This is a genomic window from Bradyrhizobium sp. (genome assembly GCF_035309285.1).
Taxonomy (GTDB): Bacteria; Pseudomonadota; Alphaproteobacteria; order Rhizobiales; family Xanthobacteraceae; genus Bradyrhizobium.
Map to the genome: position 1 here is coordinate 1 of NZ_DATGFH010000075.1, position 114,982 is coordinate 114,982.

Genomic DNA, 114,982 nt, shown 5'->3' on the forward strand with positions numbered 1-114,982 from the left:
ATAGTCTTCTATCCGCGCAGGAAGCAGGCAGACCTGGTCCCGGCTCTCGCCGCTCTTGAATGTGTGATTCGTCATAAACCGAATCGTACATCAATTGCCGGAAATGCCGAGTTCTTGCCCAGCCTCGACGGGCAAATCATCTTGCTTCTCTTTATCAGAAACGTCAAGGGTCTCTGGTTAAAATATTTTGCTTCCGTTTTTCGTAAATGTATGATTGGCTGACCGCATCCCGTCTCACGCAAGAGGGGCGTATCGCGATCGTCACGAACGCGAGGCGGGGATGCGATGGACGCGTACGAGCCGACTGACGAACGGCGCGGCATGCGGACGAGCGAAATCGTGTTGTCCTGGCCCCCCGACGCTGGGGTCAAGCTTGCCGGTTGATGATCGGCAGGCGACGGAGGCTAACAAGCCCGGCACTCCGGGGAGACCACGTATAAGCCGTAAACCATCGCGCAGGGAATGCCGGAGTGTGTTCGGTTGTACCTGTGGACTGCTCGTGTGCGTTCTTAGCGCATTTGCTGCACACGAGGCGCGCGGGTGCAACGGCACCCGGCATTCCCTGCGCTCTCTTGCTTTTTCGAGGGCGGCGAAACGATGCATCACTCGGGCATGTCGTGCCGCGGGGGACGCAGACCTGTGCTTCCTTCGCGATCCTGCATACGAGGTGCGGCCCGAACCGGTCTCGCTTCGTCCGTAGCAAATATCAGCCATGCGTTGGGTTCGCCCCCAAACTCGGCTATAGGGGCTTTCCTATCGAATTAAGTCTCAAAAGATCCGGAGAAACGCCTGTGACCCAACCTGCCGCGCCCGTGCCTGCGCCCGTCCTCGAAGCGCTGGCGCGCTATGACACGCCGACGATCTGCAATGCGATGGAGGTGGTGGCGCCGGAACGGCGGCTGATCGGCTACACGACGAAACCGCTGGTCTGCCCGTTTCCCGACCTGCCGCCGATTGTGGGCTACGCCCGCACGGTGGCGATCCGCTCCGTGCTCAAGTCGGGGCTTGCCGCCGCCGAGCAGGCCAAGCGCCGTATCGATTACTACGAATATGTCGGCACCGGTCTTGGTCCGCGCATCGCCGTGATCCAGGATATCGACGGCGCCGATGCCGGCTATGGCGCGTTCTGGGGCGAGGTGCAGAGCAATGTGCACAAGGCGCTCGGCTGCCTCGGCGTCGTCACCGACGGCTCGATCCGCGACATCCCGCAATGGGCTCCGGGCTTCCAGGCGCTGGCCGGCTCGATCGGCCCGTCGCATGCCTGGGTGCATGCCGAAAGCTTCGGCGGGGAGGTGCGCGTCGCCGGCATGACCGTGAAATCGGACGACCTCATCCATGCCGACCGCCATGGCGCCATCGTGATCCCCTATGATCTCGCCGCCAAGCTGCCGGACGCCTGCGAGCTCTGCGCCCGGCGCGAGACGCCGATCCTGGAGATCGCGCGATCCAAGGACTTCTCGCTGGAGAAGCTGAAGGACGCGCTGAAGCGCTCGGCGGAGATCCACTGAACCTGGCAGGAGGCCGCGCCATGAACATGAACGGCAAGACGGTTCTGATCACCGGCTCGACCGATGGCGTCGGCCGCTATGTCGCGGGCGAGCTGGCGAAGCAGGGGGCGCATGTCCTGCTTCACGGCCGCGACGCGGCGCGCGCGAAAGCGCTGGTCGACGAGATCAAGGGGCGCGGTCACGCCGCGCCGACCTTCTATCAGGCTGACCTGTCCTCGCTTGCCGGCGCGCGGCAGCTTGCGGAGGCCGTCAAGGCCGATCACAACAAGCTCGACGTCTTCGTCAGCAATGCCGGCATCGGCTCGCAGAGCAATGGGCCGCAGCGGCAGGAGAGCGCCGATGGTCATGAGCTGCGCTTTGCAGTGAACTATCTCTCGGGGTTCCTGCTCGCCTATCTCTTGCTGCCGCTGATCAAGGCGGCCGCACCATCGCGTATCGTCAATGTTGCTTCGCTCGGTCAGCACCCGATCGATTTCGACGACGTGATGATCACCAAAAATTATTCAGGATCGCGTGCCTATTCCCAGAGCAAGCTGTCGCAGATCATGTTCACGATCGACCTCGCCGACGAGCTGAAGGGAAGCGGCGTCACCGTCAACTCGCTGCATCCGGCGACCTACATGAACACCACCATGGTGCGTGCCGGCGGCATCACGCCGATGTCCACGGTGGAGCAGGGCGGAGCAGCGATCCTCCATCTCGTGTCTGGCGACGACGTCGCCGGCAAGACGGGACTGTTCTTCAACGGCACGAACGAGATGAAGGCCAATGCACAGGCCTATGATGCGGCGGCGCGAAAGCGGCTGCGCCAGCTCAGCCTGAGGCTTACCGGCCTAGCGTGACGAGTGGCAGGGCCCCATGTCCGGAACGATCACTCGGCGGCGGCCGACTGCTTGGTTGCGGCCAACGCGTTGGCGATGGCGTCATCAACCTGCTCGAGCCAGATGAAACTGAGCTTCTCCCGTGCGCTCTTGGGAATGTCATCAAAGTCACGGCGATTGCGCGCCGGCAACATCACCCGGGCGAGGCCGGCCGCCGCCGCGGCGACGACCTTCTCCTTGATGCCGCCGACCGGCAGCACCAGCCCTCTGAGCGAGATTTCGCCGGTCATAGCCGTATCATACCGCACCGTACGCTCGGTCAAGAGCGAAGCCAGCGCGGTGAACATTGCAACGCCGGCGCTCGGTCCGTCCTTGGGTGTGGCGCCTGCGGGAACGTGGACGTGGATATCGCTCTTTTCGAAGATCGCCGGGTCGACGCCAAGCTGCGAGGCGCGGCTTTTGACCAGCGTCAGCGCGGCCTGCGCGCTCTCGCGCATGACGTCGCCGAGCTGGCCCGTCAGGATCAGCGCACCTCTTCCAGGAACGCGTGTGGCCTCGATGAAGAGGATATCGCCGCCGACCGGCGTCCAGGCCAATCCCGTCGCCACGCCGGGTACGCTCGTGCGCAACGCGATCTCGCCTTCGAACCTCGGCGCCCCGAGAATGGGGATCAGGTCCTTGGCTGCGATCGTCACCTTCGTGGCGGTCCCTTCCGCAATCTGCACGGCGGCGTGCCGCAGCGCGCGTCCGATCTCGCGCTCCAGCGAGCGAACGCCTGCCTCTCGCGTGTAGCCCTTGATGATCTGCCGCAAGGCCTCGTCTTCGATCTCCGCCTGCTCGCCCGAGAGGCCATTGGCCTTAAGTTGCCGGCGCACCAGATAACGGCGCGCGATCTCGAGCTTCTCCTCTTCGGTGTAGCCGGGCAGGCTGATGATCTCCATGCGGTCCTGCAGCGGCCCCGGAATCGTGTCGAGCATGTTGGCGGTGGTGATGAAGACGACCCGCGAGAGATCGAAGGGCACGCCGAGATAGTTGTCGCGGAACGTCGCGTTCTGCTCGGGATCGAGAACCTCGAGCATCGCCGCCGATGGGTCGCCCTGGATGCCGCGTCCCATCTTGTCGATCTCGTCGAGCATCATGATGCAGTTGCGCGCGCCGGCCTTCTTGATCCCCTGAATGATGTTGCCGGGCAGCGCACCGATGTAGGTCCGGCGGTGACCACGGATCTCCGCCTCGTCATGGACGCCGCCGAGGCTCACCCTGACGAATGGCCGGCTCATGGCGCGCGCAATCGATTGCCCGAGCGAGGTCTTGCCGACGCCGGGAGGCCCGACGAAACAGAGGATCGGCGCCTTGCCCTGCGGCGCCAATTTTCGCACGGCCAGATATTCGATGATCCGGCTCTTGATCTTCTCCAGCCCAAAATGGTCCTCGTCGAGGATGCGGCGGGCCTGCGCGATATCGATCGGCTTTTCGTCCGGCAGCGCCCAGGGCAGCTCGATCAGCCAGTCGAGATAACTGCGTACCATCCCGGATTCCGCCGCCGCCTCCGGCATCCGTTCATAGCGCCGCAACTCCTTGCGCGCCTGGCTATCGGCTTCGGGCGGCATCTTGGCTTTGGCGATGGCCTCGGTCAGCTCCGCGACCTCCTGGGCCTTTCCATCACCTTCGCCCAATTGGCGCTGGATCGTCGCCATCTGCTCGCGCAGGATGGCTTCGCGCTGACGCTCGTCGAAGGCCGCCTTGGTCTTCTGCCCGATTTCATTGCTGAGGCGCAGGACCTCGAGACGCTCGGCCAGGAACGTCGAAACCCGCTCCACTCGCCTGGGGAGATCGACGGTCTCCAGGATTTCCTGCTTCTCCTGCGGCTTGAGATCCATGTAGGCGGCGGCAAGGTCGGCAAGCGTCCCGGGAGACGAGGTGGACTGAAAAAGGGCGACGAGCTCCGGCGGCGCCTGCGGCAAGAGCTCGATCGCCTCGATCGCCTGCCGTTGCAGGTTGAGAAATCTTGCCTCGATCTCCGGCGAGCTTGTCGTGGGCTCCGGGATCTGGAGCACGCGCGCGACCGGAAACGGCGTGGCGGGAAGAAAGTCCTGAATGCGGGCGCGCTGCACCCCCTGGCAGACGATGTGATGGCTGTCATCGGGCGCAGTGATATAGCGCACGATGTTGGCAACCGTGCAGACGCGGTAGAGGTCATCCGGCGTCGGGTCGTTCGCGTCGGCGTTGCGCTGAAGCAGGATTCCGACTGGCCGCTGCTCGCGCAGCGCCTGCTGTGCAGCGGCGACGGACTTCGAACGGGCGATGGCGATAGGGGTGACCACACTGGGAAACAACACCATGTTGCGAACCGGAATGATGATCAGGGCATCCTGGGGAATCTGGACCGGATTTGGAGCGGATGCGCCGGCGGACATCTGTTGTGATTCGTTGTCCATGGCCATGGCGAGCTCATCCCAATTTTGCCAAGCGGAAGACAATGCACCCATTCACGGCAATGTGGCTGACCTCGAAACGTCCAGCCGGTAACGCGATGCGGCGCTCGAAGCGGCCTTGCGGAAGCTCGAGCCGATGGATGAGCGCATTCTGTAGTTCCGCCGGAAGTGTCCGGTTGCCGCTGATAATGAGCACGCCGTTCTCGACGACCGCCTCAACCTGATCGGGGTCCACGCCCGGCAATGCGACGAGAATCAGAAGTTCCTGATCGGTTTCCAGGACGTCGATCGGAGGTTCCCAGGACGGTTGGGCCGCAGGCCGAAGATTGAAGAATTGCTGACGCATCCGCTCGGCGCGCGCGAACGAGCCGATGGCTTCCGACAGCATCCAGTTGATGGGATCGTTTGCCGCCATTGGTGCCTCGATGCCTCCCCGCGGTACGTATGGTTAGCAGAAGGTTGAGGCTATGTCAGGACGCCGGACGTCGCCTCGGCGGGTGGCGAGATCGTCCGCCATATAGTGATCTGCGCGGTGTCCGCGGGGTTCGGAATGCGCTTAACCTTTACGCGTCTTTAATGGCGCCGCCTTAGGGTCCTCAAACGCGGTTCAGGATGAGCCGCGTGCCGTCCAGGATGGCCGGCCAGTCGCGTATGCGTTGGAGTCTCCCATGGATATTACGACGGGCGTAGGGCTTGTCTTCGGCATAATCGTCATCGCGACGATAATGCTCCTGGGCGGAGATCTGAGTATCTTCCTCAGCGACCATGCGGGCATCATCGTGTTCGGCGGCTCGATCGCGGCGACGATGATCCGCTTCCCGCTCGGCGTCATGCTGCACGGCTTGCCGCTGGGAGCAAAATATGCATTCACGATGAGCCGGCTGTCGGCCCGCGACCTCGTCGACGAGCTCGCCCGCATCGCCGAAATCGCGCGCAAGCAGGGTCCGGTGGGCCTCGAAAAGGTGGAAGCCGAGGACTCCTTCCTCGCCAAAGGCATTCGCTTCGTCGCCGACGGTTACGATCTGGAATTCATCCGCGACAATCTCGAGCGCGACCGCGACAATTTCCTGATGCATCTCGATGAAGGCAGCAAGATCTATCGCGCCGTCGGCGACTGCGCGCCGGCGTTCGGCATGGTCGGCACGCTGATCGGCATGGTGCAGATGTTCGCCAACATGACCGATCCCTCCAAGCTCGGCCCCTTTATGGCCACCGCGCTGCTCGCGACGCTCTACGGCGCGGTGCTCGCCAACCTGCTTTGCCTGCCGATCGCTGACAAGCTGCATGGCAAGCTCCTGGATGAGGAAACCAACCGCACGCTGATCATCGACGGCATCCTGATGATCCGCGATTCCAAGAGCCCAACGCTCGTCCGCGAGATGCTGCTCGCCTATCTGCCCGAGAAGCACCGCCATGAAGAGGGCGAGCCCGTTCCGGCCTGACGGCCAGGGCAAGGCGGGGCTTAAATCATGGCCAAGAAGAAACGCGGCGAGGCGCATAGCGGCGGACACGGTTGGTACGTGTCCTTTGCCGACCTCATGGGGCTGATGATGAGCTTCTTCGTGATGCTCGTCGCCTTCTCCACACAGGACGCCCAGAAGCTGAAAATCGTCGCGGGCTCGATGCGCGAAGCTTTCGGCGTGCAGACGCAGTCCCGCTTCTCCGGCATCATCGAGACCGATGGCGTTCCGACCCGGCCCAAGCTGAAGAACGTCGCCCACATCAATCCGGAGGAGGCCTCGAACACGCCGAGCCCGGATCAGCAGGACAACCATCGCACCGCCGGCGCCAAGCTGAAGATCGATCGCGAATTCGCACTTGCCTCCGCCTCACTTCGGCAGGCGTTGCAGGACATGCCGGAGCTGACCGAGATCTCCAAGCACATCATGTTCGAGGAGACCAAGCAGGGGCTCAATCTGGAAATCGTCGATCAGGACGGCCGCTCGATGTTCCCCGACGGCTCCAAGGAGCCCTATGAGCGCACGCGTCGGCTGATCGAAAGGCTCGCGATCCCGCTAAAGCAGACGCCGCTGCGCGTCTCCATCACCGGCCATACCGCAGCCGGCTTCGTTCCCGAGCGGAGCGACTATGGCGCCTACGAGCTCTCCGCGGACCGCGCCAACGCTGTTCGGCGGATCCTGGAGCAAGAGGGCCTGCCGGCGTCCCACATCTACGCGGTGTCCGGCGAGGCCGATAACCAGCCGTTGTTCCCCGACGACCCTTCGCTGTCGGCCAACCGCCGCGTAACCATCACGCTGATGCGCGAGGATCCTCCGGTTCCACCTGACCTGAAGCCGTAAGCCTGCCTTGCTACTATAGTACCGTCGACAACCAAGGTTGGAACGGCGAAACAGTGCAGCAAGGCTTGCCCAATCGAAGGGCGCACAAACGCATCGATCGGCAACCTATTTCATCCTGATCATCCTCATTGGCGCGGACCAACCGTTCGTCAGCGCACCGAAATAAGGCGCCCCGAAAAACCAGCCGCAAAAAGAACGTGTTGAAAAATCACAGGGTTAAAATATATGCGTTTTCGCATGCCGCGCCCCCAGATTCAGGCTAGTTTTGGCCTCCGGCGCGGGACTATAAGCCGCCTCGCTTTGCGATGGGTGCTGAGGAGCCTTTACGGGCCATAAATTCCATGACGACTGATGCTGTAGCTCCGCCTGTGGAAACAACGGCGGCCAACGGGCATGGCGACGCCCACTCCACAGTAGGTTTCGCCGCGCTCACGCTGGGCAGCATTGGTGTCGTCTACGGCGATATCGGAACCAGCCCCTTGTACGCGTTGCGCGAAGCCGTGGTCGCCGCAAGCGCCGGAGGCGAGGTGACCTCGCAGGCCATTTTCGGCGTGCTCTCCCTGATCATCTGGGCGCTCATCATTGTCGTGACGCTCAAATATGTGATGATCCTGCTGCGCGCCGACAATCACGGCGAGGGCGGCACGCTTGCGCTGATGGCTCTGGCGCAACGCGCCGTCACCAAGGCTGCCGGCGCCATCGTCCTGCTCGGCATCATCTCGGGTGCGCTGTTTTACGGCGACGCGGTGATCACCCCGGCGCTCTCGGTGCTGTCGGCGATCGAAGGTCTAAAGGTTGCCACCGCTGCGTTCGAACCCTACATCGTGCCTTTGACCGTGTTGATTCTGCTGGCGCTGTTTGCCGTCCAGGCGCGTGGGACGGCGCGGGTTGCGGCGTTCTTCGGGCCGATCACATTGGTCTGGTTCATCGTCATTGCGGCCGCGGCGATCAGCCCGATCATGCGGCACCCGGAGGTGCTGCTGGCGTTCAATCCGCTCTACGCCGTCTCGTTCATGCTCCATCACGGCATCATCGGTTTCGTGACGCTGGGTGCGGTATTTCTCGCCGTCACCGGCGCGGAGGCGCTCTATGCCGATCTTGGGCATTTCGGCAAACGGCCGATTCAGACCGCCTGGCTTTTCGTGGTGCTGCCTTCGCTTGCGATCAACTATACCGGACAGGCCGCACTGCTCATCTCCAATCCGAAGGCGCTGGAAAACCCGTTTTTCATAATGTTCCCGGACTGGGCGCTGATACCGATGGTGGTTCTGGCCACCGCGGCAACCGTGATTGCGAGCCAGGCGGTGATCACCGGGGCTTATTCGCTGACGCGCCAGGCGATTCAGCTGGGCCTGCTGCCGCGCTTTGAGATCCGCCACACCTCGGAAGCCCATTCCGGCCAGATCTTCATGCCGCGCATCAACCGGCTACTACTCGTGTTCGTGCTGCTGCTGGTCCTGATGTTCAAATCATCGAGTGCGCTGGCGTCCGCGTACGGAATCGCGGTGACTGGAACCATGGTGGTTACGGCGATGATGGGCTTTGTGGTCATCTGGAAGGTCTGGAGGTGGTCGCCGGTTGCGGCCGCTGCGCTGATCGCGCCGTTCCTCTTGCTTGATCTCACTTTCCTTGCAGCGAACCTGTTGAAGGTCTTGGAAGGCGGATGGGTACCCCTCGCGCTCGGCGGCTTCGTGATGCTGTTGATGTACACGTGGCGACGCGGCAGCAGGTTTCTGTACGAGAAGTCGCGCAAGCTGGAATTTCCGCTGGCCGATCTCATATCCATGCTGGAGAAGCGTCCGCCGCAGCGCGTTCCCGGTACCGCCGTCTTCCTCACCAGCGATCCCATGAGCGCGCCGACCGCGCTGATGCACAGCCTGAAGCACTACAAGGTGCTGCACGAGAAGAACGTCATCCTCACCATCGAAAATGCGCCGACGCCGCGCGTCGATCCGTCCGAGCGGGTCAGGCTGGAGCAGGTCAGCCCGACCTTCACCAAAGTGAGGCTGAAATTCGGCTTCATGGAAACGCCCAACGTCCCCAAGGCACTCGCGATCGCGCGCAAGCTCGGCTGGCAGTTTGACATCATGTCGACGTCGTTCTTCCTGTCGCGCAGGGCGCTCAAGCCCGCGGCGCATTCCGGCATGCCGCGTTGGCAGGACCACATGTTCATTGCGCTGTCGCGCACCGCCAATGACGCGACCGACTACTTCCAGATCCCGAGCGGACGGGTGGTCGAGGTCGGGACGCAGATCACCGTTTAGATACAGTCATCGATATAACCCGTTGGGGCGCTTGATTTTTGCGCCGACTGGCGCGAATTTCGCGTTCCTCAAGGGATAGTCGGGAGAAAGAGCGTGGCGGATCACAGGGTGCACGATTTGACGCCGGAAGAGGTGTCGAAGGGAATTGCGGACGGCCGCTATCTGCTCGTCGACGTCCGAGAGCCCAACGAGGTTGCTGTCGAGGCTTATCCGGCCGGCGTGGTCGTACCGCTCTCGACCTTCGATCCCAAGGCCATTCCCGACCCGCAAGGAAAGCAGGTCGTGTTCGCCTGCCGCTCGGGCAAGCGCTCGGTGACGGCCTCGCTTGCCGCCCAGGCTGCGGGGCTGCCCTATGACAAGCATCTTGCCGGCGGCATGCTGGGCTGGAAAGCGGCGGGCCATCCGACCAAGGCCGGCGGCGGCTGACCTTCCGATGGTATCTCACAACAAGGTCTTTGCGGACCTCCCAGTCACCATCTTCGAGGCGATGTCGCAGCTTGCGCGCGACAACAACGCCATCAATCTCGGTCAGGGTTTTCCTGATGATCCAGGACCCGAGGACATCCGTCGCGCCGCGGCCGACGCTGTTCTGAACGGCTACAACCAATACCCGTCGATGATGGGCATTCCGGAGCTGCGCCAGGCGATTGCAAGCCATTACGGGCATTGGCATCGCTTGAAGCTCGATCCGATGACGGAAGTGATGGTCACCTCCGGCGGTACCGAAGCGCTGACCAGCGCGATTCTGTCCGTCGTCGAGCCCGGCGATGAAGTCATCGTGTTCCAACCGGTCTATGATTCCTACCTGCCGATCATTCGCCAGGCCGGCGGCATCCCGCGCCTGCTGCGGCTCGAGCCGCCGCATTGGCGGCTCTCGGAAGAGATGCTGAAGAGCGCCTTCAATCCCAAAACCAAGGCGGTGCTGTTCAACAATCCGCTGAATCCGGCGGCCGTGGTCTATCCGCGTGAGGACCTCGAGCTTCTGGCGCGGTTCTGCCAGGAGTTCGACAGCGTCGCGATCTGCGACGAGGTCTGGGAGCACGTGATCTTCGACGGGCGCGAGCACATCCCGCTGATATCAATTCCAGGCATGCGCGACCGCACCATCAAGGTGGGTTCGGCCGGCAAGATTTTTTCGCTGACCGGATGGAAGATCGGATTTGTCTGCGCGGCGCCCGCGCTGCTTCGTGTCGCTGCCAAGGTGCATCAGTTCCTGACCTTCACTACCGCGCCCAATCTGCAGGCGGCGGTCGCCTACGGTCTCGGCAAGCCCGACGATTATTTCTTCGACATGCGCACGCAGCTCGCAAAAAGCCGTGACCGCTTGACGGCGGGCCTTGAAAGCCTCGGCTTTCCGGTATTGCGCTCGCAGGGCACCTATTTTCTCACCGTCGACCTGTCGCCGCTCGGCCTCAACGAGACCGACGAGGCGTTCTGCCGGCGCATCGTCAACGACTACAAGGTTGCCGCCATTCCGCTATCGGCCTTCTACGAGCAGGATGCCGTCACCTCGGTGGTGCGGTTTTGTTTCGCAAAGAAGGATGCGACTCTGGACACCGCGCTGGAGCGTCTGTCGGACGCGGTGAATCGCCGGAGAAAGGTGGGATAGGGATGCCAGGTTGGCGGCGATTTCGTTTCCTTGCGGCGCTCGCCGCGGTTGTGCTGCTGATGTCGGCCGCGGCGAGGGCCGAGGAGCGCGTCGTCAATTTCTACAACTGGTCGAACTATATGGCGCCGGATGTCCTGGACAATTTCACCAAGGAGACCGGTATCAAGGTGGTCTACGACACTTTCGACGCCAACGAGACGCTGGAGACACGGCTGCTCGCAGGCAAGTCCGGCTACGACGTTGTCGTTCCCACGGCCTACTTCCTGCAGCGTCAGATCACTGCGCATGTTTTCCAGAAGCTCGACAAGTCGAAGCTGCCGAACCTCGCCAACGCGTGGCCGATGGTGACACAGCATCTGGCGACCTACGATCCCGGCAATCTCTACGCCGTCAATTACATGTGGGGCACGACCGGCATCGGTTACAACGTGAAGACGGTACAAAAGATTCTTGGCCCCGATGCCAGAATCGATAGCTGGGACATGATCTTCAAGCCCGAGAACCTCGCCAAGTTCAAGGATTGCGGCGTCCATATGCTGGATTCCGCCGACGATATTTTCCCGGCGGCGCTCGGCTATCTCGGCCTCGATCCTAATTCGACCAAGCCGGCCGATCTGGAAAAAGCCGCCGATCTCGTCAGCAAGATCCGTCCCTATGTGCGGAAATTCCACTCGTCCGAATATCTGAGCGCGCTCGCAACGGGCGAGATTTGTCTGGTCGTCGGCTGGTCGGGCGACGTCATGCAGGCCCGCAGCCGCGCGGCCGAAGCCAAGAATGGTGTCGAGATCGGCTACGCCATTCCCAAAGAGGGCGCGCAGATGTTCTTCGACAATCTCGCGATCCCCGCCGACGCGGAGCATGTCGCGGAGGCCTATGAGCTGATCAACTATCTCTACCGGCCGGAGGTCGCGGCGAAAAATTCCGACTTCCTGTCCTATGCCAACGGCAATCTCGCGAGCCAGAAGCTGATCGATCCGAAGATTTTCAATGACAAGAACATCTATCCGGACGAGGCGACGCTTTCAAAACTGTTCGTGATCACCGCGCGCGATCCCGCCACCCAGCGCATCATCAACCGGCTCTGGACCCGGGTGAAGACGGGAAGGTAGCGCGACGACTTCGTCATTGCGAGGAGCATAAGCGACAAAGCAATCCATCGTGCGGCCGAGACGTGGATTGCTTCGTGGAGCCTGTCATCGGGCCGCGCTCTGCGCGGACCCGTTGGCTCGCAATGACGATCAGCGGCTACCGCCATCTCCGGTGCAGCCATAGCCACTGTTCCGGATGTTCGCGGATCCAGCCTTCGACCACGCTGGTGATCGCCTGCGTCATGCCCTGAATGTCGATCTTGCCCGCGGCGTCGCGCACGGGGGGGACTTCGTCAGTGAGTTCGGCACGAAAGCGGTTGCCGGGGAGGCGGACGATGCGCACGCCGTGCACCGGGCATTCGATCTGCCGCAGCAGGCGCGCCAGCATCGGATTGGCCTTCGTCTTGCGGCCGAAGAAGGTGACCTCGACGCCGCTGGTCAGATATTGATCGACCAGCATGGCAACGTGTTGTCCCCTTTGCAGGGCTTGCGCCAGGCGCAGCGGCGCGTCGCGGCCGGCCGGGATCAGTGTTCCCATGTTGACCTGGCGCACCTTCTGGATGGCACGATCGGCGGAAGCGCTGTTGGGCCGGCGATAGAGAATGGCGGCGTCAAGGCCGTGGGCGACCGCGGCGAGCGCCGGCAGTTCCCAATTGGCGAGGTGACTGGCGAAGATCAGCGCCGGCTTGCCGTCGAGTCTCAGGGAGTGAAAGCGGTCGTGCATCTCGCGCGCAATCTCGATGCGGCCGTTGGGATCGGGATTGGCCTCGTTGTAGTCCCAGACATGATCGATATGCGCGAACTCGGCGCCGACCCGGCCCAGATTGTCCCAGACGCCGGCAAGGATCGTCTCGATTTCCTCGGGCGATTTTTCTGGGAACGCGGCCGCGAGATTCGCGCGCCCGATCTTCTGCTCGCGGAGCAGCGGGCCAACGGTGCGAGCAACGCGGCTGAACAGGCTACCCATCCTGTCGGGATCGAAGGAGCGGGCGGCGCGCAGCAAGCCGACCGTCGCGGCGCCAACCGCAGTGTCGCCAAGCGGCTTCACCGCCTCGCGAATTCCTGCTCTTGCCCGCGCCAGCAGACGGTTCATCAGTTTCGACAGACGGAGCCGGCTCAGGCCGGTTCGCGCGTCAGGATCAGCGAGGCGTTCTGGCCGCCGAAGCCGAAGGAGTTGGACATCACCGCGGTCACCCGCGCTTCTCGCGCCTTGTTGCCGACCACATCGAACAGAATCGTGGGATCGGGGTTCTCGTAGTTGATCGTCGGCGGAATCCGCTGATGCTCGAGCGTGAGCAGGGAGAAGATCGCTTCCACCGCGCCCGCAGCCGAGATCGTGTGTCCGACCATCGATTTGTTCGACGTCACCGGAATCTGCTTGGCGCGCTCGCCGAAAACCGCCGAGATGGCCTGATATTCCATTTTGTCGTTCTCTGGCGTCGCAGTGCCATGCGCGTTGATGTGATCGATGTTTTCCGGCGTCATGCCGGCATCGGCGAGGGTCTTCTTCACGCAGCCGATGATCGGCTTGCCGTCCGGGCTCGAGCGCGTGCGGTGGAAGGAATCGGTGAGCTCGCCGCAGCCGGCGATGACGCCGAGGATGTTGGCGCCGCGCGCGGTGGCGGCCTCATAGCTTTCGAGCACGAGCGCGCCGGCACCTTCCGCCATCACGAACCCGTCGCGGTTCTTGGAGAACGGCTTGGATGCCGCCTGCGGCGGGGTGTTCTGGGTCGACAGTGCCGACAGCAGCGAGAAGCGAATCAGGGCTTCGGCATTGACCGAGCCCTCGGCGGCGACGCAGAGCGCGATGTCGGTCTCGCCGCGGCGGATCGCCTCGACGCCGAGCTGGATTGCGGTGGCCCCGGACGCGCACGCCGTGGACAGCGAAATCGGCGATCCCTTGGTGCCGAACTTGTCGGCGAGATAGTCCGCGACCGAACCAAGCTGGAAGCGACGGTGATAGGCGATGAACTTTCCGCCGCCGCTGACACGCAGCATGTCGTTGTAGTCGATCTCCTGCTTGCCGATCGCGCGCCCCAGCTCCATGCGCTGCGGCCATTCCACCTCGATCGGCGCAACGGCCAGAAACAGCGGTCCCGGAAAATCTCCCTTGCGGCCAACGCCGGACTGATCGAGGGCTTCCTCCGTCGCAAGTTCGGCCAGCCGCTCGCTCAGTCCGCTGGACGTGAATGGCTCGATCGGAATGAAGTCGACCGTCCCCGCCATGGTCGTCTTGAGGCTCTCGATCGGAAAGCGGCTGATGGTCCGGATGCCCGATTCGCCCGCGGTCAGCTTGGCCCAATTGTCGGTTTTGCCCGCGCCGAGGGAGGTCACCACCCCCATGCCGGTGACGACAACGATTGGCCTGCCGAATTTGTCGCGTGGTGCTGACATCATTTCCCCCGCTTCAAGTCCATCCTCAACGGATCGCTTCGACCAGCGCCATTCCTTCGCCCCGCCAATGGCCGACGCCGACAACGACAATCTGGGCCGGCGGCTTCGACATTTCAATCTCGAATCCGCCTGAGTCGTTTGGCGGAAAGAGAGCCCCGCGGGAAATCGAAAGTGCGGCAAGTGCGATTCCCAGCGGAAACTGCGCTTCCACCAGATGTCCGAAACCGGTGCCGGTCGCCCGTATCGCGAAATCCGGATGCTCGCCAAGGAAGCTGCGTTCCTGCGACGTCACGGGCTCGACTCCGGTGGCGCCGGTGATGATCGCGCCGCCGGGCGCAATTGGGCCAAGCTCCGACCACAGTTTTTTCAGCGTGCCGTTGACGTCGCCTGGCTGCCTGCGCCGGCTGTGGTCGCCGACCACCGTGGTCAGGCGTGCAAAGGGTTTGGCTTCGCGCGCCAGCGCGTGCTTTTTCGATTCGATCACCAGGAACGCGCCCGCTGAGCCAAGCGCGAAGCCCGGGTGTTGCTGCCGCGCCCAGACGGGAGCGAACTTGTCGCGGAGGTTGTAGTCGCCGAACTCGTAGAGGACCAGCATGTCCTTGCGCTCGCCGTTTTGCGAGCCCCCAATCAGGGCGATGTCGCTCTGACCGGCCGCGATGCGTGCGAGCGCGATGCGCGCGGCGTCTACGCCGGCGGCTTCCTCGCCCATGAAGGTGCGGGATGTTCCGCACACGCCATGCACGATGGCGATGTTGCCGGCAAGCAGGTTGGAAAGCTGCGCCAGGAACAACGTCGGGCGCAAGCCGCTCATCAGTTGCTCGTTGAGGAGGCCAGGCGCGGCATTTCCCTTGGCCTGCGTGGTCAGGATCGAACAGTCCACGGCAAGGTCGCGTTCGCCGCCGCCGGCGGCGATCACCATGTCCATCCGGCCAAGGATTTCCTTGTTGCCCTTGACACCGGCCGATTCCAGCGCGAGGCCCGCGGCGTAGGTGCCGATGCGCTGCCAGGCCTCCATCTGGCGCTGATCGCCCTTTTTCGGGATCTGGGTGTCGAGGTTCACCTGTGTCCAGGGGTGGACGACATAGGGCGCGAAATTCTTCTCGTCGACATTGACGCGTCGGGCCTCGAGCGCCTCCCAGTTCGCGTCCAGCCCCTCGCCGAGCGACGTGGCAAGTCCGATGCCGGTGATCCAGACTTCCGCTGGTTCCGCCTTCAACGCTGGTGTGGCGCTCATGGCTGCAACGCCTGCTGGGGAAAGCCGATGCGCTTGGCGACCGCGTCCATATGGCCGCGCAGCGCCGGGTTGGGAAAGGGGATGTGGCTGAAGGTGATCGTCGCATTGCTCCGCAGCTTGCCGGCCACCTTCACCTTGGCGTCGGTGATCGCGTAGCCCGAGCCTTCATGGACGAGGCTGGCCTCGACCGTGAGCAATTCGCCCGGTGTGACGAAGCCGCGCATCTTCGCTTCCTTGACCGCGGCCAGGAACGGCATGCGCTCGAACTTCATCAGCGCAACAAGGAGCCAGCCCGAGGTCTGCGCCATCGATTCGATCAGGAGCACGCCGGGCATGATCGGATAGCCCGGGAAGTGTCCCTCGAAGATGGTGTTCTCGGCAGGCACCTGGGCCTCGACGGTGATCGTCTTCTCGACCGTGTTGAGGTCGAGAATCCGATCGATCAATTGGAAATATTCAAGATGCATGACGCGCGGCTTTGCGCCCCTTATACGCTGGCGCCCTTGGCGGCGACCAATTCGTCGATGCGCGCGCAGAGGTTCTTCAGCACGAAATACTGCTCGGTGGTCGCCTTGCCGTCGTTGACTTCCTGCGTCCACTTTTCCAGCGGCAGCTTGATCCCGAACGCCTTGTCGATGGCAAACGCGATGTCGAGGAAATCAAGGCTGTCGATTCCCAGATCGTCGATCGCATGGCTATCCGGCGTGATCGTGTCGCGCGGAATGTCGCAGGTTTCAGCGATGATCGTGGCGACCTGATCGAATGTGGAAGACATCACTAAACCTTTGATATATTGGGGAAATTCCAAGAAGTTGCGGCGAGCGGACTGCGAACGCCCCCGGAACCTGCCGTCCCCGCTGCCCGTGGTCGAGTGCCCGTATATCGGAGCGCCGCCGTTAGTTCAATGGAGGCGGTCCGGGCGGTCCGGGTCGAAATTGGCGCCAATTGGCGGGGGTGGTCGGCGGCACGCCTATTGGGCCGAAATCCGGACGCAGTCGTGCCGGCCCATCAGCACGCAGTCCTGGGTCCGGCGCAGATCGGCGATGCTCATGGCAAGCCAGATCGCAACCGCAGTGAGCGCGACTGTGAAGGCAAAGGCGGCGACGTTGGCGAGCATGCGCTGACGGAAATCGTCCGGCTCTTCGCGTGGCGTCTCATAGCGCGACAAATCCAGGCGCTGGAGCACGGCCGGCTCGGGCGGCGAATCGTGATGCAGAGGCGTCACCACGGCGTTGCCGCGAAAGGTCGGCGTCTGCACCACGGGCGGTTGCTGCGTGTTGCGCAGCCGGAATTGCAGCACCCGGTGCTCCCCATCCGTTGCGATCGGCCGCTGGTTCTTCACTGCTTCCACCTAGGGCTGCACGCCGACACGCAATGTAGCACGCTCGCCCCTGGCCTCACAGGAAATGTTGTCGCCGCGGCACTGCACAGAATGGCTAAGGCTCGAAAGTGTCATGGAACCTGCCGTAATCGATTCTCACCCGGCCATCCTCGGTTGTGTCCAGGACATCGGCATAGCGGTGACCAAAACGGATGTCGCCGTGCTCGTAGGGCTTGCGCGCATGCACGGTTTGCGCCGCAACAACATCGTAGCCCGACACCACCACCACGAGCGAGATGTCCGACTCCTCAAAATCGGCTGGGCCGAGCCCATAGAGCGGGCTTTGCTCATCGATCACATGGTAAAGCGTCCAGCTCAGCGCGAGCGCGGGGCTTTCATTTCGCATCAGCGGCAGCTCATAGAAGCGGCGGACCTCGTGACCTTCCTCGGTCACGGTGTCCCTGAACATCCATAGCCGTGCGGTCGCGTTGCCGATGATGTTGTGCCGCTCATTGGCGAAGCGCACCATCAGCGTCGGCACGCCGTCGTGGTTCGAGATCACCGGATTGTTGGCAAACAAGAGGCGAGCGCTCGGCCGCGAGAAGCGGGCGAAGATGAGCCCGGTCATGAGCGACATCGAGAAGATGCCGGTGAAGAGCTCGACCGCCGCGATGAAGTGACCGTAATGGGTCTGCGGATGCATGTCGCCGTAGCCGGCGGTCGAGAGCGTCTCGATCGAGAAATAGAGATAATCGATATAGGCCCGGTGCAGCACGTTCGAGATCGGATCATCGCCGATCCAGTACAGCACCGCGAATGCGGCGTTGAAGGCGACGAACACCAGCGCCGCGCCGGCGATGAAGGCCGGCCACGACGCCGTCATGCAACGATGACTGATGTCGGCCCAGAAGCTGAGTTGCAGCCCTTCGGTGACGATCTCGCGGCCGCCAAGCCGGATCACCCGAGCCTTCGGCGTCCGCTCGCTCTCGCCTCTCATCATCCTCTTAGGATTCTCCTCAAAGGCGAGCGCTCGGGGATTTGATCGCTTGCGTCGCCATGCCATAATCAAAGCAATTTCAGGTAATTATTGGCAGCCCAAAACGGGAGTTTCAAGTTATGTCAGGTCCCCGCGAGCCGCGCGTTCACCCCGTCAAGATCCTCGATCTGCGCCCGACGCAAATGACGGTCGGCATGATCGAGGTCAAGGATAAGATCAAGCGCTTCGAGGAAATGAAGAAGAGCGACCAGGAAACCGCGATCGGAAAGCACATGATTCCCGTCGTGGTCGGACCGGACCATCGCTTTTATGTCGTCGATCACCATCACCTCGCCCGGGCGCTGCACGAAGCGAAAGTGAAGGACGTCCTGGTGACCGTGATCGGCGATCTCAGGATGGTGGAACGCGACGCTTTCTGGGGCGTGATGGACAACAAGCGCTGGGTCTATCCCTATGACGCCAAGGGCGAACGCCGCCATTTCAAAGACCTGCCGAAATCGGTGAAGGATCTGAAGGACGATCCCTACCGCAGCCTTGCGGGCGAGCTGCGGCGCGAGGGCGGATTCGCCAAGGACACCACGCCATTCAGCGAATTCCTGTGGGCGGACTTTCTGCGCCGGAAGATTTCGCGCAAGACGATCGATGGTCATTTCCTGAGGGCGCTGGAAAAGGCCAAGGAGCTGGCGAAGGGGGCCGACGCGATTTATCTGCCCGGGTGGTGCGGCCCCCACGCCGACGATTAGTGTCCGGCGCGCACGCTATTTCGGCACGCGCCCCATCAGGTAGAATTCGTCATTGGCGCGCATGCCGGTGACGTTAGCGATGCGGTTGGAGAGCGCGAAGAACGCCGAAATGGCCGCGATGTCCCAGATGTCGTCGTCCGTGAAGCCATGGGCCGCCACCGCCGCGAAATCGGCCTCCGAAATCTCCTCGGCTGCGCGACTGACCTTCATGGCGAAGTCGAGCATGGCGCGCTGGCGCGGCGTGATATCCGCCTTGCGGAAGTTGACGGCGATCTGGTCGGCGATCGTCGGGTTCTTCGCTCAGATGCGCAGGATCGCGCCATGCGCGATCACGCAATACTGGCACTGGTTGGCCGCCGAGGTTGCGACCACGATCATCTCGCGCTCGGCCTTGGTGAGCCCGCTTTCCTTGTCCATCAGAGCGTCGTGATAGGCAAAGAAAGCGCGGAACTCGTCGGGACGGCGTGCCAGCGTCAGGAATACGTTCGGCACGAAACCGGATTTTTCCTGCACGGCGAGGAGCCGCGTGCGGATGTCCTCGGGCAGCGTGTCGATGGCGGGCGCGGGGAAACGTTTGGCTTGAGGCTGGGTCATCTATTGGTTCCGGCTTGTCGCGTGAGCTGCCGGAACCATAGTGGATGGGCGCGGGCCGCGCAAAGCGGATGCGCTTAGCGCAGCGGCTTCTTCAGGAGCGAGAAGCGGTCGGGATCGAGCCCCTGCGAGGGCTGTAGCAACGGCGCTTCCATCGAGGACAGCGTCCGCGGCGCCGGCCGCTCGAAGAGGGGGTCGCTGGGAACGTCGCGCTGCGAGGTCGCGCCGCGCCAGCGTTCCAGCACGGCGCTGACGAAATGCATGTCGTGGCCGGCGGCGACCGACGGCACGGTCTTGATCGCGGCCTCGCTGCGCGGCAATTGGTGCGGCGGCACTTCCTTGAAGCGGAGCCGTGTCGGCAGCGCCACGCCTTCGCCGAAGGCGAGCACCTCTCGGGTGCCGAGCGACGGCACAAAGGACAGCAGATTCGCCGCGGCATCCGAGACCGCCGATCGCAAGAGCGCCTGGTCGCGGTCGTTGGCGAGCCGCATCGCAAACAGCGTGTTGCACTGGGAAATGATGGTGGCGTCGAGCTCGGCCGGGCGTTGCGTCACGAGGCCGAGATAGACGCCGTATTTGCGCCCCTCCTTGGCGATGCGCGACACCGCCTTGCGGGTCGGGCCGAAACCGATATTGCGGTCGGCGGCAGCATAGCGGTGCGCCTCCTCGCAGACGAACAGCAAGGGCGAGACGCCGTCGCTCCACAGGCCGAAATCGAAGGCCATGCGGCAAACGACCGACACGACGGAATCGATGACTTCCGCGGGGAAGCCGGCGAGCTGCATCACCGTCATCGGCTTGCCGTTGGCCGGCAGGCGGAACAGATGGCTGATCACCTCCGCCATGGTATCGCCGCCGACATTGGCGTTGTCGAACATGAAGGCGTAGCGCGGATCGTTGCGCACGGTCTCGATGCGCGAGATCAGCTTGTGATAGATGATGCGCGACGAACGGTTCTCGAGCTTGCCCATGCGTTCGTCGATCAGCGAGATCAGATCGACCAGGCGGTACGGCACCGGGGTGTCGACGGTATAGCCGACCTGTTTCGGATCGATGCGCTTCAAGCCGATGCGGTCGGCGTTCTGGTATTGGGTGTAGATGCCCTTCGCCATCGGAACGACCTCGGCGAGGATATCCAGTTCCTCCGGCACGCCAGGGCGGCCCGCGAACAGGACGTCGACGATTTCCTCGAAATTGAACAGCCAGAATGGCAGCTTCAGATTTCGCGGGTTCAATACCAGCGCGCGGTCGCCGAAGCAGCGGCCATATTCGTTGTGCACGTCGAGCAGGAAGATGCGCAGATTCGGCCGCGACTGGAGGATTTCGTTGAGCAGCAGCGAAACGCCCGTCGATTTGCCGACGCCGGTCGAGCCCAGAACCGCAAAATGCTTCGACAGCATTTCCTCGACGTCAACATAGGCGATGACCGAACGGTCCTGCTGCAGCACGCCGACATTGATCTGGTCGGAGCCCGAGGGGGCATAGACCGTGCGCAGCTCCTGGTTGCTGATCAGCTCGACGACATCGCCGATAGTCGGATAGTGCGTGACGCCGCGCTGGAATTTCGGCCGGTCGCCGCCCAGGATTTCGCCGAGCAGATCGACGCCGGCGCTCGCGATATAGGTGTCGGAGGCCTGCATGCCTTCGGTCGTCACGTCCGTGATCATGGCAACGATGACTGAGGTCGCGCAGCGGATGCTGACGAATTTGCCGACGGTGCCCCGCACCTCCGAGAGCGGCATCTGGCCAGAGGCCAGAAGTCCGACCCGGGCGAGCGAGCCGCGCACCGAAATCACACGTCCGAAGGAAGTCACGGTGGTCCCTGAGTTGTCGAAAAATGGATCCCAGCTGGCACTATGCGGGCCGTCCTTGGACAAACCGTTAAGCCGCCGCGGTCGCATGTTCTTCAAATCTGCAGCATTTTGGCGCAAGGGGGCGTAGGTCGGCGCCGGGTGCTGTCGGGACGTCGGTAAAATCGGGGCTTTTTGCCTTCGGCGCGCGGCCGGCGGCCCTTAACGGGTGGTTTACCAAGCTCACGAAGGAGGCCGCGCCAAGCCTTCGCGTGACGCGGGCCGATTGCCGCAGGGGCCAATGTTGATCATCCACAGGCGAACGAAACCATGTTACTCGCCTCACGAGCAAGGATTGGAACCGTATAGCCCGAGATGGATCGTAGCGACGTCTTGATCATCGGCGGCGGCATCGCCGGCATCGCTGCCGCACTCGACCTACTCGACGCCGGAAATTCCGTGCAGCTCGTCGACCGCGACGAGGAAGCGGCCTTTGGCGGGCTGGCGCGCGAAAGCTTTGGCGGCATGTTCTTTGTCGACTCTCCGGAGCAGCGCCGCCAGGGCATCCGCGACTCCGTCGATGTCGCTTTCCGTGACTGGTGCAGCTTTGCCGAGTTCGGCGCGGAGGATCGTTGGCCCAGAGCGTGGGCCGAGGCCTACGTGTCGCGCGCGACCGCAGATGTGTATCGATGGGTTCGGCGGTACGGCGTGAGCTTTCTTCCGGTCGTCAACTGGGTCGAGCGCGGCGAATTTCAGCCGGGCAACTCGGTGCCGCGCTTTCATGTCGCCTGGGGAACCGGCAAGGGGCTGACCGAGGCGTTGATCGAGGCCTTGCGTGGGCACAAGAACGTCGGTCGCTTGACGCTGCGCTTCGATCAGCGGGTCGAGCGGCTCACGATGCAGGGCGGCAGGATCGATGGCGCCGCGGGCCACGACGAGAAGACCGGCGCGCCGTTTGAAGTAAAGGCCGAGCAGGTGGTGGTGGCCGCCGGCGGCATCAACGGCAGCGACCTCACGCGCGTGCGCCAGAACTGGCACCGCGACTGGGGCACGCCGCCGGAAACGCTGCTCTCCGGCTCGCACCGCTTCGCCGACGGCACGCTGCATGACGCCACCGTCAAGACCGGCGGTGTGCTCACCCATCTCGACAAGATGTGGAATTATGCGGCTGGTGTGCATCACCCGCGCCCGCGCAAGCCGCTGCACGGCCTGTCGCTGGTGCCGCCGCGCTCGGCGCTGTGGCTCAACTGGCGGGGGATGCGGATCGGGCCGCAGCCCCTGGTGTCGGGCTTCGACACGCGACGGCTCGTCACGGAGATCTGTGCGCAGCAGAGGCAATATTCCTGGCAGCTCATGAACATGAAGATCGCGCTAAAGGAATTGGCGATCTCGGGCGCAGAGCACAATCCCTCGATCCGCAACAGGAACAAGCTCGGCTTCCTGCGCGACATATTATTTGGCAATCGCTGGCTGGTGGACGAGATGATCAGCAATTGCCGGGACTTCATCATCGCGTCCTCGCTGCCGGAACTGGTTGAGAAAATGAATGTGCTGCAGGGCGACGATGCGGTCGAGTTGAAGGCGGTGCAGGATGCCGTCAGTCATTACGACGCGACCATTGCCCGCGGCGAGAGCTTGATGAATGACGAGCAATTGCGGCGCATCGCGTACTTGCGCCGATATCGCGGTGACCGCATCCGCCTCTGCAAATTCCAGCCGATCCATGACGCAAAGGCATTGCCGCTGATCGCGGTTCGTGAATTCATCATCAGCCGCAAGAGCCTCGGCGGGATCAGGACGGATCTGGAGAGCAGGGTGCTTGATGCTTCCGGCGAGCCAATCGCCGGGCTTTACGCGATCGGCGAGGTCGCGGGCTTTGGCGGTGGCGGCGTACATGGTTTGCGCGCGCTGGAAGGAACGTTTCTCGGCGGCTGCATCTTCTCGGGGCGCATCGCCGCGGCGTCGATCGTGGGCCGGAAGCTATTCTGAGGTTGAGGAAGCACCATGAAAAGAACGGGAGCCTGGCTCACGGTATACGCGCTGGAGCAGATCGGGGCGCGCTTCACCTTCGGCATTCCCGGCGTGCACACGACCGAGCTCTATGACGCGCTCAACAATTCCAACCGTATCACTCAGGTGCTGGTCACGCATGAGGGCGGCGCGTCGTTCATGGCCGATGCGGTCGGCAGGCTCTCGGATTCGATCGGTGTGCTGACGGTGGTCCCGGCTGCTGGCCTGACGCATGCTGCAAGCGGCATTGGCGAGGCCTTTCTCGACGGCGTGCCGATGCTCGTGCTCTCGGGCGGCCCGCGCACCGACACCGGCCATCGCTATCAGCTCCACCAGATGGACACCCACAAATTCATGAGCGGATTGACGAAAGCGACGTTCCGCGTCACCCGCCACGACGAGGTCGTTCCGATGCTGTTCGAGGCCTACAGGATCGCGACCTCGGGCGAGCCGGGACCGGTGTTCGTCGAGCTGCCGGTCAACATTCTGCTGCTGACCGAGGAGATCGGCGAGCTACCGCAATTCCAGTCCGCGCCAGCACCGCGTCTCAAAGACGGAGCAGAGATTGCCCGCGCGGGCGAGCTGCTGGCGGGCGCCAGGCATCCTTGCATCTTTGCCGGCTGGGGCGCGCGGGATGCGACCGAAGAGCTCATTCGCCTTGCCGAATGGCTGGATGCGCCGGTCGCAACGACGCTGCAGGGACTGTCGGTCTTTCCCGCCAATCATCCGCTTCATGTCGGCTTCGGCTTTGGCGCCTCCGCCGTGCCGGCGGCGCAAAATGCCTTCAGGAATTGCGATTGCATGGTGGCGATCGGAACGCGGTTCTCCGAGATCGCGACCGGCAGCTACGGCGCCGATGTGCCGGCTGATCTGATCCACATCGACGTCAATCCCGACGTCTTCAACGCGAATTTCCCGGCCAGGGTGGCGATCGCCGGCGACGCGCGTCGCGTGCTGACGCTGCTCGTCAACGAGCTCGAAGCCACGCCGCCGCGCCGGGTTGCGAACGATGCACTGCGCGAGCAGATCAAGCGCGACAAGGCCGTCTATCGCGAAAGCTGGTATCGCCACGACGCCAGGGACATCGTCAATCCCGTGCGCTTCTTCGACGAGCTCAGACGGCAAATGCCGGACAACGGCATCATCGCGATCGACGACGGCAACCACACCTTCCTCACCGCCGAGCTGATGCCGATCCATGCGCCGAAGAGCGTGATCCTGCCGACCGACTTCAACTGCATGGGCTATGCGGTGCCAGCCGCGATCGGCGCCAAGCTCGCATGCCCCGACCGCACCGTGCAGGCGATCGTCGGCGACGGCGCCTTCATGATGACCTTCATGGAGATCCTGACCGCGGCCACCAACAATCTCGGCGTCGTGTACTACGTCTTCAATGACGGCGAGCTCGCGCAGATCGGGCAGGCGCAGGCCATTCCCTACGGCCGCAGGCCCTGCACACAAATCGGCAGGCTCAACATCGAGGGCGTGGCGCTTGCGACCGGCGCGGCCTATTTGCCGATGAACGACAATGCCGAAATTGCCGGCGTGATCAGCAAGGCGAACGAGATCGCCGCCGGCCGCAGGCCGGCGATCGTAGGCATCCGCATCGACTATTCCAAAAAGACCGCGTTTACGCTCGGCGCGGTGAAGACCAATTTCGGCCGCTTCCCGCTGAGCGAAAAGCTGCGCTTCCTCACCCGCGCCGCCGTCCGCCACGTGGTCGGATAGTTTTCGCATGGCGGCGGTGTGAGGCCATCGGGTTGACACCGCGTCCGTCAACGCTACGCTCGCCATCCAACACAACAAGAAACAGGGCAGGGTGGAACGCCGTGAAACGCGTCGTCGTATCTTGAGCCGGTCCGCGCGGGCGTCCGCGCTCGCACCTTTCTCGATCCGCAGTTATCGCTTCCAGTGGCCTTCCGATCTCCTCACATCCTGGGCGTTCGAGGTCGAGAACCTCGTGCTCGGCTGGTACATCCTGACCGAGACCGGCTCGGTGCTGCTCCTGACGGTGCTCGCATCGCTGAACTATGCCGGGACGTTGGTCGCACCCGTGTTCGGCATGATCGGCGACCGCATCGGGCACCGGGATCTTCTGGCCATGATGCGCTTCGCCTATACGGCGCTCGCCTCAACCATCATGACGCTGGCGCTGACCGGCCATCTGGCGCCGCTCTATGTCATGATCATCGTGGCGGTCATGGGCCTGATCCGCCCTTCGGACCTTGGCATACGCGGCGCGCTGCTCGCCGACATCATGCCGCCCGAGCGGCTGGTCGGTGCGATCAGCGTGTCGCGCACGACGCAGGACAGCGCCCGCATCGCCGGCGCATTGACCGGCACCGGATTGTTCGCTGCGTTTGGCATCGGCTTTGCGTATATGGCGATCGCTTGTCTCTATCTTACGTCCGCTATCCTCATGGTCTGCATGGGCCGGCCGGCGAAGCACTACGGCGCGGCTGGTCATTCGGGGGATGACTGGCCCGCGCCGTCGCTATTGCGCGACCTGAAGGAGGGCATCGTTCATGCCTGGAGCGGTCCTGGAATGGGCGCGGCGCTCTGCGTCGCGTTTCTGGCCAATCTCACCGCGTTTCCTTTCACGAACGGCTTGCTGCCTTATGTCGCCAACGAAATCTTTCACACCGACCAGGCGGGTCTCGGCTATCTCTCGGCGAGCTTCGCGCTGGGCTCGCTGATCGGCTCGATCACACTCAGTCTGGTGGGCGGCGTGCGCATCGCGCGGCTTCTGGTCGGCGCGACGCTCGCCTGGTACGCGATGCTGCTGGTGTTCGTGGAGATCAGGACTCTGCCGGTGGCCATGGCCTGCCTGGTGCTTGCCGGCATTGCGCAGAGCTTGTCGATGATTTCGGCCGCCGTCATCCTGATGCGCACCGCAAGCGCGCACTTGCGCGGTCGCGTGATGGGTGTGCGCATGATGGTGATCTACGGTTTGCCGCTCGGGCTGCTCGCGGCAGGCAGCCTGATCGGTCTCATCGGTTATACCGCGACCGGCACGCTCTATGCGGCGTCCGGGCTCTTGTCGATGATGGCGATCGCGCTGCTTTGGCGCGCCGATCTGTGGCCGCTGCATGCGCCGGCGAATGCCCGCTGACGGCCATCCGCAAGGATCACGCCCGCTGACACAAGTCGGTCGGGCCGATCGCCTAGCGCTGACCGTGCGCCACCTCGTCGCGCTCGCTTTGGTTGCTGCGGGCTGTCGCCCGCGCTATAGTCGTGCTCCGATATTTTGATTTTGATATTCGCGTCAGCGGGTGATTGCGATGCCGCGTATTTTGGTCAAGGCCGGGCCTGGTCTTTCCGAGACGAAACTGACATTCGGGGCCGCTTCCGTCCCCTTTGATGTTGAACGGCTCTTTACAAGTATCGGTTCGCCATCCGCGCTCGGCGCGACCGCCGCTGACGTCTGGTACGTCCTGAAGCCGAAAATCGAGCTGGATGGCGAAAATCCCTGGGACGTCTGCCATTCGCTGTTGCAACAGGGCTTTGGGGTTGCCGGCGCGCCCCCGCCAAAGTTTGCCGAACCGGATATCGAGCAAAAATGGATTGCCGGAAGCGTCTCGGACGCCGGCCAGTCGCTGACGCAGTCCTGCGATATCAGGGATCAACAGAATCCATCCTTCCCACAAGATGAGAAGAATCCGTACTGGTTTCGCGACCGCGCGCATTCGCAGTTCGACGATGCGGTCAAGGCGATCGGCGGGCCGGATGTCGCCTCGAGGGTCCGCATCGCCCATTTCGATACCGGCTACGATCCCCATCATCATAGCCTGCCGAAGCGGCTGCGGCGGGATCTCGCCCGCAACTTCGTTGACGACGGCAATCCCGACGATGCGAGCGACGAGACCAGCGGCCTTCTCACCAATCTCGGTCACGGTACCGGCACGCTCAGCATTCTCGCCGGAACGGGAATCCCCGCAACGTCACTGCTCGGTGGCGCGCCGTTCGCAGAAGTGGTGCCGGTCCGCGTCGCCAACCGCGTCGTGCTCTTCAGCAACAGCGCCATCGCCAAGGCGTTCGACTACGTCCACGGCCTGAACGCCGCTGGTACCCGCGTCGACATCGTCACCATGAGCATGGGCGGGATCGCCTCGCAGGCCTGGGCCGATGCGGTCAATGCGCTGTACGAGCAGGGCGTGTTCATCGTCACTGCGGCCGGCAACAACTACGGCAACCTGCCGACCCACAACATCGTCTATCCCGCGCGCTTTGGCCGCGTGGTCGCCGCCTGCGGCATCATGGCGAACGGCAAGCCCTATGCCGACCTCGAGATTCGCCTGATGGCCGGTAACTACGGCCCGCTCGACAAGATGGCGACAGCCATCGCAGCTTCGACGCCAAACGTGCCGTGGGCGCGGCTGGGCTGTGCCGACATGATCGATTTCGACGGCGCCGGCACCTCGGCGGCGACGCCGCAGGTCGCCGCCGCCGCGGCGATCTGGCTGCAGAAGAACCGCGACGCGGTCGATGCCTATCCGGAAGGCTGGATGCGGGTCGAGGCGATCCGCAAGGCACTGTTCGACAGCGCCAATGCGAATGCAGACCGGCTGCGCCTCGGTCATGGTGAATTGCAGGCCAGTGCAGCGCTGGGGAAATCGGCGGCGGCAACGGCCGACCTGCGCAAGACGGCCGTCGATACGGTGTCGTTCCCGATCGAGCAGGTTCTGACCGGGCTCGGTCTGGAGGCCGACGGAGACGATCCGCGACGACGCATGCTGCAGCTCGAAGCGCTGCAGCTTTCGCAGAATACCGACGTCGAGAAGATCATGCCTCCCGACCAGTCGACCGCGACAAAGGCCGACTGGCGGCGCCTGGCGGATGCGTTGATCGCCCATCCGCACGCGTCAGTGGCGCTGCGGCAGGCTTTGGGCAGTGCGGTCTCGACCGGCTCGACCGCTGAGCCGACGGCGCCGATACCGTTCGGCAACTCCGCCCTGAATATCCAGCTTGAGAATGCCAAACGGCCGCGCGCGCCGAAACCGCCGTTCCGGCCGCTCAGGGTCTATGCCTACGATCCGTCGCTCGGGGCCGAGCTCGATACTGTTGCGATCAATCAGGCGACCCTCGAGGTTCGCTGGGAAGACGAACTGAAGCCGGGCCCGATCGGCGAATATATCGAAGTGATCGACGTCGATCCGGCGAGCCAGTGCTGCTACTCACCGGTCGACCTCAACGACACTTATGTTTTGAACAGGTCGGGCATCACACCTTCGGAAGCGAACCCGCAGTTCCATCAGCAGATGGTCTATGCGGTGGCCATGAAGACCATCGAATATTTCGAGAAGGCATTGGGCCGCGTCGCGCTGTGGGCGCCGCGCGAGATTTTGGTCCCGCGGGAGAAGAAGCCGGAGGAGGCAAAGCAGGCAGAGGCGGACGTGTGCGCCGATACCGAGCCGGTGAAGAAGCTGAGATATGTGCAACGCTTGCGGATCTACCCCCATGCGCTGCGCGCCAAGAACGCCTATTACAGTCCGGAGCACAAGGCCCTGCTGCTCGGATATTTCAACGCCTCCAGTTCCGCAGCCGCAGGCTTGATGCAAGGCAGCGTTATCTTCACGGCGGTGTCGCATGACGTCGTCGCGCATGAAACGACCCACGCTCTCCTCGATGGCGTGCACCGACGTTTCCGCGAAGCGACCAACCCGGACGTATTCGCTTTTCATGAGGCTTTCGCCGATATCGTCGCTTTGTTCCAGCACTTCACGCTGCCGGAAGCCTTGAAACACCAGATCGCGGCCACGCGCGGCGATCTCGAGCAGCAGAATCTGCTCGGGAAGCTCGCTGTGCAGTTCGGCGAGGCGACCGATCGCTACTATGCACTGCGCGACTATCTCGGCAAGGTCGAGCCGCCGAAGGAAGGCAGCGATGATCCGCCAAAATGGGTTCGCCGCGAGCCGCAGCAGACCGACTACGAGGATGCCAAGGCGACCAGCGATCCCCACGCCCTCGGCGCTGTGTTGGTCGCGGCGGTGTTCGACGCGTTCCTGCAGATCTACAAGCAGAGGACGACGGACCTGCTGCGGCTCGCGACCGGAGGAACCGGCTTGCTGCCGGACGGCGACATTTCGGTCGACCTGGTGAATCGATTGGCGCGCGAGGCCAGCAAAGTTGCGGGCCAGATTCTCAACATCTGCATTCGTGCGCTGGACTATTGTCCGCCGGTCGATATCGTCTTTGGCGAATATCTTCGCGCGCTGGTCACGGCCGATTTCGACCTTGTGCCCTATGACAGGCTTGGATACCGGGTCGCCTTCATCGAGGCCTTCCGCAATCGCGGAATCTACCCGAGGGACGTCAGACATCTGGCGCCCGGAAGCCTGATTTGGGAGCCACCACCGCTGCCGTTGCGACAGGCGAACGTCCAGAAAATTCTCAAGGAAATGTCGACCGATTGGGATCTGCAGAGCAAACGCTGCGACGCGTATAACCTGTCTTTGGACAACGCGTGCAAATTGCACCGCTGGCTGATGGACAAGGATTCGGTAGGGGACGAAGAGCTGGCTGCACTCGGTCTGCTTCGGGTCCAAATTCCGCAGCCATTCAAGATCGGAAACCAGGAGGGCTGTCTGCACGGAATTGAAGTTCATTCCGTGCGTCCCGTGCGCCGCGTCGGTCCCGAGGGCAATATCCGCGCCGATCTGGTCGTTGAGATCACCCAGAGTTTTCGCCCGAAGGGAATGCCGGGCGTGCGTTTCCGCGGCGGCTGCACGCTGATCATCGATCTCGCAAAGGCGGAAGTGCGCTACATGGTGCGCAAGAAGGTCGACAATCCCTGGCGACTCCAGAACCAGTTGGGACTTGCCGCCGCAGGGGGCGATCTCGGCGCCAACTACTTCACCGACGACACGGCCGGCCGCGAACCCTTCGCGATGATCCATCACGTGCATGGATAGGAGGACTCCATTGGCGCGACCATCGAAGGAGAAATCAGCCGCCAAAAAAACTGCGGCCAAATCCGCCGTCAAGTCGGCGGCGAAAGCGAAGAAGCCGGGCGGGCAAGCTCCGGCGACCGCGCCGCAGCCTGGCGCTGCGGGAGGTTCGGCCTATCGCGCGAAAATCAGAATGTATCGCCAGGGGCTCGGTGATTGCTTCCTGGTCTCGCTGCCGCGCACCGACGGGAGCAGCCGTCCGTTCTACCTCATGATCGATTGCGGCGTAGTGCTTGGCACCACCGATCCCGGCACGATCATGACCAAGGTGATGGAGGACATCGTCCAGACCACTGGCGGCAAGATCGATGTTCTGGTTGCGACCCACGAGCATTGGGATCATCTCTCGGGCTTCGTTCAGGCCAAGGCCTCCTTCGACAAGCTGCAAGTCGGCGAGGTTTGGCTCGCCTGGACCGAAGATGCGAAGGATCCGTTGACGCAGCAACTCAAGCAGCAAAAGGGACAAGCGCTGGCTGCTTTGCGGATGGGGCTCAGTGCGCTGCAGATAGCCGGAGACTCGGACGGGGCCGAGGAGCTGGGCGGAATTCTGGAGTTTTTTGGTGCGGCGAAAGGGCCGACTACCACGGATGCCCTGACCAATGTGAGGGCCAAGGTGACCGCGGCGCGATATTGTCTGCCGAGCGATGCACCGGTGGTGCCATCAGGCGCCAGCGCGCGCTTCTATGTGCTCGGCCCGCCGCATGACGAGAAGATGCTGCACAAGATCAATCCATCGGCGACCAACCAGGAGACCTATGGCCTGGCGATGGGCCTCTCGATGTTCATGGACGGCGCGGGGACTGCCCTCGCGGAGAAAGACGGGGGCCGACCTTTCGACCAGCAATACGAAATTCCCTTCGCTTACGCCCAGACCGCGCCGGACCTGAAATTTTTTCGGGAGCATTACTTTCAGCCCGATGGCGCGGCCCCCGACAATTGGCGTCGGATCGACGGCGACTGGCTCGACGGCGCATCCGAAATGGCGCTGCAGCTCGACAGCCTCACCAACAACACCAGCCTGGTGCTGGCAATCGAACTTACTCCCGGCGGGGACGTGTTGCTGTTCGCCGCCGACGCCCAGGTCGGCAACTGGCTGTCGTGGCAGGACCTGAAATGGATGGTCGACGGCAAGACCGTGACGGGGCCGGACCTGCTCAGTCGCGCGATTTTCTACAAGGTCGGCCATCACGGCAGCCATAACGCGACGCTGCGACAGAAGGGCCTGGAGGAAATGACCAGCCTGCGCGTCGCCATGATCCCGGTCAACCACGACATGGCGGTCAAGAAGCGTTGGGGAAAAATGCCGCTCGACGAGCTGGTCGACGTGCTGAAGCAGCAGGCCAAGGGCGTGGTGCTGCGGGTCGACGATCCGGCGATGCCGGCTTCGCGCGAAAACGTCGTCGAGGGCCCCGACAAGCTTTTTTACGAAATCACGTTTTAAAGGCCTTGGCTGCGGGTCGGGCTCGTTGTCGCGCCGCAAAAGGCGCGCGCGGGGCGTCGGTCGTCTGCATATTTATTGTTGACCGGACCGGATCATTTGTACATATGTACAAATCATATGGTCCGTCGTTCTACCAGAAGGGAAGCCCACCAGCGCAAGCCGAACTTGCGCGAGGCGATCCTTGCCGCTGCCGAGGAGCTGTTCTCAACCAACGGCTTCAACGCCGTGTCGGTGCGCGATATCGCGCAGGCCGCCGGCGCCAATCCGGGCAGCGTCACGTATCATTTCAAGACCAAGGACGGCCTGCTGCTCGAAATCTACCGCCGCCATTGCGGACCGATGAACCAGCGTCGCGCCGAGCTCCTGGGGGCGGCCAGGCGCGTGCGTGACCTGCAGGACCGGCTCGAGGCGATCGTTCGCGCGTATGTGCTGCCGGCGTTTTCCTCGGGCCACGATCTCGCCGGCGGCGGCGCCCGGTTTACCCGGCTGCGCGCGGTCATGTCGGCGGAAGGCAACGAGGTCGTGCGTAAGATCATCGCGCAGACCTTCGACGACATCAGCCACGCCTTCATCGACGCCATCCACGAAAGCCTGCCGCATATCCCGCGCACCGAGATCGTCTGGCGATCGCACTTCCTGCTGGGAGCACTTTATTACTCGCTGGTCACGCCCGAGCGCGTCTCGCGGCTCGCGCGCGGGGAGGCCGACGGCTCGGATTCGGCGAATGCGATCGAGCAGCTCGTCCGCTCCACCGTCGCGTCGCTGCAGGCGCCCGCGCTTGAAGAGCGCACGGTAGCGCCGCGGCAGTCAGCCACGAAACGCACTCATCAGAAGGCGCCGCCAGAGCGCCGCTAACAACAACGATCAAAACGATGCCAAATGGGAGGATGGCCATGGCTTCATCGGCAACTGCGTCAGTCAATGCAAATCAGGCGGATCTTGGTGAGACGATCCGCGCGGGGCTTCTGGGAGGCCTGGTCGGCGGTGTCATCATCTGGATTTACGAGGCGATCGTATGGGTCGGGGCCCAGCACCTGATGCCGCTGGCGGGCATCCCGCGCAACGCGACCGGGCTCGTCTTCGGCAAGGACGTGCAGGATTCGCTGGGAGCGGTGGCCTATTTGGTCGGCACGGGCATCCACTTCTTCTTCGTTCTTGTCTGGGGCGTGGCCTTTGCCTCGGTGTGGCCATACTTCGCCCGCCGCGGCTATGAAGCCACGCTGATTGCCGTGCTCTTTGCCGTGATCCTCTGGATCGTGATGCATGTTGCCATCGTGTTGGTCTCGTCGAACCACCCCAACTATCTCGATCCGAACGTGATCATCGGCGGTTTCATGTCCCACCTGTTCTACGCCGTGCCGCTCGCGCTCATCGTGAAGCAGCGGCTGGGCGCCAACGGCTGACGGGGATCCGGCCCGGTGGATGCGGCGGCCCGCCAGAAACTGCTGGTCGATAATCCCGCCCGCCTGTTCAAGTTCAGCTAAGGCAACATGTTCAAGCCGACGATTCCCGGACCCGATCCGGACACCAGAACGCCGAAATTCAGGCTGCCGTCTCTCGCCTGTGACGCGCATTGCCACATCTTCGGTCCCGGCGCGAAATATCCGTATGCGCCGGACCGCCCCTACACGCCGCCGGACGCGCCGCTGGAGGATTTCCGGGCCCTGCACAAGAAGATCGGCGTCGGACGCGCCGTGATCGTCAATGCCAGCGTGCACGGCACCGACAACCGCGTCGCGCTGGATGCGATTGCGGTCAGCGGCGGCGCCTATCGCGCGGTGGCCAACATCGACGACACCATCACCGAGCGGGCCCTACGCGACCTGCATGAAGGCGGCTTTCGCGGCTGCCGCTTCAACTTCGTGCGCCATCTCGGCGGCGTGCCGGACAAGCGCGTGTTCGACCGCGTGATCCAGATGATCGCGCCGCTGTCCTGGCATGTCGATCTGCATTTCGATGCGATCGATATCCCCGACTATGCCGATATGCTCGCAACGCTGCCGGTGCGCTACACCATCGACCACATGGGTCGCGTGACGGCCGCCGACGGGCTCGATCAGTTGCCGTTCAGGGCGCTGATCGAGCTGATGCGCCGCGACGAGAAATGCTGGGTCAAGGTCTGCGGCTGCGAACGCGTCTCTTCCGCTGGCCCTCCCTTTGTCGACGCGGTGCCGTTTGCGCGAAAGATCACCGAGACCGCCGCCGACCGCGTCGTTTGGGGCACGGACTGGCCGCATCCGAACGTCAAGGTGATGCCGAATGACGGCGACCTCGTCGATCTCGTTCCTTTGTTCGCGCCTGAGACGGAGCTGCAGGATAAGATCCTGGTGGCCAATCCCGCCCGGCTGTTCGAGTTCGGGACCTGACGCCATACGAATGGAGCACCCATGAAGACCGGTCTCGTCGTCACCGCCCATCCCGGCGATTTCGTCTGGCGGGCAGGAGGGGCCATCGCACTACACGCCAGGCGCGGCTATCGCATGAAGGTTGTCTGCCTGTCCTATGGCGAGCGCGGCGAAAGCCAGTTCGCGTGGAAAGAGGCGGGCGCGACGCTTGCGTCGGTGAAGGCCGGCCGCAAGGGCGAGGCCGAGCGCGCCGCCGGGATGCTGGGCGCCGAGATCGAGTTCTTCGATTGCGGCGACTATCCGCTGAAGCTCAACGATGCGCATTTCGACCGCATGGTCGACATCTATCGCGAGCTCAATCCGGCCTTCGTGCTGACGCACGCGCTGGAAGACCCCTATAATTTTGATCATCCCGAAGCCGCGCATTTCGCCCAGCAGACCCGCGTCGTCGCGCAGGCGATGGGCCACAAGCCGGATGCGAAGTATCAATATTCGGCGCCGCCGGTGTTCCTGTTCGAGCCGCACCAGCCGGAGATGTGCAACTTCAAGCCGCAGGTCATCCTCAACATCGACGAGGTCTGGGAGACCAAGCGCAAGAGTTTTGAGATTCTGGCGGCGCAGAAGCACCTGTGGGCCTATTATGAGCGCGTCGCGCTGCAGCGGGGCATGCAGGGCGGGCGCAATTCGGGAAAGGCCATGACTTATGGCGAGGCCTATCAGCGGCTGTTCCCGATGGCGGTCGAGGAATTGGCATGAAGACGGTCGTCGTTCGCAATATCAACCGGACCGACGCGGAGCTGGTCAAGCGGCTCGGCGCGCTCGGCGTCGCGACCGTGCACGAGGCCTACGGCCGCAGCGGGTTGATGAAGGAGGATGGCAAGCGCAGGGAGCTCGCATCCGGCGTGCTCGGCCTCGACATGTACAACATGCGCGAACCCCTGAAGAAGGTCGGCCTGGTCTATGTCGACGAGCTGCCGGAGGATTGAGATGGCGATGCGCTTGCGGACCTTGCTGGGCGATCATCCCGGCACATCGGCGCTGAAGAAGGGAGCGCTCAAGTCGGACCTCGCGGCGTTCGACTTCGTCGACTATTCGCCGACCAACAAGGGTTTTAAGCCCATGGTCCGCGAGCGGTCGTTCGACGTCTCCGAGATGGCGATCGTCACCTATCTGATGGCGAAAAGCTTTGGCAAGCCGATGGTGCTGCTGCCGAACGTCGTGGTGGCCCGGTCCCAGCATGCCTTTGCGCTCTATAATTCCAAGCAGGGTACGCTCGAGCCGGCCGATCTCAACGGCAAGCGCGTCGGCATCCGCTCCTTCACCACGACCACGGGCGCGTGGCTGCGCGGCATCCTTGCCAACGACTATGGCGTCGATCTCGACTCCATCGATTGGGTTACCTTCGAGGACGCCCATGTTGCGGAATTTAGGGATACCACCAAGCGAGCGCCAGCAGGCAAGCAGATCGTGCAGATGCTGATCGATGGCGAGCTCGACGCAGTGCTCGGCGAAAAGGCCGAGCATCCGAATCTGAAGCCGCTGTTCGCCGATGCCGCCGCGGAAGAGAAGGTCTGGTTCGCCAAGCGCCAGGTGATGCCGATCAACCATATGGTTGTGGTGGGCCGGGATTTGTCCGACAAACATCCCGATGTCGTGCGGGAAGTGCACCGGCTGCTCGCCGGGTCCGCCAAGGCGTCACCGGCCGCGCCACATTTCTCCGCCGGCGAGATGCGCCGCTCGCTCGAATTGATCACGCAATACACCGCCCAGCAAGGCCTGATCCCGCGCGCCTACGCTGTCGACGAACTGTTCGACGACGTCACCCGCACGCTCATCTGACGGAGGCTCACATGAACCCGGAGCCAATTTTCGACCTCGCCCATCTCGGCCACATGGAATTGTTGACGCCGAAACCGGAAGCGAGCCTGAAATTCTTCGTCGACGTCATGGGCATGACCGTCAGCGCGCAGAAGGGCGAGTCCGTTTACTTGCGCGGCTGGGACGATTACGAGCGCTATTCGCTGAAGCTGACGGGATCGAAGACATCAGGCATGGAGCACATGGCCTTGCGCGCGCGCAGCCCGCAGGCGCTAGAGCGCCGCGTCGCCGCGCTCAAGGGATCGGAGTTTGCGATCGGCTGGGTCGATGGCGACATGGGGCAGGGGCCGGCGTTCCGCTGCCGCGATCCCGACGGCCATGTCATCGAGCTCTACTACGAGACCGAATGGTACCAGGCGCCACCGGAGCTCAAACCCGCGTTGAAAAACCAGGCGCAGCGCTTTCCCGCGCGCGGCGTCAATGTCCGCCGGCTCGACCACCTCAATTGCCTTGCCGTCGACATCAAGGCGAACCGCCTCTTCTTCGAGCAGTATCTCGGCTGCCGCACCACCGAGCAGATCGTGCTCAACGACGGCACGGAAGCGGCGATGTGGATGACCATGTCGAACAAGAGCTACGACTTCGCCTATACAAGCGACAACTACGGCAAGAAGGGTCGTTTCCACCACGTCACCTACGCAATCGACAGCCGTGAGGAGATTTTGCGTGCGGCCGACATCTTCCTCGAGAACGGCGTGCATATCGAGACCGGTCCGCACAAGCACGCGATCCAGCAGACCTTCTTCCTTTATGTCTATGAGCCCGGCGGCAACCGCGTCGAGGTCGCCAATGCCGGCGCGCGGCTGATCCTGGCTCCCGACTGGAAGCCGATTATCTGGACCGAGGAGGAACGCAAGAAGGGCCAGGCCTGGGGGCTGAAGACGATCGAGTCCTTCCACACCCACGGCACGCCGCCGGTCGTAGCTTGAAGAAAATCATCGGGACGTGAACCTGCCTTTGCCATGCGTCGACCAATGCTCGGCTGGCAGGCGCTCACAACGGAAATCCCCGATGAAAATTTCGCTCTCCGTCGCATTCCTGATGTTCGGGACGGCGACGGCATGTTTCGCTCAATCCGCGACCAAACAGACATGCAACGTCGAGGTCGACATTACCGATACCGACCCGAACGGTACCAACGTCAGGGCGACACCTGGTGGCGATGTCATCACCGCTTTGAAAAATTCCAGCAGCGACGGCTGGATTCTCGTGCACCTCACCGCTCAAGCCGGCGACTGGTACGAGATCGACAGGGCGAAGCTCATCGATTCAAATCTGCCGTCAGGCGAAAAAATCATCTTTCAGGGCGCCGGCTACCTGCACAAGAGTGTGGTCGGCGTCAGCGGCATGCAGAACGGCGGGGTCGTCTACCGGAATCACGACATCCGAACCGAGCCGATCGATGCCCATGCGGCGGGCGATCAGCCCGTCGAGCTCTTGGGCTGCTGGGGCACATTCCTCAAGGTTCACGTCAGGAAGGGCATCGGCTGGACCGAGCACGCCTGCACCAACATGAATACGACCTGCGTGTAAGGGGGCGAGCAGTGCCGAATTGGATAACGAGGCTGCTTGCCGCGCTCCTTGCTGCGTTCACGCTGGCCGCCACGCCAGCGTTCAGTGCAGACTACGAGACCAGGGAAAAATCGCCGCTGTACGAGACGCATCTGCGCGTGCCGGCCAACGCCATGGTCATCGCACCGCTGAAGGAGAAGATCCTCGCGCTCTATCACTCAGATGTCGACCAGGCCAAGGAGGATGCGAAGGAGGACAAGGACGCCGATCCCGCCTTCCATCCCTACAGCATCGACACGATCTGGCGCCTGACCTTCGAGAACGAGGCGGTGATTAGTCTATCGGGCGATACCAATGCCGATACCGGCGGGGCGCATCCGAACCAGGCCTTCCAGACCATCGTCTGGGACAAGAAGGCCAATCGTCCGATCTCGATCGAGGCATTGTTTGCGCCCGACCAGGTCAAGGCTGCGCTGACGGCGATTGCAGATGCCGCGGCCAAGTCATGGACGCGGATCTACATTCAGCGCAGCGGCCAAAAACCGGGGCAGGACACCGATCTTGCCGCAGCCGGCATCGGCGCGGATCCGGAGAAGCTCAAGACTTATGCGCTGACCTACGCCAAGGGACAGACGGCAGCCAACGGCATCGTGCTGCTCTTTGGGGCTGGCCAGGTGTGGCCGCACGTGCTTGGCGATTTCCGCCTGGCGGTACCCGCGAGTGTGTTCGCAAGATATCTCGCGCCGCAGTGGAAGGGTGTGTTCGCCGCCGATTGATCGAACACATTCGCGCTACTCGCCGCCGTTGTGTCAGAATCCCCTTGCATCTCATCCATGCTGCACCATCTCCCTGCCGGGACGATCAGTCAGGGTGAAAACCAGAGATGGCAACACGCGTCGATTTTGCGAGCGAGGCATTCCACCGCGATCCCGGAGGCTTCGCCGCGACGCTGCAGGCGTCAGCGCCGGTCGTGGCGGCACGATTTCCGCTCGTTGGCAATGTATGGGTCACGACGACCCACGAGGCGACCGCCCGCGTGCTGAAGGACAGCGCGGTGTTTTCCTTGCGCAAGGAAGACGGCACCGTCGCGGGATTGCGCTGGTGGATGCCAAAGCTGGTGCAAACCCTTGCCAGCAATATGCTGACGACCGACGAGCCCGATCACACGCGCCTGCGCAGCATTGTCGACGAGGCTTTCCGCCGCCGCGCCGTGATCGGCATGGAACCGCGCATCCGCACGATCGCTGAAGAGCTCGCCGACAAGCTGTTCGCGCAGGGAAGCCCGGCCGACCTCGTCGCGCGCTATGCGCAGGTTCTGCCGCTGTCGGTCATTTGCGAGCTGCTGGGGCTACCTGAAGCGGACCGGCCGACATTCATTGCCTGGGCGAATAATTTGGTACGAGTCGGCAGCGTGATCGGCTTCTTCAGCGTGCTTCCCGCCTTCAAGAAGATGCGGCGCTACATGGCCGAGCGCCTTCGTGTGGTTCGCGAGCAGGGCGGTGAAGGCTTGATCGCCGAGCTGGTGCGGGTCGAGGCGGAAGGCGGACGGATCAGTCCCGACGAGTTGCTGTCCATGCTGTTCCTGCTCTTGAATGCCGGCTCGATCACCACGACGCATCTGATCGGCGGCGCCGTTGTTGAACTGCTAAAGGATCCTGACCGGCGCGATTGGCTGATGGCCGATTGGAACAGGCTCGATCTCGCGATCGAGGAGTTCCTGCGCTTCGTGTCGCCGGTGCAGTTCTCGAAACCGCGCTATGTGCGGCAAGACATCGATGTCGATGGTATCCGCTTGAAGAAGGGCGACCGGGTCATGGCGTTGATCGTGGCGGCAAACATGGACCCGCACGCCAACACCCATCCCGATAAGCTTGACCTGGAGCGGAAGCCGAACCGGCATTTGTCGTTCGGGACCGGCATCCACTTCTGTCTCGGCCATCAGCTTGCACGAATCGAGGGGGCTTGCGCCCTGCGGGCGCTGCTTGCGCGTTGGCCGCGCCTTGCGCTTGCCGTCAGCCCTTCCGAAATTCGCTGGCAGCGACGCCCCGGCTTGCGCGCGATCGAAAAGCTGCCGGTGGTGCCGGGCTCTTAAAGCGCGATGCATGATCGCGCTTTAGCTCCCTGTCTTACGCATGACCTTTTCGGAAAACCGCTGCACACTTTTCCGGGGCATGCGCTAACTTGCAGTCCGCGTCACCGCCCGAAACTCCACGCCGTGAAGATGGATCGTCGCCGACATGCCGAAATGGTTGTGGCCGACCACGCGCATGCGGCGCTCGAATTCGTCCTTGGTGATGTCGAGCGAGATATCGCAAATCGCCTGATATGAGCGACGGGTGTTCTTCCGCGGGCCCCAGGTGATCGGCCGCTCCGGCAGTGGCGCGGCCTCATTCGCGAGCCTCCCGGCGTGCCTCCAATACATCTGCGCGAGGTGTGCGTAAGCCAATCCCTCAAGGCCTTCCACGTTGATCCCTGCGGGAACGGGAAACTGGACGACGTCCACAATCGGCCCGGCGTCGACGCGTTCGGTCATCGCATGCATGGTGCCCCCGAATTCGGTTGCTCCGTCATACATTGCGAAATGCGCCGGCGCCCAGCCTGGGTAGTCCGGCGGGCCAGGGTGAAAATTATAGGCGCCATAGCCGAGGGCGGAGAGTACGCATGACGGCACGATCACCGGCGACGAAAATGCAATCAGCCTCGCGCGCTGCAGCACGTCGGTGTCGAGGGCCGCGAGCTCTTCGGACGCCGTGACCGGGTAGATGACAAGCTGCGGGCGATGGCCCCGCAGTGCGGACGCCAACGGGACCTGTTCTGTCGGTCCCGTCAGCAAGATGATCGTATCGAACATCGCTGCTCCAACATCGCAATGTTCGCCCCTGAGCCACCATGTCGCAGTGCTCGTTAAAATCCCGTTAACCATGTTTGGTTTGCCGCTCGCCGACCGCGTCGTCTCGACATGGCGATCAGCACCTCGTGGGTCGGCGCTTGCCACATTTTCGATCCACAAAAACCACGAAGTCGAGGGACGGAGGGATTCGACTTCATGACGTCGCCCTTACCGTCCATCAAATTCCGCCACAATGATCACACAGCGTTGATCGCGGTGGGTGGGATGTGAACCGACGAAACCGAGCGGCTGTCCAAGACGTTACCGCGGATCGTTCAAGAAGGATGCGCCAGGTTAAGGCTTTCTTAGTCTTGACGATCGATGATCCGGATCGAGAGAATTGGCGGAATTGTCATGAGTAACCCCGAGTACCAGCTCGTTGAAAGCAGCATTGGCCAGATCGAGCGCTGCGGCCGGCGTTTCACCGAGAATTTCGCCCGCGAAATCGATCAGATGAGTTCGTTTTCGCCGACGCTCGTCCCCTCGCAGATCCAGATCGATCCGATGCAGTTCGTGCACCTTGCCCGCGACCGCTATCGGGCGCTGGAGGCCAGCGAGGTTTCGGCCGCGCCGAGCCTGTTGCCGGATGCGGAGCAGTTCAACCTCGCCGCCAACGCAATGCTGCGCGCGATGACGACGACGCTCGGCAGCGAGCTCAACCCCGGCACCCGCGAGGCCTGGATTTCGGCGCTGCGCCTGATCGCCGAACGCGAACCGGCCCGCTAGACGCGCTTTCTCCAGCACTACGCGCGAAGCTGCTCGAGGATTTCACCGAGCCTCTGGTTCTGCCTGGGGTCGGCCGCGAGGCCGTCCTCGCTCGAGGCATTCTCCGTCACTGTCGCGCGCAGGCCCTCGGACCAGTCGATGGCATATTGCAGCGCAAATCCCGACCGCTCATTGCCGATCCCTCTCGCGTCGTAGACCTCCGGCGCGGCGTTGAAGATCGGCCGCTCCTCTGCCTCACCGGGGCGGACCAGCGGCCGCTTGTCCGCGGGGAGCTGGGCGTAACCGAGCGTCGAGACGAAATTGTTGAGGACGGCGGACGCGACCACCGTGACCTTCTGCACGGTCGCGTCGAGGTTTTCGATGTGCCGGACGCGGTCGAGACGATCGGCGATGGCTTCCGACAATTTCTTGCGCTGCGCTGCGGCGGAAATCTCGACGACGATTTCCTTCAACATGGCGACGGGCACGCCGATCGAGCGCGCAAAGGCCTCGCTCTGCGCCACGTTGCGCATGTGATTGATCCAGGTAAGCACTGCCGTCTCGCCGAAGCGGATGTTGTTGAGCCGGCGGCTGTCGGGACGCGGCGGTCCCTTATTGCCCAGAATGCTGTCACGGAGCCTTCCCTTCGGCTTCTTGTTTTCCGCTTCCGATGCGGCTTCCGCGCCCGAACTATCGAATCCCGTGACGCGTGCCACATGCAGGGCGTTGCCGAGCGGAACGCGATCGATGCAGAGTGCAGCGAGCAGCGAGCCGAAGCGGTCGCGCGAGAGACATTCGTCGAGGTGCTCGATGATGTGCTCGTAGATTGCCTCGCGTTCGGCGAGGCGCTTGGCGAGATCGGTCGAGATGTAGTAGGGCGCGAGCCGCTCGGAAATCCGGACGCTGATCGCATTCAGCCTCAGATTGATCTGTTGCGGCTTGATGTCCGGCAGGCATACTTGGGTCAGATTCTCGGCAAGGTAATCGATGCCACCATCATTGAGCTTCATGAGCTCGTCCCAGCCACGGCCGGGATCGCGCACGTGGGTCTGCACGTTGGCGGCCCTGGAAAATGCATTCTTCAGCTCCAGCAGCCTGGCCTTGCCGTCCTCGCGCAGATTGAGCTCGACGCCGGCCTCGGTCTTGGTCGGCGGCTTCGACTCGATGAATTTCGCGGCGCTGTCCAGCGTCGGATTTCGGATCAGATAGCAGTTGTCGAAAGGCTGGCCTGGCGTCCATGACAGCGGCCAGCTATCTGCGGTGTTGCCGTAGCGCTCAAGCAGGGAGGTGTTGACGCGCGTATCGAAGCGCGCCGCCTCATTGCCGGTATCGCCGGGCTTGTCGATGAACTGGCGGTCGAATTTCGTCATGCAGAAAAACAAAAGGATCGGCCGCCCGACGCGGTCGGCGGGCTTTGGCCCATGTGTGGCTTCGATCCAGTGCTCCACCACCGGTGAGATCGATTTGACCTCCGAATTGGTGTCGTCGGCGCAAAGCACCATGCCGGTCACTTCCTGATCGACATTGTACTGGCGGAACAGGAAGTCGACCTTGCCGCGGCAGAACAATTCCTTCAGCGTCTTGTCCGGCTCCTCGGCGAGCAGCTTGGGCAGCCGCAATTCCAGCCGGCTGCGATAGCCGGGGAAGTCGAGGAAGTCGGTATGTTCGAAGAAGTCGCGCGGCTTCTCCTTCACCACCATGATGAGTTCGGCGACCAGCGCGGTCACGAACGCCTTCGGAATGTCCGCCGTGGTGCCGCCGGGGATCATGAGCTTGATCGTCGATTGCGGCTTGCCGAGCTCGAGCAGCGATTTCACGTTGATGATGCTGGTCTCCGACGGCAACAGGGCATCAAGCTGGCAAAACGCGCTGCCTGAGAAATTGAGCCGTGCCAGCGTCTGCACCAGGTTGAGGAACAGCTTTGTCAGCTCGCCATAGCGGCCCCAGAAGATCGAGAACAGCTCGGCCCGGCGCTCGATCGGAAGCCGCGGCGCGATCCGGGCAATCCGCTTCCAGAACGAGGACAAGACGCGCGTGTGCTCGAAGCGGCGCAGGTGCTTCTCGAAATAGTCCTGCAAGTCCCAGACGTCTTCTTCGCGCAGCGTGTCGGAATATTCGCTCCCCGCCGTCTTCTCGAAACTCGCGACATGGGCCTCGACCTCTTCCCGCAGCAGCGGTTTTTCGTACTCCGCCGCCACGTCGAAGGCGTAGGTGTTGGCAAGGATCTTGGCGATATCCATCTGGCTGTGCAGGCGGACGGCGACCGGAAATCCCGGCGGCGTTTCGATCGGGTGGATCGTGAAGCGCGTCACGAGCGCGGTGGATTCCTCGCCGCCGGACGGATTGATGTCGCGCAGGAAGTCCTTTTGCTCGCCGTTGCCAAAGGTCACGAGCACCCGGCCGCTGCGGCCGGCAAGCCCGGAGACGAGATAGGATTTGCCGGCCTGGCTCTCGCCGAATACGGCCACGCACATCGGCCGCGAGATCGATTGCGACAATTTGTGGAGCTGGAACAGCTCGCGGCGCAGCTCGTCCTCGATCAGGAGCTTGTCGAGCTGAAGCCGTTCGGCATTCTGCTTCTCGTTTATCCAGGCGAGCGCGTCCTTGAAGCCGGCTTCAAGGCTTGCGCATTTCTTCGCGAGATTGTCGATGCTGATTGCGCTCATCGAAACCTGCCTCTCAAACCTTGATGATACCCGTGTCGAGCCAGTAGCCGTCGTCGTTCGGCAACGTCTCCAGCGTGAGACTGAACAGACGCGCCAGGCCAGCGCCGCCTTCTTCGGCTTCGACGCTGACGATCTTCAGCTCCTCCTTGGCAGCTTCCTTGTCGACCAGCAACTTGTCGCCGAGCTCGGCGATCTCTTCCGGCGGCTTCCGGCGGAGGGTGACCGTCCACGGCAGCCGCGGCATCCGCTCTCGCGACGCGTTCGCCGACAGTTTCAGCCGGTAGAGGGGCGTGGCGATCCAGCGTTCGATCGGCAATTGGCGATAGCCGAGCTGGATCGGCGCATAATATTGTAGCGGCTTGCCGTCATCGCCCGCCGGATCGTCCCAGGCGAACATCACCTTGTTGGCCGGAAGCTGGGTTCCTTCGCCCCCCGCCAGCACGCCGATATATTTGGCGGTCGAGCGCATGTTGAAGCGCTCGGTGGCAACCATGAAGTTTGGAATCTGGCGTTCGACCAGGACGCCGAGCAGGCAACCGACTGCGGTAGCCGTCTTGGGGTCATCGATCCGGAAGCTGGCGCGGCTGACGAACGGATACCAGGTGCCGACCTGATAGCGCGACAGCGGGATGACGCGGTCGGGCGTCACCGCGAGCTTGTTCATGAAAAGATCGATGGTCGCGGGCAGGCGGGTTGGCCGCCCGGACAACAGCACGACGTCGCAGTCGAGCGCGTTGATGGCCTCCGCAACGTTGTCGAAGACTTCGCCGAGCGCGGCTTCGATCGTCGAACGCAGGCGGGCCATATTGACGGTGACCTGGCAATCGTCGAGCACGAAGGGCGAGGCTCCCCACTGCACGGCCTCTTCCTCGATATATTTGCGGATGCGATCCGGAATCTTTTCGGAATGGCCGGGCGTGCCGCGCAAGAGCGCGCCCAGCGTCATGGTCTCTACCCGATCCTCGCCGTCGATGTCGACGGCCTCTGCCAGACGCAGCACGCCGAGGCCCGCCGGATGCAGCACGCGCGTCAGGAACAGCTTGCGCAACTGCAACTGCCGGATCGACATGTTGGCCTTGTTGGGTCCGAAGCGGTCGAGCATGAACTGATCGGGCGAGGCGATCCCCGCCGCGCGCAGTTGCGCTTCGAGCGCCGGCAGGATGGTCTGCTGGATCACCTTGCGCAGCACCTCGTCGCCGGCGATCCGGAACCCTTCGCGGAAATTCTGGATCGGAAACAGCGCGTGATCGCCCTGGATGTGATAGGTCACGATCATCAGGTCGGTGGTGCCGCCGCCGACGTCGACGCTGGCGACCCGCAGCGAGCGGGCCGGATCGATGTCCTTCACGGTATCCCCCGGCCGCTCCGGATCATGAAACTTCCGCGGTCGTCCAACCAGATCGAAGAATTCAGGCACGTTGGCGGAGAATTTTTCGACGATCTCATTGTAGAGATAGACGAGTTGGGCGCAGGTCGCCTCATCCCAAGAGACGTGGACGGCCCATTCCGTCATATTTGGTGGTCGATTCCCGGTCCATCCCATCATATCCCACAACAACTTGACCGCGGCGGTCGCGCGGCTGCGCATGATCCGCTGCTCCTGGATCGGCATCGCCGTGGGCAGCGACAGGATGATGCGCCTGAGCTCGCGCGGCGCGTCACGATCGCTGCGCTCCTTCCGTACCTCCGGATTGTTCATCATGCTGACAGCCTGCATGATGACTTCGGCGAGCATCAACGTGAAGATCGAGGATCGCGAGAAGGTCAATCCCGTCGGGATGCCGCCGTCGGGATTGGCGCCGATCGATGCCGCGAGCGCGGCGTAGAGCCGCTTGCTGTTCTCCGACGCCACTTCGCGATTGACGTCGCCGCGCGAGTTCACGAACTGGAACAGTTTGCGCGCGACGTAGGGCGGATTTGAATCCGCGTCATAGTCGCGCGGCTGGAAGCGCCATTCCTGATTCACGGGCGTGAGGTCGCAAAGATAGCGCTTGGGGCTCGACATGCCGCTCGAGCCTTCGCTTCCTTCCGCGCCCTCGCGGAATTGCGACGCCTCGGGGCCGACCCGCACCGCACTTGGCCAGAAGAAGCCGCGCCTGGTGCGGATGAGATGCGAATAATGGGCGGGTCCGAAATCGACCTCGGCGAATTCGACATGGCTGTCGAACGGCTCTCGGTAGAGAATGTGCGGGTGGGTGAGGTTGCGGAGCGCCAGCACCAGAGTGTTCTTGAAGCTGACGCTGCGGTCGTTCGGATAGCTCTCGATCAGGATGCCGCAGGTCCGGCTGTTGCCGACATCGAGTACGAGGTCGACGCCGACCGGCTTGGTGCGGCGGGTCTCCGAATAGGTGTCGACCAGCCGGATGCGCGGGATTGCAATCGCCTGTTGGAGATATTGCAGCAACGTGACGTAGCGCGCGAGATGCTCGAGCGTCTTTTTCTCGTCCGGGCGCATTCGCCGCTTGAGCTGCGCTTCGCGCGAGCGCACGAACGCGTCGAATACCCAGCGGTCGACCCAGGACCGCGGCAGGCCGGTCTCAAGCGGGAGCGTCACCGCGCCGATCGACAGAAAGCCCAGGACGTCGGAGAAGCGGTGCGCTAGCGCGAATTCCTGCTCGTTGAGGACATTCGCCTTGGTCGGGCTGACATAGCGCCCCTGGTCCGGATCGGCGATCTCGGTATCGAAGGCGATCACCACATGGTGGGTGATGGCCGCGCCGTTGTAAATGTCGCCCGGCTGGGCCTGGCTGATGCGCATGCGCGCCCAGTCGAGCGGACCGGAATCGAGAATCTCACGACCCTGCTCGAGTCCTGGCTTCACGGCAAGGAACGGCAGCGGAATCCACTCGTTGAGGAAGGTGAGGACGGCCTTGTCCTTGGCGATCGAATATTCCTGGTCCTCATAAGCAGGCACATAGTCCGGCTCCCTGTCCGGCTCTTCCTCGTTCCAGCCCGGCAACAGCTTCATCGCCACTGTATCGTCGTCGACGAGACGGTCGTTCAGCTTCTGGCCGACGAATTTTCGCGAGAACGATGGCTGTGCGTTGAGATCGATCCCGAAGGTGATGAACTGGATGCCGCTATGGGGGACCAGCCGATAGGTTTCGTTGCTCATGACGTCATCGCCTTGGGATCGGTAGAGGTGAGGTGGCGTTTGTTCATCGTTGCGTCATCGCGCATGAGGAGTAATCGACTTCGGCGACTTCGACGGTTTGTCCGGTCCGGGAGATATGGCCATCCATGGTTTTCGGCGGTTGATCTCCGCACCTGACGAGAACGGTGAAAGGGATGTCGCGCGGAGTCTGGCTTCGTAGCTGGTAAAGGTTGACCTTGACGATGTAGCGCCCCCGCGGCGGGTTGATCCACTCGGCGTTCTCGACGGCATTATAGGCCGGCGGCTTGGCGTTCTCCTCGCTGTTGGTATCGATATCGAAATGGCCCGAGCAGGCGTGCTTGTCACTATAGGTGATTTCACCGCCCGGACATTCGACGTGGAGGTCGACGTCCTCGAGGCCCTTCCAGAATAGCGAAACCTGCAGCTTTGCGTTCGGATTGCAGCTGCCGCCGCGGACCTTCAGCTCATCGCAGACGTCCTTGACGGTCGGCCGTGGCGGCTGGGGCGGAGGAGGCGGCACCGGGCGCGGCGGCGTTGCCCGCGCCACGGGCGTCGCGCAGTCGCCCTGGATGCGCGCGAGGTCGAGCTCGGCCTTGCGGATCCGCTCTTCCAGCTCGCGGCGTCGCGCAGCCGCGTCATTGGCAAACGGGCTGACGCAGGCGTTGATGCCGAAATGAGAGAGCAGGGCCATGTGAGGTCCGATCGCGACGTCGCACTTCATGAACAGCAGATAATAGATCACACCTGTCAGGGCTGCGAACAGAAGCCAGAGCAGTGAGGCGAAGGGAAAGCGGCGCCGGACGACAACTTCGGGAGGGGGCGGAACCGGCGGTGGAGCGACCACAGGCCGTGCCTGCGGATCGCGGTAACGCAGCGCCTCACCCAAGACCTCGGTTTCACTGCGCAAATCGTCGACGTGGAGCATGCCCCACAAGATCAGCACCGGCTGGCCGCCCAGCGACCAGACGAAGCGGTGATCGTCGGGCACCACCGTGATGCGGCGGAGCGCATCGGAAAACCGCTTGTCGGCGTCGGGACCCGGCGCATTGATGCGATCGGCGAGCTCATAAATGCGGATCCGCATTAGATCGAGCCGGCCGAACAGCTTCTCGCGCTCCGCAGGCGAGAGGTCGGAGGCTGAAATCGCCAGCTCGGTGGATTCCGTGTACCAGTCGACAAAGCCTTCGGCGGCGCGAGTCACGGGCTCGGCAAGGAAGAGCGAGAACTCGGCGCCGAGCTCGCGGACCAGGCGCTCTCGCAAAATTTCCCATGGATAGTCGTTCCGCCGTTCAAGCGGCCGGTAGTTCTTGGTTTCCGTGGTGAAGAGATGCGGCATGAACGGCTTTCGCTCGCGCGATCTATTTGCGGGCAGCAGGCGCCGGCACGGGACCAGGCGAAGCGGACGGTGAGGGCGCGGGTGTGTGCGGTGCGGCGTTCGCCTGCGCGGTTGGGCCGGGCGGAGCGACCGCCGGCGGACACTGCATCTGCGTCTCGTTGATTTGCGGCGTGACGCCGTTGCGCTGCAGGAACGCGCGCAGCTCGCTGACATCCTGCGACCGATTGGCGGCGGTGGCAATCTTGCCTTCGTTCTTGGCGAGCGTGTTGACGCCAACCACGCGGCCGCAGAAATCGACCAGCGGTCCGCCAGAGTTGCCGCGGCCGATATTGGCCGAGTGCGTCAGGTACTTCACGGGATCATGGTCGCGCCGTTGGATGATGATGCCCTGCACCGTCACGCTGTCTGGTGCTGCATGGATGTCACCGTGCAGGAAAGCGAGGAAGGCGGGGTCGTCGTCGACGAGATATCCGGGATAGCCGACGGCGATGACGGGCGTCGATTTCGGCGGCGTCGGTCCGAGCGAGAGCACCGTTCGCGACGGCGTGTCGACCGCAAGCAGCGCGAAATCGGGCACGGACTCGGACAATTCAACATTGTTTGGAGCCGACAGCGCGATGACCTTGGCCGACTGCGCCGTTCCAAGCGCCTTGTTGGTGATCTTGATCGAGTCCGGTGCCACGTCTTTCACGACATGGCGGTTAGTGACGATGCGGTTGGGGGTGACGAAAAAGCCGGTGCCCATCTCGGTGCCGTCGTGGGTCGCTCCGATGATCAGCACAACTCCCGCGTCAAGCAGCGCGTTCAGATTGGTCGGCTGCTGCGTGGGCGGCGATCCGGGCGGCGGCGGCAATTGCACCCGCTCCGGCGGCGGCGGCAGGAGGTCGGCGTGCGGCGTGAGGTTGGTCGGCTGCGGCTGGCCCGGTGCGGGCGCGAGCGGAGCAAGCTGGCCGTTGGGCAGACGGCACACCCGTTCCTTGGCGGCTCGCTCCAATTGCTTGGCGCGCTCTTCGAGCCCCTCATTGTCCTTGTTGAGGATGTCGGTCTCGCGCTGCAATTCCGCGCGCGCTGCATCATTATTCGGCGAGATCAGCACGCCCGGCACCAGCAGAACACCGAGTATCGCAGCCGCGATGACCGAGGCGATCAACGGTGCGCGCATGCCCGCATGCGGTGTCGCAACCGCGATCTCGCGCGGCGCGTCGGCGACAGGAGATGCGGCTTGCGCACTGGGGGGCGCAGGCGGAGTAGCCGGCGTGCGCGCCGTGTCGCGCGCGCGGGCGCCATAGGAGGCGACTTCGTCGCTGGTGAAAGGCGGACGCTGTAGCTCGGGAGCGTAACGGCCAATCGTCTCGGCAAAATGCGCCTCGCGGCGGATGCCCGATCTGGCGATGTCTTCGGGCAGATAACCCCAATTGATCAGCACCGGATTGCCGCCGACCGACAACAGGTCGCTGCTCGAGGTGATGTTGAGCCATGACGCCACGATAGGGCCGAGCTCGGAATCGTTAAGCACGGGCTTGAGCTGATCGAGGCGACGGCGCAGAAGCGCGATGATCGGCCGGCGGGCGACTTCGTCGATCGTGGTCAGATCCAGCATCTGGCCATCGAGCGGCGTGTACCAGGTGATCTGCGGATTGGCCGGGTCAGGCCTGGTCGGGCGGACCGGCTCGGAAAACAGCGAAGCCACCTCGCTGCCGCAGCGCTTCTGCACTTCGATAATCGTGGTTTGATAGGTGTCGACCGCGTCCTGATTGCGCACGCGTGCCGGGAGCATGCCCTTGAGCGAGGTGGTCCTGAGGATTTCGCGATTATCGCTCATGCTGCACCGACGATGATCTCTGCGTGAGGCGGACAGGTGACGGACCGAGCTCAGTCGTTCGTCACCTGCCGCCCTTCATAGTCCTGAAAGGAGGCGAGGCATTGACACCGGCCACTCCTGATCGGAAGCCATTTACGTTCTCCCCGCGGACGGGCCGGATTGCGGCACGGCCGGATCCACAGGCGTGCAGCGCGCGATGCGGGCGATCTCCAGTTCCGCTCTTGCGATGAGCGCCTCCTTCGTTCTTCGCGCCTGGCTCGCGCGCAGGAAGGCGGACCGGTCGATCGGCGCCGGGCAGAATTTTTCCTGGAAGCGCGGGAGCGTCGAACGAAGAAGCGGCACGCTCAAGCCGCAGGCCGGAAGCAACAACAGGCCGCTTGCGGTCAGACAAAGGGCAAACACCGCCCATAGCCCAGCCCTAACTCCCCACATCATCAGAAAACTCAATCAAGGAACGATCGCAATACACAAGAATCATGTTCTATCCGCCTTGAAAATGCAACAGAACTTGCGGCCGGCTGCGCGCCCGCAAAAGGTATCACCTGGCGGGGTTGACCGGCGCCATCGCCCGGCAGGCCTCAAACCGCGCCAGGGGATCGCCGGCCCCGCTCCAGCGCGAGAGCTCCTCCCGCGCGACCGACTCGATATTGAGCGGCGAGTAGTTGCCATTCAGCCTGCCATGGGTGTCGCCGAGTACCAGGATCGAGACCGGGCCGCCGCTATCGATATCCAACGTCCATGTCGCCTTCATGTTGAGGAAGGGTTCGCCGAATTTCCCGAGCAGCCTGGCGTTCAACCCGATGGAACCTTCGCCCAGCTTGGTGGCGGGACCCGCATCGCCGACGATGGCATAGACCACTCTGTTCTTGAACTGCACGATCGCGATGTCGCCGATGCGCACCTTGCCGAACCCGCCCTTGGGCAGCACCACGAACGGCACGACCTCGGCATCGAGGTAACGGTTCGGCGCGCAACCGTCCGCGCGCGGCCTCGTGTTTGCCTCGAGCGTCGTCGAAGAGATGAAGTAGCCGTTGCGCAGACCATCCGCCGCCTGATAGCGGCATGGATAACCGTCGTTGTCCCTGGGGATGATGTTGTCCTTGAAGAACGCGGTCAGCCCGCGGTCGTGCCAGTGAAAGAAGTAAAACTCCCGCGGCACATCCGGAACGACATCGGCGAGCACCACGGGTCTGAGCTGCTTGTCGCGGATCTTCGGCCACATCGAAAGCCAGTTGGAAACGAAAGCATCCCTGGAGAGCTTTTGCGTCCCGCTGAACACATAGGCGCCGCCACTTGAGAACTGATCCAGCGCGCAGATGCCGCTGAGGCCCGGCCTGCCGTCGGAGGCGGTCATTCGCTGGCAGACGCCGCGCCCGAGCGGGTCCTCCGGATGGTAGGCGCGCCCCGAACCGTCGGCGTCGACGGCAACGCGCGACAGCGTTGCGAAGAACACTTTTGGCGAGTCCGCGCCGACGATACTGTCGACCAGCACCGAGAACGTCCGCGCGGTGCTGCCGTTCCGGATCAGGTTCATCAGGGCCGGCTGCAGGCGGCACACGCTGCCGGTTGAGCCCGAGCGCCGGTCAAAGGTGATTGCGGTCGGGACCGGCTTGCCCGTGATTTGCCTCACCATGGCGTCGAGCATGTCCCCGGGCGGGATGTCCTGGGCGCTCACGGTATACAGCGGATAGAGGCACAACAGGCACGCGAGAAATGCGCGTCGGAAATTCATCGTCTGCCCTCAAAACCTCATGCCAAACGCCGCGAAACTAACCTCGGTCAATTCGCGATGCAATGTCCACCGAGTTCGTGCCGCCGCATGCCGATTCCTCGGCATCGGGGCGTCTTCCATGCGCCCTCCAAGCAGGGTCGAAAGCCCGTCGGTATCGGGGGCCGCTGTTGCTTTGCGAGGTGTTGCCGTTAGAATAAGTGCATCCGGGGAGGAGGAGTGCTTTAGCGGCGCTTCATTTTTCAGCTAATGGCACTCAAGATCATAGACGCGAACGAGTCCGGATTTCCCCATGACGGAACGTTCGGACGCGCCCACTTTATTTTCGATCGTGACATCGACGCCAATCCGCTGCGGCTGTCGCTGTTCAAGCTGCTTGGCCAGGAGTATCTGGGCAAGTCGTCGTGGCCGAAACCAAACTGGACGCCCGCGCGGTCGCACTTCTTCGACGCCGCCCTGGTGAAGCGTGGCAACGGACAGACCGTCTTCGTGCTCGGTCCGGAAGTGACGACCTTCATTCCTCCCGAGTCGACGCTGGAGGTTGCGAGCGAAGACAACACCATTCGGGAACGAGCGGTCTGGGGCGCCATCTCGATCGATTTCGGGTGGCGGCCGCCACCGGAGCCCGCGCCTGTAGCAGCGCCGCGGCAGGTAGCGGTGTCGCCGCAACCGCCGCCGGCGACGAAGCCGGAACCGATCGTGCCGCCGCCGGACCCGCCGCAGCCGCCGGTGCAGCCCTCACCGATAACGACAACAACGGCAACAACCGATCCGCCCCCGCCGCCGAAGCCTCCGGGACCGCCGCCGAATTGGGGCTTGCGGGCGCTCCTCTTCGGGGCCCTCGCGCTCGTCGCTGGTGCGGCCTATGCGGCTTATTGGGGCGCGCATAATCGGGATCAACTCTGCGATCGTTACAACCTGTTCTGCGATGCCGAGGTGATTGCCTATCATGCCGCGCAAAGCTGCGCTGCGTCGAAGAGCTGTGGCGCGTCATCTTGTGTCGAGAGCTATCGCAACACCTATCCCAACGGCCGTTTCAAGTCCGAGATCGACGATATCGCTGTCCGCAAGGGACGCCCGTGCCAGGAGACGCTGCCACCGCCGCGGGAAGATCCGGAAAGGCTCGCCTATGAGCGCGTGATGGCCTGCGCGGCAGGCAAGACCTGCGGCGCTTCGGTTTGCACCACCGAGTATCGGCAGATGTTCCCGAACGGGGCGCACAAGGCGGATGTCGACCAGATCGTCGCGCAGAAGGGCGGGGACTGCGCCGAGAAGGATGTCTTTGAGCGCGCCGTGAGCTGCGCGTTGCCAAAGAGCTGCGGCGCCGGCGAATGCCTTGCGGAGTACCGGCGCAGGTTTCCGAATGGACCCCACAAGGCCGACATCGACCAGATTGCCCTGTCGCCCAGAGGCCAATCCTGCGCGCCAGTGCCCGACCTCGACAGGGAGGCCTATGATCGTGCGGTGCGGTGTGCGGCGCCACTGGGCTGCGGGGCCGATCATTGTCTGATCGAATACCGGCGCGATTTCGCCAACGGCAGATACCGGGCGCTGATCGAGCAGATCGGAACGCAGAAGGGGGCGGCTTGCCAGCAGCAACAGCAGCAAGCGCAGCCGGATTTGCTTCCGCCGTTCGTCCGCAGGACGAACGAGGATGCCGGCATCAACTGCGCGCGCACGAACCTCGAGCCGATCGCGCAGATGATTTGCGCCGATGCGGACATGGCGCGCGCCAATCACGATCTTCAGATTCAGTTCGATCAGGCGGCGCAGTCGCTTCGCGGCAATTCCCGCAGAGGAACCCCCGAGGAACGCGGGTTCCGCGATCGGGAGAAAGAGTGGATCGAGAGCCGCGACCAGCAATGCAACATTCCGAAGAGCGGAACCTGGAGCGAAATGGACCTTCGAAGGTTAAAAGGCTGCTTCCTGGACAAGACGCGAGCCCGCATCAATGATCTGCGACAGTAAGCGCCGCCTGAGCACGTCGCGCTCCCGTTGGGCCACAGCGCGGGCGATTTTGCTCATGGTCGTGGTGTTGGCCTTCTCGATGTCGCAAGCCGTGTGTGCAGAGTCCGGCAAGAAGGAAGCAGACAAGAAGGCAGCGGCCGCGAAGTCGAAGACCCACGCGGCTGCGAAGAGCGAGGCGGCGAAGGAGCACAAGCCGAAGACCGATGCTGCGGCCGCATCCAGGCCGGCCGAACCCAAACGTGCGCCCGCCAAATCCGAGCCCGCCAAGTCCGAGCCCGCCAACGCGGCCGGCGAGGCGGCCTCGCCTGAACCTGCGAAGACACCGGCGCCTGCGGCGTCGGAAGCGCCGGCCGAACCGAAACCGTCTCCCGCGGCCGAGCCGGCGAATCCGACCCCGAACGAGATCGTCAGGGAGAGATCGAAGGGCCTGCCGCAATCCAGTCAGCCGGCGGCGGAGACGAAGCCATCAACCGAGCCGACTGCGTCGCCGGCGCCTGCCGATGCGGCGAAGCCCCCAGCGCCCGAGGAGAAGCCGTCAACCAGGTCTCCGACCGATGAACCCGCCGCTGCGACGACGAATCCCGCGGTGCCTGCGGGCGAGGTCGTGCCTTCCGCCGCCCCCGCAACACCGGCGCTCGTTCCGAGCGAGCAAGCCACCGAGCCCGTGCCGCAAGCCTCTCCGCCGGCACCCGTGCCTGCCGCCTGCAACCGCGCCGAGTTTCGCATGGCGATCGATGTCGGGCATACCGAAACCAACTATGGCGCGGTGAGTGCGCACGGCAAACACGAATTCGATTTCAATCGCAGGCTCGCCCACGATCTTGCGGACAAGCTCTGGCACAGCGGCTTCGACCAGGCGGATCTTGTGATCCAGACCGATTCGGATCTCGCCCGCCGCGCGCGCGATCTGTCGAGCCGCCGGCCGAACCTGATGCTGTCACTGCATCATGATTCCGTGCAGGACAAATATCTCAAGACCGCCATGCTCGACGGCCAGATGCGCACCTTCACGGAAGGTTTTCACGGCTACTCGATCTTCGTCTCGCACGAGAACGCCTATCGCGAGGATAGCGACCGGTTCGCCAAGACGCTCGGCGCCGAGATGATCGCTCAGGGGCTGAAGCCCACGTTCCATCACCACGTGCAGGAGAACCGGCCGATCCTCGATAAGCAGACCGGCGTGTTCCAATACGATGGTCTGGCCGTCCTGCGTCTGACCACGGCGCCGGCGGTGCTGCTCGAGAGCGCCGTCATCACCGACCCCGAGGACGAGACGAAGGCTGACGATCCCGCCTATCGAAAGCGAATCACGAACGCGATCGTGGCCGCCGTCATCAGGTTCTGCGACGAGAACGCCGCCCGGGCCCAGTCACACGCCGCGCCGCCGGCCGCCGAGACGCAGGGCTCACGCAAGTAGGCAGTGTGGTTGAATCACCTCGCCGCGAATTCTGAGCACCTCTCCCTGGGGAGAGGTGCTCATTATAGATGCCGCTCCAGTCAAGCTAATCTCAGGGATAACCTCACAGCAGCCCGTTCTTCTTCAGGATGTCCGGAGCATTGTCCTTCGTGATCAGCATCGTGGGCAGGGTGATGACCGGCTGCAGCTTCTCGCCATGCAGAAGTTTCACGGCCTGCCGTAGGCCCTCGGCGCCGGGCGTGGCGTAGAGGAACGTCGCCGTGAGCAGCCCCTTGCTGACCCAACTCACGCCTTCATCCGGCAGGCCGTCGATGCCGAGGATGAACTTGATGCTCTTGTCGCGGCCGGCGTCCTTGGCGGCGAGATAGGCGCCATAGGCCATCGGATCGTTGTGGCCGTAGACCAGGTCGATCTTCTCGTTGTTGCGCAGCGCCGTCGTCATGATGTTGTAGGCCTTGTCCTGCTTCCAGTCGCCCGACTGGTTGTTGAGCAGATACTTGATGCCCGGCTCCTTGTCGGTGAAGGCATGGAAGCCGTCGTGCCGGTCGTGCGCAGGCTGGGTGCCCATGCCGCCCCAGATCTCGACCACGTTGCCGGCCGCTTTGCCGGGACCGCCGAGCAGCTTCACCGCGTATTCGCCTGCGGCCTTGCCGATCGCAAGGTTGTCGCCGCCGATGAACTGGGTGATCCGCTTGGTGTCGACGTTGCGGTCGAGCACGATCACGGGGATCTTGGCGTCGATCGCCTTCTCCACGACGCCGGTCAGCCCCGCCGACTCCTTCGGCGAAATCAGCATCACGTTGACCTGCTGCACGATCAGGTTCTCGCAATCGGCGACCTGCTTCTCGGTCTTGTCCTGGCCGTCGGTGATGACGAGATCGACGTCCGGGTGGAGCTTCGCTTCGGCCTGGATGTCCTTGTTGAACTGAACGCGCCACGGTTCGAGCGTGGTGCACTGGCTGAAGCCGACCTTCCACTTGGCGGCGGCGCGCGCCGGCGTCCAGCCGGCCGGAATGTAGACGGTCATTGCGGCGCCGGCGACGGTGGTTGACAGTTTCAGAAAATCACGACGCTTCATCGAGGTCCTCCCTTGCAAATTGCGCCTTGGCGGCGCTTGGCAGCCGAGCGGACTCGGCCGTTTTCGGATCGGCACCGCCTTCGCGCGTGCGGCTGAACCGCCATCGCGCGATGAGCTGGCCGAGATTCTGTTCCTGCACCAACACGGTGCAGACGATGATCAACCCCTTCATCAGGAGCTGGACGTTGGAGTCGATGTTCTGAAGCTGAAGAATGTCCGAGAGCAGGCCGAAAATCAGCACGCCGACGAAGGTGCCGGCGAGACCGCCGCGGCCGCCCATCAAGCTGGTGCCGCCGATCACCACCGCTGCGATGGCATCGAGTTCAAGCCCTGTGCCGGCATCGGGCTTGCCTTGCCGGTACTGCGCGACGAACAGCACGCCTGCGATCCCCGCGAGCAGTCCGGACAACAGATAGGCCGTGAGCTGGACCTGCGCGACCTTGATGCCGGAGAGTTTCGCAGCCTCGACATTGCCGCCGATTGCGTAGGCATAGCGGCCGAAGGTCGTGAAGCGAAGGATCGCGCCAAACAGGATGATCGCCGCCAGGAAGAACACGCTTGGCACCGGCAACACACCCCACAGCATCGAACGCAGAAACTCGAATGCTTCGGTGGCGTTGGTGCCGGTGTAGACCGGCACCACGGCATTGTCCTGTCCCGCCGTGAGGCGAGCGATGCCGAGCGCGCTCACCATCATCGCGAGCGTGGCGATGAATGGCTGCAGCCGCCCGGTGACGATCAGAAGCCCATTGATGGCGCCAAGCGCAAGCGCGAGGCACGACGAGACCACGAGCACGCCGAGCACGCCGAACCGCGTTGGGACCTGGCTCGCCGTCCACCATGCAACCGCGATCGCGGCGACAAGGCCGAGTAGGGAAGGAATCCACAGGCTGCGCGAGGGTGAGAGGGCGATGTTGCGGCGCTGGCCCGCGCCGACGTCGTGGCTGCGCGCGAGGCCTGAGAAAATGAAGCGCGCGATCAGCGCCACGGCGGCGCCAATGACGATCGTCGTCACCGGCACGCCCATCACCGAGGCAGCGTTCCAGCCGCGCATGGTGAGCAGCATCGCGCAAATGACGGTCGCGAAGCCCATCACGGAGCCGACCGACAGGTCGATGCCGCCGAGCAGGATGACCATGGTCATGCCGGTCGCGACCAGCCCCGTGATCGAGACCTGGCGCAGAACATCGGTGAGATTTTCGTAGGACAGGAAGATATTGCTGCCGGACGACGTGTAGGGCGAGGTGAGGGCGCCGATCAGGACGATGATCAGGAGTCCCCAATAGAGCTTGGTCTGCGACAGGAGCCGAAGGGCTTTCATGACGCTGTTCCATGCGGCCACGCCGCCATGCCGGGAGCTGCAAAACGCATCACCGTCTCTTCCGTGGCGTTCTCGCGCCGCAGAAGCCCGGTCTGCCGTCCCTCGCACATCACAAGGATTCGATCGGACAGCAGCAAAAGCTCCGGCATCTCCGAGGTCACCACGATGATGCCCAGGCCCTGCGCGGCCAGATCGAAGATCAGCTTGTAGATTTCCTGCTTGGCGCCGACATCGATGCCGCGGGTCGGCTCGTCAAGCAGGAGAATGCGCGGCTCGGTCGCGAGCCACTTTCCGATCACGACCTTCTGCTGATTGCCGCCGGAGAGCGACGCGGCCTGCTGGCCGATGCCGGTGCAGCGGACCGCGAGCTGGCGGACCATGCCGCGGGCCAGGGCGCGTTCGCGCGCGAAAGCGCGCAGGCCGAATTGCGACAGGGCACCGATCGAGGGTAGTGCAATGTTGTCGCCGATCGACTCATATAGATGCAGGCCGCGTTCCTTGCGATCCTCGCTGACAAGGGCAAGTCCAAGGCGATAGGCATCAACCGGCGAGCGGATGTCGGCGGTTTCGCCGTTGACCACGATACTGCCGCCGCGCCAGCCGCGCTGCACGCCGAAGATCGATTCCAGGATCTCGGTCCGGCCCGAGCCGAGCAGCCCGCCGATGCCCAGGATCTCGCCGCGCTTCAGCTCGAGGCTGACGCCGTGCAGCGTCCGCCGCCATCCGTGCGGGCCAAGTGTATCGAGCGTCAGGTTACGTACCGAAAGCACGACCGCGCCGTCTTGCACGGCCGCGCCGCGGTCGCTTGCGGCGAGTTCCCGGCCGACCATCGCCGAGATGATCGCGCCATGCGACAGTTCGCCGATCGGCGCCGTCACCACGCGCTTGCCGTCGCGTAACACCGTCACCCGATCGGCGAGATCGAGAACCTCCTCGATGCGGTGCGAGGTATAGATGATCGCGACGCCGTCAATTGCGAGCTGCCGCACGATCTTGAACAGCGTCTCGCATTCGGAGGCCGACAAGGCCGAGGTCGGCTCGTCCATGATGAGAATGCGCGCCCTGAGCGAGAGCGCCTTGGCGATTTCGACAAGCTGCTGCTCGCCGACGCGCAAGCCAGCGACCCGGCTCTCGGGATCGATCGCGACGCCAAGGCGCTCCAGCAGGCGCTCCGCCGCTCTCACCATGCGACGGCGATCGAGTAGCACGCCGGCGATCAGCGGCTCGCGGCCGAGGAAGATATTGTCCGCGACGGAGAGCTCGGGAACGAGATTGAGCTCCTGATGGATGATCGCAACGCCTGCTTCCTCGGCGTCGCGCACGCCTGTGAACGCGGCCTGTGTGCCGTCGACTTCAATAGTGCCCTCGTAGCTTGCGTGCACGCCTGCAAGGATTTTCATCAAGGTGCTTTTGCCGGCGCCGTTCTCACCCATGAGCGCGTGCACTTCGCCGTGGCGAAGATCGAAATCCACGCTCTGCAGCGCTCTGACGCCTGCAAAGGATTTCGAGATGCGTTCAGCCGAAAGGACGACGTGCCCGGCCGGCGCGCCGGCTCGGTTGGCAAGCGCAATCACGCGCGGGGACTGGGATGTACTTCGCTCATGCTCTCCGAGGGAGCGTGTCTCCATCGGCCTTGGCTCCTCCGTCCCGCCGGCACCTCGAACAGAGACACCGGGCCGCCGGTGATCGTTGCTTCTTTACTGATATGCTAGTTATATCAGTTACCGCTCGTCAAGCCTCCTGGTCCCGCAAATTGGTCGGCGCCACGAGAAATGTGAAAACCAACGCGAGAAGCACAGCACATGGATTCAATCGGAAGCATTGCGCGGCGGGGACGCAGGGCAGGCGGGTCGAAAGTCGATCAGGCCTATTTCGCGCTCAAGCGCGCCATCGTCTCAGGCAGCCTCGCGCCCGAGACCTCCATCGACAAGAACGAGTGGTGCGCCACCTTCGACGTGTCCCGTCTTTCCATCACGACGGCGATCAATCGCCTCGCCTTTGAAGGCCTGGTCCTGGTCGAGCCGCAGCGCGGTTCCTATGTCGCGCGGATTCACCTCGAGGATGTCAGGCAATGGATGCTGATGCGCCGTGCGCTGGAGATCGAGGTCGTCGCGGCCTGCGCGGCCGACATGTCGGAGCGCGCCATCGAAGCCCTCGGCCAGAATCTCGCCTACCAGAAAGCCGCCATCAGCAGCGGCGACCTCGAAGGCTTCCATGAGTTCGACACGAGGTTTCATCGCCAGATGACCGAGGGCCGGAATCTGGCGCGTCTCGGCGAAGTGCTCGATCCGATCCGCACTCATCTCGAGCGCGTCCGCCGCACGCTGCTTCCGGAGCCCGGACGCCCCGAAGGTACGTTCCGCGAGCACGAAGCGATCTACCACGCCATCGCCGCCCGCGAGCCGGCGCGGGCGAAGCACGAGATGGCGAACCATCTGGATCGCGTGTCACGCGAGCTGCAGGCGTTTGTGGCGAAGCATCCGGGATTTTTTGATGAGTAGGATTTGGGCGACGCGCGCCGAAGCGCCTGGCTGCGATCTTGTGTTTAACGCATCCGCGCAATCGACAATCAGATCGACGCATTTGCGCGCCTATCGGGGCATACGGATGGGACGCAGCCAATTGTGGATCGGAGCAGGCGTTCGGCTACCCAAACGTTAACATCCAAGAGATTCGTTTCGGCGTACCTGTGGTGACTCACCGGCGTGCTTTTTGCTGCACACGAGGCTGCGGGTACATCAAACACCCGGCATTGCCTGCGCCCTCTATCTTCCCGAGGGTGATATCCGGACAAACCTCGGATCGCGAGGCGTCGCGAGAATGCGTTGCTTTGCGTATTGTCAGGCAGGAATTGCAGCGCGAGCCGTTGTCGTGCATGAAATGCGGATGGTCGCAAACGTCATTGAACCGCGCACGAACCGCCTCGAGCATCCAGGAAAGCCGGCATGCCGGAGATCATCGAGCACCGAATCCCTCATCCCAACAGCCATCCCTATATTCTGACCTTCGGGCCCGATGGTGGGCTCTGGTTTTGCGATAGCGGAGCGGGCCAGATCTGCCGGATGGATGTCTCGACCGGTACGTTCCGCGCCTTTCCGTTACCGCGCCGAGATTGCCAGCCCGTCGGCATCATCACCGGACATGACGGCCATCTCTGGTTCACCGAGTATGCGGGCCATAAAGTAGGCCGGATCACTGTTGACGGCGAGATAACGGAATTCGATTTGCCGACGCGATCGGCAGGTCCGAACGGGATCATCGATGGGCCGGATGGCAATGTCTGGTTTGCGGAGACGGGTGTGGGCCAGATCGCACACATCTCGCCGCATGGAATAGTGTCGGAGGAGGCCAGGGGAATCCCGCCAAAGTCGCGCCCTCTGGCGCTCGCCGTACGTGGAGGCGAGATCTGGTTTACGTTGGCGGCCGGCAGCGGAATCGCGCGCCGGACCGCAGACGGCACAATCTCTGTCCTCGCGACCTCTTCAGTGGACAGCCAGCCGCGCGCGCTCACGCTTCACCCGAATGGAGATCTCTGGTTCGTGCTCACGGATGCCAATGCGCTTGCGCGCGTTGACCGTCGGAACGCGCTCACAGAGCACCCTGTCCCGACGCAAGGCGCAAGCCTGCGCGGTGTGGTGGCCGGCGCCGACGGCGACCTCTGGTTCACGGAAAATGCCGCCAACAAGATCGGCCGGATGCGGCCGGACGGGACCATGGTTGACGAATACGACATCCCAACGTCCGCTAGTGGTGCTCGTGCCATCGTGGCGGCGTCGGATGGCCGGCTATTCTTCAGTCAGCACGACGTTGGTCGGATCGGCGAGGTACGTCCATGAAGGTTGCCGTCATCGGGGCTGGTGCCATGGGTTGTCTGTTTGGAGGGCGCTTGGCACAGGCTGGGCACGAGGTCGTCCTTGTGGACGCTTCTCAGCCGCAGATTGATGCGTTGAACGAGCGCGGACTTCTGCTCACGGACGACAACGGAACATCCCGGATCAAGATTCAGGCCGCCGGCGCTGCTGAACTCTCCGGCGTGCGTGAGCTCCTGATCTTCTTTACGAAGGCGATGCACACCGCGGCTGCTGCACGGGATGCCAAACACCTTTTTGGTCCGCAGTCCTGGGCGTTGACGGTCCAGAACGGGATCGGCAACGACGACGCCATCGCGGCCCATGTCGGGCGCGAGCGTCTTGTCGTCGGCATGACGAATTATTCGGCGGATCTCGTGGGCTTGGGTCAGGTCACGACACAAGGCTTCGGCGAAATTCGGATTTGGGCCGCGGAGCAACCTGGTCCGCGCGTCTCAGAGATCGCGACCTGCCTGAACGACGCCGGTCTCGTCTGTCGGGCCGATCCGAACGTGTGGACTGCCATCTGGGAGAAAGTTACTTTCAACGCCGCCATGAACGCAGTTGCCGCCATCACCCGGCTGCCAGTCGGAGGCTTCGCGGAAAATCCGGACGCGCGCCATCTGCTGGGGCGGATCGTGGAGGAAGGAAGCGCGGTCGCGCTGGCCGCCGGCCACGCCATCGACCCAGCCAACGTCTGGGCGGTGATCGACGCTGCCTTCGCAGCGCACCGACGGCATAAACCGTCCATGCTGCAGGATATTCTTGCCGGCCGCCTGACGGAAATCGATGCCATCAATGGAGCGATAGTCCTGCAGGGCCGCGCGCGGGGCGTACCCACTCCTTACAACGACGCGCTCGCCTCCCTCGTCCGGATCATCGAGCGATCGGCTGAGGGAACGAGTGTGGCACCGGCTGACGCATCCCCAATAAAACGCTAGAAGAGCACCGGGAAGCAACAAGAAGAATCCGAACGGGAGTTTCAGAACATGCCGCTGCCCAGGGAAGACGTCGAGGCCACCACGCCAAAATTCCTGCGCGACAAATACGCCATCGTCGGCGTCGGCGAGACCGGCTACACCCGCGGCTCGAACATGACGACGCGCTCGCTTGCAACCATCGCGGTGCGCAACGCCATGCGTGATGCGGGGCTGAAGCCTTCCGAGATCGACGGCATGCTGTCGTATCAGTCGAACGACTCGGTGTTCTCGCCATTCGTCGCCGGCGACCTCGGTATCCGGCTCAATTTCTACATGGACGTGTTCGGCGGGGGATCATCGACGGAAGCGCTGATCGGCATCGCGATCGGCGTCATCGAGGCCGGCATGTGCAAGACGGTGGTGATCTTCCGCTCGATGAACGGCTTCTCGCAGGTGCGGATCGGCGGCACCGGCGTGCGTGCCGCAGCTCCCGTCTCGGGCGACGCGCTGCATAGCCGCGCCTATGGCTGGCAGAGCGCGGGGCAGTCGTTCGCGCCGACCTTCATGCGCCACATGCACGATTTCGGCACCACCGCCGAGCAGGTCGCGCATGTCCGCGTGGCCCACTCTAATCACGCCTCGAACAATCCCAAGGCCTATTACAGGAAGCGCCTCACGGTGGAGGATGTCGTCTCCAGCCGCATGATCTGCAAGCCGCTGCACCTGCTCGACTGCTGCGTCGAGACCGACAACGCCAATGCGATCATCGTGACCACGGCCGCGCGTGCAAAGGACCTGAAGCAGCCGCTGGTGCGGATCCGCGGCGTGGTGGGCCGCTGCTCGAAGCCGCGGGTCGACATGCACTACCAGGCCGGGCCGATCTCCACCGTCGCCGGCCACTACGCCAGGGAGATTCTCTGGCCGAACTCGGGCGTCGGCCCGGAGGATATCGACCTCACCGGCTCCTATGACGCCTTCACCTTCACCACCATGCTGCAGCTCGAGGATTACGGCTTCTGCAAGAAGGGCGAGGGCGGCCACTACGTTTCGGACGGCACCATCATGCTCGGTGGAAAGCGGCCGAACAACACCTCGGGTGGTCATCTCTGTGAGGGCTACACCCACGGCATCGCCATGGTGATCGAGAACGTCCGCCAGCTCCGCCACGATGCGGACGATAGCTGTCCGATCGGGCCCGACGGCAGGCGTCAGCACACCTACGATTGTCGCGAGGGTGGTTGCCGCCAGGTGATGAACGCCGAGCTGTCAGCCAATCTCGGCTGGGCGATGCCCGGCACCGGATCGGCGATGGTGATGCGGCGGGGGTAGGTTCTTGATGCAGGATGAGAGGCGTTGTCTGGGACGAACGTCGGCGGCGCGTGCACTTCCTTCTCCCCTTGTGGGAGAAGGTGGCGTAGGCGGCCTTTGGCCGCCGTTTTCAATAAAGAACGCCGATGCTTCGCATCGGCTATGGCGCCGGATGAGGGGTCTCTATCCGCGGGCTCGAACGGCAGTTGGACTCGCGGAGAGAGACCCCTCACCCGGATCGCATCTTTCGATGCGATCCGACCTCTCCCACAAGGGGAGAGGTGAACCGCCAGCGCGGCTCACGCGACCTCAAAATCAATAATCGGAAACCGACGGGAAGGGAGCAAAATGAAAGCATCGATATTCTGCCTGCCGAGCGTCGGCTCGCGCGCCGAAATCGAGGCGGGCATGGCGGCGATGCGGCCGGAGCTCTACCAGCGCATGCTGAAAGAGCTGACCGAGCTCGTCAAATTGGCCGACGACCTCGGCTATGACTCCGTGAGCTTCACCGAGCATCATTTCCATATCGAAGGCTTCGAGCTTTCCAACAACCCCGTGTTGCTGGACCTCTACTTCGCGATGCAGACCAAGCGCATCCGCGTCGGTCAGCTCGGTATCGTGCTGCCGGCCGCCAACCCGATCCGCGTCGCCGAGGACATCGCGATGCTCGATCACATGACTGGCGGGCGCGCCTGCGCCGGCTTCGCCCGCGGCTATCAGCGCCGCTGGGTCGACGTCATGGCGCAGCAGACGCACGGCGTCTCGGGGACCTTGCCGCACCATCATGACGCGATCGATCAGACCAACCGCGAGGCGTTCGAGGAGAACTGGCAGATCATCAAGAAATGCTGGACCGAGGAGATGCTGACGTTCCAGGGCAAGTACTGGAAGGTACCGGCCGGCGCGACGCCCTGGGATCTCGACACCACGGTGAAATACGGCAAGGGCGTCAAGGACGGCATGCTCATGTCGGTCGGCGTGGTGCCAAAACCGTTGCAGAAGCCGTACCCGCCGGTGTTCCTGCCGTTCGCGTCGTCGCCCAACTCCATTCGCTGGGCTGCGCGCGAGGGCGTCACCGCGATCCTGCCGCCGATGCATGAGGCCTACGAGTCACCGCTGTTCGACCTTTATGCCGAGGTGTCGGGAAGGCCCCGCGGACAAGGCACGGGCTTGTTGCGCGATGTCATCATCGCAGACTCCGACGAGGAGGCCATGGCTTTGTGGGAGGACTCCGGGCGTTTCTCCGGCAAGGCGTGGTTCGAGCCGTTCGGCTTCCGCCGCGGCCTGATGGACCCGGTGACAAAGAAATTCGCGACCGCGCAGGAATCGATCGACCTCGGCTACGCCTTGGTCGGCACGGTCGATACGGTGACGCGCGCGTTCGAAGCCAACATGAAACGGCAGCCGGTCGACTGGTTGTTCTGCTACACCTACAACGCGCTCATTCCGCACGGCAAGCTGATGAAGTCGACCGAGGCGTTGTGGACCAAGGTGCTGCCGAAGTTCATGTGAGTCTAATGAGAGCCAAGAAAAACAAGGTGAGACAATGATATCTGCGCAGTATCTCGGCATGCCGCTCGAGATCAATGATCTCGACCATGAGAACCTCGACTACTTCGCCTACTGTGCGAAGCACGATTTCCGCCTGCAGCGATGCGCCGCGTGCAAGCTGTTCCGTTACCCGCCGTCGACCGCGTGCCCCTGGTGCGCTGAGCTGAAGTCGGAATGGGTATCGGTCGAGGGCCGCGGCACCGTGCATTCCTACACCGAGGTGCACCACGCCATTCAGCCGGCGTTCAAGCAGTACACGCCCTATCTCGTGCTGCTGGTCGAACTGGACACCCAGAGCGGCAAGCCGACGAAAGAGGAGGGGCTGCGCGTGATCGGCAACCTGACGCGGCTGGACGGCGTGCTCGCGCCGAAGAGCGAAGTCGAGCGGGTTGGCATCGGCAGCCGCGTGCGCATGGTGTTCACCGACGTCGCGCCGGGGCTGGCGCTGCCGCAATGGACCATTGATGAGGGCGGCGCCGGCGGTACGCCGTGGCGATACCGGGGTTAGGGAAGGTATACGCTCTTGTCTCAGGATCTCTGTTTTCTCCCGGCGACCGAGCTTCGCGCGCGCATCAGTAGCAAAGAGGTGTCTCCGGTTGAGATCACCCGAGCCGTGCTCGAGCGCGCCGAACGTCTGCAGCCGGAGCTGAACTGCTTCATCACGCTCTGCGGCGAAGAGGCCATGGTGCAGGCGCAAACCGCCGAGCGGCAGGTCATGGCAGGTGAACCGCTCGGCCTGCTCCACGGCATACCCCTCACTGTGAAGGACATCGTCAACACGCGCGGCGTGCGAACCACCTTCGGAGCGGTTCCCTATCGGAACAACGTCCCTGATGAGGATGCAGTAGCGGTCGCCCGGCTTCGCGCGCAGGGTGCGGTTCTGATCGGCAAGACCACGACGCCCGAGTTCGGGAGCAAATGCCTGACCGACTCGCCGCTGTTTGGTCGCACCCGGAATGCGTGGAGCGCGGCGCGCACCAGCGGCGGCTCGAGTGGTGGAGCGGCGGTCGCGGTGGCGAGCGGCATCGCGCCGCTCGCCATCGCAACCGATGGTGGCGGCTCGACCCGGATTCCGGCCGCATGCAACGGCGTCGTCGGGCTGAAGCAGAGCAACGGCGTCATCCCGCACAGCCAGGTGCAGGACGCCTTCGGCAACCAGACCTACGTGACGCCGACCACCCGCAGCGTCGCCGACACCGCATTGATGATGCAGGCGATGGCGGGAGAGGATGCGTCCGATCCCTGGTCGATCGGCCTAGCTGTGCCTGATTTCATCGAGGCGGCGACGCCGAGCGGCGACCTGCGCGGACGCAAGGTCTTGTTCTGCCTGTCGCCGCCAGGCAGGCCCGTGGCGTCCGAGGTCGCGGCCAGTTTCCGGGCAAGCCTGGAGCGGCTGGCCGGACTTGGCGCGGAGCTCGAGGAGTTTTCGGGTGAGGGCTTCGACGTCGAGCCGATCTGGCGCGCCATCAATCACACGGTCTGGCGCAGCCGGTTCGAGCCGTTCGCAGAGAAGCACGGGGACGAATTGAGCGAAGCCTTTCTCAGGCAGCTTGCGCTGGCTGCCAATGTCAGCGGAGTCGAGTATCAGCGCGCCATGTTCGAGCGCACGGCGCTGTTCCGCCGCGTGCAATCCTTGTTCACGCGGGCCGACTGGCTTGCGATGCCGACCTTGACCCGGACGGCGCTGCCAATCGAACAGGATCTGTTCGGTGCGATCGACATCGACGGGCGGTCCTTCGACAATCTCCGCCCGCACTGGTTCCCGTGGACCATGCCCTTCAATATGACCGGGCATCCCGCGATCAGCCTGCCCGGCGGGTTCGATCGCGACGGCCTGCCGATCGGCATCCAGCTGGTCGGCCGCTTCCGCGCCGATGCCGAGCTGTTGCGCCTCGCCGCGATGTTCGAAGCCTCGTCCGGTCTGCTCGGCCGCTGGCCAGGCTGACGGAGCCATGCAGCAAAGGCCTTGCCTCCCGGCGGCAAACCTGTTGGATCGTGCCGTTGAGTTAGCGTGATCTCTGAGAACTTGGCATGAGCCTATTCGTCCTGCGGCGGATTCTGACCCTGGCGGCAACGCTGATCGGGGCGTCGCTGATCATTTTCCTGGTGCTCGACGCCTTGCCGGGCAATGCCGCCCAGATGCTGATGGGCGCCGATGCGTCGCCCGATGCGGTGAGCGCGCTGACGGTCAAGCTCGGACTGGATCAGCCCTTGCTTTATCGCTATGCGCACTGGATCGGGGGCATGCTGGTCGGCGATCTCGGCAACAGCTATGTCTATGGCACGCCCGTTGCGGGATTGATCGCCGAACGCCTGGTGCTCACCATACCGCTCGCGATCATGTCCATGCTCATTACGGTCGTTCTAGCGCTGGCGACCGGCATCTATGCCGCGGCCAACCACAACAAGATCGGCGACGTCGGCGTGATGTCGCTGACGCAGATCGGGATCGCGCTGCCGACTTTCTGGTTTGCCATCCTGCTCATCCTGTTGTTTGCGGTAAAGCTGCGATGGCTCTCGGCCGGCGGGTTTGCCGGCTGGGACGACGGCATCTGGGAAGGGATCCGCTCGCTGCTGCTGCCGGCGATTTCGTTGGCGCTGGTGCAGGCCGCCATCCTCGCGCGCGTGACGCGATCGGCCGTGCTCGAGGTTCTGCGGGAGGATTTCGTACGAACGGCGCGCGCCAAGGGCCTGAGCAAGCGCGAGGCGCTCTGGAGCCACGTGCTGCGCAACGCCATGATCCCGGTGATGACGGTGATGGGCCTGCAATTTGCCAACCTGCTGGCTGGCACCATCGTCATCGAGAACGTTTTCTACTTGCCGGGGCTCGGCCGGCTGATTTTCCAGTCCATCGCCAACCGCGACCTGATCGTGGTGCGCAACTGCGTGATGCTGCTGGCGGCGATGGTGGTAACGGTCAATTTCGTGGTCGATGTGCTCTATGCCTTCATCGATCCCCGCATCAAGGTGCATAACCTGTGAGCGGCGCGACGACTGTAACCGCCGATACGCCGACCGCGACCTCGCGTCGCCCGGCCGCGGGATTCTGGCGCCGCGCACTGCGTCATCGCAGCTTTGTGCTGGGTGGCACGCTCGTCCTGCTGGTCTTTGTCGCCGCGCTGGTTTCCTTTGTCTGGACCCCCTGGTCGCCTTATGACATCGACATGGCTGCCAAGCTCAAGCCGCCGTCGGCTGCGCATTGGCTCGGCACCGACGCCTTCGGCCGTGACGTCGTCTCGCTGCTGCTGGTCGGGGCGCGATCGACCATCCTCGTCGGTGTGATCGCGGTCGGGATCGGCCTCTCCTTCGGAGTTTGCCTCGGCCTGACCGCCGCCGCGCGAAAAGGCTGGGTGGCGGAGCTCATCATGCGAATGAGCGATTTCACGTTTGCTTTTCCCGCCATTCTCTCCGCGATCATGCTGGCCGCAGCCTTCGGGCCCGGCATGGTGACCTCGATCATCGCCATCGGCATTTTCCAGATCCCGATTTTCGTGCGGATTACCCGAGGATCGGCCAACGCGGTTTGGGCGCGGGAATTCGTGCTGGCCGCGCGGGCGTCGGGCAAGGGCACTTTGCGCATCACGATCGAGCACGTGCTGCCCAACATTCTGTCCGTGCTGATCGTGCAGGCAACGATCCAGTTCGCCCTGGCGATCCTGGCTGAAGCGGCGCTGTCCTACCTCGGGCTTGGCACGCAGCCGCCGCAGCCATCCTGGGGACGCATGCTCAATGACGCGCAGACACTCCTGTTCGAGGAGCCGAGCCTTGCGGTCTATCCGGGCGCAGCGATCGCGATCGCCGTGCTGGGCCTGAATCTCCTGGGCGACGGCTTGCGCGATCTGCTCGACCCGCGCCTGGCACGGGAGCGTTGAAATGAACGCATCCGCAAACCCGCCACTGATCGAGGTCGAAGACCTCGGCGTCAGGCTCAACACCAGCCGCGGCGCTGCGCAGGCCGTCCGCAAGGTCAGTTTTTCGCTTCTGCGAGGGGAGACGCTCGGCCTGGTCGGCGAGTCCGGATGCGGCAAATCCGTCACGGCGCTGGCGTTGATGGGACTGCTGCCGGACAGCGCCGTCGTCAGCGGCAGTGTTCGGCTCGACGGCAGCGAGCTGGTGGGGCTGAAGGACGCGGATTACCGCAAGCTGCGCGGCAATCGCATCAGCATGATCTTTCAGGAGCCGATGACCGCGCTCAATCCGATGCACACGATCGGGCGACAGGTGGCCGAGCCGCTGCGGCGCCACAAGGAGCTGTCTGCCGCGGCAGCGCGCAAGGAGGCGATTGCCTTGCTTGACCGCGTCGGCCTGCCCGATGCGGCCAGGCGCGCCGATGCTTATCCGCACCAGTTTTCCGGCGGCCAGCGCCAGCGCATCACCATCGCCATGGCTCTCGCCTGCCAGCCCGACGTGCTGATCGCCGACGAGCCGACCACCGCGCTTGATGTGACGCTCCAGGGGCAAATCCTTGATTTGATCGCCGATCTGGTCGACGAGCGCGGTATGGCGATGATCCTGATCTCGCACGATCTCGGCGTCATCGCCGAGAACGCGCAGAAGATGATGGTGATGTATGGCGGCACCGTCGTCGAGAGCGGCCCAACGGCGGAAGTATTCGCGCGCATGGGGCATCCCTATACTCAAGGCCTGTTTCGTGCCCGTCCGCGGCTTGGTGCAAAGAAAGGCACGCGGCTGAAGACCATTGCCGGCACGGTGCCGGAGTTGGCCGACCTGCCGGCCGGCTGCGCCTTCGCCGATCGTTGCGCGATCGTTCAGAGCCGATGCCGTGCGGCGCTTCCACCGGCGGTGGAGGTGAAGGCGGACCATCAGGTGCGCTGCCTTAGAACCAACGTTTCGATGGCCGAGCTCGCATGACCACGCTGGACTCCATTCCATCCACGCCCGACTTGCCGCTGCTCGACGTGAAGGATCTCGTGCAGCGCTACGCGCTGCCGCGCGAAAGCCTGTTCCGCCCGCCAGGCGAGGTGCTTGCCCTCAATGGCGTGACCGCAACCGTCACGGCCGGCAAGAGTCTTGGCGTGGTCGGCGAATCCGGCTCGGGCAAATCGACCTTCGCCCGCCTCGCCATGGCGCTGGAGCGGCCGACATCAGGGTCGGTGTCGCTGCTCGGCCGCGATCTCAACCGGATGGCGCCGGACGAGTTGCGGCGTGCCCGCCGCGATTTCCAGATGGTGTTTCAGGACCCCTATGGCTCCCTGGATCCGCGGCAAACGATTGCGCGCGTCGTCGCCGAACCGCTCACGGCGCTTGGGCGGATGGATCGGGCCGTGTTGCGGGAACGCGTCGCCGCGGTGCTGAGGCAGGTGGGTCTGCGCGACGCCGATATGGACAAGTATCCGCACGAATTCTCGGGCGGGCAGCGGCAGCGCATCGCGATCGCTCGCGCGCTCATCACCCAACCCAGGCTGATCGTCGCCGACGAGCCCGTCAGTGCGCTCGACGTCTCTGTTCAGGCGCAGGTGCTCAATCTGCTGCAGGACCTGCAGGAGCAATTCGGGCTTAGCTATGTCCTGATCAGCCACGATCTCGCGGTCGTCGACTATCTCTGCGACGAGGTCGCGGTGATGTATCTCGGCCGAATCGTGGAGCAGGGGCGCCCTGAAGATTTGTTCGAACATTGTGCCCACCCCTACACGCGGGCCCTGCTCGATGCCGTTCCCCGCGCCCAGGCTCGAGGCGCTCGCCGCCGTCGGGGAGCGCGAGCGACTGCCTCGCAGTCGGTGAGTGCGTCCGGGTGTCCTTACGTCGCACGCTGTCCCTTGGCGGACAAGCATTGTCGCGAGGCCGCGCCTGCGCTACGCAAGGTCGGAAAGGCGCATCTCGCCGCGTGCCACCAGGCCGAGGCGGTGATGGCGCTGCCATCGCCGGTGCCGGAGGAGGGCTGACCTTTCCGGGTTGCCGGGTTTGGCGAGCAAAATTGGTGCAGGGAGCAGACGGATGTTCAAAAACCTATCCATTCTCGTGGTAGCGGCCACCTCGACAGTCGCCTTGGCGATGACGCCGCTGCCGAGCCTTGCGCAGTCCAAGAAGGACAGCGTCGTGATGGCCATGGCGCTGGAGCCGCCCGGGCTCGACCCGACCAACGCCGCCGCATCCGCGATCGCGGAAGTCACCCTCTACAACGTCTATGAGACGCTGACCAAGATCAGGGAAGACGGCTCGGTCTCACCGTTGCTGGCCGAGAGCTGGCAGGCTTCGCCCGACCTGAAGACCTATACGTTCAGGCTTCGCAAGGGCGTTAAATTCCAGAACGGCGAACCTTTCAATTCGGCAGCCGTCAAGTTCTCCTTTGACCGCGCGGCGGCTCCGACCAGCACGAACAAGGACAAGAGCCTGTTCCAGAGCTTCGAGTCCGTGACCGCGCCGGATGCCGACACTGTCGTGGTCAAACTGAAATATTCCGAGCCGAACCTGCCGTTCCTGCTCGGCCAGGCCACGGCGTCCATCGTCGAGCCGAAGAGCGCGCCGACCAACGTCACGCAGCCGGTCGGAACCGGGCCCTATACACTCGGCGCCTGGGCCAAGGGATCGTCGATCACGCTTGTCAAATGGCCCGGTTATCGCGACGCCGGCGCGATCAAGCTCGCCAAGGTCACCATCCGCTTCATCAGCGATCCAGCAGCCCAGGTCGCGGCGTTGTTGTCCGGCGATGTCGATGCGTTTCCGCGTGTGGCGGCCGGAAGGAGCCTTGCGCAATTCAAGTCCGATCCGCGCTTCAAGGTTCTGATCGGCGGCTCCAAGGCAAAGACCATCGTCGCCATCAACGAACGGCACAAGCCGCTCGACGATGTCAGGGTTCGTCGCGCCATTCTTGCGGCGATCGACCGCAAGGCCATGATCGAAGGTGCCGCCGACGGTTTCGGCACACCGATCGGCAGCTTCTACGTGCCGGGCTCGCTCGGTTATGTCGACACCACCGGCATCAACCCCTATGACCCGGAGAAGGCGAAGAAGCTGCTGGCGGAGGCCGGCGTCAAAACGCCGCTCGAACTCTCGCTCAAGCTGCCGCCGCCGGCCTACGCGCGGCAGGGCGGGGAGGTTCTCGCAGCCCAACTCGCCAAGGTCGGAATCGTCGCCAAGATCGAGAACGTCGAATGGGCGCAGTGGCTGTCGCAGGTGTTCACTCAGAACGGGCCGCATAATTACGACCTGACGATCGTGTCGCATGTCGAGCCGTTCGACCTCGTGAAGATGACCGAGAGCGATTATTATTTCGGCTACAATTCACCGGCGTTCGACGCGCTCTACAAGTCCATCGTGACGACGCCTGACGAAGCCGGCCGCGCAAAACTGCTGGGCGATGCCCAGCGCATGCTGGCGACCGACGCGGTGGCCGGCTTCCTGTACCAGCCGCAATTGATCACCATCACGAACAAGAAGCTGAAGGGCGTCTGGAAGGACGTGCCGCAGTTCGAGAATGACTTCTCAACCTGGTCCTGGGAGTAGCGCGCCAGTCACAGGCGGGGACTGAACGTGAAGGCGCCCGGTGTTGCGGGAGGACGGCTGTTTGCGGCTCGCGAGGACTCGGACCGCGCCGCGACTCCGGCAGCACGGCGCGCCTTACCCTGGTTTACGTCTGGCGGTGGAAATCGCGGTCCAGAATGGGCCTGACGGGTCCACCGTCCCTGGCGGAAAAGCCTATTCAAATCAGATGCTTGTTCGGGATTTTGAGTGTGGCTGGGGAACCTGGATTCGAACCAAGACAAACAGAGTCAGAGTCTCTAGTTTATCACTGTTTTGATTGACGAATTTGCTGATATGTTGCGTTTGTGTCGCGCCTAAGCCCACAGTCGATTTTCAGCCTCAGCGAGCTTCTCGGAATCATCACCCCTCGGAAACAAGTGGCCATATGTGTCCAGCGTCACGGTGATTGAGGAGTGGCCAAGCCGCTCCTGAACCACCTTCGCCGGCAACTCCAAACCGCCGTCGGACTCACGGTTGATACACCAGGAAGCATAGAAGTGCCGCAGCGCGTGGAGGCCGGTGTACTTGGCCTGAAGGACGGGCTTGCCTTTCTCATCGCGGACCAGCTTGCCGTCGTCGTCGCGGACCTGCACCGTCACGCCAGCCGCGATCTGCAACGGCATCCATGCCCGGTTGATGATGTTGGCGTGCCATTCGACCTTGCCCTCAGTATTCGGGAAGACCAGTCCAAGGTCGCCCTTGTCGTCCTTGGGGCAGGCGAGCTTCCACTCCGTAAGGGCGCGCAGAAGCTTGGGGGTGAGCGGCACGGTGCGGTGCCCTGCTTCTGACTTAGGAGCGCCGATCTCGCGATAGGCATCCGCGCGCTGCGTAACATGCAGTTCCGCCTTTTTGAGATCGACGTCAGCCCACCGGAGGCCACGCAGTTCGCTCGCGCGCAATCCCGTGAAGATGGCTGTTAAGAAGAAAGGTCGCCAACGGCCTTCTGTTGCCTCGATGATGGCCTTGATCTCGGTCGGGGAGGGGATATCGACACCAACTTTGAGCTTGCCTTTCTGGCGACGATCGGCGCGCCGCTCCTTGCCGCGGCGCCGGCCAGAGCGAAGTTCCCGGACCACGTTACGAGCGACTAGGCCTCGCTCCTGTGCGTCAGCAAGGATAGCACCCAAGCTCCCCCGAACTTTCTTGATCAATGCAGTAGAGCGCGGGGTGGTCTTATCGGCGGCCAACTTGTCTTCAAACTCGCGCACCATCGGAGTGCTCAAGTCGGACAGCTTCGTGCTGCCGAGGAACGGCTCGATATGCAAGGCAAGGTGCTGCTTGTAGCCATCGATCGTCGTGCGCTCCAGCTTGTTCCTTTCGGCGCTGGCAAGCCAGAGCTTGCCAGCCTCCGCCACAGTGATGCTCTTGCTCGATGGGGTATGGATGCCGTGTCGCACCTCGACCTTTGCGGTCGCGGCGAACTCGTCAGCCTCCTTCTTCTTGGCGAAGGTCTTGATGTGCCGACCGCCGTTCGTGGCGTAGTCAACGACCCAGGCCTCTTGCGGCGGGTACTTCTTGAGAGTGAGGGCCGCCGCGGCGGCCTCGCGCTTGTCGGCCTTCTTGTCTTGAGACACGCGAAGCGCCTCGGCCAGTGCTGCATTGGCGGAGGCTTTGTATTGGTGCCAGTCCGCCTGTCCGGCCTCCGTCGCCAACTCCTCCGCCTTCGTGCGGATCTGGATGCTGGTGAACCAAGTGCGCTTCCGAACTGACATGGGAGGGGCCTCCTGAGGGTCTGTCAAACGCTTTTATGTCGCATATTTTTCCGTTAGTCAAGACCCCGGATGCCCGCTTTTATGCGCGTTTGGGTTGCGTTAGCATGTGTGAAAAGGGGGAGATTCATCGAAATGAATTTGAGGATTGCCTTTGCCGTTACTTGCCTCGCTCTCAGCTCGGCCTCAGCAAACGCCGATTCAGACAACCTCCAGCCAATCACATTCGCATCTGTCAGAGCCGACCTTAAGAAGGCACTGACAAAGATGTCAGTCCGAGACGATGTGGTGCCAATGGGATGTCTAGACGGAGGTAAAGACAAACGAACTGTCTGCAATTTCAAGATCGGCAATGTGCTCGCCGTAATGGCCGAATCCAAGAAGGGCGAGAAGGATGTGGTTGCAATAACCATGATCTGTAGTGGCACAGAGGGGCCAGCAGACGTCGCAAAATGTTTGTTGGGTTACAATGCTCTGATTGCAGCTACGACGCCCGAAATGAGCGCGGATGCACGCAGCAAAGTTCTTTCGACGCTAACAAGCGGTCTTGAGGTTGGCGACGAAATCAGCCTCCTTACAGAGGAAAGAAAGTACCTCCTGCAAAAATCGATGGGTCTCTGGTTCCACGTCATAGCGGCGGACGGCGAAGGAGACTAGGAAAATGGCCCGCCGGGGACGGCGAGCCTTCGATTTTCCGCAACCATTACTTCCCGCGAGGTTTAGGCTTTGGTTTGTGCTTTGCCTGCGCGAGAGCTGAAGCGATTGGTCCGCGGTCTCTTTTCGGGGTTCTTGGATTCCGAAGGTCTTTTCCCGCCTGACTCGCTTCTTTTTTCGATGTGGCCATTTCGTCCTCCAGTGGTTGAGCGGCCGGAAAGTTCACATCGCCAGGTGAGTCGAGCCAAACAGCGACTTGAGTTTATCCCCGATTCCCACAAATCGACGCGTTCATCCCAGGCTGGGACAAACAACTCAGCCTGCCGCAGCGATGCGATCAGCGTCGAGCATGAGGATGGCCTCGACAAGCTCGCCTAGATCGCCACAGGCGAGCCCAGGGTTGCCGTTGATGCCGGCATAGCCGACCTTAGCGACAATGCGCCTTTTGCCCGTGAGGCCCTCTGCCGTGCTCGCGGGTGTTGCGACGATCAACGGCTCCAGCTTGCCGCACTCGTCGCTAAGAGCATCGATGCGCGGGTCGTCCTCGTTTTCCTTGGCAAGCTGACCCCAGCGCGACCACGCCTGATCGTGGCGCTGGATCATGGCGAGGAGTTCGGCGTCGGGGCCTTGAGTGGGGGTAGGCATAGGTCGCATCTCCATTAAAACCCGGCGCAAGGGAATGACCAACACCGCGCCAGCGCCGGGATATGGCGCGGGGCTGGCTTGGTCTCCTTTGTGGGGCGCCGGGAAAAGGCTGCGACCTCAGATCCGGCTTGGCGCGTGGGCTTACCCAAAGAACGGACTCATGTCACGCACCGAACCGGTGCATTTGCTAGTGGCTCGACGCCGTTGGCTGTAGCCGGCCCCCGGGCCTCCAGCCGGAGCAACCGAGCATGTTGACTCTGCCTAGAGGCTTGTAACCATTATGCTAAATGCCCATATCTGGTGTACAGCGACAGGTTCATTGAGGGAAAGTCTTCTCCCGAAATTTGACTCGGCCAAGCTCTTGATGACCTAATTGACGACGACGATTCTTGACGTCTTTGGTCATGCCCACGCCCCATCCGACATATCCGAAGCCAACCATCGTCCAAGTTCTCTGCGAAATCGCATTTTCCTCCGACGAGGAAATCAATTTGCGAGCGGCGGAGTTGTACCCAACCTTTTCGTCGGAGTTTCCGGAGATCCAGCCCGTTCAGACGCAGGTTCAGCTTCAATTTATGGTTGGCCAGCCCGTACCTGTCCCGCCCCTTCAGCCGCAACCGAACCTGAATAGCGCGTTTCGCTTTACAACGTCCGAAGGCAAGCGGTTCGTGCAAATCTCAAATACGAGCTTTGTCTATCAATCAACAGAGCCCTATCTGGGTTGGAAGGCTTTCAAGGAGAAGTTGCTAGAGCTTTGGTTGGCGTCGCAGCCCAGGACCAAAGCCTCTACCATCACGAAGGTTGGACTTCGGTACATCAACAGGATCGTGCTGACGAAGAAACACCCGCGCCTGAGCGATTGGCTGCAGCCGACCGATGACTTGCCTAAGGCGCTAATTTCGTCAAAGGAGAACTTCTTAGGCAGGGTCGAGTCCAGTCCGATGCCGTCGCATCTGCGACTTGTAACGCTCGCGAGACAACCATCCGGTCCCGATTGGCCGATTGGAGCCGTTGTTTTGGATATCGACCGGATTACGATGACACAGTTCGACGCCGTTGAGAGGCAGATTGCAAAAAATTTAGAGATTTTACACGAGGATGTGTGGGCCAGCTTCGATTCGTCTTCGACCAAGACACTTAAGAGCTACCTTTTTGGAAGGTTAAAATGACGTCGACCGGTGCTCAAATATATCGGAATAGCGGTGGGATCACGGAGATTACCGGAACGCCCGATAGCGGTGGTGTGTTTTGGGTCACCTACGCCTTGTCCGTTTATGCCGGTGTAGCCGAGATGACAGGCTACTCGAATTTTGCTGTTGGTCAGTTCCAGCAGACAGCCGCGCCCGTCGACCCTGTTGGTGACAAGACGAAATCATCCGAACAAGTCGAATTTGAAAAGCGAAAGGCGCGCCTTATCGATGCCGTCACGGCCATGAAAAGTTCTGCGCCCAACTGGAGTGGCAGGGGAACAAGGGTGTCTGAGGCTTCGGCTCAAAGCGCGAAGAAATTCCTAGAATGCCTTCCGGGCAACGCTCGCCTTCCGCGTGTCGCCCCAGATGGTGAAGGTGACGTGATGTTTGTTTGGGATAATTTGCCCGGAGGGCAAAGCTGCGTCGTCACGGTCGAGAAACGCGATCTGCATCTAGCATGCGGCCTCGGTACACCGGAAGCTCAGCACGTCGACGCGCAACGTTTCCTCGGCCTAAAGATACCAAAGGCCATTTTTGATCGCATCCCATCGAAGTAGGTTGTTACGTGCCGGAATACATTCCCGACACGGATGAGGTCTCCCGACTGCTGTTTGAACCTTTCATGAGGCCGGCAGGCAGGGATGATCTTCACTGGGACAACATTTTCCAGTTTCCATCCGACCAGGGCGCGTGCGAGTCCGTCGTATGGAGAGCGAAGGCTCCGGCCATGGTCGACGTCCACGCAATCGGATGCGACAAGCAAGGATCAGACAGGAAGAGCGGCCGAACGAAGTCGACTTATTTCGGATCGATAACGGCAAAAGTCGCAGAAATTCGGGCTCTGCGGAGCAAGGGTGGAATATCTATTACTGTGTCCCATTGCCCTGACGAATTTGAGGCGCACGCGCACTTGGCTTTCTCTGACGGAGCAAAGAAGAACGATAAGAGCGAACTCAAAGTTCTGCTGCGGGCAAAGTTCGGCCCGCTGTCGGGCCATACGTGCCCTTAGGTCTTGACGCTTTGGTGGTTGCGGCTGAAGTCTGAAAATCAGTGATCCAGCACTGCTGCGAACAGCGAGTCAGTGACGACGTTGGTGATGATCCGGGAGGCGAGTTCATCTGCGCGCTCGTCGCGCCGTCGCGCTTCCGAGCGCAAGCTGTCGACCGTGTGGCGGGGGATCGTGATGGGCACAATGATCTTGGGTGGCACGTCGCTTGACTGCCTCATGCGCGCGACGCTCCGCTAGACTCGATTCGGTGCTTCTCCGTCATGACGGCGCTGCGGAAGGCGTTCAGCAACCGCGCCGCGGAGCCGGCGCCGATCGCTTCTGAAACTGCCGGCTGGATCATGGCGGCGTACTGCTCCAGGTGAGGCAATGCGCGCGCATCTGGCGTGCTCGCATATAGGAGCGCGAGTGTCTTGATCGCCTCGACCAAGCTATCGATGAACTGCGCGCCTCCAGGCGCGCTCCCCAGTGTCGTCATCTATCGTCTCCATCGTCATCGTTGGTCAGTAGCTCAAAGTCCTCTTTGATTTGATGCCATGCGTGCCGCGCCAAGTGCAGCAGTTCGCGCAGTTGCGCGCTGTTGTGGCCATCGCCGCTGAGCGTAGAGACGGCCATGCGGGCCGCCATCTTCACGATCCGAGACTCCATCGACATAAGTGAGCTGCGTAAGAAACTTCTGGGCGGGACGTGACGCGTACCAATTTCCATCCAAAGAGCAACGTCTAGGTCAGACCCAATGGCGACTTCAGCGCCGTCTGATGTAGGCCGTGCTGTCCATGATATGGAATCTCTCATCTGGCCCGATCGTAACAAGGGAGCCGGCACCTTGAAGCCGCGGCGCTGTTTATCTGCAATCGTCGACGGGGCAAGGTCCGGCCATTCGTCATGCTCCCGACCTATCTGCGCTCGCGCCTGAGCGGCTCGCCGGTGTGCGCCTCGATGATCTTGCTCACGCGCCGCACCAAGGCCCGAACGTTGCTCGCGTCGCGGGTCTTGCCCCTTGCGATCGATGCGGCTGCGGTCGTCATGCAGTCGCGTATGGCGACTGCATGAGCATGCTGTTTGGCGAGGAGCTTGAGCGCGTCTAAGCGTGGAGTGGCACGCGAATGTCCGACCATGCGAGCAAGCTCAGCCGCATTGGTCTCCGGTCCAACGGTGACGGGCTGGCTCGCGCACAGCGCGTCGTGCTCCTCTGGACCAAGCTCCTCGATGGCCTCAAGCAGTTCGCTCGCCAGCTTAGCTGCGTGTTCCAGCTTGCTTCTCACTTCACTCGGTCGCGGGCCGGTCCCAGCCGCGGCGACACGCGAGTACAGATCTAGCTCGTTCTCGATTGGCACACGCGCTGCGGCGGGAACTTTCAGCCAGGCTGTGAGGGTAGACCACTGCTCATCGGTCATCGGCAGCCGTCCGTGTCATGTTGCGACCGTGTCGCGTCTAACAGCCCGTAGACAATAAAAACCCTTATAAATCAATAACAGGAGGTGCGACACAGGCCGCGACATAAAATCGCCATTCCGGAGGAGTTTATCAAAAACGTGAGGTATTTCAATTCGATATGGTGGCTGGGGAACCTGGATTCGAACCAAGACAAACAGAGTCAGAGTCTGTTGTGCTACCGTTACACCATTCCCCATTGAAGCGCTTGATCTATCAGCACTTTTTCTGGAAGTTTTCCAAGATCGCCAAGGAGTTTTCCAAATCCGGCGATTTGCAGCGCTGATATAGCGGCGCCAACGTTCGCGGTCTAGTCCCCTTTGTTCACCAGGCGCAGCCGCTTCTGACCGTCGGCGGCAACCTTCATCTGGTCGCGGAAGCGCATGTAGTGCTCAACGTTCTGACGCGACATGCCGATATCGTTGGCGATCTGATCGACCTCATAGCCCTGCTCGGCGCGGGCCAAGATGCCCGTGCCGCGGAGCCCATGGATGGTGGGGTGGTCGGCATCGTCCGGGTCGATATCCCAGTCGTATTTCTTCACTTGGCCAGCGACCCACTCTTTCCAGCGCTTGCAGACAGTCTTGCCTGCCTCCGTATCGGCCAGCCAACGTCCCCAGCGTGCGCGGAGACCATCCGGGGTGTATTGCGCGGCCTTCGGGGAATAGAGGTACAGATCCCCCCGGTGTCGGGCGATCGGCTTCTTCCAGCGAGAGTTCGTAAACTTCATCGGCGTCTCGGCCCAGCGGTCGAGCTCGAGCGCATCGGCCGTGGCGAGCGGGATATGGAAGGCGCGCCGGCGCTTGCGGGTCTTTTTCGGCCGGCACCAGATGCCGTTGCCGTCGCGATGCTCCTGGCCCATGCGGATCAGATCGCTTCCACGCTGGCACGTCATGACGCCAAGCCGCACCATGCGCACCAGGCCGGGTGAGGTGTTTGCGATAACGTAATCGATCACCCACGATGGCCATGGGACATGCCCGCGGTCAGGGATGTCGAGGTCCTTCACCTTGTCGAAGGGATTGAGCTTGGCGAGGTCGAGCGGGATCGCCCAGTCCCAGATGGTGCGCCCGACCGAGAGCATCTGGTTCGCCATGACCGGCGTTTCTTTCATGGCGTCGCGCGCAGTCTGGACGGCGAGCGGTGTCAGGTCGTTGACGGTCACCATGCCCCAGTTCTCGCGAGACTCGAACCGGCGCATGTGCACTTCGTAGTTGGACTGTGTGCCCTCGGAGTTTTGTTTGAACTCTTCACTCTCGCGGTAGCGCACAATGAGATCGCCGATCGACCCGGGCGGAAAGGCCGTCGGCTCCGACATTTGCCGGCGCTCCACCTCGGCCCAGAAGGCGCCCCATTCTATCCGACAGATCTCAGCCTGCCGCATTGCAGTCGCGATCCGTCGGCATCAGCGGGTTGGCAAGGAGCGTGTGCTTGGCATTAGCCAGCAGGTTGGCATGGCTCTGCATCACGCCCTTGGGCCGACCGGTCGTGCCGCCAGTGTAGGAGATGGCGGCAAGCGTATCCGCGGCGATCGCGCGGAGCTCGGATGGTCCTCATCGAGGGGCGTTGCCGAGCACAAATCGTCCCAATGGACCCATCCGCCTGGAGCGGACTCTGTCCCAAAGTAGACCAGACACTCGAGAGACGGGCATAGTTGCTTCAGCTGGCGGGCCACCTCGAGGTACGCGCCATCGGCGACGATGGCTCGGGCCTCACAGTCATTGATGATGAATTCCAGTTCGCGGACGGCAAGCCGGTAGTTGAGATCATTGAGCACCATTCCTGCCGCGGGAATACCGACCCAACACTCCAGGTGTCTAAAGCTGTTCTGGCCGATTGATGCGATGACGTCACCTGTACGGAGACCGAGGTTGCGCAGACCAGCCGTGAGGCCGCGCACTCTGCGGCCCCATTGCGCGTAGGTGAGGCATGTCTCGCCGTCGACGATCGCTTGAGCGTTTGGACGCGTCGCCAGAGCACGCGTCATTGGCCACGATAAGGTCCCTTGACTCGCCATTGCCCCTCCCATGACCGGATCTCCGGCACCGACGCGACATCGGCTGCCAACGCGGCTGCTAGCCGGCATTCGACCCGCGCCTCGGCCGCAAGAGTACCCCGATCCGTTATACTGAGGTAACTCTATGGCTCAGGATCGGGCGTGTCCGTCGGCTTGGCCCGAAGCCTTGGCGTGATAAGTTACGGCAGCCGTTCATCGTGGAGTAACGACGTGCTGCTTGAAACACTGCTGCCGCTGGGCAAGGTCGACCCCGGCCTACGCGCGCCGGAAATGCCACTCGATCTCCATTCCATCGCCGCCGACGCTCGCCTGCTGGAAGAGATCGGCTATGACGGATTCGTGGTCGAGGAAACCAAGGACGATCCGTTCATCCTGCTGGCGCTGGCGGCCCAGGCGACGCGGACCCTGAAGCTCGGCACGTCGGTCGCGATTGCATTTCCACGCAGTCCGACCGTGATCGCGATGAGCGCGTGGACGTTGCAGAAGCTGTCCCGCGGCCGCTTCACCCTCGGCCTCGGCACGCAGGTGAAGGCTCATATCGAGCGGCGTTTCGGCATGCCCTGGACGCCCGCCGGGCCGTGGATGCGTGAGTACGTGAGGGCGGTTCGCGCGGTCTGGGATTGCTGGCAGAACGGCACGCCGCTCGACGTCAAGGGGCCGCATTACAACATCAATCTGATGGTGCCATTGTTCAATCCTGGCCCGATCGAGCATCCCGCCATTCCCATTCATGTTGCGGCGGTAAACCTGGTGATGTGTCAGGTGGCGGGCGAAGTCGCCGAGGGCATCCGGCCGCATCCAGTATGCACGCCATCTTATATCGAGAAGATTATGCTGCCGGCCGTGCGGTCGGGTGCAGTCAAGGCCAGAAGGTCGCTGGATCGTTTTCAGGTCTGCATGAAGCCGCTGGTCGCCACAGCCGCCAATGAGGCGGAACTGGCGCCCAAGGTGCGCGACGTGCGCGCGCGGATCGCCTTCTATGCCTCGACGCCGCAATATCGAGCCGCGTTCGATCATATTGGTCTGGGCGATCTCGCGGACCGGCTGAAGTTGTTATCGCGGGCGCAACGCTGGGAAGAGATGCCTCAGCACATCAACGACGAGGTCTTGCACACTTTCGCGACGATCGCGACCTACGACACGATCGGCCGCAAGCTCTGCGAGCGCTATGGTGGAGTAGTCACCAACTGCGAGTTCTCGATCGCGGTGAAGAACGATGCTGATCGCGAGCGTCTGCGCCAGCTCGCCAGCGACATGCAGTCCGAGGGTGTCGCGCGCGCCCGGCGCACCATTCTGGGAACCGCAGCCTGATAGCGGCTCGCACGCACCTTCAACCGGAGACAATCGACATGAGACTCGGACGGCTTGGCGTGTGGTACAGCACCGATAAACTCGACGGATCGCAGCTGCGCGATTTCGTGCGCACGGTCGAGAATAATGGCTACTCGACCCTCTGGTACCCCGAATCGCGGGGCTACGAGTCGATGTCGCTGGCGTCCTGGCTGCTGTCGAGCAGCGAGAAGCTGGTGATCGGCAGTTCGATCGCCAACATCTATGCACGCGATTCCTTCACCGCGCAGCGCGCCATGATCTCGCTGAACGCGCTCTACAGCGACCGGTTCGTTCTCGGTCTCGGCGTCAGCCACATTCCGATGGTCGAGGGCCTGCGCGGCCATCGCTACGAAAAGCCGTTGGCGGCGATGGGCGCCTATCTCGACGGCATCAATAAGTTCGCGCCCGCCGGCGAACTGCCGCCAGTCGTGGTCGCGGCACTCGGACCGAAGATGCTGGCGCTGAGCGGTGCCAAGTCGCGTGGCGCTGTCCCGTACAACGTCACGCCGAAGCATACGGCTCAGGCCGCCGCGATCCTCGGGCCTTCGAAGTGGCTCGCGGTGGAGCAGAAGGTCACGCTCGAGACCGATCCGGCGAAGGCGCGGGCGCTCGGGCGCAAGGAACTGTCGCGCTACATGGCGCTGCCGAACTACCGCAACAGCTGGCTGCGCCAGGGCTTCACCGAGGCTGACCTTGCCGACGGCGGTAGTGACCAGTTCATCGATGCGATGGTTCTATGGGGCGACGCCGACACGATCAGGCGGGGCCTGCGGGCGCACTTTACGGCCGGCGCCACGCATGTCTGTCTGCAGCCCGTTCATGCGGATGGCGATTTCGCTACCCGCGACCGCATGCTGGCCGCGCTCGCCGATACCTGAGACGCGCGTGCGCCGTCCTCGCTCAGAGCAGATCGGCGACGGCGTTGCGGTAGCGGCGCATCGCGTCGACATGGTCGGACATGCTCCGGCCGGCCATGCGCTTGTGGTGGTAACCGCCGAAGGTGTTGTGCAGCGTGACATGCGTGACGCCCGCCTTCTTCCAGAAGCTGATTTCCTCGCGCCAGTCCTTTTCGGCGCCTGTGCCGGTTGAGGTCCAGACTTCGAGGCCGACCGAGGCCGGATCCCGTCCCTCGGCTTCTACCAGGCGGCGCAGCTTGTCGAAATCCGCGACGGCCTTGGGTCCCGGCGGTTCAGACAGCATGATCCAGCCGTCACCCCACTTTGCGATCCGCTGCAGCGTCACGTCCACGTGGCCGCCGAACCAAAGCGGAATTTTGCGGCGTGGCGGCAGCGGATTGATGCCGGCGTCTTGGAGGCGGTGCCACTTGCCCTCGAACGTAATGTACGGATCGGCCCACAGCGCTTTCATCACCTGGACCTGCTCCTCGGACCGCTTGCCCCTGGTGTGGAAATTCTCATTGAGGGCGACGAACTCGATCTCGTTCCAGCCCACGCCAATGCCGAACCGGAAGCGGCCGCCACTGAGCACGTCGAGACTGGCAGCCTGCTTGGCGACCAGCACCGTCTGACGCTGCGCGAGGATCAGCACTTGGGTGGAGAGCTCGACCTTCTTCGTGCAGGCGGCGATGAAACCGAACGCCACGAAGGGGTCGTGGAACAGGCCGAGCCCACCGGCACGGCCACTGGCGGGGTTCGTCGGGTTGCCGCCGAGCACGTGGTCCGCCAGCGTCAGACCTTCGTAACCTTCGGCCTCGGCGAGCTCAGCGAATTCGCGCACGATCGGGCCATCGCCACCGATGTCGCCGAAAGGCAGGGCAATTCCGAGATGCATGGTCGCTTCCTTTTTGGCTGGTCGCTGGTTTCCCGCTAATCTATAGATTTCCGCGACGGGTACCATGGCATCGGCATCGACCGGCGCCAGCCAGGAGACGCGCGGTGATCAAGCTCGGATACAAGGCATCGGCGGAGCAGTTCGCGCCGGGCAAGTTGCTGGACTTCTCGTGTCTTGCCGAGGAAGTCGGTTTCGATTCGGTCTTCATCAGCGACCACTTTCAGCCATGGAAGCACGTCGACGGCCATGCGCCCTTCTCGCTGACGTGGCTGGGCGCGCTGGGCGCCAGAACGTCGCGCGTCGTGATCGGCACCAGCGTGCTGACGCCGACTTTCCGCTACCATCCTTCCATCGTCGCCCAGGCGTTCGGCACGTTGGGCGCGATGTTCCCGGGGCGCGTCGTGCTTGGCATCGGCACCGGCGAGGGACTCAACGAAGTGCCTCCGACCGGCCAGCCCTGGCCGGAATTCAAGGAGCGCTTCGCTCGCCTGCGCGAATCTGTCACGCTGATTCGGGCACTCTGGACGCAGGAGCGGGTGAGCTTCGAAGGCCAGTACTACAAGACTGAGAAGGCGACGATCTACGACCGCCCCGACACGCCGGTGCCCATCTATGTCGCAGCCGCGGGTGCCCTCGTGGCGCGGTACGCCGGCCGCTCTGCCGAGGGATTCATCTGTACCAGCGGCAAGAAGCCCGAGCTCTACACCGAGACGCTGTTACCGAAAGTCGCCGAGGGCATCGCGGCGTCGGAGGATCCGTCGCGAGCCTACGATCGCATGATCGAGGTTAAGGTGTCATTCGACACCGACAAGGTGCGAGCGCTCGAACACACGCGCCACTGGGCGGCGCTCGCGCTGACGCCCGAGGAAAAGATGACGGTAGAGGATCCCGTTGAGATGCAGCGCCTCGCTGACGCGCTGCCGCTGGAGCGCGCCGCCAGTCGATGGATCGTGTCCAGCGACGCCGATGAGCACGCCGAGCGGATCGGTTACTATGTCGGTCTCGGTTTCCGGAATCTGGTGTTCCACGCGCCGGGACCAGACCAGGCGCGCTTTCTGAATCTCTACGGCGAGCACGTGCTGCCGCGGCTGCGCAAGCGTTTCGGCTGAGTGCGCGGGACCTGCCGATGATGCGCAGCAACGCCCTCGAGATCCTCGCCATCCCAGGCATTCCGCTGGTGCATAAGGACGACGATCTCGTCGCCTTGATCGGCGATGGGCTGGCGCGCGGTGATATCGTGCCACGTGGCGGCGATGTCTTCGTGCTGACGCAGAAGATCGTCTCCAAGGCCGAAGGTCGCATGGTCGATCTCGCGACTGTCGAACCCTCGGCCGAAGCGATTGAACTCGCCGGCAACGTCCAGAAGGATCCGCGCCTGGTCGAACTGATCCTGTCGGAGTCGGTGCGCGTCGTGCGGGCAAGGCCCGGCGTCCTGATCGTCGAGCACCGGCTGGGCTTCGTGATGGCCAATGCAGGTATCGACCAGTCCAACGTGGCCTCGCCCGATGACCCCCAGCGAGCCCTGCTACTGCCGGTCGATCCCGACGGAAGCGCAGAGATGTTGAGGCGGCGCCTGTCGCTAAGGTTCGGCGTGCCAGCGGCGGTGATCATTAGCGACAGTTTCGGCCGTGCTTGGCGGCGCGGCACCTGCGGTGTTGCGATTGGAGCCGCCGGCCTCCCGTCGCTGATGGATCTACGTGGCTCGCTCGATCTGTTCGGCCGCAAGCTTCAGGTCAGCATCACCGGGCATGCGGATGAGATCGCCGCTGCAGCGTCGCTCGTGATGGGGCAGGGTGCCGAAGGCCAGCCTGTCGTGATCGTGCGCGGTCTGACATGGCACGGTCCCGACAATGGTGCGTCCGAGCTGGTGCGCCCAGCCGCCGAGGATATGTTCCGATGAGCAAACGACTTGTCGTGGCGCTGTCCGGTGGGGTAGGCGGGGCCAAACTGGCGCTCGGTCTGAGCCTCGTCTTGCCGGGCGACGAACTGCTCGTGGTCGCCAACACCGGCGATGACTTCGAGCATCTTGGACTGAGCATTTCGCCCGATATCGATACGCTGGTCTACGCTCTCGCGGGCATCGACAATCCCGTCACCGGGTGGGGCCGGCGTGACGAGACTTGGTCGTTCATGGACAGCATCGGCGCGCTCGGCGGCGAGGACTGGTTTCGGCTCGGAGATCGCGATCTCGCCCTGCATGTCGAGCGCACGCGTCGCCTGCGCTTGGGCCAGACACTGTCCGAGGTGACATCAGACATTTGCCGGCGCCTCGGCATCGGTGCCCGTGTGGTGCCGATGAGCGACGACCGCGTGCGCACCCGAGTGCGCGGCGAGACGGGCTGGATCGACTTCCAGGACTACTTCGTGCGCCAGCAGTGCCGGCCGATTGTCCATGAGCTGGCTTTCGAGGGCGCAAGGCTGGCCCGGCCACAAGCCGACATCGTGGCGGCGCTGCGCTCGGGCGAGGTGCGAGCCGTGATCATCTGTCCGTCCAATCCCTTCATCAGCGTCGAGCCGATCCTGGCGATCCCCGGCATGCGCGATGCGATCAACGCGAGCCGCGCGCCGGTTGTCGCGGTGTCGCCAATCATCAGCGGGCGGGCTGTCAAGGGCCCGACCGCGAAGATGATGCGCGAGCTCGGCCTCGAGGCCAGTGCCGCCAGCGTCGCCGCGCGCTACGGCGACCTGCTCGACGGCTATGTCGTCGACCACGCCGACGCCAATGGGATCGGCAACGTCGGCGCGCGGGTCACGATCGCCAGAACCCTGATGAAGAGCCTGCATGACCGGACGACGCTGGCGCGCGTGACGCTCGAGGCGGCGGACGCACTGGCCTCGCGGCGATGAATGACATCTGGGCGATCATTCCGGTCAAGGAGTTCAATGGCGCCAAGCATCGGCTGTCGGGCCTGCTGTCGCCGCCAGAGCGCCGTCTTCTCGCCGAGACCATGCTGGCGGACGTGCTCGACGCCGTTGCCGGCTGCCGGCTTCTGGCCGGCGTGATGATCGTCACGCTCGATCTACACGCGAAGACTCTTGGCGAAAAGCTTGGTGCGCGGATCATGACCGAGGGCGCGCGAGACGGACAAACCGGCAGCGTGAATGCCGGCCGCCGGATTCTCGCGCGCGAAGGGCGTGGCGGCATGATCACGGTGCCCGGAGACATTCCGGCGGCCCGCGCCGGCGAAATAGACGCGGTGTTATCGGCGCATCTCGCAGCGCCCTCTTTCACGATCTCGCCGGCGCATGACGATCTCGGATCCAATGCCGTCGTCTGCTCGCCGCCGGAATCGGTGCCGCTTCGCTTCGGCGATAACAGCTACTTTCCACACCTTGAAGCTGCGCGTCTTCGGGGCATTGAGCCGACTGTGATCCGTCAGCCCGGAATCGCAATGGATATCGACCATCCGGTCGATCTGGCGCTTTTCCTGCGCATGCCGCAGTCAGCCGGCACTCGTACCCGCACGCTGCTCGACGAACTTGGCGTGCCTGCGCTGTTGGCCGGGCGGGGTATCGGTTAAAGCGCGACGGGATTGAGGCGTGTAGTCATGAATCCATCTTGAAGCTTCTGCGTTGTCCGCTCCGCCCCTGTAAGCGGAAATTGGATGCGCAGGCCGGCCATGTCCGCTAAGAGCCACGCGTGGAAACGGGCATGCGCGTCCCTCATCAGTGATGTTTACATCCAAGAAGGCGCGCGTATGCTTGCGGCCTTACGATGGCCAGCAGCGTGAGAGTTCCGTTAGACGAAACCGCCGACGCAGGTGACAGTCGACGCCGGCATCTGCGAGGGCAACACGATGATCACGAAATTCGACAGCTCCTATTACGGCACGGTCGACATGGAGAATCTGGGCTACGCCGGAACCCCGATCAACGAGCGCCGCTATTCGAAAGCGGAATTGGGCGGTGCGCTGCACAAGGTCGTCGAGTATGCCAAGTGGATGGATGAGCGCGGCTACGACACGTTCTGGATGGCCGAGCACCATTTCCAGCCGGAAGGCACGGAGCTGATCCCGAATCTTTTGATGATGGCGATGCACGTGTGCGGGGTGACGAAGAACCTGCGCATCGGCTGCGGCTTCAATGTCGTGCCGATGTGGCACCCGCTGCGCCTCGCGGAAGACTATGCGATGGCCGACATCCTGACCGGTGGCCGGGTGATCTTCGGCGTCGCGCGCGGCTATCACACCCGCGAGGTCGAGACGTTCGGCGCGCCGCTGCTCGACCAGAACGCCAACCGCGAATTGTTCGAGGAAGGCGTTGATATCCTGTTCAAGGCGTTCGAGGGCAAGCCGTTCTCGCACAAGGGTAAGTACTATACGATCCCGCCGGAGGTGCCGTATCGCGGCTATACGCTCAAGGAGATCACGCTGGTGCCGGCGCCGGAGCGCCTGCCGGTCGAATGCTGGCAGCCGATCCAGAGCGGCTCGGAGCGGGCCTTCGACTTCATGGCCAAGCACCGCATGTGCGGCATCATCGGCGGCGGCTCTGCGGAGGGCGGCGCCGTCGAGCGGCACATGATCGGCTTCCAGGCCGCCTATGCGCGCCGCGGCATCCAACTCGCGCTCGGCGAGCGGCTTGCGCTGGGCTTCCAGTTTCACATCGCGAAGAGCCGCGAGGAGGGTATGAGGGAGGCGGCCAAACATTACGAGGAGAACATGAAAATGTTTGGCGAGTTGCGCCTCGTGCGGGCGCTGACCGACGAGCAGATCGCAGCGATGCGCGATCCACGGCTCGCCGCCACGACGAAATTGCCGGGCATCGAGGACGCAGTGAAGGCCGGCGGCTTCCTGACCGGTACGCCCGCCGACATCATCGAGCAATTGAAGGCCGTTGAGAAGCGCTATCCGGGCGTCGACCGGGTGGTGTGCGCCACGCCGCTTGGGACCCCCCTCGAGGTCCAGCTCGAAGACCTGGATCGATTCGCGAAGGAGGTCATACCCTCCTTCCGCCCGGCCAAGGTCCCCGCAGCGGCGGAGTAGTACAGCGCAGGCGGCGCGCCGCGCTAGACAACCCCCTCCTGGCGCAGGCGTTTCGCTTCATCAGGCTCGACCCCGCACAGAGATTCAAGCAGCGCGTCTGTGTGCTCGCCCAGCAGCGGCGGACGACTGACCGCGACGGGTGAATCCGACAATTTGATCGGGCAGCCGACCGTCTGATAGGTGCCGCGGGTCGGGTAGTCCACGTCGACGATCATCTCGCGCGCCTTGAGATGCGGATCGGCCAGCACCTCGCCGGTGTCCTGGCAGGCGCCGCAGGGAACGCCCGCATCCCCCATCAGGCGCATGACTTCGTGCTTGCTGCGCTGGCGCGTCCACGCCTCGACGATGGCATTGAGTTCTGTCCGATGATCCCAGCGCGCTTCCACAGTCTTGAAGCGCGCGTCCTCGGTCAACTCCGGCTGCCCCAGCACCTTCGCCGCCGCCGGCCACATCTGCTGCTGCGCGTAGAGGAAGACGTAGTCATTCGGGCCGCCCGGCGCGCAGGGGTAGGTCGTGCCGGGCACGTTGCGCCCGAGCTGATTACCCTGGCGCGGCATCGGATGGCCGAAGCGCTGGTGGTCGCGCAGGCTCACCCGCACCAGGTTGACGACCGCGTCCTGCATGGACACCTCGACCTGCTGGCCGCGGCCGGTCGCATGGCGCTGCTGCAGCGCGGCCAGAATGCCGATCGCCATGTGCATGCCGGTGCCGGAATCCCCGATCGCCGGATAGAGATAGGTCGGCGGATTTTCGGGGAAGCCGGTGACACTCATCGCCCCGCCCATGGCCTGTGCGACCGGCTCGAAGCTTTTGAATCCGCTGTAGGGCCCGTAGGTGCCGAAGCCCTTGATGGTGGCGTAAATGAGCCGCGGGTTGATCTTGGACAGCGCTGTGTAGCCGAACCCGAGGCGATCGAGCGCTCCGGGGCCGAAATTCTCCACCAGCACGTCCGACTGGGCGATGACCTTCCGGAACAGATCCTTACCGGCGTCGGTCTTGAGATTGAGCGTCAGGCTGCGCTTGTTGGCGTTGAGGATCAGGAAGAACAGGCTGTCACTGTTCTTCTTGTCGCGCATATTCACCCGCGCAATGTCGCCGCCATTCGGCTCCTCGAGCTTGATCACGTCGGCACCGAGGAAGCCGAGAATCTGCGTGCAGGCGGGCCCCGCCTGGTTGTGCGTCATGTCGATGATGCGGATGCCTGACAAGGCCTTGTCCATGGTCGCGCTCCGGATGGAGGGAATGGGATGATCAAGTATCAGCGGTTAGGGCGGATTGGGCTAGAGTAATCGATGGGGAGTGCCATGACGGTCCGTTATAGCTCTCGCGACCGCTCCACACTTTTCCGGACCATGCTCTAACCGGCCGCCGCCTTCTTGCGCGGCGGTGTGAGCACAACCGGCTCCAGATCGGCCGCGATCATCGATGCCGCGCGACGATCTTCCGGCACCGGCCGATAGAGAGTGTCGCGTTGCATCGGTTCGCGGCCAATCGAGCGGATCAGCGCTTCCATGTCGAGAGGCGGAAACTCCTGGCCGTGCTGGGTGCCGGCGGCGCGCGAGATGCTCTCGTTCATCAGCGTGCCACCGAGATCGTTGGCGCCGGACTTCAGGCAGACTGCGGCGCCCGCCGGCCCCATTTTCACCCAGGACGTCTGGATGTTGGGGATCAGCGGATGCAGGGCCAGCCGCCCCACTGAATGCATGATCACGGCTTCGCGGAACGTCGGGCCGGGGCGCGCCATGCCGAGGCGGTACATCGGCGCTTCCATGTGGACGAAGGGAAGCGGCACGAACTCGGTGAAGCCGCCGGTTTCGGCCTGCAAGTCGCGCAGCGCGAGGAGATGTCTCGCCCACGAATCCGACGTTTCGACGTGCCCATACATGATGGTCGAGGTGGTACGTAGTCCCGCCCGGTGGGCGGCGCGCTGCACGTCGAGCCATTGCCCGGTGTTGATCTTGTCGGGGCAGATGATGGCGCGCACTTCATCGTCGAGGATTTCGGCCGCCGTTCCGGGCAGGGTGCCGAGACCGGCCTCCTTCAGCTTCGCGAGGAACTCGTGGATCGGTAGTCCGAGTGTGGCCGCACCTTGTGTCACCTCCAGAGCCGAGAAGGCGTGGATGTGCATCTTGGGAAGGACCGCCTTGATCGCCCGGCAGATCGCTTCGTACGTGGCGCCGGTGTAGTCGGGATGGATGCCGCCTTGCAGGCAGACTTCCGTCGCGCCGCGATCCCACGCCTCAATCGAGCGACGCGTAATTTCCTCGATGGCGAGATCATAAGGTGAGCCGCGCAGATCCTCATGCGTGCGGCCTTTCGAGAAGGCGCAGAACTTGCATCGGAAGTAGCAGATGTTTGTGTAATTGATGTTGCGGTTCACGACGTAACGCACGACGTCGCCGCTGACCGCGCGTCGCAGCGCGTCGGCCGCCTGCGTGACGTGCCGGTAGTCGGCGTCGCGAGCCGCGAACAGGCGCACGATGTCGTCCGAGGCGAGCCGTTCGCCTGATGTGGCACGCTCGACGATTCTCGCGATACCGGCGTCGACGGCGCGGGCGAGCACCAGCGGCGCCGGTGGCGGTTTGGTGTTGCCCGATGCCCAGTCGTCGCCGCGCGCGAAGCCTTCAGCGTCGCTCATGCGCCGCACGCGGGTGGCTATGTCGGGAGCCAGCCACGTATCGGCGACGCGCACGTAGGAGGGGTAGACGGGCAGACGGTTCACCAGCAGCTTGCCGGCGTCCGCGCTCTTGCGTGCGAGTTCGGCAATGGCAGGCCACGGCGCTTCGGGGTTCACGTGATCGGGCGTGACCGGCGAGATGCCGCCCCAGTCGTTGAGCCCGGCGTCGATCAGCTTTTGATAGACTCCGAGCGATAGATTTGGCGGCGCCTGGATATTCATGCCGGGCCCGAGAACCAGACGCGCCGTCGCGATGGTCCACAGCAGGTCGTCGAGATCGGGTTCCTCGGATCTGGCGAGCTTGGTGTCGGGCTTGGCCCGGAAGTTCTGGACGATGACTTCCTGGATATGACCATGGGTGGCGTGCAGATCCCGGATCGCCCCCAGCGCGTCGATCCGCTCGTCGCGTGTCTCGCCGATGCCGATCAGGATGCCGGTCGTGAAAGGAACCTTCAGTTCTCCGGCCAGACGAAGGGTCTCCAGCCTGACCGCAGGATGTTTGTCGGGAGAACCGTAATGAACGCCGCCCTGCCCGCAGAGCCGCTCGCTGGCTGACTCCAGCATGATGCCCTGGCTGGCCGTCACCTCGCGCAGGCCGGCAATCTCCTGGCGGGTCATCACGCCCGGATTGGCATGCGGCAGCAATCCGGTCTCGCGCAGCACAAGCGCGCACATCGCTGTGAGATAGGAGATCGTCGTTTCATGGCCGAGCGCCTTCAATGCGTCGCGCGCGGCCTGGTATCGCAGCTCCGGCTTGTCGCCCAGCGTGAACAGCGCTTCGGTGCAACCTGCGGCCGCGCCAGTGCGCGCGATGGCGAGCACCTCGTCGGGTGAGAGGTAGACGGGCTTGCCCGCGCGCGGCACTTGCGCGAACGTGCAGTAGTGACAGACGTCCCGGCAGAGTTTGGTGAGCGGAATGAAGACCTTGCGCGAGTAGGAGATCAGGCGGCCATGCGCGGAATCGCGTAAGGCCGCGGCTTCTGCTATCAGTTCGGCCAGCGGCGCATCGAACCGCTTCCGCGTCGCCTGTCTACTGGCCGCCCTCATGATCCATCGTCTCCGCCCTCAGAGTGCCGCATGTCGTCGCGGACCTCTTTGCCGCCACCCGCTAGCGGCGCATGCTGACCTATCGACGCGAGCGATGCAATGCAAGGAAGGACGCACCAAATGCTGATCGGCTTCAACGCACCGACCGCCGGACCCCTGTCGACCTCGAATAATCTTACGAAGATCGTCGTTGGCGGCGAGGCGATGGGCTTCGACTACGCGACGTTCAGCGACCACGTCGTGATTCCGACCGCGATCGCGGCCGAATATCCCTATAGCGCCTCCGGGGAGTTCCCCAGCGGCGCCCGCGGCGAGCGGCACGAACAGCTGACGGAGATCGCCTGGATCGCCGCGAAAACGACGCGCCTGCGTCTCGTGACATCTGTCATGGTGGTGCCGCATCGACCAGCCGTGCTGACCGCCAAGATTCTCTCGACCATCGACGTTCTCTCGGGTGGCCGGCTGACGCTCGGTATCGGTGCGGGGTGGATGCGCGAGGAGTTCGAGGCCATCGACGCGCCGGACTTCGATGTGCGGGGAACAGTGACCGACGAATATGTGCGCGCCTTCGTTGAACTCTGGACGAAGGATGCGCCGAAGTTTGACGGTAAGCATGTCCGATTCTCCAATATCCGCTTCGAGCCGAAGCCCGTGCAGAAGCCGCATCCGCCGATCTGGGTCGGAGGTGAGAGCGGTCCGGCGCTGCGGCGGGCTGCCCGTATCGGCGATGCTTGGTACCCTATCGGTACCAACCCGCAGAATCCGCTCGATAGCCTGACGCGTTTCAAGACCCAGGTGGATCGCCTGCGCAAGATGACCGCCGAAGCGGGTCGCGATCCGAAGTCGGTTGGCCTGAGCTTGCGCTGCACGGTGTTCGGAGAGACCGCGCCACCGCAGGCCGGTGACGGCGAACACCGTCTGCTCGCCGGTCCGCCGGCGCTCGTCGCCGCTGACATCAGGGCGCTGCGCGACATTGGTGTCGGCTGCATCGATTTCGGATTCGGCGGTTCGACAGCCGATGAAGTCCTCACGGCTATGCAGAAATTCAGGGCCGAGGTCTTGCCGCTCGTCTAGGAGCGATTCCCGGAAGCGGGGAGCTCGCCGTCGACACGGACCCTAATGGGCTGGATCCAGCACGACCACCGGTATTTCGCGCTCGGTCTTGAGTTGATAGTCGGCGTAGGGCGGCCAAAATTCGAGCGCCTTTTTCCAAAGTCGGAGGCGTTCCTCGCCCGCCGTTGTCCTGGCCCGCGCGCTCATCTTCTTGGTCCCAACTTGTACTTCGACCTCCGGGTTCGCGAGAATGTTGCGATACCACCCGGGGTGCTGGGGTGCGCCTCCCTTTGAGGCGATTACGAAATAACTGTCGCCGTCCGTTCCGTAAAACAGCGGGAATATGAACTTATCGCCAGACTTGCGGCCGATGGTGGTCAGCAGCAGCGCCGGCGCTGTGATCTCACCTCGCTGGGGCACGGTTACCTTATACAGGTGTCCGTCGGTTCCGCCGCTAGCAAGATAGCGGTTCGCGTGCTCGACCATCCAGTCCGGTAGGTTCGGAGCGAGTTTCGCTTCAGCCATCGTGCCCTCCTTCGAAGCTTCAGAGACATACCATCGGGCGCCGGATCGGCCAATTCCGGATTCAAAAGCAAGCCGATTTGGCGCTTAGAGAGTGGCGACATTGTTGTGTTGCGATGGATAAGTCGAAGCGGCAGTCGCGGGCACCCAGAGCGAATCGAAGCCGCGCTCCTCCAGCGCCCACGCAAATTCGGTTGGCGACGTCGAGTAGTCGGTGAAAAAAATGGCCGCGCCGATGCAGATCGTTCTGCCCCTCGTGGCGTCGCTCGCGGACCAGGTGGCCGGCGATGAAATTCGTGTCGCTATCTATCGGTCGTGGTGACCTTTGGAGGTCTCGGCCACCGCGCCTCCGCGCGCGGCAATACCTTCTCGATTAGCAGACGGGTCTGGGCCAGGATGGCATCGTCATCGCCACCTAGTGGCCGCAAAATGAACTTCGACACGCCGGCGTCGACATATTCGGCGACGCGCGCGAGGATCGCGTCGGCGTCGCCGACCACGAATGCATGAGTGGCGTCGCGTTCGGTGCGCTTGGCGTAGGCATCCATCGCTCTGCCGATGCCGGGCGCGTCTCGGCTGCCGAAGTGGAACGCGAAGCCGGCGCCATAATGATCTTCGTCGATTGATCGGTCGGCTTCGGTGGCGGCGACCTTGATCGCGGCCACGACGCGGCCGGCCTCAGCCGGCGGGTCGCCGCCAGCTAGCCACCCGGTGCCGATGCGTGCAGTGCGGCGGATTGCTGCGTCGCTCGAGCCACCGATCCACATCGGCAGGTCGGGCTGCACGGGGGTCGGCGCGATTGTGGCGTCCTTCAGTTTGTAGAAGGCACCGCTGAAGTCGACCGACTCCTCTCGCCACAGGCGGCGGATGATCTCGAGGCACTCGTCGGTCTTGCGACCGCGCGTCTTAGTGTCTATGCCGAGCGCCTCCCACTCGGGCGCCAGCGGGCTGCCAATGCCGAAGGCCGGCAGTAGGCGGCCCTCCGACAGCACGTCGATGGTGGCGCACTGCTTAGCCAGCAGCACGGGGTCGCGGAACGCCAGCGACACGACGTTCATGCCGAAACGCATGCGCCGCGTGCGCCCTGCCAAAGCCGCCATCGTCGTCATTGATTCAAGGAACGGCTGACGGCTGACGATCCGATCAGTCTGCCAGATCGAATCCACGCCACCGGCCTCGCACATGTCGATCCAGCGCCAGTACGCCGCCGCGCCAGAAAACGGAAACTCCGCACAGCCAAGTCCGATCCCGACACCCATGCGCCGTTCTACCTTCCGATCTAGGCCGCCGCGGCTGCGGCTTTGACGCGCGGCGCCACGTCTCGCACAAACCGTTCGAGACTGCCGTTCATCTGCTCTGGCCGCATACCTGGCGGCACTGCCCAGGTGACGAGGTCGGTGATGCCGTATTCGCGCACGAAGGATATCAGCTCCGTGACGCAGTGCTCGACGTTGCCCACCACCCATGACTGCGGGATGCTGGCCTCGCGCGTGTTGCCTGAAACGCCGCCGGCCGCGCTTTCGTCCTTGTTGAAGCTGCGATAAACTTGGCCGCGATAGCGCTCGGCGGCGCGTACGGCCGGCCACTCGCGCTCGGCGTCATCGGTCACGAGGCAGGAGCGGATAATGCCGACGCGATAGCTGTCTGGGTTGCGGCCCGACGCCTTCAGCGTCGCGCGCCACGGATCGAGCACCATTGACCGCGCGCCCTGCGGGAGGAAGTTGCTGTTATTGCGTGCCGCACGCTGCGCACCTGGCTCCGACATCGCAGCGATCCAGAGCGGCGGGCCACCTGGTTGCACGTAGCGCGGTCTGATCACCACGTCGTCGAAATCGTAGCGTTTGCCGTGGAAACTGAACTTCTCGGCAGTGAAGCAATGGCGCAGCACCTCGATGCCTTCGTCCGTCAGCGACACGCGGCGCGAGACGGGCAGACCGAAGCCGCGGAATTCGTGCGGCGCATAGCCCATGCCGACGCCGACCTCGATGCGGCCGTTGCTGATATTGTCGAGCACTGCGAGGTCCTCGGCCAGCCGCACCGGATGGTTGAACGGTAGTAGGCAGACATCGCTCGATAGCCGCACACGCTTGGTACGCGCAGCTATCGCACCCGCCATCGGCACCCACGACGGCAGGTAGCCGTCATCGAGGAAGTGGTGCTCGGTGAACCACACGAGATCGAGTCCGAGCTCGTCGAGCATGACCACCTGGTCCATGATCGCGGCGTACAGGCTCGGCATGTCCAAGCCCGAGTCCGGCGTGTTGCGGAAATCGTAAACGGTGCCGATGCGAAGGGGTGGACGCATGACGCTTGTTCTCCGATGGTCAGGATGTTTGCGTGGAGCGGCACTGGAGTGGTGCGCTCCCGGGAGTGATCGCGCAGTGTCCCCGCTTGCTGGCGCGTTGTCCATTCGCCCGCTCACGCCTCAGTTCAGCCGCGCAGCCCTGGCCATCACTTCGATGGCCTCGGGCTGGCCCGATCGGACGCTAAGCGAATCCGCGCCGCTGTCCTGCCAGGCGCGGTGGCGTTCGCGGATGCGCGCCGGCGCACCGACCAGACGGAGTCGTAACCCAGCTCTTCAGCGCGCTGCCCGAGTGCGGCCGGCACGTCCAGATGTGCGCCCGAATAGCGATTGTCAGACCAAGCTTCATCGTCGTTGTCCTCCGTGGCTCGAGGATACGAAGGGGCGCCTCGCTTGAACAGGTATCGGCGCTTGCCGGGAAGTTGCCATGAACGGCGGGTCCCCGATAGCCTCGCCGCGTGCCATGATAGCGTTTGGAAGGCGACGATCGAACGCGCTGCGCGATCCAGGAAGGAACCGCCGTCATGAAATTCGCCCTGCACTTTGGCAACAACACGTTCTTCGATCCTGAAGGGGCGCGCCGTCTGGTGCGCTTGGCGGAGGGGGCCGGTTTCGATTCGGTGTTCGCTGTCGAGCACGTCGTGTTTCCCGACAACTACAAGAGCGTCTATCCCTATGCGCCGGGCGGCCGACTGCCAGGCAGTCCATCGACGAAACTGCCCGATCCGCTGATCTGGCTGACATGGGTCGCCGCTGCAACCACGCGGCTGCGCTTCATGACGGCCGTGATTATCCTGCCGCAGCGCAACCCGCTGGTGCTGGCCAAGGAGGTCGCCACGCTCGACTATCTCAGCGGCGGCCGGATCGAACTCGGCATTGGGGTCGGTTGGCTAAAAGAGGAGTTCGAGGCACTCGGCATTCCTTTCGAGCGTCGTGGCAAACGCGCCGATGAGTATGTTGCGGCCATGCGCGCATTGTGGGCCAGCGACGGTGCCAGCTTCAATGGCGAGTTTGTGAAATTCGACAAGGTCAGCTGCAATCCGAAGCCGATCGCGAAATCGGTGCCGATCGTCGTCGGTGGCCACTCGGAAGCGGCCGCCCGCCGCGCCGGCCGCCTGGGCGACGGCTTCTTCCCGTCGATCGGTGCCCGGGTGGACACCATGCCGTTGCTCGACATCGTGCGCCGTTCGGCCGAGCAGGCCAGCCGCGATCCGGCGATGGTGGAATTGATCCTCGGCTGCCCCGGCGCGCTGCCGAATTCCGGCTCCGACCCGCGCGCGGCCGTCGAGGAGCGCATCGCGCGGGGCGCGGGCCGCCTTGCGCTGCCAGTGACGGCGTTCCTGCCCGATCTCGAAACGACGCTGGCCCGCTTCGGCGAGGAGATCATCAAGCCTTACGCGAATGCGTGAGAGGACGCGCATCAGACTCTTTAGAGCGCCGTCACGAGGGCCGCGCTTTCATCCAGCATGGGCAAAATCGAGTCTCGGGGCTTGGGCGGAAGCATCAGGACGACCCGATCAACGCCGGCGTCACGGTAGCGTTTCAGCACCTCTAAGTCTCGGGGCGCCCCGAAGACGTTGAAGGAGAGCGACGCGGGATCGCGGCCAGCGTCCTTTGCCATTTGACGGAATTGCGGCAGCACCTCGAGCGGATCCAGCGCGCGCCCGCCGATCGGAATCCAGCCGTCGCCGTAGGCGATCGCCCGTCTTGCTGCGTGGGGGAATGCGCCCCCGACAACGATGGGCGGGTGAGGTTTTTGAACCGGTTTGGGCCACTGCATCATGGGTTCGAACTTGACGAATTCGCCGTCGAATGCCGCCGTCGACTGCGTCCAGATTTGCTTCATCGCCTGGATCCGCTCACGCATCAGCTTGAAGCGGGTTGCAAACGCAGTGCCGTGATTGGCCATCTCCTCCTCGTTCCAACCCCCGCCAACGCCGAAAATGAACCGGCCCGAGGAAAGCTGGTCGACGGTCGATACCTCCTTGGCGGTGTGGATTGGATCACGCTCGACGACAAGACAGATTCCTGTCGCAAGCTTGATGGTTTTCGTCACCGCGGCGGCAGCAGCTAGCGAGACGAACGGATCGTAGCTATCGTAATAGTACTTCGGCAGCTCAGCGCCGCCGGGCCACGGCGATTTGCGACTGGTGGGAATGTGACTGTGCTCCGGCAACCACAATGACTCGTAACCTCGCGCCTCCGCCGCCACGGCAAGGTCATGCGGTGGAATCGAGTAGTCCGTCGGAAACATCGTAAGCCCGACATGCATGTTCAGTGCTCCTCGGTCGCGGCCAGCGCTCCATCGCACGCGCCCGCACGTGGTGGTCGTACTCATAAGGGGCGAACCAATGTCCTTCTCAACTCTATCAGAGAGATGAGCGGACGTACGGCTGTTTGTCGCAACGCTGGCCCTCATCGCAGCGACGGCTTGTCGAGCTTCGCGCATTGGGCGGGATTACAGGATCTCGGAGTGCAACGATCGGGACTTACGCCATTACGGTCGCAACAGTCTCTAGGCTTGACCATCATAGTCGGCCTCGTCAGCGCCCACGGACAGGTTGCCCCAGCTCGTCACCCGCTCCAGGCGGACCGCAATGACGGGCGCTTCGGCGATCTGCATCGCCGCCAACTGGCGGTACCGAGACCGCAGCAGCTCCTGCGCGCGATCGTGCTCGGTCCCGGCGCGCAGGATCTCAGCCCGTCCGCGCAACATCACCCAGCCAAGCCGGGTCCAGTCTTCGTCGTACCGATCAACCACGATAGCGACCATCGGGTTGCGCTCGATATTGCGGACGCGCTTGAGTGCTGGTCCAGCCACGCGCTTCGGCTTCTCGTCGATGGTGATGTAAAGGGTGCCTTGCGAAATCGTAAAGCACACCGGCACGACGTGCGGAATCGCCCGGCTATCGGCCGTGGCAAGATGCCCGACCCGTCGCGTCAATAGGAACCTGCGCTCGTGGTCTGACAGCACGTGATGGTCCGCCGCGCGATGACTGTCAATCGCGCCGATACTGCACGGCTTGGCTCGACTTCGCCACACAGATGCGCGGTTGCTCGTAGGGCCGTGAGCGCCGGATCGGAGCGCCTCGATCGGTTGAGCGCTCGATTTCGATTGCCCACTCTTCGGCACCGCGCCGTCGGATGAACGTGTTCGCGACGTGCTCGTTTTTCCTCCTGACCTGAACGCGCCAGCTCCCCGACTTCAGCTTCGTAAGGCCTCCTCGAGTCCGCCTCTCAAAACGCATCGAGTAGATCAGGGCTGAGTTAGCACGCAATACGCGAAAACCGAAATCGAGTTTTGCAAACGGTCCAGAAGTGGCTGGAATTAGCCGGATTGGATTGGGGGTGGTTTGCAAAACCAGGTGAGGAAAATCAAATAGGTAGCCCAGAAATCGTTGTGCTACCGTTACACCATTCCCCATTGGATTTTCCGAACAAATTCAATTGGTTAAGGAATAGTCCGGGCGGCTGCGATGCGCTGTGAAGCGCAAATCAGGGCCTCCGCGCCGACCTTCTACTCGCTCCCTGCCGACCTTGGCAAGCGTGACGGGCGCGGAGGCGGATAAGCTGACGGCAGCCGCCCAGATCGGGTTGTCTGAGAGAACTGACGCGCTTGGAGACCATTGGATGAAAGTCAGGACGATCCTCGGGCTAATTGGCGCAGCCGCGATTGCGCTTGGGCTTGCGACCAGCGCGTTGGCCGAGGACAAGGTCGTCAAGATCGGCGCCGTGTTTCCGATGAGTGGCGGCTCCGCGGCGATCGGTACCCATGTCAAGGCCGCGTTCGATGTGGTGCTCGACATCGTCAACAACGCCCATCCCGAACTCGGCAATCTGCCACTCGCCAGGAACGCAGGCCTCGCCGGCCTCGGCGGCGCAAAGGTCGAGATCGTCTACGCCGACAACGAGGGCAGCCCCGCGGTTGGGCAGAACCAGACGCTGCGCCTGATCACGGAAGAGAAGGTGGTCGCGCTCACCGGCGCCTATCAGTCCGGGATCACGCTGACATCGAGCGCGGTCGCCGAGAAGCACGGCATACCCTACGTCAACGGCGAGTCGATTGCGGCCAACCTCACCGAGCGTGGCTTCAAATGGTTCTTCCGCACCACGCCGCTCGCCTCCGACTTCGCAAAGGTGTTCTCGGATTTCCTGACCGACATGAAGGCCCAGGGCGCCAAGGTTGACAGCATCGCGCTGGTGCACGACAACACCGAATACGGCACCTCGGTCGCCAACGCCATCACCTCTACCTTCAAGGACAACGGCCTTGGCGTTCCGCTTGACGTGGCCTATCGGTGGAATGGGACCGACGTGCAGAGCCAGGTGCTGCAGCTCAAGGAGAAGAAGCCCGACGTCGTCGTGATGATCTCCTATACCCCGGACGCGATCCTGTTCGCCAAGACCATGCAGGCCCAGGACTACAAGCCCGGCATCCTGCTCGCCGACGATGGCGGCTATTCCGACCCCGATTTCATCAAGGCAGCAGGCAAAATTTCGCAAGGCGTCTTCAACCGTTCGTCCTTTAGCCCTGGGCCTGCCGGCTCGCCGACCGCGATCATCGCCGACATGTACAAGACGAAGAGCGGCGTCGAGATGGACGACACGGTGGCGCGCGAGATGCAGGGTCTCTTCGTGCTGCTCGATGCCATCGACCGCGCCGGCTCGACCGAGCCTGCGAAGATCCAGGCGGCGCTGAAAGCAACCGACCTCAAGGCGGATCAGCTTGTGATCGGCTATAACGGCGTCAAGTTCGACGACAAGGGCCAGAACATCCTGGCCTCGGGCCGTATCATCCAGCTCCAGGACGGCGAGAACTATGTCGATGTCTGGCCGAAGGAGGGCGCGAAAAAAGCGCCGATGCTGCCGTACAAGGGCTGGTAGTCGCGCGGGCTCCATGTCGGCGGCGAGCGGGAGATGTTCGCGTTGGCGGTGCGTTGATGAGCCACTACACCATCACTGCGCCGCCGGCGACGTCAAAAACGATCCCCGTGATCCACGCTGCGCGATTGGAGGCGAGGTACAGCGCAGCCTCGGCAACATCATCAGGATCGCCAAGGCGAGAGAGGGGATGTTGCTCAGCCATGTTGTGTTGCACGGTTGGCTGGACCGTAGGCGAGATCGATCTGGCCTGATTCGACGAATTGCCCCGTGGGGGTCTCCGTCACCGCAACATGGATGTACTGAATCGGCGATCCGAGCGACTCATGCACCGCCCTGGTAAGCTCAAGCGCCAAGTTTCGTTTCTTTTCGGCGGATAGTCCCGACTGAATGTTGCACTGGATGTACGGCATGTCTTGCTCCCTTGACGAACGCGATTGGCAGTAGGTGCTGTCGCTCTTCGCGTTCAGTTCGAACGTTGTTTCAGCGCGGCTTCGCCGGCGAGGTCCTCGCCGTTAGGTCCCGCGACATAGTCGGGAAGCAGCTCACCGCCTTCCATGAATTGATTCCCCGCATGCTCGCGGATTAGGATGAGGATCGAGCTTGTCGGCGCGCCGGTGACGCGACTAACCACGGCGTTGATCTTATCAAATAGCTGCCGCTTTTGCGCTTCGCTGCGGCCGCGACGAATGTCACATTGGATGAATGGCATGATCTTTTCCCTCTGACAGCGAACCACGTAAAGCGAGACGGTCAAAATCAGTCGTTTCGGTTGATGTCGGCTCCTTTCGTCTCGTCGAGAAAAAGCGCGGCTACCAGGAACGATACGGCGGCGATGATGATGGGGTACCAGAGGCCAGCGTACATATCGCCTTTGGCAGCAACAATCGCGAAGACAGAGGCCGGAAGGAATCCACCAAACCAACCGTTGCCGACGTGGTAAGGCAACGACATGGATGTGTAACGGATGCGCGCGGGAAACATTTCGACAAGAACTGCGGCAAGCGGCGCATAAACCATCACGCCGAAGGTCATCAGGGCGATCAACGTGAGGATCGTCATCGGTATGTTGACCTTCGCCGGGTCCGGCTTGTTCGGGTATCCCTTGTCCCGCAGCGCGCTTTCGGCAGCATGATGAAGGTCGGCGAGGATCGCGCCGAGGCCACTCAACACACTGCGATGTTGCGGTCGCAATCTGGTGCCAACGCTTTCAGATACTTCCACTATGAGAGAGAAGTTCGCCGCCGCAGCGTTCAGTCGCGCTACGTCAGCCCCAGCGTACCGACTCAGAGGTGCGAGCTGGAGGAATGATCGCAATGCGCTGCGGAGCTCTAACACCTTCTCATGATCGCTGCGGCTGAGCCTAACGCCCTTCTCCAGGAGGCCCCGACCGCGCATCCACGCCTCAAGCGCCTCGACCGTTGCGAGCTTATCCCCAGCCCTGTGTGGCGCGCCACCTTCTGCGAAGCGACGCAGATCAAGCGAGTTCGCGAACTCATACAGCAGCGCAAACTCCGCGGGAACCGGCGGTAGTCTTCGGGCGACAGACATGCAACACGATTATCATGACTTTGGTGGTTGACACAAGAGACACCACTTAATAATTTATACTGGTGACGACAACGAAAGGATGTTAAGGATGTTGTCGTGATACATCAGCCATGATGATTAACCACAGCAGGTGCTGAGATCATCCCCGGATTTGCAGCAAGTGGTCGAAGCGCCAGTTCGCGACTGCGGTTGGCATGCGAGACTTAAACACGACGAAATATGGAGATTGGCGATGACGACGCGAAGCACTGCATCAACTGCTCCTAAAGCCAGCGGTAGCGAACCCACCCTGAAATACGTGCAGGCCAACGGAGTGCGGTTTGCCTACCTGGAACAGGGGGCCGGGCCTCTCGTCATTTTCATGCATGGCTTTCCTGACAACGCCTGGACGTATCGAAAGCAACTGCAAGTCTTCGCGGATGCGGGATATCGCGCGGTGTCACCGTTCTTGCGTGGCTATGCGCCGACCGCGATACCCGCTGATGGAAGGTTCGATCCCGTCACGCTGGGCAAGGATCTCGAAGCGCTCATCGCGGCGCTGAGCGACGACGGACAGGCATGTGTCGCTGGGATGGATTGGGGCGGCACGGCGATCTGGCAAGCGCTGGCCACGGCGCCATCGGCGATCAAGGCCGCCGTGGTCATGAACACCGCGCACCCGATCGCAATTGTGAAAAACTGGCAGAGTCCAGATCACATTCGATCCATCTTCCATGTGTTTTATTTCCAGATGCCTGGCGTTGAATCCCGGGTCAATACCGAGGGACTTCCCTGGGTCGATTATCTCTGGAAGCTGTGGTCACCTACACTCAAGAATGACGAGCATATCCGTTCGGTCAAGGAGACGCTCAGCTCTCCTGGTAGCATGGCGGCAGCGCTCAAATACTATGGAGGCCTGAGCGATGGGATACGTTCGGGCCTGCCGATGAACGAGATGCATACGCCGACGCTGACAATTTATGGCAGCAGCGATTTTACGGCGAAGCACGCGGAACCGGTTAAGCCTCTCTTCAAGGGGCCATATAAGAATATTATGCTGCCCGACGTCTGGCACTTCGCTCATCTCGAGCGTGAAACCGAAGTCACCGGTCTGATCATGGACTGGTTCAAGACGCACGCCCCTAACTGAACGCACCAACGTCTTCAGGGTTCTCTGACCAGGAGTGCGTGCGATGGACACCAAGACACAGGAGCAATACGCCGAGACGTTTCACGGTCTTCACAAGAGAGGAGATCCGCTCATCCTGTTCAATGCCTGGGACGTTGCCACCGCCAAAGCCATCGCGAAGACTTTTCCGGGCCGTCGCGACCAGCAGCGGGGCGGTCGCGTCCATGCCGCGATCGGCGGGTTCGGATGCCGGCGTCCGCCTCGAGACGAAGCCGCGCCTACTTGATCTTGTCGTACGCCGCAGCGAAGTCGGTCAGCGGCAGCGGGATCGTGATGGTTTCCTTGCCGAGATTCTGGAACGAGATCTTGAGCTGCTTGCCCGTCCGCAGCGCGGCGAGGAGATCAGGGGCGACAGGCAGGTTGGCGTAGCAGCCGCGCTGTTCGCAGGTCTGGATCTGCAGATCGACGACCTTGCCTTCATCGACCTGGAGCTTGGCGCCGACCGGCAGGTTGAGTCCGAGCGGCAGTTGCACCAGCGCGACCGGCTTGTGGGTGTCGCTGGCGACGCGGATATTGACCAGCACGATGAGCTGGCCGGTCTTGGTCAGCACCGCGGTTTCCTCGACCGCGCATTCCAGCGGCGCCGCGCGGCTGGCGGAAGCGCAGCGCGGGACCCAGCCGGGCTGCTGCGGTGCTCCGTTAGCCTGAGGCTCGGTCGATTGCGCAGGCGCTGTCGGCGTGGCCTGCGCGTGCTTGGCGAGCGGCGCGGCCTTGGCCCTCGGCGTCTGCGCCGAAACCTGGCTCGGGCCGCATAGCAAGATGACAGCAGCAAGGACTATAAAGCTGGCAATGATTTTCACGCGACCGCTCCCACTCGCATGATCCGGAAAAGTGTGTAGCGGTTTTCCGAAGAGATCATGCGCAAATAAGAAGCCAAGGCGCGATGACCTCTCCTTAAGGTCAACGCGCTTTGGCGACGCCTTCCGATGCGGCGGCAAGGGAACAAAGTCAAGTCACCCTGCGGCTACTCGGCGGCTTCCTGGACGCGGCGCTCGTCATCGTGCCCGTCGTCAGCCCTGGAGCGGCCCCACCGGGTAAAGGCATTGGAGAGCTTGTCGAGATAGAGATAGACCACCGGCGTCGTGAACAGCGTCAGCGCCTGGCTGACCAAGAGGCCGCCGACCATGGCATAACCGAGCGGCTGGCGGATTTCCGCACCAGTGCCGGTGCCGAGCATCAGCGGCACGCCGCCCAGCAGAGCAGCCATCGTCGTCATCATAATGGGGCGGAAGCGCAACAGCGCCGCCTTCCGGATCGATTGCTCCGGCGTCAGATGCTCGTCGCGCTCGGCCGCGATCGCGAAGTCGACCATCATGATGCCGTTCTTCTTCACGATGCCGATCAAAAGGATAATGCCGATCAGTGCGATCAGGCTGAAATCATAGCCGAAGGCCATCAGGATCGCGAGCGCGCCGACGCCGGCCGAGGGCAGCGTGGACAGAATGGTGATGGGGTGGATGTAGCTTTCGTAGAGGATGCCGAGGATCAGGTAGACCACTACGAGCGCCGCGATGATCAGGAGCGGCACCGTGCCGAGCGATTGCTGGAACGCTTGCGCGGTGCCCTGGAAGCTTGAATTGAGCGTCGCCGGCGCGCCGAGGTCGCTCATCGCCTTCTGCACCGCGCCGGTCGCTTGTCCCAGCGCCACGCCCTGGGCGAGGTTGAAGCTGATGGTGATCGCAGGAAACTGGCCCTGGTGACTGATCGAGAGCGGGCGGACCGGATCGCTGGTCCAGGTCGCAAAGGTCGACAGCGGCACCTCATCGCCGGTTGTCGGCGACTTCACGTAGATCTTGTCGAGCGCGTCGAGGCTGCCCTGCAGCTGCGGCAGGATCTCCAGGATCACGTGATAGCTGTTGAGCTGGGTGAAGTATTGCGTGACCTGGCGCTGGCCGAAGGCGTCATAGAGCGTGTCGTCGATGAGCTGCGGAGTGATGCCGTAGCGCGAGGCGGTGTCGCGGTTGATCTTCAGCTCCAGCGTGGTGCCCTGGGTCTGCTGGTCGGTGGCGACGTCGCGCAATTCCGGCAGCGTCTGCATCTTTTCAAGAATCTTCGGCGCCCATTCGTTGAGCTCGGCGAGGTTGGCGTCCTGCAGCGTGAACTCGAACTGGGTGCGGGTGGGACGCCCGCCGAGGCGCACGTCTTGCGCCGCCTGCATATAGAGGCGAGCGCCTTCGATCTTCGCGAGCTTCGGCCGCAGCCGTGCGATGATCTGCTGGGCGGATGCCTTGCGTTGATCGCGCGGCTTCAGGGTGATGAACAGATTGCCGTTGTTGCCGGCGCGACCACTTCCGCCGATCGCCATCGCGACGGTGGCCACATCGGGATCCTCCATGACAATCTTGCTGAGCGCCTCCTGACGGCTCTTCATCGCTTCGAAGGAGATGTCCTGCGAGGCTTCCGAGGTCGCGGTGATCAGACCGACGTCCTGTTGCGGGAAAAATCCCTTCGGGATCAGGACAAACAGGTAGACCGACAAAGCGAGGGTCGCGAAGAAGATCAACAGCGTGGTGCGTTTCCAGCTCAGCGCCAGGTCGAGGACGTGCTCGTAGCTGCGCAGCAGCGCGTCGAAGCCGCGCTCGCTCAATTGATAGAGCCGGCCGTGCCGGGTGTCGTGATGCGAGCGCAGGAAGCGCGAGGCCATCATCGGCGTCAGCGTCAGCGACACGAACATGGAAACGAAGATGGTCATCGCCAGCACGATCGCGAACTCGCGGAACAGCCGGCCGATGATGCCGCCCATCAACAGGAGCGGAATCAGAACCGCGACCAGCGAGACACTGATCGAGACGATGGTGAACCCGATTTCGCTCGCGCCCTTGAAGGCGGCGGCCAGCGGACGTTCGCCCTCCTCGATGTAGCGCGATATGTTCTCCAGCATCACGATGGCGTCGTCGACCACGAAGCCGACCGCGATCGTCAGCGCCATCAGCGAGAGATTGTCGAGCGTATAGCCGAACACCCACATCAGCGCGCAGGCGCCGAGGAGCGCGAGCGGCACTGTCACCGCCGGGATCACCGTCGCCCAGAAGCTGCGCAGGAAGATGAAGATCACCGTGACCACGAGGAAAATGGTCACGAGCAGCGTGAATTGCACATCCGTCACGGCCGCGCGGATGGTCTGGGTCCGGTCGGACATGATCTGGACGTGGATCGCCTGCGGAATCCCGGCCACCAGCCGCGGCAGCAGCGATTTGACTTTGTCGACGGTGTCGATGACGTTGGCGCCCGGCTGCTTGAACACCACCAGGAAAACGCCGCGCTTGCCGTTGGCCCAGGCGGCCTGCTTGGCGTCTTCGGGACCCGCCACCGCATGCCCGATGTCACCGATGCGCAATGGGGCGCCGTTACGGTAGGCGACGATCACGTTGTTCCACTTGTCGGCGTCGGGCAACTGGTCGTTGGCGTAGATCGTATAGGCCCGCCTCGCGCCGTCGATGTTGCCCTTCGGACTGTCGACGGTGCTCAGTGCAATCTGGTTTCGGACATCCTCGAGCGACAGGCCCTTGGCGACGAGCTTGGCCGGATCGACCTGGATGCGGATCGAGGGTTTCTGCTGGCCGGCGATGAAGACCTGGGCGACGCCGGAAATCTGGCTGATCTGCTGGGCGAGGTTGGTGTCGGCTACGTCACTGACCGTGGTCAGCGGCAAAGCCTCCGACGTTGCCGACAGAATCAGGATCGGCGCATCCGCCGGGTTGACCTTGCGGTAGGTCGGCGGGGACGGCAGGTTTTTCGGGAGTTGCCCGCTGGCGGCGTTGATCGCGCCCTGCACGTCATTGGCGGCGCCATCGATATTCCGATTGAGATCGAACTGGATCGTCACGGAGGCCGTGCCGAGATAGCTCGTCGAGGTCATCTGCGCGATGCCTGGGATCTGCGCGAACTGCCGCTCCAGCGGCTGGGCCACGGAGGAGGCCATCGTCTCGGGGCTCGCGCCCGGCAGGGTCGCGGTGATCTGGATGGTCGGGAAGTCGACCTGCGGCAGCGGCGCGACGGGCAGTTGCGGATAGGCGACAAGACCGACGAAAAGGATACCCGCCATCAACAGCGAGGTGCCGATGGGAAAGCGGATGAAGGGCGCCGAAATGCCTTTGCCTTTGTCGGCGGTTTGGCCGTTCATTCCGGTTTGACCTTGCCTGGCGCCGGAGACGAGCTTGCCACCGCCGTGGTCACCAGCGCACCCGGCTGGACCTTGAACTGCCCGCCCGTGATGACGCGGTCTCCCGGCTTCAATCCTTCTTCGATCACGCTGCGTCCATCGATGGACTGGCTGACTTTGACATTGCGCAGCTCCGCCTTGTTGTCGGAGCCGACCGCGTAGGCATAGAGACCATTGGTGCCGTGCTGAATGGCGTCATCCGGAACCACGGTCGCATCCTTCAACGTCTTCACCAGGAGCCGCGTCGAGACCGACTGGCCCGGCCACAGCGTGTGGTCCTTGTTGTCGAATACCGCCTTCAGCCGGATCGTCCCGCTCGTCGTGTCGACCTGATTGTTGATCACGGCAAGATGGCCTTCCGCGAGCGGCTTCTTGCCGTCGGTCGTGATGGCGATCACCTTCAGCGGCGCCACCTTCTGCGCTTCGCTGATATCAGGCAATTGCTCTTCGGGCGCAGTGAAGATGATGGTAATCGGCTCGATCTGGGTGACGGTGACGATGCCGGTCTGGGTCGCGGCGTTGACGATGTTGCCGACGTCGACCTGACGCAGGCCGACCACGCCGGAGATCGGCGATTTGACCTGGGTGTAGTCGAACTGGGTCTGGGCGTTGGCGATGGCGGCGTCATCCGCCGCGATCTGCGCGGTCAACTGCGCCACGGTCGAGCGCTGGGTGTCGGTCTGCTGGCGCGTGGCGAACTCGCCGAGCTTGGTGTAGCGCTGCAGATCGAGATTGGCGTTGGCGAGGTTGGCCTCGTCCTGGGCCTTCTTGGCCTTGGCCTGGTCGAGCGTCGCCTGGTAGGGGCGGGGGTCGATCTCGGCGAGCAGCTCGCCCTGCTTGACCGTCTGGCCCTCCTGGAAGGCGATCTTGTCGATCTCGCCGTCGACGCGCGTCCGCACAACGACGGTGTTGAAGGCCTGAACCGTGCCAAGGCCGGTCAGATAAACCGGGAACTCCGCCTTTTCCACCTCGGCGATGCTGACGGGAATGGCCGGCCGCTGCGCCGCCGCCTTCTGGGCGGCCTCGCGCTTGGCGATGGCTTCAGGGCCGTAGAACCGGTGCCAAGTGTAATAGCTTCCGCCCGCGACAACCGCGACAAATAGAATCCAGCCGATTGCCCGCGACTTTTTCATAATGACTCACGCGACATGAAAGAGTGTTGGCTGGTCCGAGGTGAAAGAAAAAAGAATGACGGCTCTTCAAATCGGTTCCAGCATCTACACCTATAGTATGCATGCAATTAATGTGTAAACACACTATAACTTGAGAATCCTAAAGAATCCGCAAGGTTGAGGGGACCACCTGAGCTATGTCGCTGGACCTGAAACGCCAGCTTGTCGCGCAGCTCGTGGAGAGCTCGAGGCTCTTGCGCAACTTCATCGACAATCGCGCCAAGGGCCGCGGCACGACGCGCGCGCAATGGATCGTGCTGTTTCGGCTGCGCCAGAAAGAAGGCCTCTCGCAGGTCGATCTTGCCGAGGTGCTCGAGCTGCAGCCGATCTCGCTGGTGCGGCTGCTCGATCGTCTGGTCGAGCAAGGCCTGCTCGAGCGGCGCCACGATCCAAAGGACCGCCGCGCCAACCGCCTGTTCCTGACCGCGAGCGGCAAGCAGCTCGTCGACGATCTCGACAGCCTTCGCGATGCGATCGCGACCGACGTGATGCAGGATCTCTCCAGGGAAGCGATGCAAACCAGCCTTGATGCGCTGCGCGCGATCAAGGATCGCATCAAGGCGCTGTCCGAGCAGAGCGATCGCATCGCGGCGAAATAACGCGCGGCACAACGCTTGATGCGCGACCGAAGACACCTTCAGCGCCAGCCTGGCCGTCACTTTCAGCGGTGGCAAATAGCGCGGACGGCTTCCGTTACGCGGAGAACGGGTTGCGCCAGCAGGTCTGCTAACCCCAGAAATACCTGATCCCGACATAAACCACGACGAGGCCGGCGAAGATCAGCATCACGGGAAGCTGCGGCTTGGCGTTGGGGTTGAAAGGGACCGGGCCTGGCGGCTTGGCGGGGCGGGACGGGGGACGGCGGAAGGCGGTGACGTTGTTCCGCGCAGGCTCGGCCTGCCGTGGGCGCACATCGGGCGGGGTACCGACGCCGCCCATCTCGGAATAATAGGCCTTGTAGAGCAGGATGATGGTGGCTTCGGTAGCCTCCCCCTCCGGCATTTCGCCGAGCAGCTTCTTGTAGCTTGCGAGGAAGGTATGGGCCTCGGCCGGCAGCGCGGAGGCGCCATTGAGCTTGGCCATCATCTTCCAAGTCGCAAAATCCGCGCGTGCCCTCGTATCGGCCCGTCGCGCAATCAGCATATCCGCAGCCTTGACCAAGTGCCCCTCGGGTTCCCTTCGCGCCCCGCCATCAGGCGTTACCGGTTAACAAAAGAATGAAGCGAATGATCGTATCGGTCGCTTTCCGAAGTATGGCAGAGATAACATCAACATTTAGACCGAACTGCGAGCCCGCCAAGGGCAGCAGGATCAAAATCGCTATCAGGATCAACATTCCGAACGGTTCCAGCCGCGCGAGCGGCAGGGCGAGCGGCCGTGGCAGGATACCGACCGCCACGCGCCCGCCATCGAGCGGCGGGATCGGCATCATGTTGAAGACCGCGAGCACGACATTGATGAGGATCGCGTTCCTGAGGTTGTCGAACACCCATTGGGCGTAGTTTTCAGGCGCAAGCGGCAGCAAATGCAGCGCTCCTGCTGCGATCAGCGCCAGCAGGATATTGGTGGCCGGCCCCGCCAGCGCGACCAGGATCATGCCGATCCGCGGTTCGCGCAGGGCGCGGAAATTCACCGGAACCGGCTTGGCGTAGCCGAACAGGAACGGCGAATGGGCGAGCAGCAGCATCGCCGGCAGCATCAAGGTCCCGAACGGATCGATATGCCGGATCGGATTGAAGCTGACCCGGCCAAGATTATAGGCGGTGTCGTCGCCGAGCCGATGCGCGACAAAGCCGTGCGCCGCCTCGTGGAAGGTGATGGCGAAGACCAGCGGCAGCACCCAAACGGAGAAGCCGTAAAGCAAGGGGTTCAAGGGGAGTATCCAGCGGTTCTCGGGTTTTGGAAGGCTAGCATGCTTGGGTCACGAAGGGATGCCTTCCGGGTATTGCGGCAGGGCGTCATCGAACTTGACCCACCCCATCTTTTCCGAAACCCAGATGTGCTCGGTCGGCGCGAAGGCATGCCGGTCGTCGAAGGCGGCCAGCGCCACGCCGGCGACCGAACCATCCCGCCGCCAGGAAAACAGCCGTGTCCCGCAGCGGGTGCAAAACACCCGATCAATCCGCTCGGAGGTCGGGAAGCGCGCCGTCTCGCCCTCGATGGTGAGTGCACGCTGGTCGAACGCCGCGCGGGCAAAGAACGGCGAGCCCATCGCCTTCTGGCAATTGCGGCAATGGCAGATGCGTACATTGATCGGCTCTCCCTCCACCTTGAAGCGGACGGCGCCGCACAGGCAACCACCTTCTCTTATCATCTCGCCTCGCCCTGCCTCTTGGCTCACGCCACGTGCCAGCTCTTGACCTCGCCGACCATATTCCAGTTGAGCTGGTCGAGGTCGTCATCGATCTTTGAATTCTCGCGGCGGGTGTTGGTGAAGGCCGCCCAGCAGAAGCCGCCATGGGTGCGCACGGCAATCGTGGTCGTGCCGGGCAGGGCGCCGGTGTGCCACCAATTGTCGTACTTGTTGATGCAAAAGCCCTTGGCGTAGCCAGGATTGGCCGCGGATGCGGTGGTCATGGTCTGGATGGTCCGGGGTTTCAGGATATTAGGCGGCTTGGCGTAGCCGTCGACATGCATCAGGAACTGCACGATGTCCGCGGGCCGCGCGATCCAGCCACCATGAGAATCCATCCGTCGCACATTCATGCCGTAGGGATCGCCGCCGCCTTGGCCGTAATATTTGACCTCATGGGGCTGGCGGCGCTCGAGCAAATTCCTCCCGATGCTCATGTCGGTGACGCCGCAGCGGCCGAGCACCTCGGCCCGCACATACTCGGCATAGGGCTGGCCGGTCAGCTTCTCGATCACGCGCCCGAGCACGCAATAGCCGAAATTGGAGTAGGCGTAGTGGCGGCCCGGCGGACGATCGAGCGGCCGGTTGGCGAGCGTCCAGGCGATCAGCTCGGCGTGGTTCATCTTTGGATGCGTGAACATGGGGTCGCGGTTGTCGTTGGTCCAGCCGCCGGCGGTGTGCGTCAAGAGATGCTCCAGCGTGATCGCGTCGATCCCGGCGCTAAAGGGCGGCTGCCCGTAGTCGGTGCCGAGGAGGGCGGTGGGGCCGAACACCTTGTCGGGCAATCTGGCGTGGCCCTGCTCGATCAGGGAGAAGATCGCGGCCGAGGTGATCATCTTGGTGACGCTGGCGATGCGGAAGCGATGCGCGGGCGTTGCCGCCTCGTTGCTCTCGCGGTCGGCGAGCCCAAAGGCGTCCTTGTGCACGATCGTGCCGGCATAGCCGACGGCAAATGACAGCGCGGGAACGTCATATTTCGTCATGAAGGCCCGCGCCAGCCGCGCCATCGCGGCGCGTTCCGGTGCCGTCGGCTCATCAACCGCTGCCGGATGCGGGGCGAGCTGCGCGAGCGCGGAGCCGGGCGACAACGCAGGCAACGCGCAAGCGCCCGCCGCAAGCTTGAAAAAGTCTCGGCGCGGCAATGTCATGGTGTGATGCCCCTAAAAGCCCTCTCAAGCGAGGGCGCCCCTCGGCCGGATGATCGCACCTGATCATACCGCGCGTATGACGCAGCGCGGAACCCGTAATGCGCGATCATCCAGTGGATCGCAATCTCTCGAACGAGCCGCTTCGGTGTGCTAGCCAATAGCGATCCATGTTCAAATGGCTCAAAGCACTGCTGTTCGGGATCTGGGGGCTGCTGCTGATCCCTCTCGTCGGCACGACTCTTGAAAGATGGCTCGCGGCAAATGTCTTCACCGAGCCCAATGCGCTCGCCGCGGCCATTTCGGATCATCTCGTCGCAGTCGGTGAACAGCCCTGGTTCAAATTCGCGTTGGTCTTCATGACCGGGCTCGTGATCGGCGTTTCCCTGGAAATGTCGGTCCGAAGGGCAGGCGAACGAAGGGCCTTCGAGCTCCGTAGTCTCGGCTACAGATTTCGCAGCCTCTCTGATGGGCTCAAGACCCGAACCGCTCCGCCGGGATGGCCGGACAACGCGCGCGATCTGAGGCCTGCCATCATGTCCGTCCTGATCGCCGCGCGGAAATTCGAGGTGTGGGTTCCTGGCGAGCGCGTCTACGAGTTGCCGGACGCCTCATTCCTTTGTGAGTATTTCAGCAGCGTCGGAAGGCTCCTGGAGAACGGAAATCTCGACGAGGCGAGGGGCGAGGCGCTGTCCTGGAGACCATTTCTCGACAGGGCAAAAGCAAAGCCCTCCTAATCTTCACGTCCCAGAGCGTTTACTCACAAGCGAGCCTACAGATGCAAGACAATGCCGGCATTGAGGAGCCTTTTTGCCTCAAGCGACATCTGTCGGGGGCAAGGCGCAAAGGCGGCGATAAGCCTCAAGCAATTAAGCAAGTCCAAGCCGGGTCAAGAGACGACATTCCAAATCGTCCCCCGCGCGTCCGCCTTGCCCTCGAAAGCCAACCATCCGGAGCACATGTCCTAAAGCGTGATGAAGTTAGATTGGATCTGGCGACACTCGGAGGTCTGCACCTCTCCCAACGGGAGAGGTCGATTTGCGCAGCAAATCGGGTGAGCGGTTAAGGTCCATCATGAGAGCAAAGGCCCCTCACCCGGATTGCTTCGCAATCCGACCTCTCCCCACCGGGGAGAGGTGAACCAAAGTTCGCGGCAAGCCGATTCAACCAAAACTCATCACGCCCTAGTACGTCGCGCGTCCACCGGAGATGTCGAACACCGCTCCGGTCGAGAACGAGCAGTCCTCCGACGAAAGCCACGCCACCATCGCGGCCAGTTCCTCGACCAGCACGAAGCGGTTCTTCGGAATCTTCGACAGCATGAAGTCGATGTGCTGCTGGGTGAGCTGGTCGAAGATCGCGGTCTTGGCCGCAGCCGGCGTCACCGCGTTGACCATGATGTCGTGCGCAGCCAGCTCCTTGCCGAGCGATTTGGTCAGCGCAATCAGCCCGGCCTTGGAGGCCGAGTAATGCGCGGCGTTGGGATTGCCTTCCTTACCGGCGATCGAGGCGATGTTGACGATGCGGCCATATTTCTGGCCAATCATGGTCGGCACGATCGCCCTGCAGCAGATGAAGGGGCCGTCAAGATTGATGCGCAGCACCCTGCGCCATTCGTCGAGATCAGTGTCCCACACCGTCTTGTTGATCCCGGCAATGCCGGCATTGTTGACGAGGATATCGATCCTGCCGAACGCCTTCAGCGTCGCGTCGCGCGTGGCCTCGACCGCCGCGGCGTCGCTGACGTCGACCTTGAACGGCGAGACGGCGTTACCGATTTCCTTGGCCGTCTTTTCGGCGAGCGC

Annotated in this window: 105 protein-coding genes, 1 tRNA gene and 3 pseudogenes (1 of these 109 cut by a window edge); 56 read left to right on the forward strand and 53 right to left on the reverse strand. The window is 63.0% G+C overall.

From position 1 onward, the window contains the following. The 3 genes from VKR55_RS14580 to VKR55_RS14590 form a co-directional block, all read left to right on the forward strand. Positions 1–222: hypothetical protein (locus VKR55_RS14580; RefSeq protein ID WP_324404550.1), on the forward strand; the 222-nt coding region annotated here is incomplete at its 5' end. A gap of 569 nt (positions 223–791) precedes the next feature. Next, positions 792–1,508, forward strand: a complete 717-nt coding sequence (locus VKR55_RS14585; protein ID WP_324404552.1) for an RraA family protein — start codon at positions 792–794, stop codon at positions 1,506–1,508. A gap of 20 nt (positions 1,509–1,528) precedes the next feature. Then, positions 1,529–2,350: an SDR family NAD(P)-dependent oxidoreductase gene (locus tag VKR55_RS14590; RefSeq protein ID WP_324404554.1), complete on the forward strand. Its 822-nt coding sequence runs from the start codon at positions 1,529–1,531 to the stop codon at positions 2,348–2,350. A 29-nt stretch (positions 2,351–2,379) separates the two neighbouring features. Here the strand turns inward: VKR55_RS14590 and lon are convergent, their stop codons facing one another. Next, positions 2,380–4,767: an endopeptidase La gene (gene lon, locus VKR55_RS14595; protein ID WP_324404738.1), complete on the reverse strand. Its 2,388-nt coding sequence runs from the start codon at positions 4,765–4,767 to the stop codon at positions 2,380–2,382. A 13-nt stretch (positions 4,768–4,780) separates the two neighbouring features. Further along, a complete protein-coding gene (locus VKR55_RS14600) occupies positions 4,781–5,179 on the reverse strand; it encodes an Hsp20/alpha crystallin family protein (protein WP_324404556.1) in 399 nt (132 codons plus the stop codon). A gap of 253 nt (positions 5,180–5,432) precedes the next feature. Between VKR55_RS14600 and VKR55_RS14605 the strand changes: the two genes are divergently transcribed. The 6 genes from VKR55_RS14605 to VKR55_RS14630 all read left to right on the forward strand — a co-directional run bounded on the left by VKR55_RS14605 (position 5,433) and on the right by VKR55_RS14630 (position 12,046). After that, the gene (locus tag VKR55_RS14605) at positions 5,433–6,206 is read left to right on the forward strand and encodes a motility protein A (RefSeq protein ID WP_324404558.1); all 774 of its coding nucleotides are present in this window, start codon (positions 5,433–5,435) and stop codon (positions 6,204–6,206) included. 27 nt (positions 6,207–6,233) lie between these two features. Beyond that, complete coding sequence (locus VKR55_RS14610) at positions 6,234–7,064, forward strand: flagellar motor protein MotB (protein ID WP_324404560.1); 831 nt, start codon at positions 6,234–6,236, stop codon at positions 7,062–7,064. A 341-nt stretch (positions 7,065–7,405) separates the two neighbouring features. Continuing rightward, positions 7,406–9,328, forward strand: a complete 1,923-nt coding sequence (locus VKR55_RS14615; RefSeq protein WP_324404562.1) for a potassium transporter Kup — start codon at positions 7,406–7,408, stop codon at positions 9,326–9,328. Positions 9,329–9,421: 93 nt separating this feature from the next. Then, the gene (locus tag VKR55_RS14620) at positions 9,422–9,754 is read left to right on the forward strand and encodes a rhodanese-like domain-containing protein (RefSeq protein ID WP_324404565.1); all 333 of its coding nucleotides are present in this window, start codon (positions 9,422–9,424) and stop codon (positions 9,752–9,754) included. Between the two features lie 7 nt (positions 9,755–9,761). Continuing rightward, the gene (locus VKR55_RS14625) at positions 9,762–10,937 is read left to right on the forward strand and encodes an aminotransferase (RefSeq protein ID WP_324404567.1); all 1,176 of its coding nucleotides are present in this window, start codon (positions 9,762–9,764) and stop codon (positions 10,935–10,937) included. A gap of 2 nt (positions 10,938–10,939) precedes the next feature. After that, complete coding sequence (locus VKR55_RS14630) at positions 10,940–12,046, forward strand: polyamine ABC transporter substrate-binding protein (protein ID WP_414642376.1); 1,107 nt, start codon at positions 10,940–10,942, stop codon at positions 12,044–12,046. Positions 12,047–12,182: 136 nt separating this feature from the next. On the opposite strand, the gene VKR55_RS14635 is transcribed toward VKR55_RS14630, so the two are convergent. The 7 genes from VKR55_RS14635 to VKR55_RS14665 all read right to left on the reverse strand — a co-directional run bounded on the left by VKR55_RS14635 (position 12,183) and on the right by VKR55_RS14665 (position 17,974). Next, positions 12,183–13,118 (reverse strand): lipid A biosynthesis lauroyl acyltransferase, encoded by a 936-nt coding sequence (locus VKR55_RS14635; protein WP_324404569.1) that lies wholly within the window; start codon positions 13,116–13,118, stop codon positions 12,183–12,185. Between the two features lie 23 nt (positions 13,119–13,141). Further along, complete coding sequence (locus VKR55_RS14640) at positions 13,142–14,419, reverse strand: beta-ketoacyl-ACP synthase (protein WP_324404570.1); 1,278 nt, start codon at positions 14,417–14,419, stop codon at positions 13,142–13,144. Positions 14,420–14,444: 25 nt separating this feature from the next. Then, positions 14,445–15,653, reverse strand: coding sequence for a beta-ketoacyl-ACP synthase (locus VKR55_RS14645; protein ID WP_324404572.1), 1,209 nt, complete (start codon positions 15,651–15,653; stop codon positions 14,445–14,447). Beyond that, positions 15,650–16,120, reverse strand: coding sequence for a 3-hydroxyacyl-ACP dehydratase FabZ family protein (locus tag VKR55_RS14650; protein WP_324404574.1), 471 nt, complete (start codon positions 16,118–16,120; stop codon positions 15,650–15,652). The genes VKR55_RS14645 and VKR55_RS14650 overlap by 4 nt, the downstream gene beginning before the upstream one ends. 20 nt (positions 16,121–16,140) lie before the next feature. Next, on the reverse strand, positions 16,141–16,428 hold the full coding sequence (locus tag VKR55_RS14655; RefSeq protein ID WP_324404576.1) for an acyl carrier protein: 288 nt from the start codon (positions 16,426–16,428) through the stop codon (positions 16,141–16,143). A 195-nt stretch (positions 16,429–16,623) separates the two neighbouring features. Then, complete coding sequence (locus VKR55_RS14660; protein WP_324404740.1) at positions 16,624–16,995, reverse strand: hypothetical protein; 372 nt, start codon at positions 16,993–16,995, stop codon at positions 16,624–16,626. Positions 16,996–17,089: 94 nt separating this feature from the next. Beyond that, complete coding sequence (locus VKR55_RS14665; RefSeq protein WP_324404578.1) at positions 17,090–17,974, reverse strand: ion channel; 885 nt, start codon at positions 17,972–17,974, stop codon at positions 17,090–17,092. 116 nt (positions 17,975–18,090) lie between these two features. On the opposite strand from VKR55_RS14665, the gene VKR55_RS14670 reads away from it, so the two are divergent. Beyond that, on the forward strand, positions 18,091–18,714 hold the full coding sequence (locus VKR55_RS14670) for a ParB-like protein (RefSeq protein ID WP_324404581.1): 624 nt from the start codon (positions 18,091–18,093) through the stop codon (positions 18,712–18,714). A 15-nt stretch (positions 18,715–18,729) separates the two neighbouring features. Here VKR55_RS14670 and VKR55_RS14675 read toward each other — a convergent pair. Continuing rightward, positions 18,730–19,308, reverse strand: a pseudogene (locus VKR55_RS14675) (peroxidase-related enzyme). Between the two features lie 74 nt (positions 19,309–19,382). Then, positions 19,383–21,119 carry an ATP-binding protein gene (locus tag VKR55_RS14680; protein WP_324404583.1) on the reverse strand — a complete coding sequence of 579 codons (1,737 nt, stop codon included), beginning with the start codon at positions 21,117–21,119 and terminating at the stop codon, positions 19,383–19,385. A gap of 351 nt (positions 21,120–21,470) precedes the next feature. Between VKR55_RS14680 and VKR55_RS14685 the strand changes: the two genes are divergently transcribed. The 15 genes from VKR55_RS14685 to VKR55_RS14755 all read left to right on the forward strand — a co-directional run bounded on the left by VKR55_RS14685 (position 21,471) and on the right by VKR55_RS14755 (position 39,320). Beyond that, positions 21,471–23,084 carry an FAD-binding dehydrogenase gene (locus tag VKR55_RS14685; protein WP_324404585.1) on the forward strand — a complete coding sequence of 538 codons (1,614 nt, stop codon included), beginning with the start codon at positions 21,471–21,473 and terminating at the stop codon, positions 23,082–23,084. Between the two features lie 15 nt (positions 23,085–23,099). Further along, positions 23,100–24,833, forward strand: a complete 1,734-nt coding sequence (locus VKR55_RS14690) for a thiamine pyrophosphate-binding protein (protein WP_324404587.1) — start codon at positions 23,100–23,102, stop codon at positions 24,831–24,833. 121 nt (positions 24,834–24,954) lie between these two features. Continuing rightward, a complete protein-coding gene (locus VKR55_RS14695; RefSeq protein ID WP_324404589.1) occupies positions 24,955–26,217 on the forward strand; it encodes an MFS transporter in 1,263 nt (420 codons plus the stop codon). A gap of 169 nt (positions 26,218–26,386) precedes the next feature. Continuing rightward, entirely contained in the window at positions 26,387–30,016 is a 3,630-nt protein-coding gene (locus VKR55_RS14700) for a S8 family serine peptidase (protein WP_324404592.1), read from the forward strand. A gap of 10 nt (positions 30,017–30,026) precedes the next feature. Further along, on the forward strand, positions 30,027–31,493 hold the full coding sequence (locus tag VKR55_RS14705; RefSeq protein WP_324404594.1) for a ComEC/Rec2 family competence protein: 1,467 nt from the start codon (positions 30,027–30,029) through the stop codon (positions 31,491–31,493). A 117-nt stretch (positions 31,494–31,610) separates the two neighbouring features. Beyond that, a complete protein-coding gene (locus VKR55_RS14710) occupies positions 31,611–32,348 on the forward strand; it encodes a TetR/AcrR family transcriptional regulator (protein WP_324404596.1) in 738 nt (245 codons plus the stop codon). A gap of 32 nt (positions 32,349–32,380) precedes the next feature. Further along, on the forward strand, positions 32,381–32,896 hold the full coding sequence (locus VKR55_RS14715; RefSeq protein WP_324404598.1) for a hypothetical protein: 516 nt from the start codon (positions 32,381–32,383) through the stop codon (positions 32,894–32,896). 87 nt (positions 32,897–32,983) lie between these two features. Beyond that, a complete protein-coding gene (locus VKR55_RS14720; protein ID WP_324404600.1) occupies positions 32,984–33,859 on the forward strand; it encodes an amidohydrolase family protein in 876 nt (291 codons plus the stop codon). 21 nt (positions 33,860–33,880) lie between these two features. Then, on the forward strand, positions 33,881–34,594 hold the full coding sequence (locus VKR55_RS14725) for a PIG-L deacetylase family protein (protein ID WP_324404602.1): 714 nt from the start codon (positions 33,881–33,883) through the stop codon (positions 34,592–34,594). Further along, the gene (locus VKR55_RS33085; protein ID WP_414642377.1) at positions 34,591–34,824 is read left to right on the forward strand and encodes a hypothetical protein; all 234 of its coding nucleotides are present in this window, start codon (positions 34,591–34,593) and stop codon (positions 34,822–34,824) included. Before VKR55_RS14725 ends, VKR55_RS33085 begins: the two co-directional genes overlap by 4 nt. A 1-nt stretch (position 34,825) precedes the next feature. Further along, a complete protein-coding gene (locus VKR55_RS14735; protein WP_324404604.1) occupies positions 34,826–35,677 on the forward strand; it encodes a substrate-binding domain-containing protein in 852 nt (283 codons plus the stop codon). A gap of 11 nt (positions 35,678–35,688) precedes the next feature. Then, on the forward strand, positions 35,689–36,645 hold the full coding sequence (locus tag VKR55_RS14740; protein WP_324404606.1) for a catechol 2,3-dioxygenase: 957 nt from the start codon (positions 35,689–35,691) through the stop codon (positions 36,643–36,645). Between the two features lie 82 nt (positions 36,646–36,727). Continuing rightward, positions 36,728–37,249 (forward strand): hypothetical protein, encoded by a 522-nt coding sequence (locus VKR55_RS14745; RefSeq protein WP_324404608.1) that lies wholly within the window; start codon positions 36,728–36,730, stop codon positions 37,247–37,249. A gap of 11 nt (positions 37,250–37,260) precedes the next feature. Beyond that, positions 37,261–38,004, forward strand: a complete 744-nt coding sequence (locus VKR55_RS14750; protein WP_324404610.1) for a PdaC/SigV domain-containing protein — start codon at positions 37,261–37,263, stop codon at positions 38,002–38,004. Between the two features lie 107 nt (positions 38,005–38,111). Further along, positions 38,112–39,320 carry a cytochrome P450 gene (locus VKR55_RS14755; RefSeq protein ID WP_324404613.1) on the forward strand — a complete coding sequence of 403 codons (1,209 nt, stop codon included), beginning with the start codon at positions 38,112–38,114 and terminating at the stop codon, positions 39,318–39,320. Between the two features lie 84 nt (positions 39,321–39,404). Here the strand turns inward: VKR55_RS14755 and VKR55_RS14760 are convergent, their stop codons facing one another. Further along, positions 39,405–40,079, reverse strand: coding sequence for a formyltransferase family protein (locus VKR55_RS14760; protein ID WP_324404615.1), 675 nt, complete (start codon positions 40,077–40,079; stop codon positions 39,405–39,407). A gap of 393 nt (positions 40,080–40,472) precedes the next feature. On the opposite strand from VKR55_RS14760, the gene VKR55_RS14765 reads away from it, so the two are divergent. Beyond that, positions 40,473–40,844, forward strand: coding sequence for a globin family protein (locus VKR55_RS14765; protein WP_324404617.1), 372 nt, complete (start codon positions 40,473–40,475; stop codon positions 40,842–40,844). Positions 40,845–40,861: 17 nt separating this feature from the next. On the opposite strand, the gene VKR55_RS14770 is transcribed toward VKR55_RS14765, so the two are convergent. The 6 genes from VKR55_RS14770 to VKR55_RS14795 form a co-directional block, all read right to left on the reverse strand. Further along, a complete protein-coding gene (locus tag VKR55_RS14770) occupies positions 40,862–43,489 on the reverse strand; it encodes a virulence factor SrfC family protein (RefSeq protein WP_324404619.1) in 2,628 nt (875 codons plus the stop codon). A gap of 13 nt (positions 43,490–43,502) precedes the next feature. After that, positions 43,503–46,604: a virulence factor SrfB gene (locus tag VKR55_RS14775; RefSeq protein ID WP_324404621.1), complete on the reverse strand. Its 3,102-nt coding sequence runs from the start codon at positions 46,602–46,604 to the stop codon at positions 43,503–43,505. 43 nt (positions 46,605–46,647) lie between these two features. Continuing rightward, positions 46,648–47,940, reverse strand: coding sequence for a hypothetical protein (locus VKR55_RS14780; protein WP_324404622.1), 1,293 nt, complete (start codon positions 47,938–47,940; stop codon positions 46,648–46,650). 22 nt (positions 47,941–47,962) lie between these two features. Further along, on the reverse strand, positions 47,963–49,762 hold the full coding sequence (locus tag VKR55_RS14785; RefSeq protein ID WP_324404624.1) for a S1 family peptidase: 1,800 nt from the start codon (positions 49,760–49,762) through the stop codon (positions 47,963–47,965). Positions 49,763–49,894: 132 nt separating this feature from the next. Beyond that, the gene (locus tag VKR55_RS14790; RefSeq protein WP_324404626.1) at positions 49,895–50,197 is read right to left on the reverse strand and encodes a hypothetical protein; all 303 of its coding nucleotides are present in this window, start codon (positions 50,195–50,197) and stop codon (positions 49,895–49,897) included. A gap of 103 nt (positions 50,198–50,300) precedes the next feature. Further along, positions 50,301–51,494 carry a glycoside hydrolase family 75 protein gene (locus VKR55_RS14795; RefSeq protein WP_324404628.1) on the reverse strand — a complete coding sequence of 398 codons (1,194 nt, stop codon included), beginning with the start codon at positions 51,492–51,494 and terminating at the stop codon, positions 50,301–50,303. Between the two features lie 246 nt (positions 51,495–51,740). Here VKR55_RS14795 and VKR55_RS14800 point away from each other — a divergent pair, with 246 nt between their 5' ends. Continuing rightward, positions 51,741–53,459: a lysozyme inhibitor LprI family protein gene (locus VKR55_RS14800; RefSeq protein WP_324404630.1), complete on the forward strand. Its 1,719-nt coding sequence runs from the start codon at positions 51,741–51,743 to the stop codon at positions 53,457–53,459. Positions 53,460–53,514: 55 nt separating this feature from the next. Continuing rightward, positions 53,515–54,876, forward strand: a complete 1,362-nt coding sequence (locus VKR55_RS14805; RefSeq protein ID WP_324404632.1) for an N-acetylmuramoyl-L-alanine amidase — start codon at positions 53,515–53,517, stop codon at positions 54,874–54,876. A 103-nt stretch (positions 54,877–54,979) separates the two neighbouring features. Here VKR55_RS14805 and VKR55_RS14810 read toward each other — a convergent pair whose 3' ends face one another. From VKR55_RS14810 to VKR55_RS14820, 3 genes are read right to left on the reverse strand one after another with little or no spacing between them, the layout of a single operon-like run. After that, on the reverse strand, positions 54,980–55,954 hold the full coding sequence (locus VKR55_RS14810; RefSeq protein WP_324404634.1) for a substrate-binding domain-containing protein: 975 nt from the start codon (positions 55,952–55,954) through the stop codon (positions 54,980–54,982). Then, on the reverse strand, positions 55,941–57,275 hold the full coding sequence (locus tag VKR55_RS14815) for an ABC transporter permease (RefSeq protein WP_324404636.1): 1,335 nt from the start codon (positions 57,273–57,275) through the stop codon (positions 55,941–55,943). The genes VKR55_RS14810 and VKR55_RS14815 overlap by 14 nt, the downstream gene beginning before the upstream one ends. Next, entirely contained in the window at positions 57,272–58,903 is a 1,632-nt protein-coding gene (locus VKR55_RS14820) for a sugar ABC transporter ATP-binding protein (RefSeq protein ID WP_324404638.1), read from the reverse strand. Before VKR55_RS14820 ends, VKR55_RS14815 begins: the two co-directional genes overlap by 4 nt. Positions 58,904–59,077: 174 nt before the next feature. Between VKR55_RS14820 and VKR55_RS14825 the strand changes: the two genes are divergently transcribed. The 12 genes from VKR55_RS14825 (at position 59,078) to VKR55_RS14880 (ending at position 72,366) form a co-directional block, all read left to right on the forward strand. After that, entirely contained in the window at positions 59,078–59,776 is a 699-nt protein-coding gene (locus tag VKR55_RS14825; RefSeq protein ID WP_324404640.1) for a GntR family transcriptional regulator, read from the forward strand. Between the two features lie 444 nt (positions 59,777–60,220). Beyond that, the gene (locus tag VKR55_RS14830) at positions 60,221–61,111 is read left to right on the forward strand and encodes a Vgb family protein (RefSeq protein WP_324404642.1); all 891 of its coding nucleotides are present in this window, start codon (positions 60,221–60,223) and stop codon (positions 61,109–61,111) included. Continuing rightward, on the forward strand, positions 61,108–62,064 hold the full coding sequence (locus tag VKR55_RS14835) for a ketopantoate reductase family protein (protein ID WP_324404644.1): 957 nt from the start codon (positions 61,108–61,110) through the stop codon (positions 62,062–62,064). Before VKR55_RS14830 ends, VKR55_RS14835 begins: the two co-directional genes overlap by 4 nt. A gap of 48 nt (positions 62,065–62,112) precedes the next feature. Next, complete coding sequence (locus VKR55_RS14840) at positions 62,113–63,372, forward strand: thiolase C-terminal domain-containing protein (RefSeq protein WP_324404646.1); 1,260 nt, start codon at positions 62,113–62,115, stop codon at positions 63,370–63,372. A 327-nt stretch (positions 63,373–63,699) separates the two neighbouring features. Then, positions 63,700–64,863: an LLM class flavin-dependent oxidoreductase gene (locus tag VKR55_RS14845; RefSeq protein WP_324404648.1), complete on the forward strand. Its 1,164-nt coding sequence runs from the start codon at positions 63,700–63,702 to the stop codon at positions 64,861–64,863. 34 nt (positions 64,864–64,897) lie between these two features. Then, a complete protein-coding gene (locus tag VKR55_RS14850; RefSeq protein ID WP_324404649.1) occupies positions 64,898–65,410 on the forward strand; it encodes a Zn-ribbon domain-containing OB-fold protein in 513 nt (170 codons plus the stop codon). A 15-nt stretch (positions 65,411–65,425) separates the two neighbouring features. Further along, on the forward strand, positions 65,426–66,847 hold the full coding sequence (locus VKR55_RS14855; RefSeq protein ID WP_324404652.1) for an amidase: 1,422 nt from the start codon (positions 65,426–65,428) through the stop codon (positions 66,845–66,847). Positions 66,848–66,933: 86 nt separating this feature from the next. Then, the gene (locus tag VKR55_RS14860) at positions 66,934–67,884 is read left to right on the forward strand and encodes an ABC transporter permease (RefSeq protein WP_324404654.1); all 951 of its coding nucleotides are present in this window, start codon (positions 66,934–66,936) and stop codon (positions 67,882–67,884) included. Continuing rightward, positions 67,881–68,774 carry an ABC transporter permease gene (locus tag VKR55_RS14865; RefSeq protein ID WP_324404655.1) on the forward strand — a complete coding sequence of 298 codons (894 nt, stop codon included), beginning with the start codon at positions 67,881–67,883 and terminating at the stop codon, positions 68,772–68,774. The genes VKR55_RS14860 and VKR55_RS14865 overlap by 4 nt, the downstream gene beginning before the upstream one ends. A gap of 1 nt (position 68,775) precedes the next feature. Further along, positions 68,776–69,774 (forward strand): ABC transporter ATP-binding protein, encoded by a 999-nt coding sequence (locus VKR55_RS14870; protein WP_324404656.1) that lies wholly within the window; start codon positions 68,776–68,778, stop codon positions 69,772–69,774. Beyond that, positions 69,771–70,805 carry an ABC transporter ATP-binding protein gene (locus tag VKR55_RS14875; protein WP_324404657.1) on the forward strand — a complete coding sequence of 345 codons (1,035 nt, stop codon included), beginning with the start codon at positions 69,771–69,773 and terminating at the stop codon, positions 70,803–70,805. Before VKR55_RS14870 ends, VKR55_RS14875 begins: the two co-directional genes overlap by 4 nt. 52 nt (positions 70,806–70,857) lie before the next feature. Next, a complete protein-coding gene (locus VKR55_RS14880) occupies positions 70,858–72,366 on the forward strand; it encodes an ABC transporter substrate-binding protein (protein WP_324404660.1) in 1,509 nt (502 codons plus the stop codon). 332 nt (positions 72,367–72,698) lie between these two features. Here VKR55_RS14880 and VKR55_RS14885 read toward each other — a convergent pair whose 3' ends face one another. Further along, positions 72,699–74,096, reverse strand: a complete 1,398-nt coding sequence (locus tag VKR55_RS14885; protein WP_324404661.1) for a site-specific integrase — start codon at positions 74,094–74,096, stop codon at positions 72,699–72,701. Positions 74,097–74,228: 132 nt separating this feature from the next. Here VKR55_RS14885 and VKR55_RS14890 point away from each other — a divergent pair, with 132 nt between their 5' ends. Further along, the gene (locus VKR55_RS14890) at positions 74,229–74,750 is read left to right on the forward strand and encodes a hypothetical protein (RefSeq protein ID WP_324404662.1); all 522 of its coding nucleotides are present in this window, start codon (positions 74,229–74,231) and stop codon (positions 74,748–74,750) included. 312 nt (positions 74,751–75,062) lie between these two features. Here VKR55_RS14890 and VKR55_RS14895 read toward each other — a convergent pair whose 3' ends face one another. Further along, positions 75,063–75,392, reverse strand: coding sequence for a hypothetical protein (locus tag VKR55_RS14895; protein WP_324404663.1), 330 nt, complete (start codon positions 75,390–75,392; stop codon positions 75,063–75,065). A gap of 404 nt (positions 75,393–75,796) precedes the next feature. Between VKR55_RS14895 and VKR55_RS14900 the strand changes: the two genes are divergently transcribed. Continuing rightward, positions 75,797–76,561, forward strand: coding sequence for a TIGR04255 family protein (locus VKR55_RS14900; protein ID WP_324404664.1), 765 nt, complete (start codon positions 75,797–75,799; stop codon positions 76,559–76,561). Continuing rightward, positions 76,558–77,139, forward strand: coding sequence for a hypothetical protein (locus VKR55_RS14905; RefSeq protein WP_324404665.1), 582 nt, complete (start codon positions 76,558–76,560; stop codon positions 77,137–77,139). Before VKR55_RS14900 ends, VKR55_RS14905 begins: the two co-directional genes overlap by 4 nt. Before the next feature lie 490 nt (positions 77,140–77,629). On the opposite strand, the gene VKR55_RS14910 is transcribed toward VKR55_RS14905, so the two are convergent. The 8 genes from VKR55_RS14910 to VKR55_RS33090 all read right to left on the reverse strand — a co-directional run bounded on the left by VKR55_RS14910 (position 77,630) and on the right by VKR55_RS33090 (position 81,108). Further along, positions 77,630–77,809 carry a hypothetical protein gene (locus tag VKR55_RS14910; RefSeq protein ID WP_324404666.1) on the reverse strand — a complete coding sequence of 60 codons (180 nt, stop codon included), beginning with the start codon at positions 77,807–77,809 and terminating at the stop codon, positions 77,630–77,632. Then, complete coding sequence (locus tag VKR55_RS14915; RefSeq protein WP_324404667.1) at positions 77,806–78,066, reverse strand: hypothetical protein; 261 nt, start codon at positions 78,064–78,066, stop codon at positions 77,806–77,808. The genes VKR55_RS14910 and VKR55_RS14915 overlap by 4 nt, the downstream gene beginning before the upstream one ends. Next, positions 78,063–78,221 (reverse strand): hypothetical protein, encoded by a 159-nt coding sequence (locus VKR55_RS14920; RefSeq protein ID WP_324404668.1) that lies wholly within the window; start codon positions 78,219–78,221, stop codon positions 78,063–78,065. The genes VKR55_RS14915 and VKR55_RS14920 overlap by 4 nt, the downstream gene beginning before the upstream one ends. A gap of 263 nt (positions 78,222–78,484) precedes the next feature. Continuing rightward, a complete protein-coding gene (locus VKR55_RS14925; RefSeq protein ID WP_324404669.1) occupies positions 78,485–78,985 on the reverse strand; it encodes a hypothetical protein in 501 nt (166 codons plus the stop codon). 162 nt (positions 78,986–79,147) lie between these two features. Continuing rightward, positions 79,148–79,221, reverse strand: a tRNA-Gln gene (locus VKR55_RS14930). A gap of 111 nt (positions 79,222–79,332) precedes the next feature. Beyond that, positions 79,333–80,340, reverse strand: coding sequence for a hypothetical protein (locus tag VKR55_RS14935; protein WP_324404670.1), 1,008 nt, complete (start codon positions 80,338–80,340; stop codon positions 79,333–79,335). A 52-nt stretch (positions 80,341–80,392) separates the two neighbouring features. Then, positions 80,393–80,554, reverse strand: a complete 162-nt coding sequence (locus VKR55_RS14940; RefSeq protein WP_324404741.1) for an AMP-binding protein — start codon at positions 80,552–80,554, stop codon at positions 80,393–80,395. Beyond that, positions 80,488–81,108 (reverse strand): AMP-binding protein, encoded by a 621-nt coding sequence (locus VKR55_RS33090; RefSeq protein ID WP_414642378.1) that lies wholly within the window; start codon positions 81,106–81,108, stop codon positions 80,488–80,490. The genes VKR55_RS14940 and VKR55_RS33090 overlap by 67 nt, the downstream gene beginning before the upstream one ends. Before the next feature lie 141 nt (positions 81,109–81,249). On the opposite strand from VKR55_RS33090, the gene VKR55_RS14950 reads away from it, so the two are divergent. Together VKR55_RS14950 and VKR55_RS14955 are read left to right on the forward strand one after the other, a co-directional pair. After that, positions 81,250–82,350: a TIGR03617 family F420-dependent LLM class oxidoreductase gene (locus tag VKR55_RS14950; protein WP_324404672.1), complete on the forward strand. Its 1,101-nt coding sequence runs from the start codon at positions 81,250–81,252 to the stop codon at positions 82,348–82,350. Positions 82,351–82,388: 38 nt separating this feature from the next. Beyond that, positions 82,389–83,249 carry a TIGR03620 family F420-dependent LLM class oxidoreductase gene (locus VKR55_RS14955; protein WP_324404673.1) on the forward strand — a complete coding sequence of 287 codons (861 nt, stop codon included), beginning with the start codon at positions 82,389–82,391 and terminating at the stop codon, positions 83,247–83,249. A 22-nt stretch (positions 83,250–83,271) separates the two neighbouring features. Here the strand turns inward: VKR55_RS14955 and VKR55_RS14960 are convergent, their stop codons facing one another. Further along, on the reverse strand, positions 83,272–84,162 hold the full coding sequence (locus tag VKR55_RS14960) for an LLM class F420-dependent oxidoreductase (protein ID WP_324404674.1): 891 nt from the start codon (positions 84,160–84,162) through the stop codon (positions 83,272–83,274). A 104-nt stretch (positions 84,163–84,266) separates the two neighbouring features. Here VKR55_RS14960 and fgd point away from each other — a divergent pair, with 104 nt between their 5' ends. The 5 genes from fgd (at position 84,267) to VKR55_RS14985 (ending at position 89,144) form a co-directional block, all read left to right on the forward strand. Beyond that, the gene (fgd, locus tag VKR55_RS14965) at positions 84,267–85,271 is read left to right on the forward strand and encodes a glucose-6-phosphate dehydrogenase (coenzyme-F420) (protein WP_324404675.1); all 1,005 of its coding nucleotides are present in this window, start codon (positions 84,267–84,269) and stop codon (positions 85,269–85,271) included. Between the two features lie 20 nt (positions 85,272–85,291). Further along, positions 85,292–86,062, forward strand: a complete 771-nt coding sequence (gene cofE, locus VKR55_RS14970) for a coenzyme F420-0:L-glutamate ligase (RefSeq protein ID WP_324404742.1) — start codon at positions 85,292–85,294, stop codon at positions 86,060–86,062. Then, positions 86,059–87,009, forward strand: a complete 951-nt coding sequence (gene cofD, locus VKR55_RS14975) for a 2-phospho-L-lactate transferase (RefSeq protein ID WP_324404676.1) — start codon at positions 86,059–86,061, stop codon at positions 87,007–87,009. The genes cofE and cofD overlap by 4 nt, the downstream gene beginning before the upstream one ends. Next, positions 87,006–87,683 carry a 2-phospho-L-lactate guanylyltransferase gene (gene cofC / locus VKR55_RS14980; protein ID WP_324404677.1) on the forward strand — a complete coding sequence of 226 codons (678 nt, stop codon included), beginning with the start codon at positions 87,006–87,008 and terminating at the stop codon, positions 87,681–87,683. The genes cofD and cofC overlap by 4 nt, the downstream gene beginning before the upstream one ends. 240 nt (positions 87,684–87,923) lie before the next feature. Next, positions 87,924–89,144 (forward strand): LLM class flavin-dependent oxidoreductase, encoded by a 1,221-nt coding sequence (locus VKR55_RS14985; RefSeq protein ID WP_324404678.1) that lies wholly within the window; start codon positions 87,924–87,926, stop codon positions 89,142–89,144. A 23-nt stretch (positions 89,145–89,167) separates the two neighbouring features. Here VKR55_RS14985 and VKR55_RS14990 read toward each other — a convergent pair whose 3' ends face one another. Both VKR55_RS14990 and cofH read right to left on the reverse strand, forming a co-directional pair. After that, positions 89,168–90,364, reverse strand: a complete 1,197-nt coding sequence (locus VKR55_RS14990; RefSeq protein ID WP_324404679.1) for a formyl-CoA transferase — start codon at positions 90,362–90,364, stop codon at positions 89,168–89,170. A gap of 137 nt (positions 90,365–90,501) precedes the next feature. Then, complete coding sequence (gene cofH / locus VKR55_RS14995; protein ID WP_324404680.1) at positions 90,502–92,868, reverse strand: 5-amino-6-(D-ribitylamino)uracil--L-tyrosine 4-hydroxyphenyl transferase CofH; 2,367 nt, start codon at positions 92,866–92,868, stop codon at positions 90,502–90,504. A gap of 120 nt (positions 92,869–92,988) precedes the next feature. Between cofH and VKR55_RS15000 the strand changes: the two genes are divergently transcribed. After that, on the forward strand, positions 92,989–93,942 hold the full coding sequence (locus VKR55_RS15000) for an LLM class F420-dependent oxidoreductase (RefSeq protein ID WP_324404681.1): 954 nt from the start codon (positions 92,989–92,991) through the stop codon (positions 93,940–93,942). Positions 93,943–93,984: 42 nt separating this feature from the next. Here the strand turns inward: VKR55_RS15000 and VKR55_RS15005 are convergent, their stop codons facing one another. From VKR55_RS15005 to VKR55_RS15015, 3 genes are all read right to left on the reverse strand, one after another. Then, on the reverse strand, positions 93,985–94,446 hold the full coding sequence (locus tag VKR55_RS15005; protein ID WP_324404682.1) for a nitroreductase family deazaflavin-dependent oxidoreductase: 462 nt from the start codon (positions 94,444–94,446) through the stop codon (positions 93,985–93,987). A gap of 299 nt (positions 94,447–94,745) precedes the next feature. Next, complete coding sequence (locus VKR55_RS15010) at positions 94,746–95,702, reverse strand: LLM class flavin-dependent oxidoreductase (RefSeq protein ID WP_324404683.1); 957 nt, start codon at positions 95,700–95,702, stop codon at positions 94,746–94,748. Positions 95,703–95,722: 20 nt separating this feature from the next. Then, entirely contained in the window at positions 95,723–96,748 is a 1,026-nt protein-coding gene (locus VKR55_RS15015) for an LLM class flavin-dependent oxidoreductase (RefSeq protein ID WP_324404684.1), read from the reverse strand. Between the two features lie 521 nt (positions 96,749–97,269). On the opposite strand from VKR55_RS15015, the gene VKR55_RS15020 reads away from it, so the two are divergent. Next, positions 97,270–98,154 carry an LLM class F420-dependent oxidoreductase gene (locus tag VKR55_RS15020; RefSeq protein WP_324404685.1) on the forward strand — a complete coding sequence of 295 codons (885 nt, stop codon included), beginning with the start codon at positions 97,270–97,272 and terminating at the stop codon, positions 98,152–98,154. Between the two features lie 20 nt (positions 98,155–98,174). On the opposite strand, the gene VKR55_RS15025 is transcribed toward VKR55_RS15020, so the two are convergent. Both VKR55_RS15025 and VKR55_RS15030 read right to left on the reverse strand, forming a co-directional pair. After that, complete coding sequence (locus tag VKR55_RS15025; protein ID WP_324404686.1) at positions 98,175–99,017, reverse strand: LLM class F420-dependent oxidoreductase; 843 nt, start codon at positions 99,015–99,017, stop codon at positions 98,175–98,177. 243 nt (positions 99,018–99,260) lie between these two features. Continuing rightward, positions 99,261–99,719 carry a TIGR03668 family PPOX class F420-dependent oxidoreductase gene (locus VKR55_RS15030; protein ID WP_324404687.1) on the reverse strand — a complete coding sequence of 153 codons (459 nt, stop codon included), beginning with the start codon at positions 99,717–99,719 and terminating at the stop codon, positions 99,261–99,263. A 656-nt stretch (positions 99,720–100,375) separates the two neighbouring features. Between VKR55_RS15030 and VKR55_RS15035 the strand changes: the two genes are divergently transcribed. Further along, positions 100,376–101,629 carry an ABC transporter substrate-binding protein gene (locus VKR55_RS15035; protein ID WP_324404688.1) on the forward strand — a complete coding sequence of 418 codons (1,254 nt, stop codon included), beginning with the start codon at positions 100,376–100,378 and terminating at the stop codon, positions 101,627–101,629. Between the two features lie 64 nt (positions 101,630–101,693). On the opposite strand, the gene VKR55_RS15040 is transcribed toward VKR55_RS15035, so the two are convergent. The 5 genes and pseudogenes from VKR55_RS15040 to VKR55_RS15060 form a co-directional block, all read right to left on the reverse strand. Further along, positions 101,694–101,831, reverse strand: coding sequence for an SDR family oxidoreductase (locus VKR55_RS15040; protein ID WP_324404689.1), 138 nt, complete (start codon positions 101,829–101,831; stop codon positions 101,694–101,696). Next, a complete protein-coding gene (locus VKR55_RS15045) occupies positions 101,824–102,039 on the reverse strand; it encodes a tautomerase family protein (protein WP_324404690.1) in 216 nt (71 codons plus the stop codon). Before VKR55_RS15045 ends, VKR55_RS15040 begins: the two co-directional genes overlap by 8 nt. A gap of 53 nt (positions 102,040–102,092) precedes the next feature. Next, positions 102,093–102,383 (reverse strand): tautomerase family protein, encoded by a 291-nt coding sequence (locus VKR55_RS15050; protein WP_324404691.1) that lies wholly within the window; start codon positions 102,381–102,383, stop codon positions 102,093–102,095. A 2-nt stretch (positions 102,384–102,385) separates the two neighbouring features. Next, positions 102,386–102,712 (reverse strand): annotated as a pseudogene (locus VKR55_RS15055) (MFS transporter); the annotation flags it as partial. A gap of 63 nt (positions 102,713–102,775) precedes the next feature. Further along, positions 102,776–103,177, reverse strand: a pseudogene (locus tag VKR55_RS15060) (ABATE domain-containing protein); the annotation flags it as partial. A 232-nt stretch (positions 103,178–103,409) separates the two neighbouring features. On the opposite strand from VKR55_RS15060, the gene VKR55_RS15065 reads away from it, so the two are divergent. Then, the gene (locus tag VKR55_RS15065; protein WP_324404692.1) at positions 103,410–104,306 is read left to right on the forward strand and encodes an alpha/beta fold hydrolase; all 897 of its coding nucleotides are present in this window, start codon (positions 103,410–103,412) and stop codon (positions 104,304–104,306) included. Here the strand turns inward: VKR55_RS15065 and VKR55_RS15070 are convergent. From VKR55_RS15070 to VKR55_RS15085, 4 genes are all read right to left on the reverse strand, one after another. Beyond that, positions 104,299–104,511: a hypothetical protein gene (locus tag VKR55_RS15070; protein ID WP_324404693.1), complete on the reverse strand. Its 213-nt coding sequence runs from the start codon at positions 104,509–104,511 to the stop codon at positions 104,299–104,301. The genes VKR55_RS15065 and VKR55_RS15070 overlap by 8 nt on opposite strands. A gap of 52 nt (positions 104,512–104,563) precedes the next feature. Next, entirely contained in the window at positions 104,564–105,145 is a 582-nt protein-coding gene (locus tag VKR55_RS15075; RefSeq protein ID WP_414642380.1) for an invasion associated locus B family protein, read from the reverse strand. 164 nt (positions 105,146–105,309) lie between these two features. Next, complete coding sequence (locus VKR55_RS15080) at positions 105,310–108,468, reverse strand: efflux RND transporter permease subunit (RefSeq protein ID WP_324404694.1); 3,159 nt, start codon at positions 108,466–108,468, stop codon at positions 105,310–105,312. Then, a complete protein-coding gene (locus tag VKR55_RS15085) occupies positions 108,465–109,640 on the reverse strand; it encodes an efflux RND transporter periplasmic adaptor subunit (RefSeq protein WP_324404695.1) in 1,176 nt (391 codons plus the stop codon). Before VKR55_RS15085 ends, VKR55_RS15080 begins: the two co-directional genes overlap by 4 nt. A gap of 176 nt (positions 109,641–109,816) precedes the next feature. Between VKR55_RS15085 and VKR55_RS15090 the strand changes: the two genes are divergently transcribed. Further along, positions 109,817–110,278 (forward strand): MarR family winged helix-turn-helix transcriptional regulator, encoded by a 462-nt coding sequence (locus VKR55_RS15090; RefSeq protein ID WP_324404696.1) that lies wholly within the window; start codon positions 109,817–109,819, stop codon positions 110,276–110,278. A gap of 127 nt (positions 110,279–110,405) precedes the next feature. Here VKR55_RS15090 and VKR55_RS15095 read toward each other — a convergent pair whose 3' ends face one another. Genes VKR55_RS15095 through VKR55_RS15110 form a run of 4 tightly spaced genes read right to left on the reverse strand, consistent with a single transcriptional unit; the run spans position 110,406 to position 113,180 of the window. Beyond that, entirely contained in the window at positions 110,406–110,822 is a 417-nt protein-coding gene (locus tag VKR55_RS15095; RefSeq protein WP_324404744.1) for a hypothetical protein, read from the reverse strand. A gap of 49 nt (positions 110,823–110,871) precedes the next feature. Further along, positions 110,872–111,552 carry a site-2 protease family protein gene (locus VKR55_RS15100; RefSeq protein WP_324404697.1) on the reverse strand — a complete coding sequence of 227 codons (681 nt, stop codon included), beginning with the start codon at positions 111,550–111,552 and terminating at the stop codon, positions 110,872–110,874. Between the two features lie 48 nt (positions 111,553–111,600). Next, complete coding sequence (locus tag VKR55_RS15105) at positions 111,601–111,993, reverse strand: GFA family protein (RefSeq protein ID WP_324404698.1); 393 nt, start codon at positions 111,991–111,993, stop codon at positions 111,601–111,603. A gap of 23 nt (positions 111,994–112,016) precedes the next feature. After that, on the reverse strand, positions 112,017–113,180 hold the full coding sequence (locus tag VKR55_RS15110; protein WP_324404699.1) for a serine hydrolase domain-containing protein: 1,164 nt from the start codon (positions 113,178–113,180) through the stop codon (positions 112,017–112,019). Between the two features lie 167 nt (positions 113,181–113,347). Here VKR55_RS15110 and VKR55_RS15115 point away from each other — a divergent pair, with 167 nt between their 5' ends. Then, positions 113,348–113,914 carry a hypothetical protein gene (locus VKR55_RS15115; RefSeq protein ID WP_324404700.1) on the forward strand — a complete coding sequence of 189 codons (567 nt, stop codon included), beginning with the start codon at positions 113,348–113,350 and terminating at the stop codon, positions 113,912–113,914. A gap of 447 nt (positions 113,915–114,361) precedes the next feature. On the opposite strand, the gene VKR55_RS15120 is transcribed toward VKR55_RS15115, so the two are convergent. Then, on the reverse strand, positions 114,362–114,982 hold the 3' portion of the coding sequence (locus VKR55_RS15120; RefSeq protein WP_324404701.1) for an SDR family NAD(P)-dependent oxidoreductase. The gene runs 132 nt beyond the window's last position; 621 of the gene's 753 nt are visible here — the last part of the coding sequence; its start codon lies off the right edge, out of view; it ends in the stop codon at positions 114,362–114,364.

Coding starts and splice junctions, on each gene's coding strand:
- VKR55_RS14590 (WP_324404554.1), top strand. CDS start 1,529: ATGAACATGAACGGCAAGACGGTTCTGATCACCGGCTCGACCGATGGC.
- lon (WP_324404738.1), bottom strand. CDS start 4,767: ATGGACAACGAATCACAACAGATGTCCGCCGGCGCATCCGCTCCAAAT.
- VKR55_RS14600 (WP_324404556.1), bottom strand. CDS start 5,179: ATGGCGGCAAACGATCCCATCAACTGGATGCTGTCGGAAGCCATCGGC.
- VKR55_RS14605 (WP_324404558.1), top strand. CDS start 5,433: ATGGATATTACGACGGGCGTAGGGCTTGTCTTCGGCATAATCGTCATC.
- VKR55_RS14610 (WP_324404560.1), top strand. CDS start 6,234: ATGGCCAAGAAGAAACGCGGCGAGGCGCATAGCGGCGGACACGGTTGG.
- VKR55_RS14615 (WP_324404562.1), top strand. CDS start 7,406: ATGACGACTGATGCTGTAGCTCCGCCTGTGGAAACAACGGCGGCCAAC.
- VKR55_RS14625 (WP_324404567.1), top strand. CDS start 9,762: ATGGTATCTCACAACAAGGTCTTTGCGGACCTCCCAGTCACCATCTTC.
- VKR55_RS14630 (WP_414642376.1), top strand. CDS start 10,940: ATGCCAGGTTGGCGGCGATTTCGTTTCCTTGCGGCGCTCGCCGCGGTT.
- VKR55_RS14635 (WP_324404569.1), bottom strand. CDS start 13,118: ATGAACCGTCTGCTGGCGCGGGCAAGAGCAGGAATTCGCGAGGCGGTG.
- VKR55_RS14640 (WP_324404570.1), bottom strand. CDS start 14,419: ATGTCAGCACCACGCGACAAATTCGGCAGGCCAATCGTTGTCGTCACC.
- VKR55_RS14645 (WP_324404572.1), bottom strand. CDS start 15,653: ATGAGCGCCACACCAGCGTTGAAGGCGGAACCAGCGGAAGTCTGGATC.
- VKR55_RS14650 (WP_324404574.1), bottom strand. CDS start 16,120: ATGCATCTTGAATATTTCCAATTGATCGATCGGATTCTCGACCTCAAC.
- VKR55_RS14655 (WP_324404576.1), bottom strand. CDS start 16,428: ATGTCTTCCACATTCGATCAGGTCGCCACGATCATCGCTGAAACCTGC.
- VKR55_RS14665 (WP_324404578.1), bottom strand. CDS start 17,974: ATGATGAGAGGCGAGAGCGAGCGGACGCCGAAGGCTCGGGTGATCCGG.
- VKR55_RS14670 (WP_324404581.1), top strand. CDS start 18,091: ATGTCAGGTCCCCGCGAGCCGCGCGTTCACCCCGTCAAGATCCTCGAT.
- VKR55_RS14685 (WP_324404585.1), top strand. CDS start 21,471: ATGGATCGTAGCGACGTCTTGATCATCGGCGGCGGCATCGCCGGCATC.
- VKR55_RS14690 (WP_324404587.1), top strand. CDS start 23,100: ATGAAAAGAACGGGAGCCTGGCTCACGGTATACGCGCTGGAGCAGATC.
- VKR55_RS14700 (WP_324404592.1), top strand. CDS start 26,387: ATGCCGCGTATTTTGGTCAAGGCCGGGCCTGGTCTTTCCGAGACGAAA.
- VKR55_RS14710 (WP_324404596.1), top strand. CDS start 31,611: ATGGTCCGTCGTTCTACCAGAAGGGAAGCCCACCAGCGCAAGCCGAAC.
- VKR55_RS14715 (WP_324404598.1), top strand. CDS start 32,381: ATGGCCATGGCTTCATCGGCAACTGCGTCAGTCAATGCAAATCAGGCG.
- VKR55_RS14720 (WP_324404600.1), top strand. CDS start 32,984: ATGTTCAAGCCGACGATTCCCGGACCCGATCCGGACACCAGAACGCCG.
- VKR55_RS14725 (WP_324404602.1), top strand. CDS start 33,881: ATGAAGACCGGTCTCGTCGTCACCGCCCATCCCGGCGATTTCGTCTGG.
- VKR55_RS33085 (WP_414642377.1), top strand. CDS start 34,591: ATGAAGACGGTCGTCGTTCGCAATATCAACCGGACCGACGCGGAGCTG.
- VKR55_RS14735 (WP_324404604.1), top strand. CDS start 34,826: ATGGCGATGCGCTTGCGGACCTTGCTGGGCGATCATCCCGGCACATCG.
- VKR55_RS14740 (WP_324404606.1), top strand. CDS start 35,689: ATGAACCCGGAGCCAATTTTCGACCTCGCCCATCTCGGCCACATGGAA.
- VKR55_RS14745 (WP_324404608.1), top strand. CDS start 36,728: ATGAAAATTTCGCTCTCCGTCGCATTCCTGATGTTCGGGACGGCGACG.
- VKR55_RS14755 (WP_324404613.1), top strand. CDS start 38,112: ATGGCAACACGCGTCGATTTTGCGAGCGAGGCATTCCACCGCGATCCC.
- VKR55_RS14760 (WP_324404615.1), bottom strand. CDS start 40,079: ATGTTCGATACGATCATCTTGCTGACGGGACCGACAGAACAGGTCCCG.
- VKR55_RS14765 (WP_324404617.1), top strand. CDS start 40,473: ATGAGTAACCCCGAGTACCAGCTCGTTGAAAGCAGCATTGGCCAGATC.
- VKR55_RS14770 (WP_324404619.1), bottom strand. CDS start 43,489: ATGAGCGCAATCAGCATCGACAATCTCGCGAAGAAATGCGCAAGCCTT.
- VKR55_RS14775 (WP_324404621.1), bottom strand. CDS start 46,604: ATGAGCAACGAAACCTATCGGCTGGTCCCCCATAGCGGCATCCAGTTC.
- VKR55_RS14780 (WP_324404622.1), bottom strand. CDS start 47,940: ATGCCGCATCTCTTCACCACGGAAACCAAGAACTACCGGCCGCTTGAA.
- VKR55_RS14785 (WP_324404624.1), bottom strand. CDS start 49,762: ATGAGCGATAATCGCGAAATCCTCAGGACCACCTCGCTCAAGGGCATG.
- VKR55_RS14790 (WP_324404626.1), bottom strand. CDS start 50,197: ATGATGTGGGGAGTTAGGGCTGGGCTATGGGCGGTGTTTGCCCTTTGT.
- VKR55_RS14795 (WP_324404628.1), bottom strand. CDS start 51,494: ATGAATTTCCGACGCGCATTTCTCGCGTGCCTGTTGTGCCTCTATCCG.
- VKR55_RS14800 (WP_324404630.1), top strand. CDS start 51,741: ATGGCACTCAAGATCATAGACGCGAACGAGTCCGGATTTCCCCATGAC.
- VKR55_RS14805 (WP_324404632.1), top strand. CDS start 53,515: ATGGTCGTGGTGTTGGCCTTCTCGATGTCGCAAGCCGTGTGTGCAGAG.
- VKR55_RS14810 (WP_324404634.1), bottom strand. CDS start 55,954: ATGAAGCGTCGTGATTTTCTGAAACTGTCAACCACCGTCGCCGGCGCC.
- VKR55_RS14815 (WP_324404636.1), bottom strand. CDS start 57,275: ATGAAAGCCCTTCGGCTCCTGTCGCAGACCAAGCTCTATTGGGGACTC.
- VKR55_RS14820 (WP_324404638.1), bottom strand. CDS start 58,903: ATGGAGACACGCTCCCTCGGAGAGCATGAGCGAAGTACATCCCAGTCC.
- VKR55_RS14825 (WP_324404640.1), top strand. CDS start 59,078: ATGGATTCAATCGGAAGCATTGCGCGGCGGGGACGCAGGGCAGGCGGG.
- VKR55_RS14830 (WP_324404642.1), top strand. CDS start 60,221: ATGCCGGAGATCATCGAGCACCGAATCCCTCATCCCAACAGCCATCCC.
- VKR55_RS14835 (WP_324404644.1), top strand. CDS start 61,108: ATGAAGGTTGCCGTCATCGGGGCTGGTGCCATGGGTTGTCTGTTTGGA.
- VKR55_RS14840 (WP_324404646.1), top strand. CDS start 62,113: ATGCCGCTGCCCAGGGAAGACGTCGAGGCCACCACGCCAAAATTCCTG.
- VKR55_RS14845 (WP_324404648.1), top strand. CDS start 63,700: ATGAAAGCATCGATATTCTGCCTGCCGAGCGTCGGCTCGCGCGCCGAA.
- VKR55_RS14850 (WP_324404649.1), top strand. CDS start 64,898: ATGATATCTGCGCAGTATCTCGGCATGCCGCTCGAGATCAATGATCTC.
- VKR55_RS14860 (WP_324404654.1), top strand. CDS start 66,934: ATGAGCCTATTCGTCCTGCGGCGGATTCTGACCCTGGCGGCAACGCTG.
- VKR55_RS14870 (WP_324404656.1), top strand. CDS start 68,776: ATGAACGCATCCGCAAACCCGCCACTGATCGAGGTCGAAGACCTCGGC.
- VKR55_RS14875 (WP_324404657.1), top strand. CDS start 69,771: ATGACCACGCTGGACTCCATTCCATCCACGCCCGACTTGCCGCTGCTC.
- VKR55_RS14880 (WP_324404660.1), top strand. CDS start 70,858: ATGTTCAAAAACCTATCCATTCTCGTGGTAGCGGCCACCTCGACAGTC.
- VKR55_RS14885 (WP_324404661.1), bottom strand. CDS start 74,096: ATGTCAGTTCGGAAGCGCACTTGGTTCACCAGCATCCAGATCCGCACG.
- VKR55_RS14890 (WP_324404662.1), top strand. CDS start 74,229: ATGAATTTGAGGATTGCCTTTGCCGTTACTTGCCTCGCTCTCAGCTCG.
- VKR55_RS14895 (WP_324404663.1), bottom strand. CDS start 75,392: ATGCCTACCCCCACTCAAGGCCCCGACGCCGAACTCCTCGCCATGATC.
- VKR55_RS14900 (WP_324404664.1), top strand. CDS start 75,797: ATGCCCACGCCCCATCCGACATATCCGAAGCCAACCATCGTCCAAGTT.
- VKR55_RS14905 (WP_324404665.1), top strand. CDS start 76,558: ATGACGTCGACCGGTGCTCAAATATATCGGAATAGCGGTGGGATCACG.
- VKR55_RS14910 (WP_324404666.1), bottom strand. CDS start 77,809: ATGAGGCAGTCAAGCGACGTGCCACCCAAGATCATTGTGCCCATCACG.
- VKR55_RS14915 (WP_324404667.1), bottom strand. CDS start 78,066: ATGACGACACTGGGGAGCGCGCCTGGAGGCGCGCAGTTCATCGATAGC.
- VKR55_RS14925 (WP_324404669.1), bottom strand. CDS start 78,985: ATGACCGATGAGCAGTGGTCTACCCTCACAGCCTGGCTGAAAGTTCCC.
- VKR55_RS14935 (WP_324404670.1), bottom strand. CDS start 80,340: ATGTCGGAGCCGACGGCCTTTCCGCCCGGGTCGATCGGCGATCTCATT.
- VKR55_RS33090 (WP_414642378.1), bottom strand. CDS start 81,108: ATGCCGGCTAGCAGCCGCGTTGGCAGCCGATGTCGCGTCGGTGCCGGA.
- VKR55_RS14955 (WP_324404673.1), top strand. CDS start 82,389: ATGAGACTCGGACGGCTTGGCGTGTGGTACAGCACCGATAAACTCGAC.
- VKR55_RS14960 (WP_324404674.1), bottom strand. CDS start 84,162: ATGCATCTCGGAATTGCCCTGCCTTTCGGCGACATCGGTGGCGATGGC.
- cofE (WP_324404742.1), top strand. CDS start 85,292: ATGCGCAGCAACGCCCTCGAGATCCTCGCCATCCCAGGCATTCCGCTG.
- cofD (WP_324404676.1), top strand. CDS start 86,059: ATGAGCAAACGACTTGTCGTGGCGCTGTCCGGTGGGGTAGGCGGGGCC.
- cofC (WP_324404677.1), top strand. CDS start 87,006: ATGAATGACATCTGGGCGATCATTCCGGTCAAGGAGTTCAATGGCGCC.
- VKR55_RS14990 (WP_324404679.1), bottom strand. CDS start 90,364: ATGGACAAGGCCTTGTCAGGCATCCGCATCATCGACATGACGCACAAC.
- cofH (WP_324404680.1), bottom strand. CDS start 92,868: ATGAGGGCGGCCAGTAGACAGGCGACGCGGAAGCGGTTCGATGCGCCG.
- VKR55_RS15000 (WP_324404681.1), top strand. CDS start 92,989: ATGCTGATCGGCTTCAACGCACCGACCGCCGGACCCCTGTCGACCTCG.
- VKR55_RS15005 (WP_324404682.1), bottom strand. CDS start 94,446: ATGGCTGAAGCGAAACTCGCTCCGAACCTACCGGACTGGATGGTCGAG.
- VKR55_RS15010 (WP_324404683.1), bottom strand. CDS start 95,702: ATGGGTGTCGGGATCGGACTTGGCTGTGCGGAGTTTCCGTTTTCTGGC.
- VKR55_RS15015 (WP_324404684.1), bottom strand. CDS start 96,748: ATGCGTCCACCCCTTCGCATCGGCACCGTTTACGATTTCCGCAACACG.
- VKR55_RS15020 (WP_324404685.1), top strand. CDS start 97,270: ATGAAATTCGCCCTGCACTTTGGCAACAACACGTTCTTCGATCCTGAA.
- VKR55_RS15025 (WP_324404686.1), bottom strand. CDS start 99,017: ATGCATGTCGGGCTTACGATGTTTCCGACGGACTACTCGATTCCACCG.
- VKR55_RS15035 (WP_324404688.1), top strand. CDS start 100,376: ATGAAAGTCAGGACGATCCTCGGGCTAATTGGCGCAGCCGCGATTGCG.
- VKR55_RS15040 (WP_324404689.1), bottom strand. CDS start 101,831: ATGGCTGAGCAACATCCCCTCTCTCGCCTTGGCGATCCTGATGATGTT.
- VKR55_RS15045 (WP_324404690.1), bottom strand. CDS start 102,039: ATGCCGTACATCCAGTGCAACATTCAGTCGGGACTATCCGCCGAAAAG.
- VKR55_RS15065 (WP_324404692.1), top strand. CDS start 103,410: ATGACGACGCGAAGCACTGCATCAACTGCTCCTAAAGCCAGCGGTAGC.
- VKR55_RS15070 (WP_324404693.1), bottom strand. CDS start 104,511: ATGGACGCGACCGCCCCGCTGCTGGTCGCGACGGCCCGGAAAAGTCTT.
- VKR55_RS15080 (WP_324404694.1), bottom strand. CDS start 108,468: ATGAACGGCCAAACCGCCGACAAAGGCAAAGGCATTTCGGCGCCCTTC.
- VKR55_RS15085 (WP_324404695.1), bottom strand. CDS start 109,640: ATGAAAAAGTCGCGGGCAATCGGCTGGATTCTATTTGTCGCGGTTGTC.
- VKR55_RS15090 (WP_324404696.1), top strand. CDS start 109,817: ATGTCGCTGGACCTGAAACGCCAGCTTGTCGCGCAGCTCGTGGAGAGC.
- VKR55_RS15095 (WP_324404744.1), bottom strand. CDS start 110,822: ATGCTGATTGCGCGACGGGCCGATACGAGGGCACGCGCGGATTTTGCG.
- VKR55_RS15105 (WP_324404698.1), bottom strand. CDS start 111,993: ATGATAAGAGAAGGTGGTTGCCTGTGCGGCGCCGTCCGCTTCAAGGTG.
- VKR55_RS15110 (WP_324404699.1), bottom strand. CDS start 113,180: ATGACATTGCCGCGCCGAGACTTTTTCAAGCTTGCGGCGGGCGCTTGC.
- VKR55_RS15115 (WP_324404700.1), top strand. CDS start 113,348: ATGTTCAAATGGCTCAAAGCACTGCTGTTCGGGATCTGGGGGCTGCTG.